This is a genomic window from Chryseobacterium arachidis, assembly GCF_900129245.1.
Lineage (GTDB): Bacteria > Bacteroidota > Bacteroidia > Flavobacteriales > Weeksellaceae > Chryseobacterium > Chryseobacterium arachidis.
Window position 1 is genome coordinate 230,685 of record NZ_FQUT01000004.1, and the last position, 115,343, is coordinate 346,027.

Sequence of the window (115,343 nt, forward strand, 5' to 3'; positions counted from 1 at the left end):
TTAATTTCATTAAAATTCTGTACTTGCTCTATCAGTTTGTATACAGTACTGCTTACCCGAATGGTAAAGTCTTCCACTTTTATTAAAGGAAGCAGCAACGATACCAGCATCGCAGACAAAAGATAAAATCTGTTGTAGTGATGAAACGTCTTGTCTTTTAAAGACAATTGATAATACAAAAACGTTACACCGGAACAGAAAATAACTTTTCCCAGATAGAGAAGTACAGATTCCATGGTTATTAGTCTTTGTTTTTCAATTCATTCAGAAGCATTTCCAGATCTTCCACCGTCATCTCATTTTTTTCTACCAAAAAAGAAACAACGCTTTTATAAGATCCTTTGAAATAATTTTTCACCAGGCTTTTCATGGTCTTTCCCGAATACTGTTCTTTAGAAATTAACGGAAAATACTCGTGCTGCCTTCCGTGGACTGCATAGTCTACGAATTCTTTATCCTTCAATACTTTTAAAATGGTCGAAACGGTGTTGGTATGCGGTTTCGGTTCAGGAAAAAGATCCAGGACATCCTTCAGAAATCCCTTTTCCAGTTTCCATAAATACTGCATCACCTGCTCTTCCGCTTTTGTTAAAGTCTGAATTTTCATACCTTTTAATTTATTATTAATCGTGATATAAAATCTTCACTCATTCTATATCACTAAGAAACTAGTTATACAAATGTAGAAATAAAATGAATCCAAACAACTATTTTTTTAGTGATAAAATTAAAAACACAACAAGTAGCTGATAATCAATATAATAAAATTTATTAAAATTTGTTAAAGTTTTATCTGTAATAAATTTTTATTTATTTGCTAATGAAAAAATGAAGAAATTTTTCGAAAATCCTTACTTTTAAAATAATAAATATACCCAATTCTCGTCAGAAGCTAAATATCAATTGAAATGAACAGAGATTTAAAAAAAGAAAAACAAATTGCCGCTTTAGAAGCTGTAAAATATGTACGAGATCATACAATAATTGGTTTAGGCACCGGCTCTACTGTATATTATGCCATAGAAGAAATTGGACAATTAATTAAGCAGGGCCTCCAAATTCAGGCTGTTCCTACCTCCGTCAGTACACAGAAATTGGCAGAATCTTTGGGAATTCCGCTTATTGATATCAACATGGTCGATAAAATTGATCTCACGATCGACGGTGCAGATGAATTTACAGAAGATTTAAAATTAATAAAAGGCGGCGGCGGTGCTTTACTTCGGGAAAAAATTGTTGCTTCGATGACTATTGAAGAAATCATTATCGCCGATTCATCGAAAAAAGTAGAAACGCTGGGTAATTTTAAGCTTCCTATTGAAGTGATTCCGTTTGCCTCCAATTATGTTAAAAACCAAATCAGCCAATTAGGAGGATTGGGAAATATAAGGTTTATCAAGGATGATATATTTATAACCGACGAAGGAAACTATATTATGGATGCAGATTTTGGTCTCATCAAAGATCCTGTTACTTTATCTGATCAACTAAATACTATTGAAGGGATTGTAGGACATGGCTTATTCATCAATCTGACCACAAAAATTATTATGGGCAGTAACGACAGCATCATTTCATTTGAAAAAACTCCTGAAAAACAGTAATTATTTTATCTGAAATTAACTACAGATTAAATCTTCGGCTGAAAAAAAATTGCCCCAATAGATAATTTGAAACCATCATATTTTCAATAATGAGCAATTTACATTGTAGATTTGTTAAAATTTATTAAATAAAGTTAATATGAATTTGTTTAAAACGAGAAATTATATTTATTTTAGTGCTTTAAAAATTTCTCATGAAAAGATATAATTTATTAATTGTACTATTACTACTTATTTTTAACATTACTACAGCTCAAAAAAAGAAAGGTTCACCGGCCGCTGATTTCAGTGCAGTAGGCGAAGCTAAAACTAAAATTGAAAATACGGTTCCGCTAACGATCAAGCATTTAAAAGAAATCAGCGAAAAAGAAAATGATCCGAACATTCTGTCTAACGGAAAAACCGCTTTAGGTAAAGAATACGGAAAAGTGGAGCTTGAATGGCGTCTTTACAGAGGGAACATGAACAGCTGTATCCTGAACAACTCGTCAAAAAAAGCTAAAAAATGTATGGAGTACCACACTTCAATGTTCAGAGGTACTTTAATCAACTATAACAATTATATTACGAACCTTACAAGAAAAAACGGATATCTTGGTGTAGAAGGTGATACAAAATTTGAATTTAATCCGGCAGAAATCACCACAAAGCTCAGCGAATCTTTCTTCAACGGAAGCGATGCGGCAAACAGAATGAAAGGAAGCCAGAAAAAAGAATTCTTAGGACAGACAATGGCTGATGATAATGCACTGACACCTTACAATCAGTTACAAGCACAATAATTTATTTTAATTAAATGATATGAAATCCTGCTTTTAAGCGGGATTTTTTGTTTGTTGATATTCTTATAAACAGATTTCAAGGTTATATCTTCGAATCATAATTAATTTTAAAAAAATTTAATGATCCGTCTAAAAAACAAAAATCCGGTTGTCATTAAGATATAAACAATCAAATTAAATATCTTATGGAACCAAGACTTAATTATACTAAAAAATAAATTAAGAATTTGTGGCATAATAACTGATCTTTCTTCTGAAAAGAAGGGAAATGAGTACATTAAAAAAGGGAGATCTGGTAAAGTGGAGATTCAGCAATGGAGAAACCCACGGAATTATAACACAGATTCATACCAAGGATTTTATTTTCATGAACAGGCAACGTCGCGCTTCGGACGAGAACCCGCAGTATGAAGTTATGAGTGAAAAGACTGGAAAGAAGGCCGTCCATAAAGCATCTGCGTTAAAAAAATTATAAAAAAAATGCCACAAACAATTGTGGCAGAATCTTTAAAGTTGATTGACTTATTTAATTTTATCATAAATAAATTTGGTAACAATAGCTCCAAACAGATAATAAGCAACAGTCATTACTTTCTTTTCGGTCGTTCCGGCAACAGGAGAATCATCCAAGCCCATTTTTTGAGGCAGCATTACCGCTCCCAATCCCATGGTAATTCCCGATGCAATATTAAATCCTGTTGTCGCAGTGGTAGCATAATACAGTCCATTGCTGATGACATCCCCTGCCAGAGTTGCCGCATACAGCTGATCCGGATTGGTAATTTTTGCATCTACTTTATCCAACGCTTTATTTAGCGCCTCCTCGCCCACTTTATTAATTTGTGGAACATTGTCAAAATTTTTTCTGATGGTTTCGTGCAGCAGGTTGAGTGCTATGGCACCGCCTAATCCTGCGAGAATTTTTTTGTACATATTATAATGATTTAATGGTGTTGTTAAAATCCTTACATAAATTAAGCCATTAAAAAAAGATGCTCTTGGATCATAAACACGAGATTAAGTAATAATTATTTACTTGGGTGAATCACCAAATATAAATTTATTTAATAAAATGTAAATTTTCAAGTAAAAAAATAACTATTTAAACCAAAATATATAAATTTATTAATCTATTAAATAATATTTTAGAAATAAAAAATTCCCTTGTTGATGAATAAAAAAATATTGTAATATTGTCTTCAGATTGCAATCTAAAAAATTTATGATTAACAATTTAAAAATTATCATTTATAAAAAAATATTCGTAATCGCAGCTTTAGATGTTGCTGGATTAATCAGCGCTAAAACAGCTGAAGTTGAAAACTTAAAAGTATCTAACAAGAAGATTGAGAAAGTTAAAAGAAATCAGCCTTTCCTTTCTGTGAAGTACAAGTTACTTTCTATGATCCAGAAGGAAATCCTACAGGATCTCAATGGTTTTTAACTGATACAGAAGGCTTATCTTCGTGTCAAGCTTATCATGAAATGGGATATACAATCTCTATAAATACATTAAAACATGGTTTTAAAAAAAATATATTTTGTAATTAATTTTACAATTTTTTTTATACATGGGCTTGCACAACAGCAAGTCCATGTAAAGTATTATCATGTAAGGTCTGCGATTGCAACATTAGCGGAAGATCTTTACATTAAAGATAATAATGTTATTTCAATACAAGATTCGGTAATTAACTTTAATACCGCCGGAACCGGTTCAATTTCTGCGATTAAGCCAGGAAATAAAATTGTTACAAAAGATTATTACATTTCAAAACTTAATGGCGGGGATATCAAAGATTTCTTTTTTACAGGAAGTTTCAGAGATACAGATTATTTCATTCATGATAAGGTTACGAAACCTGTATGGAGTATTGACGAAACCAAGACTAAAAAAATATTAGGGTATAATTGTTTAAAAGCAACCGCAAATTTTAGAGGTTCAAGCGTAACTGCTTATTTTACCAAAGAATTACCATACTCTGCGGGACCTTTTAAGTTCTTTGGATTACCTGGTTTAATATTAGATGTGAGAGAGAATGATAAAAATTATAATATGTGGAAAGCTGAAAAAGTAGAGCTTACTGTAGATCCGAAAATCAATTTCACTCCTCAATTCACTAATTATCCTAAAACTGAAATGAGACAGTTTATTGAAACGAAGGAAGCAAAACAAAATAAAGAAATGGCGGATCTTTTAAGTAAGCTTCCACCTGGCACCCAAATGGATACTCCCGAACCCAAAAACAGACTTGGATTAGAGAAAATTTTTGAATGGGAACGATAAATAAAAAGGCCGCCTCACTCTTGAGACAGCCTTTTTAATTTGCTGTAATACATTAAAAAATTTGCACAAAAAAGAGTATTACAAAATTGCAATACTCCCAGTTTAGTAGCGGGAACCGGACTCGAACCGATGACCTTCGGGTTATGAGCCCGACGAGCTACCTACTGCTCCATCCCGCGGTGTATTTTTAGAGTGCCTACCGAAAGCACTTACTTAGTAGCGGGAACCGGACTCGAACCGATGACCTTCGGGTTATGAGCCCGACGAGCTACCTACTGCTCCATCCCGCGGTATATTTTTAGAACCTTTACCGAAACGTTATCTTAGTAGCGGGGACACGACTCGAACGTGCGACCTTCGGGTTATGAGCCCGACGAGCTACCTACTGCTCCACCCCGCGGTATATTTTTAGAGTACTTACCGAAAGTACTTACTTAGTAGCGGGAACCGGACTCGAACCGATGACCTTCGGGTTATGAGCCCGACGAGCTACCTACTGCTCCATCCCGCGTTATTGGATTGCAAATATACGATTATTTTTTAAAACTCCTAATTTTTCTTTTAAATAAAGGACTTTTATGAAAACTATTTTAATATTCGTATCTTTGTCTTATGGCAAAAATATTAAAAATTTATCCTGAAAACCCACAGGAAAACCTTATTAATGAGGTAATTAAAACTTTAAATAATGGCGGATTAATTATTTATCCTTCTGATACAGTTTATGCATTAGGTTGTAATATTTTTGACATAAAAGCCATGGAAAAACTGGCTCAGCTGAAAAAAATTAAATTGGAGAAGGCTCAGTTTTCCATTATTTGTAATGATTTAAGCCATCTTTCAGACTTTACACGACCTATCGACACCTCCACATTCAGATTCCTGAAAAGTCATCTTCCAGGGCCTTTTACTTTTATCCTTGAAGCCAATAAAAGCTTACCCTTAGCCTATAAAGGAAACAAAACCATTGGTATCCGTGTTCCGGATCATCCGATTCCTCAATTGATTGTTGAAAAATTAGGTCACCCTATCGCTTCGACTTCCATTAAAGATGATGATGAAGTATTGGAATATTCTACCGATCCCGAATTAATTGCTGAAAAATATGATCATCTGGTGGATATTGTGATCGACTCCGGATATGGCGATAATATGGCTTCAACCATCGTAGACCTTACTTCCGGAGAACCTGAAATTATCAGACAGGGAAAAGGAATTATTTAAATCAAACATCAATAGTGAAAAGTGAATTGTCGGCGATATAAAGAATTCACTATTGATCATACACAACTCACACTCAAATATTTTTTAAATTTTTATTTTTTTCATGAAAATAGTAACATCACCTGCGAAATTAATGAACGTAGAAAACTCAACAGACCTGTTGAAAACCACTACTCCAAAATTCATTGAGCAGGCAGAATTCATACAAACCTATCTAAAAGAAAAATCACCCAAATATCTTTCCGAACTGATGGAAATTTCGCCGAAACTGGCGGACGAAAACTGGGAAAGAAATCAGAGATGGAAAGGAAAACCTACGGCGAAAGAGTCGGCTCCGGCAATGTTTGCCTTTACAGGAGAGGTTTACAGAGGACTTGATGCTAAAACATTAGATCAAAATGCAGTAGATTATCTTCAGAAAAACTACAGAATACTTTCCGGTTTATATGGTTTATTGAGACCGTCTGATAAAGTCATGCTTTACAGGCTGGAAATGGGAAGACCTTTTGAATTTGATGAATACAAAAACTTATACGGATTTTGGAAAGAAAGAATTACAGAACATCTTAATTCTGAGCTGAAAAAGAATGAAATTTTATTAAATCTAGGAAGTAACGAATATTTTAAAGTAATCGACCGCAAAAAACTGAACCATCCCGTGGTTGATTTTGATTTTTATGAATTGAAAGACGGAAAGCTTAAAACCATCGTTGTTTACACCAAACACGCAAGAGGACTGGTTGTAAGATTCTGCGCGGAAAACAATGCTCAGACCTTGGATGACGTAAAAGCTTTCAACTATGAAGGCTACAGAATTGATGAAGAAAAATCTACCGATACAAAACTGGTTTTCACAAGATAAATGACAATCTCAGAACTAAAAAAATACTTTTCAGCAAATCTTTCGGAAATATATACAGAGTCCGAAAGCACATTTATCTTTCATATTTTTGCGGAAAATATTTTAGGATTTAATAATATCCAACAGAAACAATTTGCAGAGCACGAAATCAGTGCTGAAAATGAAAAAAAATTCTATCAGATTATTTCAGAATTACTGACAGGAAAACCTTATCTGCAGATTTTAGGCGAAACAGAATTTTACGGAATGAAAATTTTTGTAGATGAAAATGTTCTGATTCCCCGTCCTGAGACAGAGGAATTACTGGAGATTGCAATCAACAAAATTAAAAGCTTAAAGTTGGGTATCCAAGGTTTAAAGATTCTTGACATTGGCACCGGAAGCGGAATCATCCCTTTGGTCTTAAAAAAACATTTTCCACAAGCAGAAGTCACTTCCATTGATTTTTCTGAAAAAGCATTGGAAACCGCTAAAAGAAACGCAGCATTTCATCAGCTTGACATTAATTTTATCCATGCAGATTATCTGAATTTTAATCTGAACGAACAATTTGATATTATTATTTCAAATCCACCATATATCGGCATAGACGAAGAATCGGAAATTGCTGATTCTGTAAAGGATTTTGAGCCTAAAATGGCCTTATTCTCCCCGACTGCCGATGCTTTAATTTTCTATAAAAAAATAGCAAAAGACTGTAAAACGCATCTTATTCCCAACGGATTATTATTTCTGGAAATTAATCAGAAGTTGGGCACTGAAACAGTAGAATTGTATCAGGAATTTTCACATTCGGAACTAATAAAAGACCTCAGTGAAAATGACCGGTTTATTTTCGGGATAAAATAAATTGATTTTCATTAGAAAAATATTAAAACCGACTTTCTGTAGAGTCGGTTTTTTATTTTCAATATTGCTTACATTTTTTCAAATATTTAGATTTTCGTCAAACAATCTTCACTTTTTGGAGAAGTATTTTCATGTAAACTCAACAGGTTATACGATTAACATAAAATTCATAATAAAACATAACAAATTAACAGACAGTGTTTTACGATTTATTTTCAAAATAATATATCAATACAAATATTTAAATAATTTAATTATATATATTTGAGTGTAATCGATTACGCATTATTGAATAAACTTAAAACCAACTAAAAAATTAATAATCTATGAAAAAATCCTTGATTTATTTAGGGATGCTCTTCAGTCCGTTCATACTGAAAGCACAGGTTACCATCACAGAGGCAGCAGGTTGGCTGGAATCTGCCTACATCAAGTGGAATCCGGTAAGCGGAGCCGATAGTTATAAAGTGTACTATACGGGAGGAGGACTTACCGATAAAGTAATCGACACACAACTTATCCGAAGCTATGGTGGCTATTTCAGAGCTGATCTCTTAGGACTCAGTGCCGGAAATTATACCATTAAAGTTGTTCCTGTGACCGGAAATGTAGAAGGTCCTGCGGCAGTTTCGGGCTCTGTCACCGTTCTTCCGCATGACAGAAACGGATTTGCCCATAACAACGGCAGAGTTCCCGGAGCTTACAATCTCAACGGAACTTTAAAATCCAACGCAGTCGTTATCTATGTGACTCAGGATACTAAAAATACCGTTTCTCTGAATGTTACAGGCGCCAATATCAACCCATGTGTCGGGCTGCAGACTATTTTAGACGGCTTTAAAAAAGGAAATGATACACGACCGCTAGTGGTCAGGCTGATCGGAAATGTAACCGACCCGAGCTATCTTCTCAACGGTGATGCCGTGATTGAGAATAAAAATATTGACGCAGCTTCTATTACAGTTGAAGGAGTGGGTAATGATGCCGTGGTCAATGGCTGGGGTATCCGCATAAAAAATGCGACCAATATTGAGGTAAGAAATCTTGGGTTTATGCTGACAGATGCTTCAGAGGGTGATAATCTAAGTCTACAGCAAAACAACAGCTACATTTGGGCTCACAATAACGATCTGTTTTACGGAGCTCCTGGCTCGGATGCCGATCAGGAAAAAGGTGACGGTGCTTTGGATGCCAAAAAATCTACTTATATTACCTTTTCATACAATCACTTTTGGGATAACGGAAAAAGCTGTCTCTTAGGATTAAGCGAAGGAACAACTGCAGGTCTCTACATCACCTATCATCATAATTGGTTTGATCATTCTGATTCGAGACATCCTAGAGTGCGTTATTATTCTGCGCATGTTTACAACAATTATTATGACGGAAACTCTAAATATGGCGTAGGATCTACACTTGGTTCTTCCGTTTTTGTGGAAGGAAACTATTTCAGAAATGCCAAATATCCTATTCTTACCTCTAAGCAAGGGACGGATGTTGCCAATAATGCTCCCGGTACTTTTTCGGGTGAAAATGGCGGTGTGGTAAAAGCATTCAATAATTATATGATCGGGCAAACGGCATTTATTCCGTATAACGCTACAACGGCTGCCAATCATTTTGATGCCTATGTTGCCGGTGCAAGAAATGAGGTTTTAGGAAGCACTATAAAAGCCTTTCAGGGAAATGGCATCTACAACAATTTTGATACTGATGCTTCAATGTACGTCAATTCACTGGTTCCTGATTCTCCTACAGCCGCAAAAGATAAGGTTATCCAATATTCAGGGAGAATGTCTGGTGGAGATATCGACTGGACTTTCAACAGTCCGAATGATGATACTTCATCTTCTGTGAATACGGGGCTTATGGCTGTTTTACAAAATTACACCTCTCCCTTGGTGTATGTTCAGGGAATTACTTCTGCTCCGGCAAGTTCCCAGACGCTTACGATTCCCGCCAACAACGATCAGACCGTAACGGCAGGAACTGCCATTACACCAATGACCTTCACCTGGGGCGGAACTGCAACAGATGCTTCCGTAACAGGTTTACCGGCATCAGGAATCAGCTTTGCTAAAAATACATCTGCAAAAACAATTACGATTTCGGGAACGCCAACTGCCGATGTTGATTTCACGGTGACCACTTCAGGAACAGGAGGAAATGCAGTTTCAGGAACTGGAAGTATTTCTGTAACAACCGGCACAGGAACCAATCCGCAAGGCAATGAAATTCATAATTTTACCGCATCAAACCTAACAAGTTCATTCTATACATTCTCCTCGGCCAATATCAATTCAACAGATGGCTCGGCTACCTATGACGGACTTGCTTTCACTAAACGTTTAAAAATAGAATCAGCCACAGGAATTACCTATACCACAAGTATTCCTTCTTCATTAACACTGGTTCTCGATCCAACTTTCGGGGGTACGATTAAAGTTGATAATGTTTCTTATACAGCATCTTCAGGGGTTGTTACCGTTCCTAACGTAACTGCTGGATCTCATACCATTACAAAAGGAAGTGTTGCGAATCTGTATTATATTAAAACGCAATATGCTTCTGCTACAGTTCTGGCAACCAAAGAAAATACACTTTCTGAAAAAGTAAAGATACATCCAAATCCTGTAGAAACGTCTTTCACGATTAGCATTCAGGAGCCAATACAGCAGGTAACCATTATAAACAATAGCGGAGAGGTTGTTAAAACCGTCAAAGGAAATAGTAAAAATTTAGATGTAAGCAACTTAAACAGTGGAACTTATTTTGTTCAGATTAAAACGGATAAAGAAATTATCACTCAGAAAATCATCAAAAAATAAATCAAGTCTACAAACATTTTAGTTTTGCCGTCTCAATGCTTTTGAGGCGGTTTTTATTGCTGTATATAACCACGAATGCACCAATTTTGAAGAATATTAATGTTTATTTATACTTGCTATTAAGTGAACTTTTATAAGAGTCCGTTTAAATTTCATTAAAATATTTTATTATAATGATTTTAATAAATATTAAGACAATCTGATAATTATAAGTTCGCAGGTGGCTCTTACAGAGCTTTAATGGATCTACGTTATTTATCTATTAACAGATAATCCCGATGGGATTTTTTTAGCTTAAAATACTGTAGATTTCGTATTCAAAAATAAAATAATTTAATTTTATATTTTTATTCCCCTACTTTCGCTATTTTCCACTAAAACTTAATTCATTAAAATAAAAAAGCAATGAATAGGATACTCATTGCTTTCTATATTTTAGTTAAATCTTTTTTATCCGATTCTTTTTCTTACAAAGATTTCGTACGCTAAATAAATTAATGGAAGCGCCATAATTCCTATGTACAATGAGTTTGTGACAGCAACTTGTGGCTGATTGGCAATTGCGTAAACCAAACCGAAAAAAGCCCCTCCTAAATGCGCTGCATGTCCTATATTGTCATATTGTCTGGGATTCAACATCATATAAACAGAATATCCGAAATAAGCTAATCCAAAAATATAACCGGGAATTGGGATCGGAATAAAGAACATGTAAATTCCGATATCAGGAACCATAGCTATAGAAGCAAATAGGACTCCTGAAACTCCTCCACTTGCTCCTATCGCAGAATACCAAGGTTGCCTTTGATAAATAAACAGCGAAAAAACGTTGCCTAAAAGTATAGATCCGATATAAATAATCAGAAAGCCCAGATTTCCAAATCCCTGAATAACTACAGGACCAAAGAAATACAAGGTAAGCATGTTAAATACAAGGTGCATAATATCTGCGTGTAAAAAACCTGAAGAGAGTAATCGGACATACTCTTTTCTGTTCATAATCGCACCGACACTGAACTTATATTTTTCAAAGTTACTGCTTCCGTTGGGAGCTATGAAGCTTATAACCGCCGTAATGGCTATAATTAATATTATAATATTCATTATTATTTAATTTTTTGAATAGGAAGTTCTCTAGAATTCCCATCTTCCGAAAGAATCATATCACTTTTTATGAAAAACTTCCCGTCTTTGCTGTACAAAAAGTAATCCAAATCAATTCCTGTATTTTCTCCGTCTACAATAACCATTGGCAAGAACTTAATGGCAGTATTCCTGTCGTCTGCTCTGCCAAAACTTCCATAAACATGATGCATTCCTATTTTCGCTGTATCATTTGGGGTTTCATACCATACATAGAAATGCCCGTCTTCATTAGAATCAAGGGTCAATTTAGCTTTAAGTTTCGTTCCGTCGTTTTCTCCTGCATAATCGATATAATCTAAAAGGTACTCCCCTTTCCATTTTTTAAAATCGTTTTCATTCACCTGTTGATAATCGAGATCGGATTTTGCATCTTCAGAATTATCTGAATGAAGAGATATTTCCTCTTGTTTTGTTTTTACAGAATCAGTTGACACAGAAATTGTGTCTTTAATCTTCTTATCAATAGCTTTATCTTTCTTTTTACAGGAAATACCAAGCATTAAAACAACAATTACAGGAAAAAATATTTTTTTCAATGGATTTAGGTTTGTGATTAAGATTCGCCAGCTGTCTCTTCATCACCTGAAAATAAATCTCCAATAGTTCCTCCATCATCGTCACCTTCTATACGTTCGGGCTCTTCATATACTTCAGGTTCTTCTTCTTCAGGTTCCGGAACTGTAACATTGATCGATTTTACCTTAAATTTGGTAAATTGGTTACCAATTGCTTTAATCCCTTTTACAGCAATAAATTCATCAATATTTATGGTTTCCGGATCACGTTCTTTTCCTTTATCTTTAGCAAAAATAATTTCTGCCGTGGCACCATTGTCTACAATTACATTTTCAATAAATGACTTAGGGTGTTCCGAAGGCATAAATGTCTGTACATTCGGTGTATTTTCGAATAAGAACCTCTTAATGAAATAGATATCTTTTTCGCCATCGTAATAAATACACGTTACAGGCTGATTGGGCCTCCATTTTTCAAGAACTAAATATTCATCGTCGAAGCGGTTTCCTAAATCAAAAGAAACCAATTTCGCCTCTCCGTTCGTATTGATTGTTAATATTTTATCATCTCCTTTAAAGCTTCCCAATAAAGTTCCTCTTGCATCCGCATTCAATCTTCTCACCGTATCATCAAACCAGATTCTTCTTGGTGCCAAGGTTGAAACCCCTTCTTCCTTTAGATCTACTTTCTTTACAGAATACTTCGTTACCAGATTTCCTTTGGAATCACGGCCTTTAATAGCCAATTCGGAAAAATCAATATCCATTTTATTCTTCCTGATCCTTGGGTTGGGTTTTAAAAGCACGCTTACCGTTTCTGCTTCCCCATTTGGATTAGCTGAAAAATAAAGTGTTTCAGATCCTTTTTTATCTGATGCTAAAGGATAATCTGTATTTCTTGTCACGCCAGTTACAGAAAAGCGCTTCATATAATAAGGTCCTTCTCTCCCTTCACGGTAAATCATATTGTAAACCGTTCTCTTATCATTTTTCTTCCAGACCGCTACATGAAGGATATCTTTACCAATAAACGTTTTTGCCTCCACTTTCACCACCTTCATGCTTCCGTCTTTTCTGAACGTAATAATATCGTCGATATCGGAACAATCGAATAAATACTGGTCTTTTTTCAGAGAAGTTCCTATGAAACCTTCTTCAAAATTGGCATAGAATTTCTCATTCGCAACGGCAACTTTTGTCGCATCGATGGTATCAAAAATTCTAAGTTCGGTTTTTCTCTGTCTGTCTTTTCCGTATTTTTTCTGAATATTTAAATAATAATCAATCGCATACTGGATCAGGTTTTCGAGATGATGCTTCACCTGCTCGATTTTACCTTCCAACGCAGCAATATTTTCTTTAAATTTATCTAAATCGAATCTTGAAATTCTCTTGATTCTGATTTCCGTCAATTTCAAAATATCCTCTTCCGTTACCGCTCTCAAAAGATGTTTCGTGTGAGGTTTTAAGCCTTCATCAATGGTTTTAAGAACCTCTTCCCAACTTTTAACCTCCTCAATATCGTGATAAATTCTGTTTTCAATAAATATTCTCTCCAAAGAAGAGAAATGCCAGCTTTCCTGAAGCTCGTGAAGTTCAATTTCAAGCTCTTTTTTAAGTAGGGAAACCGTATGATCTGTATTTCTTCTTAAAATTTCAGAAACATTCAGAAACATCGGCTTATCTCCTACAATAACGCAGGCATTGGGTGAAATGGTAACCTGACAATCGGTAAACGCATATAAAGCATCAATCGTTTTATCCGGCGACATATCATGATGAAGATGGATCAGGATTTCAACTTTATCTGATGTATTATCTTCAATTTTCTTGATCTTAATCTTACCTTTTTCATTGGCTTTCAGCACAGAATCAATAAGATCGCTTGTTGTTTTGGAGTAAGGCAGCTCGGTAATCATCAACGTGTGCTTATCCACCTGATTGATTCTGGCTCTGGCTCTTACCTTACCACCTCTGTGGCCGTCGTTATATTCGGAAACATCCAAAAATCCAGCCGTGAGGAAGTCAGGATATAATTCGAATTTTTTACCTTTAAGATAAGCTACAGAAGCATTAATTAATTCATTAAAATTATGCGGAAGAATCTTGGTGGAAAGCCCTACCCCGATTCCTTCAACCCCCTGTGCCAAAAGTAATGGAAACTTAACGGGAAGATCAATCGGTTCGTTATTTCTCCCGTCGTAAGATTTTGCCCAATCTGTTGTTTTCGGGTTGAATACAACTTCTAAGGCAAAAGGCGTGAGTCTTGCTTCAATATACCTTGCAGCCGCTGCAGAATCGCCTGTATAAATATTTCCCCAGTTTCCTTGGGTGTCTATTAACAGTTCTTTCTGCCCGATCCCCACCATAGCATCCGTAATGGAAGCATCCCCGTGAGGGTGATACTTCATGGTGTTCCCTACAATATTGGCGACTTTGTTGTAACGTCCGTCTTCCAGCTCGCGCATGGAGTGCATGATTCTTCGCTGAACAGGCTTAAAACCATCAAAAACCGACGGAATTGCCCTATCTAAAATTACATAAGAAGCATAATCCAGAAACCAGTCTTTATAAAGCCCGGAAACTTTTTTTAAGCTTTCACCTTCATGCGAGTATTCTTCTGTCATCATTTATTTTTAGCTCTTTTCTCGTTATTAGTTTTAACCACTTTATTTAAGGAGAATTTTAAATCGTTGATTTCTTTTCTTGTTAAATATGAGATTTCATATTTAAGGATGGTTGAACCACTGTTTTTACTGGAGATTGTGATATACAGTCTCTTTATAAAAAAAACACTTATCACTTCAAATTTCAAGAGTTTGTATTTGGGAAATTCGTCGCTTAAGGGTTTATTTAAAAAAGGAATAATATTTCTGTTTCTGAAATGTACGGCCTCGCCATCGCTGTCGTACTCAAAAATCTGTCTTCCGCTGAGGTAAAAAAGTATCAGCATCAACACGGGAACAATGATGAACAGATAACTCTCGTTTCCTAAAATATTAAATCTGTATTCTTCCAATATATAAGCTCCGATACCTCCTGCCAAAAACATAAGCAATAAAGTATTTATGAAGCTGTAAACCGAAGCTTTGTTACGGTTACTTAATCTCATTTGTTATTATTTTGTGCTTTTAATTATATTATCAATTAATTTTCATCAATGGCTTCACTCAATATTTCTTTTTTATCAATATCAGGATCTTCAACAATCAGATTTTCAAGAATAAACACTTGTCTGTCGGGTGTGTTTTTTCCCATATAAAATTCCAGTAACTGGTCGATGGTCTGATCTTTTCCTAATACAACAGGCTCCAAACGGATATCTTTTCCGATAAAATGCTTGAATTCGTCCGGAGAAATTTCTCCCAATCCTTTGAATCGGGTAATTTCAGGATTTTTTCCAAGTTCATTTAAAGCTTTTATTCTTTCCGTTTCAGTATAACAGTATCTCGTTTCCTTTTTGTTTCTCACCCTGAACAAAGGTGTCTGAAGAATATAAAGATGTCCGTTTTTTATAATATCCGGGAAAAACTGTAAAAAGAAAGTGATCATCAGCAGACGAATGTGCATTCCGTCGACATCGGCATCTGTAGCAATAATAACCTGATTATATCTTAAGTCTTCCAAACTTTCTTCGATATTCAAAGCAGCCTGAAGAAGATTGAATTCTTCATTTTCGTACACTACTTTTTTTGTTAAACCATAACAGTTCAACGGCTTACCTTTTAAGGAAAATACTGCCTGGGTTTCAACATCCCTCGATTTTGTAATCGATCCGGATGCAGAATCTCCCTCGGTGATGAAGATTTGGGTTTCTCCTTTTCTTTCGTTTTTCTGATCGTTGTAGTGCTGCCTGCAGTCACGCAGTTTTTTATTGTGAAGCGAAACTTTTTTCGCTCTTTCTCTTGCTAATTTCTGGATTCCGGAAAGTTCCTTCCGTTCTCTTTCGGAAATTAAAATTTTTCTCTGGATCGCTTCTGCAACCTCAGGATTTTTATGTAAGAAATTATCTAATTTGCTTTTTAAAAAATCAATGATGAAAGTTCTTACCGTCGGTCCGTTGGGTCCAATATCATTAGAACCCAGCTTTGTTTTGGTCTGAGATTCGAAAACCGGTTCTTCCACATTAATGGAAACTGCGGCAACAATAGATTTTCTGACATCCGATGCATCAAAATTTTTATTGAAAAACTCACGGATTGTTTTAACATAAGCTTCACGGAAAGCATTAAGGTGAGTTCCTCCCTGTGTCGTATTTTGTCCGTTTACGAATGAAAAATAAGTTTCTGTCTGCGATTTATCAGTATGCGTTATCGCAACTTCAATATCATTGTCTTTCAAATGAACAATCGGATACAGCGTTTCATTTTCCAGTTCTTCATCCAAAAGATCTTTAAGACCGTTTTCAGAGAAAAAAGTTTCTCCGTTGAACAATATTTTCAGTCCAGGATTCAGATACGCATAATTACGCAGCATCCTTTCGATATACTCTTTTCTGAACTTGAAATGCAGGAAAATATCCGCATCCGGAATAAAAGAGATTTCCGTACCGTTTCTGTCTGAAGTTTCTTTTTCTTCAAAATCCTCTTTAATCAAACCACGGGAAAATTCTGCTACTTTCATCCTTCCGTCACGGAAAGACCTTACCCTGAAATAATCTGAAAGTGCATTTACAGCTTTTGTCCCGACCCCGTTCAAACCTACGGATTTCTTAAAGGCTTTACTGTCATATTTACCTCCCGTATTCATTTTGGAAACGGCATCCACCACTTTACCCAGCGGAATTCCACGGCCATAGTCACGGATCATTACTTTACCGTCGTCCAGCTTTATTTCAATTCTTTTACCCGCTTTCATTCTGAACTCATCAATCGAGTTATCCAGAATTTCTTTAAGTAAAATGTAAATACCATCATCGGCGGAGGAACCGTCTCCCAGCTTCCCGATATACATTCCGGGGCGCAAACGGATGTGTTCCTGCCAATCGAGGGTTCTGATATTATCTTCGGAATAGATTGGGTTTATTTCTTGTGACATATATAATTTCAGCAAACATACAAAAGTACGAATTTGATCAAAATTATCCGAATCTTTTAACCCATTTTTTACTATTTATTTATTCTAAAGAATGCTTTTATACCCAAAATTTGTTGAGCTAATTTTTATTTAACCACAAAATAGACAAAAGACTTTATTACATTTATTGGAAGTGTTTCAAAACCCGCGAAGAGAAAAAATTTTTGTTCTTTTTCAAGTTATGCTTTTTAGCTTTAAATTTAAAATTATTAAAGTGTAAACTATTTTACATCCTTTGACCTCGTCGAATCTTCGATTTGCTATAAGTGTTAAGCAAATCTTCCATAAATGAAATTTAGAAACGGTTCGTAATACAATTCAAATTCATTAAATTTTCATTCTTTTTTGAAGTATATCATTCCATAAAATCTAATTTCTCAATTTTAATACAGAAACCTTGGATTTTTTTGGACTTTTTCAGAGAAAATGCCTTAAATTCGATATCCGTAAAAAATGTTTTAATGATACAACTTCCTTTATCGAAGCTTTCCAATGTCGGAACCACCATTTTCAGTCAGATGACACAATTGGCCAATGAAAACGAAGCCATTAACTTATCTCAGGGGTTTCCCGATTTTATGCCGGATTCTGAATTATTAGACTGGGTTGACAGTTTTATTAAAAAAGGATTCAACCAATATGCTCCGATGGGAGGAATGATTGGTTTAAAGGAAGAAATTGCCCGGAAAATTGAAAATTCTCATCAGGCAATTTATCATCCAGATTCTGAAATCACCGTAACAGCAGGTGGAACTCAGGCCATTTTCACAGCCATTGCCACTTTTGTAAAAAAAGATGATGAAGTGATTATTTTTGAACCGGCCTACGACTGCTACGAACCCACAGTAGAACTTTTCGGAGGAATTGTAAAGCGTTTCGAAATGAAAACTCCCGATTATGAAATTGATTGGAATGCCGTAAAAAACCTAGTTTCGGAAAAGACAAAAATGATTATCCTGAACAATCCGAATAATCCTTCAGGAAAGATTTTAAAGGAAAATGATCTTCAGGAATTAATAAAAATCGTAGAAGGAACTTCGATCCTTATTTTAAGTGATGAAGTTTATGAAAATATCGTCTTTGACGGAAAACAACATTTAAGTATCTGCAAATACCCTGAGTTAAAGGAAAGAAGCCTCTTAATAGCGTCTTTCGGAAAGCTTTTCCATATTACAGGCTGGAAAATCGGATATTGTGCGGCTCCGAAAATATTAACGGATGAATTCAGAAAAATACATCAGTTTAATGTTTTTTCTGTCAATACACCCATCCAGCTTGCTTTGGCTGAATATATGAAAAATGATGACCATTATACTCAGCTCAATCAGTTTTTTCAGGGAAAAAGAGATTTTCTGCGGCAAGGCTTAGCCAATACTTCTTTTGATTTATTAGATTGTGAAGGAACTTATTTTCAAGCTTTGAAATATGATAAGATTTCTGATAAAAATGATTTTGATTTTGCCAGCGAATTAACTATTAATCATAAGGTAGCAAGTGTTCCGTTTTCTTCTTTTTATAAAGATAAGCTCAATGAAAATGTGATCCGACTGTGTTTTGCGAAAAAACAGGAAACTTTGGAAAAAGCTTTGGAAAATTTATCTAAAATATAAATAAAAATTTCTAGCAGATTAAGCCTATTTCCAAATATATATTTATAGAATTTGCTTAATCTGCGAGAAATTTAAATCATTGAATTAGAAAAACATTCCACCAGAAACTTCAATTCTCTGAGCGGTAATCCATCTTGCCTCTTCGGTACAAAGAAACGCTACAACTCCACCGATATCGTCCGGCAGACCAGCTCTTCCCAACGCTGTATTGCTGGAAACCATCGCATTGATATGTTCGTCGTCTCGCGTTCTTCCGCCTCCAAAATCAGTTTCAATAGCTCCGGGAGCTACCGCATTTACTTTAATTTTTCTTGCCCCCAATTCTTTCGCCATATACTTACTCAACTGATCGATTGCAGCTTTCATAGAACCATACACCGAAGAACCAGGCAATGCAAATCTCGCCAAACCTGAAGACAGATTGATTATACCTCCATGATCATTCATGAATGGCAAAAACTTCTGTGTGAGGAAAAATACGCCTTTGAAATGGATATCCACGATATCATCCAGCTGTTCTTCCGTTACCTCGGAAATCGGAGCGTACAAAGCCGTTCCAGCGTTATTGATAAGGAAATCTATATTTCTGCTTCCGGTATTTTCTTCCAGATGATCTCCAACCTGTCTTACAAAAGCATCAAAGCTTTTAATATCTTTTGTATCCAGCTGATAAGCAATTGCTTTTCTTCCTAAAGACTGGATTTCTTCTACCACTTTATCCGCCTCTTCTTTGTTACTTTTATACGTAATAATTACATCTAAACCTTTCTGAGCGATTTTTATAGCCGAGTTTTTTCCTAATCCACGGCTACCACCAGTTACTAATGCGATTTTTGTTCTTGTGTCCATTTTTATGTATTGTTTTTTATGAGACAAAGTTCAGGCATTTTCAGGATGAAGTGTTTGCTTCAATCAAACTGAAATTTGCAAAATTCAAATCATGAACGAAATTCGAGAGGCGCGAGAGCCGTTTTCTTTTTAAAGAAGTTTGAGAAGTGGGCGATTTCCTCAAAACCTAAGGCATAAGAAATTTCGGAAACGTTCCATTTTGTCTGTTTTAATAAGATTTTAGCTTCCTGAATGATTCTCTCAGCAATAATTTCGGTGGTCGTTTTACCTGTGCTTTCTTTCAGTTTTTTGTTCAGATAGTTTACATGAACAGCTAATCTGTCCGCATAATCTTTTGCTGTTTTCAGCTGCAGTCTCTGGTCTGAAGTTTCAATCGGAAACTGTCTTTCCAACAGTTCAATAAATAAAGAAACCACTCGCAGCGAAGCATCATTTGAGGTGGAAAGCTTGGTTGCAGGCTGTAATTTTTGTCCGTAATGAATCAGCTCCAGCACATAATTTCGTATCAAATCATATTTAAAAATATAATCAGAATCAATCTCTTTTTTAATTTTAGAATAAAGCTGTTCGATTTCATCTGCCAATTCATCGTCAATTTCAAATAAAGGAACGCTTCCCGGTTGGAAAATAGGCAGATCTTCTAAGGTATTGTGAGACTTATCTTTAATAAAAAAATCTTCAGTAAATACACAGAAACTCCCCGACTGATTCGGATCTTCAGGAACCCAATGATAAGGAACTTTTGGTGTCGCAAACAGCAAAGCATTCTTTTTTATCTGAACAATCTTATCTGCATATTCTGCCCTGTTTCTTCCTCTTATCAAACTAATTTTATAATATTTTCTCCTGTTATAAGGCATTTCAGAGGTCGTCCTCGCCCGCTCTATTGTCTGCGCAATATCAAAAACATTAAAGTGCCCGATATCTTTGTGAAGACCTTTAGGAAAAATCGTTTCAATATCCGTTCCTAATTTCGCCGTCATTTCTTTATAAAAATCATCAAGAGAGGTATATGAAGTGTGGGCTGTCTTTTCCATGATTGAGAATTTGTAAAAATCAAATGTACAAAATAAGTTGCTTGCTTATAACATATTAGACTTTTAAATCAAAATAAAATTTATTCAAATCAAGGTGATATATTTAAATAAATTTTATACTTTAGTAAAACTAAATTAATAAATAACTCATTATGAAAAATCAAACTTTAAACAATGGGAAAAAACTGAACAAAAAACAATTACGTTCAATTACAGGTGGATTAATTGATTGTTTGGGTGGTAGTTGTCCGACAATTGATGGTTGTCCTCCGCTTAATGAATATGGATGCATAACAATTGCAAAAGCATGTGCACAAGCTAAATGCAGACCTATGTAATGATAAAATGCGCTCTCAAATATACTTTTGAGAGCGCATTTATTTATAACTAACTTTAATACTTTTCTTATACGTTGAATCTAAAGTGCATGATGTCACCATCTTTCACAATATATTCTTTACCTTCTACAGAAAGTTTTCCGGCTTCTTTGATCTTCACTTCCGAACCATACGTCATGTAATCATCAAATTTGATTACTTCCGCACGGATGAAACCTTTTTCAAAGTCTGTATGGATTACTCCCGCAGCCTGAGGGGCTGTCCACCCCTGTCCGATTGTCCAAGCTCTCACTTCTTTAACACCCGCCGTAAAATACGTCTGAAGTTTCAATAAATCGTAAGCTTTTCTGATCAAACGGTTTACTCCAGGCTCAGTAAGACCTAATTCTTCGAGGAAAATTTCTCTTTCTTCATAAGTTTCTAATTCATTGATATCAGCTTCGATCTGAGCTGCCAAAACTACAACTTCTGCTCCTTCATTTTTAGCCATTTCTTCAATCTTCCCGATCCATTCGTTTCCGTTTTTGATGGAATTTTCATCAACATTACAAACATAAAGAACAGGCTTATTTGTTAACAACTGAACTTCTCCGATCACTGATTTTGTAAAATCATCTGTTGCAAACTCTCTGGCATTTCTACCATCCTCAAGATGTTTCTGAAGATTCTGAAGTGTCTCATACGTCAAAATATCTTCTTTTTTTCCTGATTTAATGAACTTCTTTGCTTTTTCAACTGCTTTACCAACAGTTTCCAGATCTTTTAACTGAAGTTCGATATCGATAATTTCTTTATCTCTCAAAGGATCTACAGAACCTTCTACGTGAACGATATTTCCGTTATCAAAACATCTTAAAACGTGGATAATAGCCTCACACTCACGGATGTTGGCCAAAAACTGGTTTCCTAAACCTTCTCCTTTGCTCGCTCCTTTCACAAGACCTGCGATATCAACGATTTCCACAACCGCCGGCAAAACTCTTTCAGGTTTTACTAATTTTTCCAGTTCAAACAATCTGTGATCCGGTACAGATACTGTTCCCAAGTTCGGTTCGATTGTACAGAAAGGATAGTTGGCCGACTGTGCTTTTGCGTTGCTCAGGCAGTTAAAAAGAGTTGATTTACCTACATTCGGTAAGCCTACGATTCCACATTTCATATTGTAAAATTCTAAGTTTAATATTTATTGTTCCGATTTAAAGTCAATTCATTTTAAAATTATTGAACCCAAAACCCTGAACTTTCAGCGTGCAAAGATAGTGATTTTTAAAGGAGTTTCATAATAAAAAAATCTGCCGGCTAACGACAGATTTCATAAATTTTATTTTCATCAAAGATTTTTTACGGATTGTTTCCCGTTGCGTCCTGCGCCAGCGGAACATCATTCGGTGCTTCCTGTAAAGCTTTATCTAAAGTAAACAGCGATTCATCGGTAGCCCGGTCACCTCCTGCAATTTTTAATTTATCGATAAGATTTTGCGCCAATGTTTCCTCCTCTATCTGTTCCTGAACAAACCATTGCATGAAATTCCATGTTGCCCAATCTTTTTCATCCAAAGCCTGATCTACCAATCTGTAGATGGATGTCGTATTATCGACTTCATGTTTGAAAACACCATCAAAACATTCTGTCAGTGAGGTGGGATCTGCCGGAGGCGCAGGAATAGCGTCTACTTTAGGTTTCCCTCCTCTGTTTAAAACGTACTCCATGAATTTGATAGAATGATTTCTTTCTTCCTGAGCGTGACGGTAAAGAAAATTGGCAATTCCCTGATATCCTTTGTCATCGGCCCAGATTCCGTAAGAAAGGAAAACGTGCGATGCATGAATTTCTTTGTTCATCTGATCACTCAGTGCTTTTTCCATTGTGTCGGAAAGTCTTTTAGTATTCATAACTCATATTTTTTGTGATATACCCTTATGATACAAAAATGGTTCCGAGACGTTTTCAATTTTAACAGAATAAAATAGCGTCTCTTGTAATTTACTGAAATACTTTACTTTAAATCAATAATTTATAGTTATTCTAAACTTCTCTACTCTTTTACTTCCTACTTTAAGAACAAAAAATCTCATCTTCTTCTTCATGCTTTTTTCTTTTTTAGGAGCTTTTTCCCGCTTTCCGTTACAATCTTTTTTTGCAAAAAAGGATTTCCACTGCAATCGGGGCTAGGAGTTTTGGGATTAATACTTTTTGAGTTCCCCTACAATTATAGAACTATAACACTGATTTCTTCTTCGTTAATTCTTTTTCATAACTAAAAAAATCCCACAGAATCAGTCTGCAGGATTTATATTTAAGTTTAAAAATTTGAAAACTATTTCACTTTTTTTGCTAAATAATCACTCTCATTTCCTAATCGGTCGATCGCTTTGATGGCAATACCATTTAATGTTTTACCATCCTTATATTTCGGGATATCTTTAGAAAGCTGGTCTAATGTAAGAATTTCCGTTTCCCAAACCCCGTTGTATTGAGTAAACAGTACCCATTGGAAGACATCTCCGATATTTTTTACACTCCAGTTTGTTTTGGCAAAACTTCCGTTATCCGTAATGAATAAAGTCGGAGCCTGTAATGGGACAGCCTTTAACCAAGGTGTTTTCGGGATCAGTGCTTTTTCTTTATAAGGTCCGTTCTTCAATGTCGGGAGCATGTTTGCATTTTTGGTTAGCCCGGCAATACTCCAATGAATTTCTCCTGCATCTTTTCCTAAAACCTGTCTTGAAATCTCAATCTGATTTTTAATTTCCGTAGGACGATCCGAAGACTTTATCTCAACCGTATTCAGTCCCGGCCAAAGATGGCGATTCATGGTATTTTCAGATTTCCACCAGTTTAATAATCCTTCAAAAGGCTGGCCTTTAGATTCTATCGGCCAATACAATTGCGGGGAGAAATAATCCACCCAACCTTTATTCAGCCATAATTTAGCATCAGCATATAATTCGTCATATTGAGATGAACCGACAACCCCTTCCGGATACCCAGGCCTCCAAATCCCAAACGGACTGATCCCAAATCTGACATAATTTTTTTCAGCATGAATCTCTTTGTAAATTCTTTCGACAAATTTATTGACGTTATCTCTTCTCCAGTCAGCTCTTGTTAAAGTTCCTCCACTGCTCTGATATGCACTCCAGGTCTTTTGATCCGGAAAATCAGCACCTCTGTTATATGTTGCATACGGATAAAAATAATCATCAAAATGCACTGCATCAATATCATACCTTTTAACAATATCTTTCACGACATTGGAGACATGGCCCTGAGTTCTGGGATCGGCAGGATCAAACCAATACATTCCGTTTTTTAATCTCAGTACAATATCCGGAACTTTATTAACCATTGACAAGCTGTTCGGCGTACCTCCATTGGAATGGTGAGCTCGATAAGGATTCAACCAGACATGAAGTTCCAGTCCTCTTTTGTGTGATTCTTCAATCCAGAATTGCAAAGGATCATAATTGGGATAAGGCGCAGTTCCGGTTTGTCCCGTCAAAAAGTATGACCAGGGTTCCAAACTGCTTGTATACAAAGCATCGGCAGAAGGTCTCACCTGAAAAATAACTGCATTGAAATTGTTATCCTTCAGCATATCCAGCATATTGATGGCTTCTGCTTTTTGCTGATCTACTGTTAAATTATTTCTTGAAGGCCAGTTGATATTGGCAACACTGGCTATCCATGCTCCACGGAATTCTCTTTTGATTTCAGGAAGGACTGTTCTGAAAGTATCGTCCACAGGAGGTGGAGTCCCCGGATTTGTAGTGGCAACAGGCGGTTTGGGAGCTGATGTATTATTGTTTGGCTTCGATGTATTTTTCGTAGGAGAAGTAGCTTTTACCACATTATTCTGAGTAGAACAAGCTGTAAACAGCCCTAAAATCCCTGATAAAACAACAAGCTTACATTTATTTATATTCATAGTCTGCAAAACTACATTAAATTATTTTTTTGATTTTAAAAATTATGATAATATTTCAAATGAAGGTTAAAGAATTTTAGATGTTTATTAATGAATTCTTGAACTCTTAATGATTATGATTGCTTTGTTTTTCTCGCTGATTTTGCAGATTGCGCAGATGTTTGTGCTTATATTATTGGTAAATTTTAAATTTGGGCTAAAGCCTTACTTGTTACCGAATGTTGAAAGCGGACTAAAATTCGTTCTTATTGAATATTAATTTGTATCTGGAAAATTAAAACAAAAAAGCCCCGAAAAAAATCGAGGCTTTACTATATTTATAAGTTTTAGATTATGCTTTTGCAGATCTTTCCACTCTTTTTCTTTCTTCTTCAGAAAGTAATTTCTTTCTCATACGGATGAAGTTTGGAGTTACCTCGATGGCTTCATCACCCTGGATATATTCCATACATTCTTCAAGAGAGAATAAGATTTTCGGTGCAACACCTGTATCTTTATCTTTACCGGAAGCTCTCATGTTGTTCAACTGTTTTGCTTCAACGATGTTTACCACCAAATCTCCCGGTTTGTTTTGCTCACCGATGATCATTCCTGCGTAGATTTCCTCACCCGGATCAACGAAGAATTTACCTCTATCCTGTAATTTAGCAATAGAATATTCAGTTGCTGGACCTTGAGTTTTAGAGATCAATACCCCATTGTTTCTTCCAGGAATAGCACCTTTGAAAGGCTTATATTCTGTGAAACGGTGTGCCATGATAGCTTCCCCAGCAGTCGCTGTCAACATCTGAGAACGCAACCCGATCAAACCTCTTGAAGGAATTTCGAATTCCATGTGCTGCATCTCCCCTTTTGTTTCCATGATGTGAAGATCTCCTTTTCTTTGAGTGGCCAAGTCGATTACTCTTGAAGCAAATTCTTCAGGAACATCAACTACCAAAGATTCATAAGGCTCCAATTTCTCACCATTTTCATCTTCTCTCAGGATAACCTGTGGCTGACCGATTGTCATTTCATACCCTTCTCTTCTCATTGTTTCAATCAAAACCGACAAGTGAAGAATACCTCTACCGAATACCAAGAACGTGTTTGCATCATCAGTCTGCTGAACTCTTAATGCTAAGTTTTTCTCTAATTCTTTTGTCAATCTTTCCTTCAAGTGATTAGAAGTCACATATTTACCGTCTTTACCGAAGAAAGGTGAATTGTTGATAGAGAACGTCATGTTCAACGTAGGCTCGTCAATTGCCGTTCTTTCCAATGGCTCAGGATTTTCAAGATCTACGAAAGAATCTCCGATCTGGAAAGCGTCGAAACCTACCACAGCACAGATATCACCTGCCTGTACTTCAGTTACTTTTTTCTTTCCTAAACCTTCGAAAACGTATAGTTCTTTTACTTTCCCTTTTACCACTTTACCGTCTGCCTGAGCAAGACCGATCCACTGAGATTCTTTAATTTCTCCTCTTGTTACTTTCCCGATGGCAATTCTTCCTAAGAAAGAAGAGAAATCAAGAGAAGTAATCTGCATCTGAAGATTACCTTCAGTTACTTTCGGAGCCGGAACATATTGTAAAATACCATCCAATAATGGCATAATGTTGTCAGTTTGTTCTAATGAAGTGTTGAACCATCCTTGTTTTGAAGATCCGTAGAACGTAGGGAAATCCAACTGCTCTTCAGTCGCTTCCAGGTTGAAGAACAAATCAAATACCTGATCATGAACTTCGTCCGGACGACAGTTTGGCTTATCTACTTTGTTGATAACCACTAAAGGTCTAAGACCTAATTCCAAAGCTTTCTGAAGTACGAATCTTGTCTGTGGCATCGGTCCTTCGAACGCATCCACCAACAAAATAACCCCATCAGCCATTTTCAATACTCTTTCTACTTCTCCACCAAAATCGGCGTGACCAGGAGTATCGATTACGTTAATTTTCGTGTCTTTATAAGTAACAGAAATATTCTTGGATAAGATGGTGATCCCTCTTTCTCTTTCAAGATCGTTGTTATCCATAATTAATTCCCCACTCTCCTGATTTTCTCTGAAAATATTGGTAGCGTGGATGATCTTGTCAACCAAAGTCGTCTTTCCGTGGTCAACGTGTGCGATAATCGCAATATTTCTAATGTTTTGCATAAAAGATTTTTACGGGTGCAAAAATAGTGATTTTTAATGAAATATGTATCAACAAGTTTTATTAATTAACAAATTCATAATGAGAAAGTTATTTCCCACAATCTTCAGACAGCAGATAACTGTTGATAAATCAGCTATATTTTCATGGTCAGAATTCATGAAAAAAGGTTTAGCTCTTTCGAACTAAACCTCGCTATATTTTGTGTATTTTACAGTAATCTATATTCAGATTATATCATGAAGTCTGATCCTCATGTTTACCTTCTTTAATTTCCTCCACCATTTTGGTATTGAAAGCCGGCAGATCCTTTGGGGTACGGCTCGTAACCAAACCGCTATCGACAACCACTTCGCTGTCTTCCCAATTAGCGCCTGCATTTTTCAAATCTTTACTGATAGAATTTACCGAAGTTAAATTTCTTCCTTCCACTACCTCAGCATTGATTAAAATTTGCGGTCCGTGACAGATAGCAGCCACTGGTTTATGCTGTTGGAAAAAGTCTTTTACAAAACTTAAGGCTTTATCATTGGTTCTCAACTGATCCGGATTAATTACTCCTCCCGGAAGAACCAAGGCATCGTATTCGGAAGCACTGACTTCCTCCAACGTCTTATCAACAGGATATTCTTTTCCCCAGTCTTTTTCTGCCCAAGCTTTAATTGTTCCCGATTCCGGGCTGATGATGTGAGCAGTCCAACCCTGCTGTTCCAAATGTTCTTTAGGAGATGCTAATTCGCTTTCCTCAAATCCGTGTGTTGCCAGAATGGCGATTTTCTTTGACATATTATTTTTTTTGGTGTTATCCTGTTTATCAAGAAAATATGATGCCGTGATCGGATCATGTGGTATCTAAAGAATGTTAAAGTATCAGCACATCTTCATATTTAGAATCTTATATTTAATAAATAAAACCAAAACAATTTGAAATAATATAATCATGCCGAACTTCCATAAAAAGCTATTCTTTGAAATTTTATGCCTGAAAATAAACATTCCAGCCACCGCTCCGATGGTTCCTCCAAAAAATGTGCTGCACAATAACGTATTTTCCGAAACCCTTCTTCTGTGTTTTTTTGCTAAAAACTTATCATACCCGAATAAGCCAAATGATAGTAAATTTAAAACTGCAATTACAAAAAGTATTTCTGTCATTTTTCAAAATTAATCCATTCCAGATAAATAACAAAAAAGACAGCTTCATCAGCCGTCTTCTTATTTTCAATTAAAAATGGAAATCATTATTTTTTGATAAATTTCTTTACAATAGTTCTTCCATTATGAAGGATCTCAATATGATATGTTCCTTTTGAAAACCATGCAACATCAATACTGTTATCATTGGTTTTTCCCTGCTGAATGAGTCTTCCTGCAGAATCCCAAATCGTATAATGATCGATAAGAATCTTAGACCGTATGTATAAATAATTCCCTGTAGGAATGGGATAAATGGCAAATTCTTCGTCGGGTGTTTCTACCGTTACATCATCTTCAGCGGGAGTTTTGCCTGTAAGCCCCATCAGCTTAAAGAAAAAGCCAAAACTACTGCTTAATGTGGTAAAAGTACAGTTGGCTCCCGTGGAATTGGGGCCGAACTTAGCAATATTGTCAATGTCTGTCCAAGTTTCCCCTTTGTTGGTACTATATCTTGTTTTTTGTCCGGTTGCAATTAAAAAATTGCTGTTCGGAACTTTTACAATGCTGTAATCCGAAGTTCCCGTTTCTGTAGGTCCGAGAGGAGCCCATGTTGCGCCACCGTCTGTTGTTCTGTGAAGCATGCCGGTTTTAAGTCCCAGAATATACCCCAGATCAGAATTCTCATCATCCACAGCAATAGCCCCCAGACTGTCTGCGGAACTTCCGTAAGCTGCGCCTGCCGGATAGGGTGTATTGACGAATGACCAAGTCACCCCTTTATCTTTTGTTATAAAAATCCTACCGCTTGTAGTCCCGACCCAAAAAGAGTTTTTGCTTCCTGAAAAATGTGTCCAGGTAAGAATAGCTGTTTCATATCCTATTGTAGAAGGAATACCCGCCGGGTTGACCTGCTGCCAGGAGTCGCCGCCATTTGTTGTTCTGTACACCTTGAATTTTTTCGAAGTATCTTCACGACAAACCACTACCCCGTTACTCTCATCAAAAAAATGAATGGAATGAGGATACGTATCAAATTCCCCGGTCTTTTGCCATGTAACACCTCCGTCTTTTGTTTTAAAAACTTTTGCATACACATTATCAACCGACCATAAAAGTAAGGCTGAGTCTTTAGATAACGCATTAAAACCTCGGAAGGTCATGTTATTTTCGTTAGGACTCACCAGATTAAAAGGAAAATATCCTTTCGTAGACCATGTATCTCCTCCATTTGTGCTTACGGAAAAACTTCTTCCTGTAGAAACATTAAACGGTACCGCTCCGTCGGAAAATGACATCCAGATTAAATCATTTTTTCCTAGTGCATATAAAGGGGAATACGTGAAGCCCGGTGGTCTCGTAGGTTCTACCGATTTCCAGTAGAGATTGAGCGTTTGTGCATTGATAATTATTCCCAGAATAGTGAATACAAAAATATAGAGTTTTTCCATAATCATAGTGTATTAGTTTGTATTATCGGATATCTGATAAAATTACCAATTATCATTAATATATGAAAGCAAAAACATCATTTTATTATTAATTCTATATCAAACATTCCACACATAAACATTCCATATTATAAAAACAAAGAGAATCATTAATTAATAGGTTTATTTTTTTAAAGTCACGCAGATGTCGGTTGGAGATTTCAAAACAGATATCTACATTTGTAATTGATAAAAAACAATTCAATGACAGTACAGGATCTGGTGGGCAACTATTCCGTTCAGGGCAGCAATCAGGAAGAAGGTGATTATATCTCCTATCACGGTTTTTTAACTTTATCGCTAGACGAAAACAACCGTATCATCGCACAGTGGCTGATCGGCGACCATGTCCAAAATGGTACAGGTTTTTACAAAGACAGTATTTTAGTTATTAATTTTAATTATGAAGGCGAAGACGAGGAGATTTACAAAGGAGTGGCGGTTTATCGCTGCCTCAGCAAAGATATATTGGACGGTTTTTGGTCCGAGAAACATGGAGATCCTCTGTATCTTGGGAGTGAGTATTGTGTGAGAATTCAGGTTTCTGAGTTTTTGAATTGATATCTGCACACAGATATACAATATCATCAATAAGAATTCTGTTTTTCTTTTTATTAAAATCAAGATGCACATACTGAGGCGGCGAAAAGAAATTTACTTCCTGCAAAAACCTTTTGAAACTCTTCACAAATTGTTCTTCAGTAAAAGGCTTGGTAATGTGATCTACACAGATTTCAACATCCCGTTTCAAATCTTCAATATCTTCCACATATTCTTTCGTATTAACGCTTGCAAAAATACAGGGATTTTAATTTCCTGAGCAACCTCCATTCCGGTCATACTGTCATTGCCCAAATCAAGATCTGCCACCAGAATTTCCGGATGCACTTTCTGAATTTCCTCGAAGAAATGATCAGAGTTTTTGCTTTTCAGAACAATCTCAATATTCGGAACCTGACTGAGGTATAGTTCCAGTTTTTCCAGCTGATGGCTTTTGTCTTCGAGGAGGGCGATGCGGTGGGTGTGGTGCATTATTTAATTGTTATAAGATTACTTACTATAATAATTTCTTAGAGTACAAAAGATTCTCAATCTTTTCCCAATTATTTCTAAAATCAATATCATCCTTAATCCTTTTGTAATCTAGATAAGTTCGCTTTTCACCTCCACTTGGAGTATCATTAAAGTTTTCAAGCATTTCCTGTGAAGTTAAAACAAAAAACTCTGGTTTTGCTTCTATGATATCTGCATGAAGATTAACTAAGACGTACAGAATATTTGGCTTAACTTTAGTTTTATCAAAATTCCAACAAATGGATTTTGTACGCTGAATACCTTTTACTTGAATAGCTAAAGTAGTATCATCTTTTTCAACAAGCAAATCGATACTTTTTGTATTTCCAAATGTGAGGGAAACGTTATATCCCATTCTTGATAATTCACCTGCTACATAATATTCGCACGCAATTCCTGTTTGTTGCTTTTCTAATACAGCCATTTAATTATAATTTAAAATTGATGAAATGTAAGTTTCAGCATTCTCTTTCTGAAACAAGACATTCACGTTATTAAAATCAGCAACGGACAATTGGTCTTTCCAATTCACTTCTAGGTATGATGTATTGGAAATAATATAAGAATCTAGCTCAATTCCGTTTGCAATTACTTGTGGCTGTATTTTTTCTTTGATGACTTTATGAAACTGAATCTTCGGGTCGTTAATGCCTTTAGAATTTCGAATGCCTTTGGGGTCGATGAATTTGATGTATTGTTTGCCATCTTTTAGAATCCAAAGTATAAAATCTGGATAAAAGTTATTGCCATCGGTAAAGAAGCCCAGACCTTTTTTACTTTGATTTCTTAGAACGTGTATTTCAGAATCCTTTAGCCGTGCTCTGTTCTTCTGAATATAATCATCCAAATCATCCAAAAACTGTTTTTCGGAAGCATCTAAAGCAATAGGACTTACCTGAATAAGGTTTTGGTAATTTTTACCTAAATAAATCAATGGCTTATACAAATGCAAAACATTGTCAAATGCCAATGCTTCACTCGCTATTTGAATATTGGAAAATGCGGGCTCTAAAACTTCTGCTTGCAACTGTTCAAGCTTGTTTTGGAAATGAACAATGTCTTCATTAGTATTCAAACGCACATCATATTCCAGAACAAAATTCTCATCTGAACCACTTAACTGAACCGTTTCAATATTCTCCGAATGGAATTCGTTTTTGTAGAAAAGATAAAACTGCTCTATATATTTTTTCAACAAAGTTATGGATAGCTCCTGCCAAATAGCTACATTATCGTACTTTGTAAATTCTAAATGATGTGCAGGAATATACAGATTGTACCAGGATACATATTGCAATATGATTTTTAAATCTTCTAATTGAATGCTTAAATTGTGATAACTCTTATCTGCTTTAAAGTTCTGTATTTCCAAATAAACAGCATTCCAATTCAATAAAGAAATATGATTGCTGTATAAAACACCTTTGTTTTTGGTCAATGCTACACCGGATGATTTTTTCTCCAGAATATCAATCTTAGGATACCAATCGAGTTCTATCAACTTTCCATCAAATAATTTCTCATTGTAAACCAATGGAACTAAAATATTCCGCTTAAAGTTTTCACTTTCTTTTACAGCAATTAGTTTGAGTTTGTTTTGCTTTACAATTTCTTTTTGCTCGGTCTGAATTTTAACCGAAATCCAGGACGAATCATTTACTGGCAAGCCTTCTTCTTCCAGAAACTGTTTGAACTGTTCCATATAATCGGCTTTAACGCCAAAAATCTGTAAGGTTTCCAGGTGCTTTAGTAGAGGCTTGATTTGTCTAATGGTTTCGGGTTTTTGATAATCGTCTAAACCTGTAGAACGTTTCAGCGAAAATTGATAGCCTTTTAATCTAACGCCTCGACCAAACAGCTGGATAATTTGCGAACCTTCACTTTTACCTACATTCATTAATCCCATCGAAGAAACCCGCCACGAAGACCAGCCTTCTGAGAATTTCTTGGATCCAATCAGTAAATTAATGGGCGAAGTATCTTCATTGATTTTTTTGAAAAGAGAATCTGAAAAGTCTTTCTCCGTTCCTAAAACTTTTTGAGATAAAGCTATACTATGTAATTTATTTTCGTCCCCCACATTTACAACACCGAAATAATCATTATCTCCGACACGCAATCCCAATTCGCCGTCTGCACCTTTTAGATTATCCAGATATAAATTGGCTCCAATCGTTGTATTATTGAAAACCAATTCGTTGATTTTGTTGAAAATGGTAGGCGCATCCAGATTTTGTTCCAGTAAATAGCTGAAAGATGTTTCAAAAATTGAATAGCCGTTTTTATCGACCAATCCTGCTTTATTATTGACCACCTCATCAATCTGCTGAATCGAAACGGTTGGATTCTTCAGGAAATCGGTCAGGAAGTAGATGATTTCTAAAACATCTGAAACTTCTTTGCCTCCTTCTTTCCGCACGGCATTTACTTTTCCACCTACAAAGACCCATAATGGCTTGTGTAAGAGAAAATCCCTTAACGCTGTTTTCTGCTCTTTGAACAACAATTGTTGCTGAAAAAACGAAACCAGATTGGCTGTCAAATACAATTTTCTATATCGGTCGTCGTCATCTTTTAAGTTCAGAATCCGGTAATCTTTACCATAACCGTCTTCGTAGAAATATTTATAAGAATAATCAAACAGAATACTCTTGGCGTATCCTTGTGTAAATTCCGTTTTTTTAACACCTGAAGAAGCGTTAATGGCTTGTCCAAAAGTGGCTGAATATTCAAAGGCAAAACCGGTTTGACTGAGTTTATCTCTGTATTTTTTCCAGCTGTCGCCACTCATTCCGCCGTGACCTTCATCAATCAAAACCAAATTGTCCGTTTCAAAACTATCTACGGCTACCGTTTTTTCACCACTATTTTCCGCAAGTTTGGTAATCTCCAAGACTTCCACTTCTTTTCCCGAAAACATTCCTGAACTGCTTTTGCTGAAACTGTTGGCTTGGATGTTTGATTTTGCAAATTCTTCCAAATGCTGTTTGCTCAATCCCTCGTTAGGCGTGATGAGCAAAACTTTATTCTGATGATGCTGGTTGTAATGATTGGCATAATGCAAATATTGCTTGATGTTGATGTGCATCAGCAGGGTTTTCCCCGAACCGGTAGCATTCCAAAAGGCTAATTTGTTTAAGCTTTCCAGCGTAAATTTTGAAGCCGTGAAAACATCCTTGTCTTTTTTCTTTCCTGTGCCGGTCAGCGTCAGTTTTGAATTAAATTCAGCGACGTACTCATTCAGGTCTGCCAGCAATTTTACTTTGTTCTGAAAATACTTGTCGAGATACACTTCCGTAAACAGAAGCGACAAATACTGAAAATACTTCCAGGTGATCAGCTCTTCCCGGTTTTCAGAAATCTGTTTGGTGTAACGTACAATATTTTCATCGTAGGTCTGCAACATTGTAGGCGTCAACTGCTCAGATCCGTATAAATGACTGATGAGTGTCTGAAGATATAAAGTATTACCTTCTTCGGTATAACCTTCGTTTACAGAAAGTTTTAAATCGGTAAAAATCTCAACCCCTTTTTTACCGATGATTTTTTTACCAATGCTGTCTATCCCAAAAAGCGACAGCATATATTTATTGAGTACGAGTTTATCGTGGAAATTCATTTTTGTCAGTTTTAGTTTTGGATAAATTCATTTAATTTATCGACCATTTTTTTATGATGGTCTTCAATACTTACTTCATCCCAAGTATCGGCATCATACTCATTCATCATTATGTATTGTTTTAGACTGTCATAAGCTAATTCACTTTTACTGTTTAATTTAGAATAATAATTCTTTTTAGCAGAAGGTAAATGATGATTCAGTTTTGAGTTTTTCTGATGACTTATCAAACACAAATTGCCAAATGAATGCAAAGCTTCCTTATCATCCAAAGGCTTTCCCCCAATAGGGTTTTGTGGAAAATAATGTTCAACCGAACTTCTAAAAGTAAATTCAAAATTAACCCCTGCATCACCAACATCCAATTTATTCCATATAACATAATCTAAAAAGTTGAAGATAAGATTATTCTCGATGCTTTTATAATTAAGCCTTGGGTTCTTGTATTCAATTTTTGGATAATCTTCACTCAAATTGTCAAAAGAGTAAATTAGGTCGTTATACTCCAACTTACTATCTTTATCTGTATTCAAAAACCTAAAACATATTAATTGTTTGGCTATTTTTTCCAGATAATTCTTATACTTTTCAAAATCAACTTCTTTAGTATTCATTAGATGATACAACGAAGCATTTAACCAATGTTTGTAAATCATTGTTGATGTTGATACGTGAAACATTGCTAACAGCATAATGATATACTCATTGCTCCAATCTCTTCCTTTTTTATGCAAAGCCTCATCTTTACCAAAAGTATTCACATAATAACCTTTTTTACCATCATTAGATTTTAGCTTCAGCAAACTCCAGCCTTCTTTATCGGCGACAAACTGTCTTTTGATTGCATAGGCATCCATCAACCATTTTCCGCGAAGCAGATTAAACATAAAATCCAGCACAAAATTCTTAGCTTCTTCCTTGGTTTTACTTTTAATTTCTTTTTTAAAGAAATCAATCAACTTCTTGTCATCTAAAGAAACGTCCATACTTTCAGTCTGAATTTTCAATATATGCAATAAGAAATTTTGAAAATTTATAGGAGAAGTAAATCGTTCAGAATTTTCTAACCGATTTTCAGAATTTTGAAATACGTTTTGACTGGATAAAATCTCATCAATATTCATTTTGAAATCATTACCACTTTTAGCAGTTTGTTTAAAATCCTGATAAGTATTTAATAATTGGTTAGTGTTTTCAATTGCAAGATTTGACCAATCTTTTCCAAACAAAATTTTCCTTAATTCAGGTTCAAAACCAAATTGAACATAGCGTTCCATATTCTGAACGGCATCCCAAATGGTATGAAACAATTCCTGAATTTGTTCGTTATCTTCATCTGTATCATCATAGAGTGCATCGAGCAGCATAGATTTTACAACCTCGTGTTTTTCAAGTTGCTCACCTCTGTTATTCATTATTTCGAAATAGTGGTTCAAATCGGTATCGTGAGGAACTTCTACGCGAAGAATTGTTACAAAATCCGTGAGAAATAAAGCGAATTCACTTATATTTATAGTTTTATTATTTTCCCTAGTAATCAATTCTATTTCTATACTGTCGTATGCCTCCTTGATTGTAGAATGATATTCTTTGTGACCATCGAAATAACCAGACTTGGCAAAACTCATTGCATTTTGAGACAAAGGTCTGCTTTCAAAATTCAGTATCTGCTTGGTATACCAGTTAACTTCGCCAAACTTATTTTTTAGAACTGACAACAATATCGATAAAGTCGTAAGCCTCTGTTGACCATCAATGGCATCATAAACAGTTTCTTCATTGATATTCTGTGGATAAACCACAAGTGTACCGATATAGTAATTTCTCTGCTCAGGAATGTAATCGATGATATCCTGAATAAGTTGCACAATCTCACTTTTTCCCCACGCATAATTACGTTGATATATCGGAATTCTGTAATTACCCGAGCTGAATAATTCTTTGATATTATATGTTTCTATCTGATGTGCCATTAACTGATGTAATAAAGTGATTTTAAAATTCCCTCAATTTCCTCGATAGTTCTTCCCTTACTAAAATTATAGTCAACAGGTCTTGCCAAAGCTTCCTGCGGAGAATAATTGTTTTTAAAATCTGCAAAAAGATTATTGTCCAAAACATAATTATCAACACTAACAAACTGAATGGCATAGTATTCTAAACGCAATCGGTAAGACCAGGCAAATATCTTTTCTACAGCCTCGTTGATGTGGTTAAAACCAAATTTATCGACATAAAAAACCAATGCACATTCAAAAAGTGTTCTTACATAAGTATCACCTGTGCGTTCCCAACCATCGTAGTTTTTGATAGTGCTGAAAATATTTTTTGAGTTCTCAGTGAGCTTTTGATTGCTCTTAATATTTTCAACACACATATCAAAAACTTCTTTGTAATAACTGATCATTTCAAAAAAACGCCTTCCATTGATAATTGGAGCGTCCAGCTGGAATGGATAAGACTTCTTTCCCAAATCTATCTGTCTGTGATAACTTTTGTTGTATTCATCGGTAAAGTGATGCAATATTCTCAGAGAATCGGCATATTTGAAATCACCAATTTTTTCAATCGTTACTCCTTTAAAAAGATAAATCTTACTCTTATCAAATACCTGTGCAGAATCTCCCCGGGACCAGGAGCGAATTCTAAACAAATATTCTGAAAACAATTTTGCCAAGTCGCTCGACTGATGTTTTTCCCAAACCGTCACATTATCCAGTTTTAGTTTCTCATCTTTCTCGGTGTATTCTCGTAAATGATAAGCTTTCAGCAAATCGTGAGGTTCAAGGTCTTTGCCTCTTGCATTTTGCGAATCAAAAAACTGAAATGCTTCACTGATGTGTCCTATCTCGAAGTAAATCAATTCACAATGATTAAGAAAAAATCTTACAAAATCTTCATCACATTTAGCAACAGTTCGTTTTGCAATAGCATAATTGTTTTTAATATTGTAAGCTGTTGTTTCATTGCTAAACTCAAAATCAATAAGATTTTTATTGATTGCTTCAACTTCTTTCTTTAAATGTGGATCTTCAATTTTAATAGTTTCCAGAATGGCTTTGAATAATAATATACAGCTAATGGTTCGTTGTTGTCCATCAACAATATTTAGCTCTTTTTCATTTTCATCTTTATGTACCACCAAAGTTCCAAGCCGGTAAGCAGACTTCCCTTTAAAGAAATTTACATCTTCAATCAATTGCGAGATATGTTTCTCCTGCCATTTATACGGACGTTGATAAACCGGTATTGTTAAATCCTGCAATTGCAAAAGTTCGCTAATCTTCAATGTTTGAATACGAAGATTCTCAGCGGTTTCTACAGTAGTGTGCGACATATTACAATTCAGAAATATTAAACATCTTCTTGAAAAAAGTTTCTTCTATCAATTTCACTTTGAAGGTATCGCCACCGGTGCGGATGTTGTCAAAATGATGGTCGCCGTTGATGTAAATCTGGTCAAACTCTGAAGAACGCACGCCGTCATACAATTTGCGGAATACCTTTGCCACTTCATCGTGCGTAGTAGTTTCCAGATTGCGCCAGATAATAAGTGTTTTGACGCCTTCGCGGGTTTTGCCTTCTATGAGTTTGATGTCTTTGATGCGTTGCACTCGGCTCACATACATCCCGATGAGGTAATTAAAGGTTTCTACCAAATCTATTTTGGTTGGCACCAATTCATTGTTTTCAGTAACTTTTAGTTGGTAATTGAACGGATTGCGGAACATTTCGATGTTGAACAAATGGTCTTGCGTTTCAACATCGAGCATATAATTTAGCAAATAGTCTTCCTGCGCTGTTTCGCTAAACTGAAACAAACCATCCTGACTGCTTTTGCCCAATTGCAGATTGTTCAACGCATCTTCGTAGCTTTCTAAAATTTGGTATTTGAAAATTTGCGAAATACCTACTTTGTCTTGTGGTTTGCCGTTTTTCCAGTTATCAGAATAGATCACTTTTTGAATACGCGGTTTGGTAACGGTATTGAAATACGTACCCATTTCTACCAAAATATATTTGCGCTTTCCGCCATCTTCACGGTTGAGTTTGATGGTGGCGTGACCTGTTGTTCCGGAACCGGCGAAGTAGTCCAGGATTATATCAGATTTATTATTTTCTGAAAGAGTGATTGTATCAATAACGGCAAATAATGATTTGGGATAGCTAAAAGGATTGTAAGAACTGAAATAATTTTTTAATAATCCTGTTCCGTGTTCAGTAGAAGAATACTTAGATTCTATCCAATTAGTTTGAGCTAAAACTCCTTCAGGTTCATAATATCTATAATACACTATAAAATCCTTGGTACTTTTTGATACTTTAAGTTTATCCACATTTGCTTTTGCAGTTTCTAAACCCCATCTCCAGCGTCTTAAAATTCCATTTTCATCGATTGGGTAAAGTTCTATTTCACCATCAACAAATGTTTCTAGAATATTCCATTCCTTGATGGATTCGTCCCATTCCATTTCGGGTAAACGAAGTGATTGATTTACTTCATTAAAATAAAATGGATAATATGCTTTTGGACTATCTTTTCTTTCCGAATCTGTTCCTCGTTTCCTAAGTAATTCCCACATAAATTTGCCATTCTCATCATTTTCTTTATATCTTTTACTTTGTTCTAAACTTCTTGAAAGTTTGTTTAGTTTAGAATTACTTGATTTAGAAAAAAAGTGTCCGTATTCGTGTGATATTGCTAAACCTGTTTGTGTAGGTCTTCCAGAAGGATTATTTCTAATTGCGACAGTTCCGATGTAGTTGTCTATCGAAAACAAACTTTTACACAAAATTACTAGTTCATTGGTTTGAAAATCATCAATAGTGACACAAAGAATTCCAGCATCACTCAATAATGATTTCGATGTTGATATTCTGTCATTCATAAGTGATAACCAACTCGAATTCCGATAAGTATTTTTGTACATTATAGGACTTGCATCTGTATTGTAAGGCGGGTCAATATAAGTAGTTTGTACACTTTGATTATACTTTTCTTCAATCACATTCAAGGCCTGAAAGTTTTCAGAATTAATCAATAAACCATCGGTTTCTTCATCCAGATTATCAAACTCTGCCAGTAATTTATCTTTAAATTCTTCGGAGAAAAATTTGGTATCAAGCACTAAGAATTTTTCTTGTGATAGCACTTCCACACCGTTCAGCGTGACATCGTACAATGTTTTCCATTCTGCCAATTGTACTTCATTGGCAAAAATCTCTTCGTAATATTTCTCAGGAATACGGTCGAGCGTAATGCAGTAATTGGTACTGATCACGAATTTCTTTTTGAGCCAAAGCTTCTTTTGAAAATCTTCTATCTGCGCCAAAAATGCAATAATCTTACTGGCAACAGTTTTCAGTGCTTTTATTTTAGACAACTGCGCCGTAAAATAAATCGGGTTTTCAGTATTGATATCATCAATAAATAAGACTTCATTTTTGATGTAAAAATCCAGTTCCCGTCTCAAAAATCCACCCAAATCTTTGTGGATGAAATAATCAAAACTGTTGCGGGAAATAAAGTCGTTCAGATGCTTTTCCAGCACGGTTCTGTTTTTGTTTTTCTCGGTAGGTGCTTTGTCAAAAGCCAAAGTAAACGCACTGGGAATATTTTCCTGTATGACTTCAAATGCCTGTTTGCTCAGCTCGTCCTGCTTTACGGTTTTCTTATGGGTTTCGTAGGTAAAGTTGATGTACAGTTCGTCCTCAATTACTTCCACCGGCAATTCTTCAAAAATAGCAAAACGGCGTTCTACATCGCCCTGTGTTTTATTGTTATTTTGTTCTGTGCTGGCTTCCTTCAATTGAAAATGTACTTTCTTACCATCGCTTAGTTTAAAGGCATAATTTTTTAAGTACTCAGATGTTTTGATGTAATATTGGTCGGCATTTGCCCAGTGCAGTTTTACTTCTTCACCCTCATACGGAATGGCATAAACATCCTTTTTGTACCGGCGAAGCGAAATAAAATCGCCGTCTTTGTAATATCTTTTAAAGAAATTGGCTAAATGCGAAAACACTTCCTGCTCCAATGCATTGGTGTCTATTGCATTGGTAATCTGCTGTTGCAACGCCACGTATTTTGGAGAATCTTCGCGCACCACACCCGCATCATCTAGTCCTTTGCCCATTTTATCGAGCTCTGCCTGCAAAGTGATAGAATCTTTAGACTGTATCTGCGCCAGCGTATCTCTGATTTCTTTCGGCAGTTTTTTATCGATGAATTCGTTTACCTGATCCCGTTTTTGGTTCATAATGCGGTAGATTCCAAAATCCAGATCCGCCTTATCCATCTCGAATATTTCTTTTAAAACTTTTTGAAGGTTTTCGTAGTTGCTCATAAAGTAATTATATCAATTCAAAAGAAATGCTAAACACTTCTTCCTCTGTTATAGTTCTGTTTAATTTTTGTTTTGCTTCCGCAATCATTTGATCACGTTCTTCATTAATTTCGTCTTCACGGTCAAACATTTCGCGTTTCAGTCTGCTCACTTTCTTTTTTGCTTTTGCCAAAGCTTCCTGAAACTGGAGTGCCTCACTGGTGGAAAGTCCTTCCTGCATTGCATTTCGGTCAATTTCTTTTTCTTCTTTTTTCGCCTCACGAAGCTCGCTTTCCAAAACCACAATGCGGTCATCTGCCCAATTGTGAAATTTTTTGAATTCCCGTTGCATTAAAAATGCATCGGTATCTTCCAGATGTTTCAGACGCTTTTCTTTTACTTTAAGATGAAGGTCTTCGATGGATGAAGCTTCGCGACCTTTCATTTCTACCACCGTAGAATGTAATCCCAAAATGAATCGGCAAATATCGTCATTTAAGCGCTCATCAGCATCAGTTTTTCCCGAAAAAAGAAGTACACTGTGGCTTTCAATCTCTGATGAAACTTCCAGATTTGTGATTTTGATGATACCTTTTTTTGATTTTAGTTTTTGAATATCGCTATAAGTAGCTTTGGATGAGCTTAAATCAAATTCTAAATGGGCGAAAGGCGTTTTTTCTTTTTTACCCTGCTGAATGATTTTCTGCGCAATATCACCATTCACCAAAAAACGTTTGGCATCTTCTCTTGCTTTATTAAGCGTGTATTTATCACCGTTTTCTAAAACGAAAGTAAAATCGTCATAAATAAACTGAGCTCGGTTTCGCATATAAAAGCGGGTCAATTCCCAAAGCCACTTTTCAAATTTCTCAATGAAAACGTTTGTTTCAGACAATGTGATTTTTAATTTTTCAATGACGCTGGCTTCAAAATGGTCGAATAGTTTTGATTGTGTTGCCTTTACTTTACTGTCGATTTAGTCTTCGAACTCTTTCTGAAGTTGATTGAAATAATTTTCTATTTCTTCTTTCGTACGGCATTGTTTATAAACTTCAATAATTCTTTTCTCGAAATCAATTCCGTTCTCAATCGTTCCCAACACCTCGTCGGAAGAACCGAAAACGCCATCAAACAATTTGAACTTTCTGTCTAATAGCTCAAAAACCCTTGCTTCAACAGCATTAGATCCGTTTAGGAAATTCACAATCACCACATCATGCTCTTGTCCGTAACGATGGCAACGACCAATACGCTGTTCTACACGTTGAGGATTCCAAGGCAAATCATAATTGACAATCATACTGCAAAACTGTAAGTTGATACCTTCGGCTCCGGCTTCTGTCGCAATCATTACATCATATTGGTTACTTTTAAATGCGTCTATTAAAGCCTGTCGAATATCAACGGATTTGGAACCTGTAATTTTTCCTGCGTTATTTTCATTTGCTAACCAATCGCGATAAATCTGCTTGGAAGTCTCGTCATTGTTGTTTCCATTAAACAATAAAATTCTACCGTTGTATTTTTCTTTGGACAAACGGTTAAATAAATAATGCTGCGTACGGGTGGATTCAGTAAAAATCAGTGCTTTTTGAGATGCGCCCAATTCCTTGAGCTTTTCAAAACCGCGCTCTAGGGCAATAATTAATTTTTCACCCTTTTCGTTATGCTGAATGCTATTCGATAAGTTAAGAAATTCCTCTAGTTGATTTATCTCTGCCTCAATAGCGATTTTATCATCAAGCGTTATTTCTATAAAATCATTTTCTTCTTCCTCTTCCAATTCGTCTAAATCATCATCTAGATGCTCATATTCTTCCAGAAACATTTCATACAAATCATCTTCAACAATTTTTGAGTTCTCCAGAAGATGTTTTAATCTTTTAATTAAAGCTTCCAATGTCCGGCTGATGGCAAAAGACGAGGAACCCAACAATTTGAAAATAACCGACTGCATCAAATGCTTTTGTGCCGGCGGAAAAGCATAAGCTTTTTCCTGTCTTAGATAATCCAAGACCTTTTCATACAACTCTTGTTCTTCTGTTGTTGGCGTAAATTGCTGAGTGATGGGAATCCGTTCTCTGTAGTTGATGAATTCTTTGACATCTTTGCGCAACGTACGATGGACAATGTTGTTGAGACGTTCCTTCAATCCTTCAATATCCCTTTGTCCAGATTCAAGGATGTAATTTTTTCTAAAAGATTTAATGTCGCCAAAAATCTCAGGGTCAATAAAAGATACCAACCCAAACAATTCGTCCAGTCTATTCTGCAATGGCGTAGCCGTTAGCAATACTTTTTTATAGTCACGTATGGCATTTTGAATGGTTTGTGCAGTGACGTTGCCGTATTTGTAGGCGTTTCGAAGGTAATGTGCTTCATCCAAAACCACCAAATCCCAGGAAGTTAACTGAATTTCTTCGGCTCTTTTTAGGGCAAACTGGTAACTGCAGATTTTAATTGTAGCATCGGCATCGAAAGGATTTTGTACACCCGCCTTAGTTTTTTTATTGTAACTGAAATTATCTAGAACATCTGATTTTAAATAGAACTTATCTTCCAGTTCATTGACCCATTGTTTTCTTAATGAAGATGGACAGATGATTAGAATCTTTCTTTTTCCTTCTGCCCATTTTTGGCTCAACAAAATTCCGGCTTCAATCGTTTTTCCCAAACCAACTTCGTCTGCCAATATTGCGCCTTTAGAATATGGAGATTTGAATGCGAATAATGCAGCTTCAATTTGATGTGGATTAAGTTCCACTTTAGCATCCATTAAAGTTGTGCCAAATTTTTCAGCAGAATCTGAGGTAGCTTTTTTAGATAATTCGTAGGCATAGTATTTTGCTTGGTAAGGATTTATTATCACAGTTAGTGGTTTTAATTTCAAATATAACCAAAAAATCGTTTTCACATTTATTGGAATCCACAGTTTACAGACTTTTTCCATTTAAAAAATCAAAAAAATCCCCACCCTTTCGGATGGAGACTCAAATTAAATCAAAGTCAGATTTCCCAAATACGCACTATTGCAGGCAAGCGTTTCTTTGGCGTTGTTAAGAAAGATCCAGAGCTGAATTTCTTTTCCTGCATGATAGGCTGGCAATGTAATATCTGCGGTCAGCATACTTCTCTCAGTGATGGATTCGAAAATCTCAAACGTTCCCAATTCCTCGCAATAACATACCGCATTGGCTTTGTCTGTGGCATCAGCATTGCCTTGTTGGGAATTGTTTTCCCAATTTAACCTGATGATGTTTCCCGCCTGAGGAGTGGCGGCTGCGTTTTGGAAACCTGCCAAATCTCCTTTGGTGATCAGTACCTTATTGTACATCAGTTCCGGAATATCACCTGTCATCTGTATGGCTTCGTTAATGGTATAAGAAACTGCCATATTGACTCTGGATTTTGAACCGCTCCCCGTCCCGAAATATTTCCTCTGAATATTTTTGACAGGCTTTAGAAAATCGATGACCAGTTTAAACTTCGTCTGCTGCAGAAGCTGTTTTTCACTGGGTGGTCTGCTGTTGGGTTTGGGCGTGCTTCGGATAATATCCTGTCCGCGCCAGTTGGCCCCTACGATGGTTCCTACTTTTCCTGAAAATCCTCCAAGGATTCCTTTTGTTATTCTTGCCATTTTTCTGTATTTTTTAATTAACTGAAACGAAGGTATAACGGGAATTTGCATTTTCAATCACCTGTGAAAATGATGACTGGTTTTGACCTGTTTTGATGAGATTTGATTGCATTGATGAAGGGTTTCTTCGGGACTTCTTCGAGACACCTTCGGTACTCCTTCGGAAAAAAGATGTTTTTTCCGAAGGAGTACCGAAGAACGGTCGAAACACATTCGAAGAAATATATCTATTTTACATTTCTTATACCCATTGTACATTTTGGTTCTTTTTCGTTTTTGGGGTAGTTTTTTAAAAAGCGCATTGAAAGGCTTGTGATTTAGAGACAAATTATGTTCTTCGATTCACTCAGTTCTCGATACATTTTTTCTTCACTTTGTTACGAAAAAACACTCGAACCGACGGAGTAACTTTCTTCATATAAACCGAACGTCACTTCGAATGCGAAGCGAAGCGGAGTATATCGAGAAGTTTTTGTTAAAAAGACAGATTTTGTGTTTCAGTTCGCCGGGGCTCGATACATTTTTTCTTCACTTTGTTACAAAAAAACACTCGAACCGATGGAGTAACTTTTCTTCATATAAACCGGGCGTCACTTCGAGTGCGGAGCGAAGCGGAGTGTATCGAGAAGTTTTTGTTGAAAAGACAGATTTTGTGTTTCAGTTCACCGGTTATCGATACATTTTTTCTCCACTTTGTTACTAAAAAACACTCGAACAGACGGAGTAACTTTCTTCATATAAACCGAGCGTCACTTCGAGTGCGGAGCGAAACGGAGTGTATCGAGAAGTTTTTGTTAAAAAGACAGATTTTGTGTTTCAGTTCACTGGTTCTCGATACATTTTTTCTTCACTTTGTTACGAAAAAAACTCGAACCGACGGAGTAACTTTCTTTATATAGACGAGCGTCACTTCGAGTGCGGAGCGAAGCGGAGTGTATCGAGAAGTTTTTGTTAAAAAGACAGATTTTATGTTTCAGTTCACCGGTTCTCGATACATTTTTTCTCCACTTTGTTACGAAAAAACACTCGAACCGACGAATTAAATGATCTTCAATAAAATTGATCACCTGCGTCTTGAAAATCTTTGATTTTCTTGCGCCCTAAAAACAACAAATTATGAAATACATCTTTGCGCCGTTGCTATTTTCCAAAAAACAATATTATTCTTTGGATCAAAAAAAATACCCTCATTTTTTAAGGGTATTGTTGAAAAATGCTTTGGGATAAAATATTTTCTTTCCGATTTTTATATATGGGATGTGCTGTGATTTCCTGATGCGGAATAACGTACTGTCGCTGATGTTCAGCAGTCTTTTGACATCTGCACTGTCGTAGTATTGGGTATCGACAGTCTGGTTATATTTAAGGATGTCCAGAATTTCTGTAAAAACAGCTACAAAAGTTTCCATAAGCTGATCATAATCAACCGGATGCTGAGTTATCTTTTTCATATTGTGTTTTTTATGAGGTTAATAAAATAATTTTCTGTTACTTTTTTATTTCAAACGTAAGAGAAGTATACAATATTGTTATATTTTATTGATGAATTATTTCAGGCAACAAATATTGATTTTCTCCTAATTCACTGATAATCCCTTCTTGTAGAATATTATCCATTACATTCTGCCATATTATAGAATATCAGTCATTGGAAATGGTGAAACTCAAAATATTATTTACCTGCCATTATTTTAAAATTATTCTCTTTTATATGAATTGTCCGGTATATTTTGGGGGATGAATTTATTTTTTCTAATTTCGCTGCAAGATTTTAACGAAAACAAAGCGTAAGCTATCATATTGGTATTAGAAAACTGCGAATCTTCTTGACAACCAAATTTTGATAGACTTACGCCCGTGTATCCATATGGCACGGGCTAAGTCTCTCTGGTTGTCGGGTTCTTCGCAGTACCTCTAATACGATTGACTCTAGCTTCGTGCTTTTATATTTTATGATTTTAAACCTGACTATAAAAAATTACTTCCTGATATAATACGACATGCTTTGTCGTTTATAAAAATTAGTTTTGCCGGAAAGATGAAAAATAATCTTTAGAAACCCATATAAAACAAAACCATGATACAACCTATAATTTTCAGCTATTTTCTTCAGACAATAATAACAATCCTTTAATAATACGGTTTCCCTTATGGTATTAAGGATTCCCCTTCTCACTTTTGAAATCAATAATCATATAAAACTCAACTCTAAGTATGAAAAGATTCTACATCAGTGTCTATACACTTTGTACTGTTCTGAGCGTATATGCTCAGGAAACACAGGTCCTCTGGCAGAAAGACATCAAATCCTCGACACAGGATTTCCTTTCACAGGTAACCACAACAATCGATCAGCAGTATCTGATCACCGGAAGTTCCATTCAGGCTAACAGCCAACAACCGGGGGCAAACGACCAAAAGCAAAACAATGGTTACGACTATCATTTGATTAAACTTAATCAGCGGGGGGAAGAAGTCTGGGAAAAATATTTTGGAGGAAAGAACCACGATTTTTTATCGGCAACTGTCAATACCCAGGAAGGAGGTTTTCTGTTAGCAGGTACTTCTTACTCTTCAAAAGGCTTGGATAAAAAAGAAGATTCCAAAGGCGGTTCAGATATCTGGCTGATTCGAATCAATGAATTCGGGGATGAGCTGTGGCAGAAAACCATGGGCGGAACTTCCGATGAAGAAGCCAGAGCAGTGATCCAGACCACGGATTTCGGATTTTTCGTAGCAGGAAATGTCGCAACCCTTCGACAGGCTCAGGATTCCAAAGGCTACGGTTCAAAAGATGTTTTGGTTGTAAGACTGGATAAAAACGGAAGAGAATTATCCCAATTGATAGTAGGCGGTAAAGGTTTGGATGAAGTGGAGAAAATGATTCCGACTATGGATGGCGGAGCCCTATTAGGGATCTATTCTAGAAGCAATACAGGAGGATCAAAGAAAACTGAGAACTACGGCGAAGGCGATTACTGGATCATCAAACTGAACAAGGACGGAAAGGTTGAATGGGAGAAGAACTTCGGAGGAAAAGGTGATGATCATATCAGAACACTGGCTTTTACATCAACAGGATATTTAATCGGTGGAGAATCAAGGTCTGAAAGATCAGGAAACAAGTCTATCGGTATCGAGGAAGGAACCGATCTGTGGCTGATCTCACTCAACGAAAGAGGCGAAGAGATCTGGCAGAAATCCTACAATTTCAAAAACAGGGATGTTCTGATGGGAATGAGCGTGATTGGTGGGAAGCAGGAAGATGGAAACGGGAAGTCTAAAGGGATCCTTTTAGGCGGCTACACTCAGGCAGAAGGCAGAATTGAGAGTGATGACGAAACGTTCTGGATGCTGTATCTGGATCAGAACGGCAATGAGCAGTGGAGAAAGCATGTGAAGGGAGAATCGAGAAAAAGAGAGGAAAGGCTTTCGGATATTAAACTAAACAGAGACAGTTCGATCATTCTAGCAGGAACCAGTGCAGAAGAACTGGGGAAAGAGAACTGGAAGATTGTGAAGCTGGGCGACAGCCAGCTTGATCAGCTAATCGAAAAGCAGGATATTAAGATCTATCCGAACCCTGTTTCAGATTATACGTATGTGGAGATTGGTTTTGATTTCAAGGAAGCTGATATTGTAATGTATGATATGGGCGGAAGACAGGTACAGAGCCTTAAAACCAGGAATAAGGTGACGAAGATGAATACACAGGCTCTGATTCAAGGAGTTTATATTATTTCTGTGAAAACGGATACGAATAAAACGGCTAATGCCAAAGTAATTAAAAAATAAAATTATGAAACAAAAAAATAAAGTATACATACAATGGCCGCTCTTTTTACTGTTATTGTGGAGCAACGTATTGTTTTCTCAATATTTTGAATATCAGAGAGAAAGTTTTTTAAGGAACTATGAAACTGATTATTCAAAAGGAAAGGTTAATATTAATGTACCTTTTTTTAGTCTTCCAACTAATAATGGACTGAAGATCAACATAGGAATGTCATATAATACAGATGCTGCTTCAGGCAACGATCCGGGAGCAGAACTTGGGATGGGATGGACTGATTTATGATAATCCGCTGAGCAATGCACCTGCAAGCTATGGCAGTGAAAAGATATTTTCTGAGCAGATCATTGAAAACTCACCGCTGGAAAGGGTGAAGCAAAGCATAGGCACCGGAACGGCATGGAGCAGCAAGCCTGTCAACTATGACTACAGCACCAATACCGGAACCTCCGAAGTTAAAAAATACACCGTAACAACAGGCTGGGTAGAAAACCGCACCGAATCTCCTTTGGCAGATTCCGGGTACTACCCTGCCAATACCCTTACAAAAAATACCATCACCGATGAAGACGGCAATGCGGTTACCGAATACAAAAACGGTAAGGGACAAACCATTCTTGTCAAAAAGAATGATGGAACGAATGATATTAAAACCTATTATGTTTATAATAAATACGACCAGCTGGCCTATGTTATCCCGCCTTTAGCCTCTGCGTTACCGGTTATTTCCGCAGCAGACAGGGATGCTTTGTGCTATCAGTACCGCTACGACGGCTGGGGCAGGCTGGTGGAAAAAAAGCTGCCTGGGAAAGGCTGGGAATATATGGTCTACGATAAAGCCGATAGGCTGATCTTATCTCAGGATGCAACACTGGCAACCATTAGTAATAATTTCCATCAAAAAGGGTGGATGTTTACCAAATACGATCAATTCGGAAGAATAGTTTATACAGGATTCACTGCCAGTAATTCCACCAGAACAGCAATGCAGGCTGCCATCGATAATTTGCCGGCCAATGCAGCCTACACCGAAGAAAGAAGCACAACACCGTTTGTAGAGAACGGAATGCAGGTTTACTATACCAAAAACGCATTCCCGACAGCAGGCATGACGGTTTTGAGCATTAATTACTACGATACATATCCACCCCTTCCTGCCGGAACAGATACTCCCGTTCAGATATTGGGACAAGATGTCTTAATGCAGGAAGGGAATGTAAATACCAAAACGCTGCCAACAGCTTCCTACATCAGGAATTTGGAGAATGACAGCTGGACAAAAGACTATATATGGTATGATAAAAAGGGAAGATCTGTGGGAGCTTACTCTTTTAACTATCTGGGAGGATATACCAAAACGGAAACAGAAATTGATTTTGCAGGAGTTACAAAGCGTTCTGTAACCAGACACAAAAGATTGGCAACGGATACTGAAAGCTTCCTGACAGAAACATTTGACTATGACGACCAGAACAGATTGCTGGTACACAAGCATCAGGTAGACGGTAATCCTGTAGAGATATTAGCTCAAAACACTTATAACGAGCTTTCTCAGCTGACGAACAAAAAAGTGGGCGGAACATCAGCAGCCAGCCCTTTAGAAAGTATCGACTATGCTTATAACATCAAGGGATGGATGACCAAGATTAATGATCCTAAAAATTTAGGCAGTAAATTGTTCGGTTATGAGATCAAATACAATCAGGTAGAAGGTTTGGAAACACCGAACCTTGATTTTCCTTCTATGCAGGTGAAGTCAAGATACAATGGGAACATTGCTGAAGTTGACTGGAAAACCAATACCACTGCAGGAGACAACCTGAGAAGATACGGCTATGTGTATGACAGGCTGAACAGGCTTTCGGCAGGCTTTTACCAGAAAGACACCAACCCTTCTGCAAAAGAATATTTTGAGAAGATGGACTATGACCTGAACGGAAATATTACTAACCTGAAAAGATCTGCAGACGGACAGCAGGGAGCCCCCGCATTTAAGATCGATGATCTTGCGTATGCCTATTCCGGAAACAGGCTGACTTCGGTTACAGATTCTTCCACAGACTACAGGGGGTATCCGGAGATATCGGGAAATACCATTACCTATGATGAGGAAAGCGGCAATATGAAAAGCCATAAGGACAAAGGTATTCTGGAGATCGAATACAATTTCCTGAATCTACCGAACTTCATCATATTTGATAAAACCTATACTGTACGCAACCTGGTAACCGGAGGTGTAGATATCCGCAATATCGCAACAGACTACGTTTATAGTGCAGCGGGTACCAAACTGAGAAAAACCTATACCTACGGGGAAGGAGATGTTTTCTTTCCAACGGAAATAGTAGAGGTTACAGATTATCTGGATGGTTTCCAATACGAAACGAAGCAGGGAAATACGGCAATGAAATTTGTTCCTACATCCGAAGGCTACTACGATTTTGAAAAAAATAGGTATATTTACAGCTATAACGACCATTTGGGAAATATACGCCTGAGCTACTTTAAAAATGCATCGGGCAGCGCAGAAGTTCTTGAAGAAAACAACTACTACCCTTTTGGGTTGAAGCATGAAGGTTACAATCCTTTGGCTGGAAACCCTTCTTACAACTATGAGTTCGGAGGAAAGGAACTTCAGAAAGAAACAGGCTGGAACGACTTTGGAGCAAGGATGTACATGAGCGACATCGGACGCTGGAGTGTCGTAGATCCAATGGCGGAAGCTGAAGTATCATGGACACCCTACAGATACGGCTTCAACAACCCTATCCTATTTACCGATCCCACGGGAATGATAGAACAGACGGATATCGACAGGATGCTGCATACCGGCGGTTCTTACAATTATTCTAACGGTAATCTTAATTATTTAGGTGGTGGTAACTTAGGAGGAAATTATTTTATTGATGATCGGTATAAAGAAGGTTACTATACACCGGCTGTAGACTACTTAGAATTCGATATTCCACAACTTACGATTAATGCAAAAGGGAGCAAAAGTACATGGAATATAGGAAGTAATTATCTTTCTAATTCCTACGCAATGTATAATGCTTTTAGCAGCGCAGCAAAAGATTGGCAGCACCACGTAAATGCCAATGCAATGGCAGAAAGCTTGGCTGGTGTGAGAAATGACCATGGAGTAATGATGACAGGAGGAGCAGGCGACCCTGCAGGTATATTTGATCTTGGTGGGCAAATAATGAGTACATGGAAGCCGGAAAATAGGTATCTTGCAATGGGGGTTGGAATTTTAGCTCTTTTTGCAACAAAAGGAAAAAACTTTCCATTATTGATAAATACATTACCTGTTAGTACTGAAGGAAAATTACTTGGTTCAATAGTAAATGGAAAAATAATAATGAATGGAACAACAAAAGCCGCTGGAACATTTGATTTTGTAATAACAGAATCGGGTGAAGTTTTATTAGGTAGAAAGCATACTTTTCTATCCAAAGGAATAGATGTGTTCGCAGCAGGTGAATTAAAAATAAGAAATGGTAGTATTGTTAATATCAACAATTTATCTGGTCATTATCTTCCAAGTCCCAATATAGCAAATTCGTATTTAGAAGTATTTCAGGCTTTCAATATAAATGTCTCTAAAGCGCATTTGAAAGTCTATAATTCTCAAGGAAGATTAGTTAATCATATTTTACCAAAATGAAAGTAATAATTATAAAAAGTAATAATTCAGAAATAACAGTTGATTCTAATTTATCGTATTATTTGTTTTCATATTTTTTTATAGCTGTCGCGGGCAATGATTGTATATCAAAGGGACGTATAATCACAGAAAATAAAATTATGGATTTATACAATATTTTAGAAAAATATGCATTAGAAATATTAAAAATATGGTATAAAGAGCCTAATGAAAAAGAACTCCAAAAATATTCAACGCGCTATGAAAGAATTAAATTGAAATCAAAGATTTATAAAGTTAATTACAGAATGTCAGAAATAGGACGTTTAATATTTGTAATATGTAATATTTTAAAAATGCTTGATGAAGCATATATTAATCAAGAAGGTATAAATATTAGAATTGAGTATATTGAAAATATTTTGTAAAATTTATTTCTGAGAATTGTTATCTTTTGGGAGAATTCTCGCTGGCGCAAACTTTTAGCTCGCGTCGATAGATAAAAATAAATCCCGTAGCAAAATGCTACGGGATTATGTTTAATATAGTTTCATTTCCAATTCAGAAACGAAGTTAGTAGTATTAAACTTCTTTTCAATAAAAAAATAGGGAAAACCACATATTTTAATCGGTTTAAAATATATATTTTTGAAGGCCTGAAAACCATATGTGAAATACACGCCTGAGCTACATTAAAAATGCATCAGGCAGCGCAGAAGTTCTTGAAGAAAACAACTACTACCCTTTTGGGCTGAAACATGAAGGCTATAATGCTTTGACAGGAGATCCAAACTACCATTATGAGTTCGGAGGAAAAGAACTCCAGAAAGAAACAGGCTGGAACGACTTCGGAGCAAGGATGTACATGAGCGACATCGGAAGATGGGGCGTCGTAGACCCGATGGCTGAAGCTGAACCTTCATGGACACCATACCGTTACGGCTTTAACAACCCTATCCTATTTACCGATCCCACGGGAATGATAGAACAGACGGATATCGACAAAATGTTGAATACCGGAGGTTCTTACAATTATTCTAACGGTAATCTTAATTATTTAGGCGGAGGTAACTTAGGAGGAAATTATTTTATTGATGACCGGTATAAAGAAGGATACTATACACCGGCTGTAGACTACTTAGAATTCGATATTCCACAACTTACGATTAATGTTCCGAAAAGCTATAAGGGCAATAGCGCATTAATGAGGCTATCTATGGGGATGGAAATACCCAAGTATCTTGCAACCTACGTAGGCAGGCAGGTACCAGATTATGATCCATTAACTTGGGTGAAAAATGATGGACCTATAAAATATATTGGAGGAGCCGGGGATGTAACCGGAGTTTTTGAAGTAGGAGGAATGATTCTTTCAGCTTCTGATAACAAAGGAATGAACTTAGCAGCAATCCCACTCTTGGTTATGACAAGAAATGGGGATGATGTATTAAAATTGCTAGCTGCAGAAAAAGGAATTCTTATAGGTACTGGTACAACTAAAAAAGGAACATTAAAAGCAGACTTTTTATTTGAAAATTCTAATGATGCTAAAAATTTTAGTTCTTCTATGTTAGGTGCAAACAAAACAAGAATGTATAATGAAAGAGGTAAGTGGATTGGTTGGAAAAATAGTAGCGAAGATGCTGTTTATTGGGGACATGGTGATTGGGGAAAAGGAAAAGGTAGCTCTACATTTCCACATATTAATTATGAGGTAAATGGACAAAAAGGACATTTCTTTTTAAAAGATAAAATAAAAAATAAAGGTTTTGAAGATGAGTTAAAAAAATATTTTAATTTAGGAAATTAATGGAAAATTTTTAAAAAAAATAAAAGAATATTCTCTAAAACAGGAGATTCTATATTAAAAAATTACACTTATAAAAATAATAAGATAAAGCTTGAGATTGAGCTATATGAAGAAGATATTTTAAATTTAGAGTTTGAAACTGAAATTTTGTATTGTAGAAATACTGAACAAAAAAACCTTTTAATATTGGTTATTTAGATTGCATAGAATTGTCTGATGTGCTAAAAATAGAAAATAATCATTATACAATTTCAGGTGATTTTGTAGATATTATGCAGGCGCAAAGAAACAAATTTACTTTGGCTCTTGGATTAAATATAAAAAAATATACACATCTTATAATTTTTTCAAATTACTCTATTAATTTAGCTTTTATAGTTGATGAAAAAAGTAATTTTAGTTATAATGAATTAGGGTAAACTTAATTATTAGTGGTATGCCTGGAATAACGTTAAATTATATAAAAATACTTTTTATATGTCTCAACAAGCCAATGAAGAAAACAAAAAACTTTCTAATTATATAACAAATATTGTTGGTATTAATAAAATGATTAATAGTCATTATGACAAAGACAAAAAGAATTTTATTGATATTTTTACTTGTGATGATCCTCTTTATCCAAGAATAAAAATTTGTGATACAATAGGTTTACCTCGCTGCGCAAAGTCTATGACTTTGTGTTTATAAAGTAGTTTCGTTTCCTAACAGGAAACGAAACTATAAAATAGTTTGAATTTTTCTTTTAGCAATAAAGGCATCGATGACGGAAAAGAATTGCTTTCATTTATCCGTATCTTTGAGATACAACACAACCAGATGTTTTATACCAAGATATTCGAGATGGTTGTGAATTGCTTTCATTTATCCGTATCTTTGAGATACAACACAACTCAACAGCTTCAAATAATCCTTCTCCTCTAGTTGTGAATTGCTTTCATTTATCCGTATCTTTGAGATACAACACAACTCTTTGTTGCAGTTCTGCTATGGAGCCTACGTTGTGAATTGCTTTCATTTATCCGTATCTTTGAGATACAACACAACGTCGATCGCATAAACAGAACCAGTCTTCTCGTTGTGAATTGCTTTCATTTATCCGTATCTTTGAGATACAACACAACATATATTAAATCTTTTTGTAGTATAATATAGTTGTGAATTGCTTTCATTTATCCGTATCTTTGAGATACAACACAACTATCCTCAGAGCAGCTATATGAGGCTCTCCGTTGTGAATTGCTTTCATTTATCCGTATCTTTGAGATACAACACAACCTCAAAATTTAACCCACTGAATTATAGTGGGTTTATTGATTATTTAGGATTAAAAAATCAGAATAATTCCAGTTGTTGGAAAGTTGGCGGAGGTTCTTCTCTATTTCTGGCGAAGAAGATTTCGATATCCCCAAATTGCTTGTCGGTAATACACATAATGGCAACCTTTCCTGCTTTTGGGAGCATAAATTTTACTCTTTTGATATGAACTTCCGCATTTTCCCGACTCGGACAATGGCGTACATACATCGAAAACTGAAATAAGGTAAAACCATCATCAATCAAAGCCTTACGAAATCGGTTTGCTTCTTTCATATTAGCTTTGGTCTCAGTCGGCAAGTCATATAATACTAAAACCCACATAATTCGGTATGCATTAAACCTTTCGGCATTCATATCAGTTCAGGATAAGAAATCAGTCTTTTTTCGCCAGTATAACATTTATAAAGCGATGAAGCCGTCGTTTTCACAGCCACCAACAAAGGTCTTGTTTTACTGTCAATCATCACATCTTTGGTCGCAATCTGCAGAATATGTGCTTTAAATTCTTTCGTCAATTCTTCCGTTTCAGGATTTACTTTCAGCCATTGCATCACCAAAAGGTCAACAAACGGACGATAAGGTTCCATTAAATCATCTGCAAGGCAATACGGATTGTATTTATTCTTATGAAAAATTCCCAAAACAGGCAATAATCCAGTTTCTACAATCGCTCTTGCCACAATACTTCTCAGAACAGCATATCCAAAATTGAAAAACTGATTGGGTGAATCTCCAAAACGTTGTCGAAGAAAATCAAGACTGATTAAATATTTCCAATAATGTTGGGCTGCAATCCCCTCCATGTTGGTCACGTCACCAGACTTTACATTTTTTTGATATTCAATCATGGGCTCATAATAATTTCCCAACCTCATCAAAACATTTTTCTGATTTTCAATCTTACATTCCACAGTTTGTTTCCAAAGTTGTTTTTTGAGTGGTTCGCTGGCTTCCAACTGATCTTTTACCCGATCTGAATGTTCCGTATGCCCATACAGCGGCAACATAATTCCGTGTGGAAGATGATGAGAATCACAACTTACCACCACCACATTATTTCCCATCATTTTCTGGATCAGATTGTGTGAAATTGTGATTTGGTAATGATCCAGCATCAGCAATCCCAAATCTTCCACAGGAACACTACCCTTTTCCGTTTTGGTTTCCGGACAGAGGATTTTCATCTGCTCGTCTTTGAGTTTGAGATAAGCGGGATTGCCGATGTAGATGGAGCGGGTTATCATAATTATGCTTTTGAGATATTTCCTAATCTATCCACTTTCAATTTTAAGCAACTCGATTTAATTTGTTCTCTATTGGAAGTATTTTGGCTTTTTGTTTTATTTTCAGAACCTAATCCAACTTCATTAAATAATGGTTTTATTTTTTTAACAATTCCTTTTTTTGTTTCATTGATTTCTTCCCAAAATAATAAGTTATCTTTTATTTTTTTATGTTCTTCTGCTTTAATATCTATAATTGGATTAGAGATATTAGCAGGCACAAAATTCATAGTCGTTCCACTTCCATCCGTAAATTTGTATATTCTATTCATTTGTTCTTTGTTCAAATTATTGAAATCAATTAGAATAGAATTCTCTCTCTCTTCTTCCGTTGGAACATACACAAAATCACTTGGATTTAATACAAACAATAATTTGAAATCTGAATCTTCAGGATGTATTGCTGGGCAAGGCTCAAATCCTTGTTTTAAACTTTCAACGGATTCTCGCAACGTTGGAATATAGAATTTTCTCTCTATACCATTTTGATAGAAACCACAGAAAGAATTACTTCCAGCTGCCGTCACAACAAACTTTGTACTCTTTTGCCCCTCTTCCGATACAGAGAACTTGGTTCCCATTGCATCACTTGTCCTTACTTTATAAATGGGATGATGAAACTTGCCATTATTTAACTCAATGATGTTTTTATTTAATTCTTTAATACCATCTGATGAAAACGCATTTTCAGTATCAAACTTTGGCTTATCATTAATTACCTCTTTGTAATTATCAAGATGGTTTTCTAAAATTTTCTGTATTCCTGTATCTGTAATTGACTGAATGACTTTAATAATTTTGTCCGATGGTATCTGTGAAAAGGACTCTAAATTGTTTCCAAATCTTGTTGCTACAAATTTTTCATAAACAGAAACTTTAGCATATTTATTATTTAATAACTCTATAATCTCTTTTACAGATTTACCGTCATTATTTTTTAAAACATCAATTTCTTTTACTAATTCATCATCAACTAAATCATACTTTTCAATTAGTGCTTTCTCCAAACTAAGTGTAGTAATCTTATTTTGTAATTTGACTTTACCATAAAATTTGTCTTCGTGAAGTCTTTTTCTTACATTGTAATTTACAGGTTGTTTTAAGTTTTCCTGTTTAATGATATTAAGCTTTTCATCTTCAGATTTCAAATATTTGTTCCAACGCTGTCGAATAACGCGATTCTTTTGTTTAAAACTAGCTATCGTATTTTCTAATGCATTTTGAGCAATATCTTTGAATACTTTGCTTTTAAAATCTTTAAACTGATATTCAAATTCATCAATCCCATCTTTTGATTTTATCTGCGCAGGTGGTAGGAAATACCATTCTTTCTCGTCATTAAATCCTCTTCTTGAATTAGTCAACTGAAATTTAATTGCTTTTCTTGTATTTAATTTCTCCTCGCTACTTTCTTGTGATGAAATATTATTTAGATAATTGACGTGATTTTCCGTAGTCAAAGCAATTATCAAAGCATCTAAAGCATGATGGCGATGGTCTATTCTTTTGGAATCAAAATTTTTGCTCGTTTCCTCAGGAACAGTATTGATGAAAACTTGATGTCCATTTATTTCTCTATAATCTCCGAATAAATTTGTATTTGTTAATGCATTCAATCGTTTAAATCTTGGAGAAATAATTTCGTTCCAAGCATCATTCAGTTGCCAATGTCTTTTTAAGGTTGTAGTAATAGTTCCATTTGTAGCCAAAACATTCTTAGAACGGAATGTATCTTCGTCTTTTTCTCGTACAATATTACTCAGCAATTTCATCGCCATTTTGGAGATATATTGACTGTTATTTAATTGGCTATTTGTAAATTCTTCCGGTATTTCTTTACTCAATAGTATTTCTCTTTTTCTTCCGGAAAAATTATTATTTACTAAATCTTCGTAATCTTTTATAGCAATTATTTCAACTTCTGAATCGTGCGCAGAGCAAAAAACTTTTTTAGATTTTGCGTTAGAAATAAAACTATACCCTGTAAAAGCTTTCTTTTCTTTATTAATTTCCGTTTCACATATTACTTTATTATAAAGGGCATTTAAAGTGATACGTTCTTGTGGAAAAATATGTTCAATCTCATATTTTTTTCGGTCAAACAAATCAGATAATTTAATAAACCTTCCTGAATATGGTGACTGATATCGTTGGTCTAACCAAAGTTTATATCGTTCAAAATCACTTCTACTAATTTTTGAAAATTCTTTTGATGTTATATCTTTGATTTCTTTTTTAGTTATTTTTCCATTGGAAAGCTGATATTCGGTATTGTCTTTATCGTATTCAATAGACGAAAGGAGACTTTCTTCTAGTATCCTAAGCTTCTCTTGTTGGAATGGCGATTTTTCTTGAAGTGAAGAATTACTTTGTTTTAACTCACGTAGAAGTTCCACTATCCGTTCATTAGCTTTTCTATTTTCTTTGTTTTGTTTATCGTCTCTTTCTTTTTGTTTGTTATTTTTTTTCATCTCTCGACCTAATTCAATGTGAATTCTATCGAATAACTTATTATAAATAATTTTTCCTTCCTCATCTTTTCCTATTTCCTCACCGTAATATTTCCAAATATCCTTAACAACGTGCAACGTTTCTACCAAAATCTTCTCAACTGTTGGATTATTCAATGAATGTTGCTTGAATTCATTCTTTAAGTAATTATCAATATCATAAGGCGATTGCCAAAACTGCACTTCTCCAACTTCCGAGTATCTACCATAAACCAGATAACACGCACTAGAAACCCAAAGTCCTTGAAAGTCTTTTACTTCTCCATTGATTTCTTCTTTATCTAAAACTTTTTGTTTAATTTCTTGATTTGATTTTGAAAGAATGTTTTCAATATCATCTGAATTCCAATATTTTCCAAGCCTCAAAAAAGGTAACATTTTCTTTATAGCCTTTTCAGAATAGGTTCCATAATCGTTAGTATATCCTCCGAAAGAACTAAAGTTCTTAACCAACTCTGATTGAAACTCTTTAGGTAAACCTGTTTTATCCAATAATCGAGAGATGACATTATTTAACCCTTTATTAAATTCATCTTTTTTCTTTACCGAATAAAAGAAATGCCAAAGATTGTATTCATTTTCGGAAGTCAAAAATGTTCTGTAATCGAATCCTTTAATTCGTTTTGTTCGGAGAATGAAATTGTATCTCGTTGGGTTACAAGGTTCTTTTTCAGAAGTAAAATTCCACTTGTAATTTTCTGTAGAAATATCTAAATCCTTATATTTTTTGTTTAAAAACCCAAGAATATCTTTCTCCGTTACATTTTCCTTATCATTCAAAAAGGCATATAAATCTTCTTTTAATTCATTAGTCAATAATTGAGAAGTAACATCTACATTTAACTTAATTTCTTCATTTACAATTTCCTCTTTCTTAATTATTTTCAGCCTTTTAATAAATTGCCACAGTCTAAATTCCTGATAAAGCGGATTAGCCTTATGAATAGCTTTTAATGGATTTTTATATTTTTTACCGGTTTTTTCATCTGTCCGCTCAAAGTTTTCCTTTTCATAAATACAATTAGCAATCAATGATTTTTTAGATTTCAAATCTCTTTGATACAAAAGAATATCTTCTTTAATTAGATGATTAAAATCTAAATCTTTAATTGTCTTTTGATGATTAAGATTGTTAGGATATAGTAGTTGAATTGCTTGTTCATACAAATCTCTATTCCCTAATTCAGGATGAAATCTCTCTTGATTTTTATAAATTAAGTCCAACTCCTCACGATAGTAGTCTCTTTCGATTACAGTGATTAAGTCAGCCTTAATTTTTTGTCTTGGATTTTGCAGAAGATTATAATAGACGTAGGAAGCAATACCTTTTGTATTATTTTTTGTATTGAAAGATGTTAAGGATGTCTCAGTTTTTAATTTCATTAAAGTCCAATCTTCTTCTTTCGGAATATTGATATTTCTTCCTTTATCTGCTCCTTTTGGTATCCTAATACCATTTTCATCATATTTAGTCTTAATGATAAAATCTCGCTTACTATCTTTCCACTTTGGAGTAAATTTACTCTGTTGTTCTTTTACCCAACCTGTTTCCAGCTCTACTTCGAAAATAAAATTTTCTTTTATTTTTCGCCCTGTATTCCTAACGTCTGTTATTATAAATTCACGAACTTCATTAATAATATATTCGGTTTTTTTAAAATCAATCGTACCTTCATCATCATACTTTGAAATAATTTCAACCTCTTTCAAATCTCCAACCTTCGTAATTGCAATTTTTGTCTCTTCTTTATATTTGAATAATTCTACTTCTTCATTATTATTATCAACTAAAATTATTTGATACGCATCTTCCTCAAGCTTATTAACTTCTCTCACCTTGCCAACAAAAGAGTCAATTAATTCACCTTCTTTTTGAACTTTCTCATCTTGTCCTATTACTTTTTCATAACCTCTTTTTTGATTAAAACTTAAAGTAATCCAAGCTAGCTGTTCTTTAGTAAGCTCAAAGTCTTTATCTGTAACTGCTTTGTGCCTTAAATAATATAGTGTCCAATCATAAGGAATTTTAGTTTCGTTACCATTTTTTCTATGATAGAACATTTCTGGATACTTATTTCTAAAATCATTTTCCATCTGATTATAAGCATCTTTGAAAAGAAATTGAAACCTTCCGTTATCATCTTTATAATAAGCTAATTTTCCTTCAGTGCCTTTTTTAAATTTCCCATTACGTTTGCCTTTTTCATTTTCGAATTCAATTGAAAGTTTATAATGTTCTGGCAAAGAGTCCAATAAATTCAAAATACAATGAAGTCTATCTCTTCTTAATAAATATCTTTCATTAAGTTTTCTCGGGGAACGTAATGACGTTCTTTTAGAAGCTCCACTTTCGGTTTTAGCTCCACTTTCAAACTTTGCAACTTCAGCAGCATCCATCGTTAAAATTCGAGAACCAAGCCCCAATATTTTTACAATTTTATTATCATGGTCTATTTCTACGAGCGCCCATCCAATTGAGTTCGTTCCCAAGTCCAATCCAAGTATATTTTTAGTCATAGCTATTTAGTTTTGATAAAGCATAAAAATAAAGAGAAAAAAAATAAATATTTTACGGAAAACCATAAAACAGTTAAAAAAATAATTTTTAGATTTGTAGCCGAAAGCAATTCACAATAAGGATTATTCCGTTGTGAAAACATTTAAGGCGGGGCAACTCGCCTTCTTTTATTTAAAATCTTTTCAATTTAATTTTACCATAATAAAAAAAGCCACCTTAAAAAAGGCGGCTTCCACGATTTTATATCTAACAATATTATTTTTTAGCTTTTACATCAACAGCGATTTCGATGTCTTTGCTGATCATCCATTCTGCAGGATCGGCTTCAGAAGTTCCGAATTTGATTCCCCAGTCTGCTCTGTTTACCGTAAATTTAGCCTGGATAGCTGCTGAATTTTCTGTAACATCTACTTTTGCAGGGAACGTTACGTTCATTGTTTTTCCGGATAAAGTAAGGTTTCCGCTTACTGTTTTGTTAGCTCCTGCTACTGCATCTTTCGGTGCTTCTTTAAGATCCGCTACGCTTGTAATTTTGAAGTCAGCCGTAGGGTTTTTCGCTGTATCAAAGAAGTCAGGATTTTTTAAGTGTGCTTCAAGATCAGCAGGCTTTTTGTCAGCTTCTGTTACAGATGCAGGATCTACTTTGATAGAGTTCATATCGATTACAAAGTTTCCGGCTGCTACATTTCCTCCTTCGATGCTTAGGTCACCAGATTTTACGTTAAGGGTTCCCCAACGAGGAGCCATTCCTCCTTTGTGGAAAGCTTTCCAGTTTACTACAGAAGCTACTGTATCTACTGCCAATACTTCACCTTTGCTCTCTGCTACCGTCTGCTCCTGGCTTGTCGCTGCGTTTTCAGCTGATTTTTCTTTGTTACAAGATGTTGCAAACAATCCTATTGCTACTAATGCAATTACACTTAGTTTTTTCATATTATTTTATTGTTTAAAAAGTTTATCGATCTAAATATAAGCAAAATGAAACATCCTACAATGCTTTCTTTCATCAGCTTTTTTAAAGATCCAAATATAGGGACTTGCATAGGTTATTTTATTACCATACATCAATAAATTCAATTCCTATTATTTTGTCAAGACTATGTTAAACCACAGAAGTTCTAAAAAAGATTTGATATAATTTAACTTGAGCTTGTTATAACTGCTTCCGTCACTTCGAGTTTTTTTCGAAATGAAATGAAGAAAAATGTATCGAGAACTTTCGGGAAAGCATTTCTGAATATGATTTTATTTACTCAGTTTATATTCAAATGTCATTAATTTAAGTTTTAATTAATCTAACCATAAGAATTCTTGATTTTTTTACACCATTAAGATAATGAAGCGGTTAAGCACAATCTTAACGTAGATTTATTAAGATTCACCGAGGTGAATGATTTAGCGTATGCTTATACCAATTATCTTATCATTGTTGTAAGCTTAATGTCTTTTTAGTGTTTAAATTTTTAATAATATTTTAATATACTTCAAAGAAATTGATGATGCATTCACCTTACAAATGATGTACTTTTATACTGTATAATCCGGACACAAATATGTTGGTGATATGGCGGGAAAAATCATTTCTTTTTTATTCCTCATCTTGATATTGGGGAATTTTCAGGCACAAGGCAAAGCTGAGAAAGCTATTGAAGCATTCTCAGAGCAATACCCTCAGGAGAAAATACATCTGGTTTTCAATAAAAACAGCTTTATCGCAGGCGAGAATCTTTGGTTTAAGTCTTTTGTTTTTAACGGATACGAGCTTTCGAAAATTTCCACTTCTTTATTTGTAGAACTGTATGACAGCCATAAAACCCAGATCAGCAAAAAAATTCTTCCCTTAATCAACGGACAGGGCAGCGGAAACTTTTTGCTGCCTGATAATGTAAAAGAAGGCGTTTATTACATCAGAGCCTATACCACATGGATGGCGAATTTTAATGAAGATTTTCAGGCTTTACGACCTATTGTCATTTATAATCCTTCATCACCCGAAAAGCTCGTTATTGATGACACTTCAAAATGGACAGCCTCCGTTTTTCCTGAAAGCGGAACTTTTATAGACGGAATTAATACAAAATTTGCAGTACGCCTCCACTCAAAAGGCATTGAACCATCTGACTGGAACGGATATGTTATTGACACAGAAAAGCCTGATGTCAAATTAGCTTCTTTTAAAGGCTTTGACCAAAATGTAGGATCGTTTTCACTCACTCCTGTTATCGGAAAAAAATATCAGCTGATCGTCACTGACACGAAAGGAAACACACAAACCGTTGATCTTCCGGACGTTTCCGATTCAGGAGTAAACCTGCAGGTGTCAAGCGGAAATGATGCTGTTAAGTTTTTTTTGAAATCAAAAAATATTGCTCCCGGAACATTATTTAAAGTGATTGGCACCATCAACAATCAGTTGGTTTTCAAGGTAAATTCTGATAGAATACTGACACAAAGCTACTCTATTCCCACAGCACAGCTCATCAACGGGATTTTGCAGCTTACCGTGTTTGATGCTCAGGAAAATATTGTAGCCCAAAGACTTTGCTTTGTTCAGCCTGAATTATTAAAAATTAAAAAACCGGAACTTAAATCTTTGACACTTAACGAATCAGCAAGAGCTTTAAATTCTTTCAGCATCGCTCAGAATCCTGACAATTCTGCGTACACCGTTCTTATCATGGATGGAAAATCCGAAAGTTCGGAAGATGACAACAGTTTACTGAGTACCTTATGGCTTACCGGCGATATTACTTCGAAAATAGTTACCCCATCTCAATATTTTAAACCCAATCATAATTCTGAAGCTTTAGATGCCCTTCTTATCTCAGAAAAATGGAAAAGGTTCGATTGGAAAACCATTATGGCAGGCACCTTCCCTATTATCAGCTACAAATCTCAGCCTTATATTTCTTATAAAGGGAAAGTCTCAATACAGGGAAAACCGGCTCCCAATACTGATATGAATCTCTTGTTCAGCATGCCGGATCAGGGTATAAAAATTCATCAGGTAAAAACAGATGCCAACGGATTTTTCTCTTTGCGAGGACTGATTTTCGAAGATGCCATTAAATTTTCTTATCAACTGAACGATCCTAAAATCCCTAAAGAGCAGGTACAGGTAATTTTTCAGCCCGATTATTCTTTTGTTCCTCTGAAGAAAAGCCTTCCTGAAAACCCTTACAGCCTGGTTCTGCGTAATCTTGAAGACGAGCCGGACAGTGAAATCCAACGATATGCAATCACTAAAAATACACAAAGTACAATCAACGAAAAAGCCACACTGATTAAAGAAGTACTGCTAAAAGGGATAAAAAGAAATAAAACCCAGGAACTGAATGACAAACTTAGCGGACCTTTATTCAGAGGAGCTAATGAAACTGTTTTTGACTTGGTAAATGACAATAATTCTGCACAGGGATCCATCAATATCCTACAATGGCTGCAGGGAAGAGTGGCCGGATTAACGCTGGCATCCGATATGGGAAATTACATTCCGAAATTAAGGGGCAGCACCATGAATATTTATCTTGATGAAATGAAAATTGATCCATCAATGGTAAGTTCAGTTTCAGCAGCAGATATCGCTATGGTAAAAGTAATTAAAGATTATTTTGCAGGTGGTTCCGGTGGCGGAAGCGGAGCTATTGCGATTTACACCAAGAGAGGCGGAATTACAGGTTCGGTAAGCGATTCCACAGTTCCGACAAAATTAAAGCAGATTACCTTAAACGGTTTCGACAAAGAAATATCTTTTGTAAGTCCGATGTATAACGATGAAAATTTTAAAAATATTTCTCAGGATGTAAGAAGCACGCTTTACTGGAACCCATATTTAAAAACAGAACCGAAAGAATCGCCTGAAATACAATTCTTTAATAATGATGACGCAAAGAACTATAAAGTTATCCTTATGGGATTCGATGAAAAAGACTACGCTCCTGTTTATTATAATGAAACAGTTAAATAAAAATATCTAATTTAAAGCTTTAAAACAGTACAATTCGTGCTGTTTTTTGTTTTGAAATCCCTCAATGCTTTATAAAAAAGTCAGTATTTTAGCCACTCAAAAATTTAAAATGAACACAACAGCTTATATACAGCAAACCCTCAATATATCAGAAAAAAGCATCAACGCAACTTTAGAATTATTAGCGGAAGACTGCACCATTCCTTTCATTTCCCGTTACCGAAAAGATAAAACCGGCAATCTGGATGAAACACAGATCGAACAGATTTCTAAGCTTAATAAACAGTTTGAAGAAATTATAAAAAGAAAAGAATCCATTCTAAAATCCATTGAAGAGCAAAATTCTTTAACTCCCGAATTAAAACAGAGAATTGAAGACAGTTTTGATATTCAGGAGATTGAGGATTTGTATTTACCTTTCAAAAAAAGAAAGAAAACCAAAGCGGATACCGCAAAGGAAAAAGGACTGGAACCTTTAGCTAAAATAATCATGAGTCAGAAAACTCAGGATATCCAGTTTTTGGCTTCCAAATATCTGAATGATCAGGTTTCTTCTGAAGAGGAAGCTTTGCAGGGCGCAAGAGATATCATGGCAGAATGGATTAATGAAAATATGTATGTCCGAAAAAATCTGCGTCGATTATTCCAAAGAAAAGCGATTGTCACTTCAAAAGTAGTTAAAGCTAAAAAAGATGAGGAAGATGCCCAGAAATTCTCTCAGTATTTTGAATGGGAAGAAAATCTGAACAGAACGCCTTCTCACCGATTGTTGGCCATGTTAAGAGCCGAAGCGGAAGGTTTCGTTAAAACAAACATTGGAATCGATAAAGATGAAGCCATTGATTTTATTGAAAATGCCATTATAAAATCAAATAACGAAACGGCAGAGCAAATTTCTTTAGCCATAAAAGACAGCTACAAAAGATTACTGGAACCCGCAATCTCCAACGAAACGTTACAGGAAGCCAAAGAAAAAGCCGATAAAAAAGCCATCGAAATTTTCTCTGAAAACCTGACTCAGTTATTGCTTGCTCCGCCTTTAGGCGAAAAGAGAATTCTGGCCATTGATCCGGGCTACAGAAGTGGCTGTAAAGTGGTTTGCCTTGATGAAAAAGGAGACTTACTACACAACGAAACAATCTATCCTCACGCTCCGCAAAACGAAAGCGGAATGGCCATGAAGAAAATCCGTTCGATGGTGAACGCTTATAATATCGAAGCCATCTCGATCGGAAACGGAACTGCAAGCCGTGAAACCGAATTTTTCATTAAAAAAATTGCGTTCGACAAGCCTTTACAGGTCTTTGTGGTTTCGGAAGCCGGAGCTTCAGTTTATTCTGCAAGTAAAATTGCACGTGATGAATTTCCAAGTTATGATGTAACAGTTCGTGGTTCGGTTTCCATCGGGAGAAGATTGGCAGATCCGTTGGCAGAACTGGTGAAGATCGATCCTAAATCTATTGGAGTCGGGCAATATCAGCATGATGTAGATCAGACTCAGCTTAAAAACGAACTGGATTCTACTGTCATGAAATGTGTGAATTCAGTAGGAATCAATTTAAATACGGCGAGTAAATCTTTACTAAGTTATGTTTCGGGAATCGGCGAAAAAATGGCAGAAAATATCGTGAATTACCGAACTGAAAACGGTGCTTTTGAAGACAGAAAGCAATTGAAAAAAGTTCCGAGACTGGGTGAAAAAGCTTTCCAACAGGCAGCGGCGTTTGTGAGAATTCATAACGCTAAAAATCCGCTGGACAATTCTGCCGTTCATCCTGAAGCGTACGGAATTGTTGAAAAAATGGCGAAAGATCTCGGAATTAAAACTAATGAATTGATTGCTAATAAAGAAAAAATCACATTGGTTCAGCCTGAAAAATATATTACGGAAGACATCGGAATTTTAACAATCAAAGATATTTTAAAAGAACTGGAAAAGCCCGGATTAGATCCAAGAAAAGCTGCCAAAGTTTTTGAATTTGATCCCAATGTAAAAAAGATAACGGATTTAAAAATCGGAATGATTTTACCCGGAATAGTTAATAATATTACGGCTTTCGGATGTTTTGTAGACTTAGGAATCAAAGAAAGCGGCTTGGTTCATATTTCTCAGTTGAAAGACGGTTTTGTTTCTGATGTGAACGAAGTGGTGAAACTGCATCAGCATGTTCAGGTAAGAGTGACGGAAATTGATGAGGTAAGAAAGAGAATTCAGCTGAGCATGATTTTGTAATAAAATTGCTCAAGAGTTATTGTGTTAGAAATTAATTGATTGTCAAACTAATGCCATAAAATATAATGTCATATAATTATTATTTATCAGCTACAGCGTATATAAAAAACAGATGGGTTATGGTTGGAGTGGGCACGCCAGAAATGGAGCAGGCATCGGATTTATCAGATATGGGTTTAAGTGAAATAACGAACACATTAGCCGAATTGAATGCTGTTATTGAAGGACAGCTAGATTATCTTGATTGGGGTACAGATTTGTTTTATGTATCTTCCGAAGCTACCGTATCTAATTACGGACGCTATGACAAAGCAGAGCGTCCCCAAGTACCCACTATAGGTTTAAGAAATTTTTTAATAGAACTAAAAAAATTTAAAGAGCAATGCCTGACAAAAGACTATTATAAAGTGATAATTGGTCAGGCATTTACTGCAATCAAAGCTAATCCTTTACAATATAAAAGATGGACAACTTCAGATTTATACTATCTAATTACCTTAAATAATATAACAATTACTTTAGTATTGGAGCCTGATGATTTCGATTTGTCAGTTGGTCAATACATAACTCAATTAGCAAGATCTTTTTAATGAAGAAAGATTGATTAGTAAATTATATGAGAGTATTTAAAGTTCAGAAAATTCTGTTAAATTTCAGCATGTATTTACCTTAATATGCTAGATATTTTCTAATCGTTTATTCGTGAATTTATAAAAAGTTTCGGGTTCGGGCCATTGGCCCGAACCCGAAACTTTTTATAAATCAGAAATTATTTATAGTCCTTAGAATCTCTTCTCGCCTTTTGCACTTGAGGCCATTTTGTAACATTTCCTTTATCATCCAAAGGCATCGTTCTTTTTTCCCTGTTTGTAAATTCAGGATCTTCTGAAGCCATGTAAGCCAAAGTTGCCGTTAAAATCACGTTACTTTTTACCTCATCAAAAATAATTTTGTCATACGTATCTTTCGTTGTGTGCCAAGTATATCCGAAATATCCCCAATTTAAAGACCCCAAACCAAACGAAGGAACTCCAGCTGCAACAAATGAAGCATGATCGGAACCGCCCCCGCCGGGCATTCCCGGGAAATCTGTTTTAATCTGATCCTTGATATTTTTAGGAACCGCATTCAGCCATTTTCCGATATAATCGTAAGCATTCACAAAGCCCTGTCCGCTGATATTCACTACCCTACCCGTTCCGTTATCCTGATTGAAAACCGCCTGAACTCCCTTAATAATTTCAGGATTATCTGCCACAAAACCTCTCGAGCCGTTCAGTCCCTGTTCTTCACTTCCCCAAAGTCCGACAACGATTGTTCTTTTATTATTCGGATAATATTTTTTCAGAACTCTCACGGTTTCAAGCATCGTTAAAACTCCTGTTCCGTTGTCTGTTGCTCCCTGAGCCCCATCCCAAGAATCGAGGTGAGCAGAAAGAATAATATATTCGTTAGGCTTTTCTTTTCCTTTAATCATCCCAATGGTATTAAAAGTTTTCGCTTCAGGAAGAACTTTTGACTGTGCTTCTAACTTAATCCTCGGTTTCTGTCCGTTTTCAGCCATTCTGTATAGCATTCCGTAATCTTCAACATCAATGTCGATCATGGGAATCTTTGTGGTCTTAGCTCCAAAAATCCTGTTGGCTCCCATAATACCTGTCCAGTTGGAAATAGAAATTCCGGCAGCACCTGCCTTTTCCAATGCTTCGGGCAGTGTGTTATTGTCATAACCGATGCTTTTTACATAATCTGCAAAATCTTTTGTAGTCTTTGCTTTTTCTGCTTTCAGTTTTTCATACAGTTCAGGCGTTGCAAACTCTTTGATCTGCTCGTCCGACCGTCCGATTTTCTGATATTGAGCGATCAACACGATCTTTCCTTTTACAGAAGGTAACCATTGATCGAATTCTGCTTTTGATGATACTTTCGGAAGAATGATGACCTCCGCTTCTATGGCTTTCTTCGTTGCCGGGCTCCAGGCTAATTGCGTTGCTGTTAAAGTTTTTACACGGGGATATACCATATCGACATGTGTAATCCCTCTCTGCCACCCTTTCCAGGTTCCGAACTGCTGCAAATTGGCTTCGATGTCCCAAGAACGGAGTTTATTAGCCGTCCACTCGTTGGCTGCTAACATTTCAGGAGTTCCTACTAAGCGAGGTCCGATACCATCGAGAAGTTCATAAGCCATATTTTCAAGCTGAGAATTGGTATTAACTTCATTAACGAAATTCTGAACCATCGGATCCAGCTTTTCCTGTGCATTTGCGAAAGAAAATTGTGCCGCCACAACAATTGCGGGGACAACAAAATATCTGTTTATCTTCATAATTTTATTATTGTGTTAAAGATAAAAAGAATCGGTAGAATTTTAAGCTAAATTCATCTTTGGGATGGATTTCAGATCTGATTTTTTAAATTTTATTAATAAATTTTTATAGCTCTTTCTTAATTTTTCTAAATTAAAATAAATTTTTTTATTCTTTTTCTTAACATTAAGTAATTAAGTTGTGTTCGGTTAATAAAATCAATAAATTGATTTTATTAAGTTTTTTAAGCTAAATACTCTTAATTTCTTAATGTTAAAGTAATTTATAAATTTAAACAGACTCTAAGCTTTTAAGAAAAGAACAATGTAAATTATTAACTGAAATGAGTGAAGAAACGGTATGTTTATGTGAATTTTAATGAATTTAGTTTTAAATTAAATCCATAAAAAAAACCGACTTTAATAAGCCGGTTTAGGAACAATTATTTTTTTGATTCTTCAACAGAAACTTTTCTGAAGTCTTTGAACAATTTGCTAAGTTCCAAAGCTGCTTTACGAGCTCTAGTTCCAGCTGCTTTGTTTCCTTTTTCTACTTGTTGGTTTGCTTCAGTTGTAAAAGCTTCAAATTCCGCGTTGATTTTTTCAATTAGTTCTTTCATTATTTTTAAAATTTAGGCTGCAAATATAGGTTTTATGGTGATTCCAGCCAACTTTGATACAGAAAGTTTGTGATAATTAATAAAAATTAACGGGATCAAATCCTATTCTGCCCAAAATCAGCATTCTTTAAGGGTAAAACTGAAGGTACTTCCCACTCCGTATTCGCTGCTGACAGCGATTTTTCCACCTTGGGACTCTATCAGTTCCTTGCTGATGCTCAGCCCCAAGCCGGTTCCTTCTTTTTTAGTTCCCGGAATTCTGAAGTAACGGTCGAAAATTCTTGAGATATACTGAGGTTCAATGCCATTTCCTGAATCTTTTACAGAGAAAATAATTTCGTTCCCTTGTTTTTTCACTTCAATCTCAATCTCTGAATTTTCATACGAATACCGGACTGCATTGGAAAGGAGATTATTGAGCACCCAAGCCGTTTTTTCACCATCCGCCAGCACAAACCTGCTTTCAGGATCTATGTTTACATGCAGGGCAATCTGTTTCTGCTCGGCAGAAGATCTGTTGGATTCCAATGCATACTCCACAATATCTGCAATTTCAGCCGGCTGTATGTCAAGTTTTATCGATCCACTTTCCAATTGGGTCATATTCAGCAATTCCCCGGTGATTTTCAGCAGTCTGTTCGTATCATCTTTTATGCCATTAACAAGATTTTTCTGATCTTCATTGAGATTCCCGACTTTATCATTTTCAAGGAGCTGAAGTCCCATTTTAATAGAAGAAATCGGAGTTTTAAACTCGTGTGAAACCGTGCCTATGAAGTTGGTTTTTGCCAGATCCAGTTCTTTAAAAGGAGTAATATTATGCAGCATAATTACCTGTCCGATGAACTGACTGTCCTGTTCGCCTGTCGGAATGATATTAATATCAATAATATCTTTTTCAAAATAACTCTCCTTTCCCCCAGCGTAGATTTTCATAGTTCCCGATTCCTTTTTAATGCCGGGCTGCATGCTGTCTTTAATAATATTTCGCACCAGGTCGTTGGTTATGGCAATATCCTGAATTAATTGTCCTACAAAATTCTCTTTTTTAAGTCCGGTGATATTTAAAGCTTCATTATTCACGAAGAGGACTTTCTTGTTTTCATCGATTCCTATCACAGGATCCTGCATATTGTCGATAAGGGTTTCAATGCGCTTTTTTCCTTTTAAGATCTTTTCCAGCTTGCTTTCCGAATATTCATGAAGTTTTTCCGCCATAGTATTGAATGACCTTGCCAATTCCCCAAACTCGCTGTTGCTTTCAAAATGAACCCGCTGTTTATAATCCTGATTGGCAATCTGTCTAATACTTTGCGTTAGAATACGGATCGGGTCGGCAATATTCGACGGGAGGTTTACCATTAAAATAAAAGCCATCAAAAAGCAGAGCGTTCCAACGATGGAAATTACGGCAATAGCGTTTTTAGCCGTTTTATCCGCCACAATGCTTTTGTGCTGTATGGCCGACATGTTGAGCTGCATCAATTCCGTAAGATCTTTTCTGATAGAAGACTGAATGGATGTATTCTGTGGATTTTTCTTCAGCACTGAAAAATGAGTAGCAATTTTTTCCGTAGCTTCTTTTTCCCCGACTTCGGTAACATTTTTTTTCTGCTTGTCCAGATGTTTCTCAAATACGCTGAAAGCCAACGGATCTGTGTTAATTTCTTCCAGTGCCAACAGCATATTTCGCGAATACTCCAATGTATTGTAATTAGCCACCAGAATGTTTCCGGTATCTTTTTTCAGCTGATTGATATACCATGCACTCAGTACCGAAAGCACAATAATCATCATGAACAGAAGACCTACACCGATATTAAGTTTTGTTTTTATTTTCATTTGCATCAATTGAATAATGGAAAATACATTTTCGGTTTCATCTAACTTAAAATCACCAAATCTATATTTTCCTGTGACAATTTGTTAAGCAGGGAATTGAAAGTATCTGTCGCCAGAATAATTTTCCAGAGATTTAAATGCGGTTTCCCGATACATACCGTAGTAATTTTTCTTTCCTCACACTGCTCCATGATGGCATGCGCAATATTGGTATTCTCTACTTTTATGATCTCTGCTCCCAATTCTGTTGCTAATTTAAAATTATTAATGAGATGACGCTGCTTATCCAAGGCTATTTTATCGGAACTTTCTTTCGGCGTCTGTACATACAGAAGATACCACTGACTGTTGTAATAATTGGCAAGCCTTGCCGTTTTCCGGATTACTTTTTTAGCTGTTTTTTCATTAGAGCTGATGCATGCCAGAAACCTTTCTTTTTTAATGGCTTTATGAACTGTAACTTCAGATTCCACCTTTCTGGTAACCTGAGAGGCAACTTCTTTAAGGGCAAGTTCCCGGAGCTGTAAAATACTTTCGGATCTGAAAAAATTGTTCAGCGCTGCACTGATCTTGGTTTTTTCATAGATTTTCCCTTCCTTTAAACGGTTGATCAGCTCTTCGGCGGTCAAATCAATATTTACCACCTCGTCGGCCTGAAAGAGAACGCTGTCCGGCACTCTTTCTTTGACCTCAATATCGGTTATTTTCTTGACTTCTTCATTTAAGCTCTCAATATGCTGAATATTAACGGCACTGATGACATTAATCCCCGAATCCAGAATTTCTGTAACATCCTGCCAGCGTTTTTCATTTTTACTTCCTTCAATATTGGTATGAGCGAGCTCGTCGATAATCACTACCTCCGGACGTAAGTTTAAAACCGCCTGTACATCCAGCTCCTCGAGTTCTTTTCCTTTGTAAAAAAGCTTTCTCCTCGGAATAATAGGCAGACCATCCAGCAAAGCATGAGTTTCTTTACGGTTATGGGTTTCAATATAACCGATTTTTACGTCGATTCCGTTTTCCAGAAGTGCATGTGCTTCCTGAAGCATACGATACGTTTTCCCGACACCGGCACTCATCCCGATGTAAATTTTGAACTTTCCCCGCCTTGATTTTTTGATCAGGTTAAGAAAATCTTCTGCCGGAGTACGGATTTCTTTCATGAGTACAAATTTAATGACAATATTTGCCCGTTAATTGATATCAACAGGCAAATAAATAATGAGAGTATTAAAATAAATTATAGTCTGAAAATAACAGCCACTGTAATTCTGCTGTCCGTTTTTCTAAGATCAGGTCTCCAGTTTTCTACCGGTGTATCTGCCCATCCGTCCGGGCTTGTAGTTCCTTCTCTTCCTGCAAAATAAGGGATGTTGCTTTTTCTGTATCCATATTCCAGTCTGAAAGTGCAGAACTGATTAGGCATATAATCCAGCGTTGCTGTTCCCTGAAACATTTTAAGGTCTTTTCCTTCCGCCAATGCATCATTAAAATCATTATTGGCCACTGGTGAAGGACTAAACGCCAAATAAGCTCCCGGGTTGCTGATGACATCACCACGCAAGCTTAATGCGATTTTATTTTGGTTAAACCATAACCTGTTGGCCAATGATGTTCCCACCATATAATTATCTTTAGCCTTTACACCATTTCCTGACTGGAAACCGTAGTGTGTATTCAAACTGAATGCTGCCTGAGAAAGACCTTTGCTGTTTTTTCTGTTGTAATATCTTGCCACAACACTGTTGTCATGATGGAATCTTCTCACTCCCGGATTATTGCGGGTATCTTTTCCGTTCAGATAAAAGTTGGCGACCAGCTGCAGGTTTTCGTTGGGTCTGTAGTAGTTTGAATTTCCTATGGATAATCCTGTGTTCCATGAATTATAAGTCTGCCAGCCGTTCATCACCCAAAGCTCAGTTTTAAACTTTTTGGAAGGAAAAGCCTGAATTCTTGCCCCCTGAAAATAGAAAGGCGTAAAATCACACACCAGGCTTCGCTGATAGTTCCAGTTTTCATTAAGCACATAACTTTCCAATCCGATATAGCTCATGAAAATACCGGCTTCCACATTCAGCCCGTGCATGACATTAAAATGATATCCTCCTGCTGCTTCACGAATATATTTCAGATTGCTTACCGCCGTATTTTTTCCGTGGTTTACCGTTCCGTCGAGATCCTGGACGATCGATCCCATCTGGCCAAACTGTAGCCAAAGTCGTCCGATTACATTTTTATAATTGGTTTCCAGACCGATGCTCGCCATATTGATTGTAAATTCATTGGAACGGCCAATAGCTGAAGAAATAGTATGGGTATTGTCTTTTGGACGGTTGAAATCGTAATTAAAATAAGAATCTACATACGCAACTCCTGTAATGATGGTTTCTCCGTCTTTATCTTTCAGGGTAAGAGGGAAGTCTGTCTGTCTGTTTTGCCCGTTGATCCACGAAAGATCGTACCCTTCAAAAGGAATCTTAGACTGCTGAATTAAAGAATCTTTTTTATGAGCCTCAACAGACACAGAATCTGCTGATTTTTCCTGTGCAACTAATGAATTTGTTGTCATTAAACATAATGCAGTAATGGCAAGGCTGAATGTTTTTTTCATTTCTTAAATTTCTTTTTTATTATTGTAAACCGTCTAAAGCGAGGTTAAGCTGTAAAACATTTATTTTTTCTGTCCCGAACAACCCGAGGAAGGGTTTTTCGGTGTGGGATGTTATTAAATTCTCAATTTTACTTTCATCAATTTGTCTGATTTTAGAAATCCTTTTTGCCTGAATTTTAGCCGCCTGAACGGAGATATTGGGATCCAGCCCGGAACCGCTGGCTGTTATGAGATCGGCGGGAATTTCCGATTTATGAATTCCGGGATTGTGTTTCAAAAAATTACCGATTCTGTCCTGAACCGTTTTTAAATACTCCGGATTAGAAGGGCCTTTATTGCTTCCTCCCGCTCCTGCAGCATTATAATTTACCGCTGATGGTCTTGACCAGAAATATTCATCTTTATCGAATTTCTGACCGATATTGGTATAATAGTAAATGGTTTTAAACTCATTTTCATTTTTTACTGATGATTCTTTCCTTGTTATGATTTCTCCTTTTCCATTATTTGGAGCAGCCTGTGCAATCCCAAAGATCAGAAGAGTGTAAATTCCTGAAAAAAATACCGCACAGATAAGAGTGAGTCTGATGGCGGGTAATATATTTTGTCGCATATTGTTTTGTTAAAAATTAGTCGTAAGAAGCAAGAAGCTAATCGGAAATAGCACTTTCCTTTCGCTCCTTACTTGTTACTTTTATATAAAAATGGATACAATTAAGTCGATGATTTTAATTCCGATAAATGGGATCAGTACCCCTCCTAAGCCGTAAATCAGAAGGTTTCTTCTCAGCAGTGCGCTGGCCCCGATCGGTTTATAAGCCACCCCTTTTAAAGCCAGAGGAATCAGCATCGGAATCACAATCGCATTGAAAATTACAGCCGATAGAATGGCACTTTCCGGGGAATGAAGATTCATAATATTCAAGCCCTGCAATGCCGGAATTGAGGCAATAAAGAGTGCAGGAACAATCGCAAAGTACTTGGCCACATCATTGGCGATACTGAATGTTGTTAAAGTTCCGCGGGTCATCAGTAACTGCTTTCCTATTTCTACCACTTCAATCAGCTTGGTGGGGTCATTATCCAGATCCACCATATTTCCGGCTTCTTTGGCTGCCTGGGTTCCGCTGTTCATGGCTACTCCAACATCTGCCTGTGCCAGAGCGGGCGCATCATTGGTTCCATCTCCCATCATCGCTACCAGCCTTCCTTCCGCCTGTTCTTTTTTGATGTAATTCATTTTATCTTCGGGCTTGGCTTCTGCGATAAAGTCGTCCACCCCAGCCTTTTCTGCGATGAATTTTGCCGTTAAAGGATTATCTCCGGTTACCATAACGGTTTTAATTCCCATCTTTCGGAGTCGTTCAAAACGTTCTTTGATACCAGGCTTGATAATATCCTGCAATTCAATTACTCCCAATGCTTTTTCATTTTCTGAAACAACCAGCGGGGTTCCTCCGTTTTGAGAGATCTCCTTCACTTTTTCAGCAACTTCTGTCGGGAAAATATTGCCAGCGCCGATCACTATATTTTTAATGGCATCGGTTGCGCCTTTTCTTATCCTGATATGATCATAATCAATTCCTGAACTTCTCGTTTCAGCTGTGAAACTGATGTATTCCGGTGAAATTTTAGAGGTGAGAAGTGAAAGCTCTTTTTTGATTTCTCCTGTGATATCAAGCTTTTCGCTTAATTCAACTATTGATTTTCCTTCCGGAGTTTCATCTGCCATTGAGCTTAAAACAGCTGCTTTTATCAACACATTTTCTTCAACTCCCTGAGCAGGATGAAAATGGGTGGCTTTTCGGTTTCCGATGGTGATCGTTCCTGTTTTATCTAATAATAAGACATCAATATCACCCGCTGTTTCTACCGCTTTACCGCTTTTTGTAATCACATTTGCTCTTAATGCCCTGTCCATTCCCGCAATACCGATTGCTGAAAGAAGACCGCCAATGGTGGTGGGTATCAGGCATACAAATAATGAGATGAAGGCCGCAATGGTAATGGGCGTATTGGCATAATCTGCGAAAGGTTTTAAGGTAACCGTTACAATGATAAATACCAGAGTAAATCCTGCCAAAAGTATCGTTAGTGCGATTTCATTCGGTGTTTTTTGTCTGGATGCCCCTTCAACCAAAGCGATCATTTTATCCAGAAAACTTTCTCCGGGTTCTGTGGTTACTTTTACCTTGATTTTATCTGAAAGCACTTTAGTACCTCCCGTTACACTGCTTTTGTCTCCTCCCGCTTCACGGATTACCGGTGCGCTTTCTCCTGTAATCGCACTTTCGTCGATTGTTGCCAATCCTTCGATAATTTCGCCATCTGAAGGGATAATATCTCCGGTTTCGCAAACAAAAATATCTCCTTTTCTGAGTTGGTTGGATACTACAATTTTAATATCCCCTTCTGAAGTCATCATTTTAGCCGGCGTTTCTTCTCTCGTTTTTCTGAGTGAATCTGCTTGGGCTTTTCCTCGCGCTTCTGCAATAGCTTCTGCAAAATTGGCAAAAAGAAGGGTGATAAACAGGATAAAGGTTACGATGATATTATAAATAAGACCTCCCTGGTTTTCTTCTCCTGATAAGATCCAGACACAAACTCCTGCCATGACTACTGTCCCGATGTATACCATAAACATGACCGGATTTCGGAACATTTTAGAGGGATTAAGTTTTATAAAAGATTGTTTTAATGCTTCATTGACTAAGTCTGCCTGAAACAAATTATTATTTCCTTTCATTTTTTTATAATTAATACATAGAAAAATATTCAGCGATAGGTCCGAGTGCGAGTGCCGGGAAAAATGACAAAGCAGCAACAATAGCGATCACAGCAAATACCATTAATCCAAATGTGGAAGTATCTGTTTTTAATGTTCCTGCACTTTCAGGAATATATTTTTTAGCCGCGAGACTTCCCGCAATAGCTACCGGACCGATAATCGGAAGGTATCTTGCCATAAGCATTACAATTCCGCAGGCGATATTCCAGAAAGGAGTATTATCTCCCAATCCCTCGAAACCGCTTCCGTTGTTGGCCGCAGACGACGTAAATTCGTACAACATTTCACTAAAACCGTGGAATCCCGGATTATTAAGCCAGCTTCCATACGTTTCAGGATTCTGGGAATAGAGATATCCGGCGATGGCTGTTCCCGATAAGATCAGTAAAGGATGAAGTAAAGCAATGATCATCGCAATTTTCATTTCTCTGGCCTCGATTTTCTTTCCTAAAAACTCAGGCGTTCTGCCTACCATTAATCCGCTGATAAAAACGGCAAGGATGATAAAGATGTAAAAATTCAGGAAGCCGACACCAACACCTCCATAGAAACAGTTGACCATCATCCCTAAAAGCTGATTCATTCCGCTTAATGGCATAAAACTGTCGTGCATAGAATTAATGCTTCCTGTAGAAATAACCGTAGTAGCAATACTCCAATATGCGGAAGCTACAGAACCGAAGCGGACTTCTTTTCCTTCCATATTGCCCATCGTTTGTGAAATTCCCATTCCGGAAACAGCAGGATTTCCGTTGACTTCAGAAATTACTGTAGGAAGCGTAAGAAGGAAAAAACCTATCGTCATAACTCCAAAAACCATCCATGCCAGTTTTTTTCTTCGGACAACATATCCCATGGCAAACACCATTGCCAAAGGAATAAGCATCTGAGTAACGATTTCAACTATATTGGTAAAATAGTTCGGGTTTTCTAAAGGATGTGCTGAATTAGGACCAAAAAACCCTCCCCCGTTTGTTCCTAAATGCTTGATGGCTGTAAATGCTGCTACCGGGCCACGGCTGACTTCTACCTGATCTCCCTGCAGGTTGACAATATGATCTTTTCCTTCAAAAGTCATTGGGGTTCCGTTGAAAGCCAACAGAGAAGCTACGATTACCGCGATTGGAAAAAGAATTCTTGTACAACTTCTTACAAAGAGAAAGTAGAAATTTCCCAGCTGATCTGTCGTACGCTCCTTCATCGCCATAAAAACCACTCCTGCCACAGCCATTCCGCAGGCAGCAGAGATAAACTGCCATAACATTAAAGTGAGCTGTCCGAAATAAGAAAGGGCAGATTCTCCCGAATAATGCTGAAGATTGGTGTTCGTAACGAAACTTACCGCCGTATTGAAGGCCAGATCTCCGCTCATCGAAGGATTGTTATCAGGGTTCAGGGGCAGCCAGCTCATATTCGTGAGGACAAACATGGATAAGAGAAACCAGACAATATTAATCGTAAGTAAAGCTGATAGGTGCTGTTTCCAGTTCATCTGTCTACTCGAATCGATGCCGGAAACTGTATAAAATATTTTGTCTAAAGGATTAAAAATCCTGTCGAGCCAGGTGTTTTCATGATTGAATATCTTACCGATGTAGCGGCCAAGCGGAATCGCCAATACCAATACGAGGGTATACATGAGTATAATTCCAAAAATTTCTGTATTCATTTTTTTAATGTTGAAGTAAAAGAAGATGTTTAATCATTTTCAAGATGCTTGGTAACTTCTTGTACTGTTTAATTTTTTGCTTAAAATTTCTCCGGTTTTACGAGCACATAGCAGATATATCCAAATACTGTTATGGCAATCAGGAATAATGCTGTCATATTTTCTCAAAAGATCTGATGATTAAAAAGAAGAGTACAAAAAGTGCTGCACCCGTTAGTGTTAAGATAAGTGTCATTTTTATTATAGAATTTTAATTGCAAGACTTAGCACGACCATAGAACCGTATAGCGCCAATAAAAGATGCCAGGGTTTGAAGTGTTTGACGAATTTTAATTTCCAGTTTCTCATTATGAAGTTGTATTGTATGCCAGAATATTCTCAACAATAAGACCGCATCTGAAAAAAAATCACAAACTATTATTTATCAATAATTTAAAATAAAAACGGGTTCTATGCCAAAAGAAAAACCCTTTCATTTTGAAAGGGTCTGTATAGTGTTTTGATAAGGTTTAATATAGATTAAATACGGAAGGTATCATGAGCCTAAGCCATACTCAGCTAGTTTCCTGTAGAGAGTCGTCAGCGCAATATTAAGCAGCCGCGCAGTTTCCGTTTTGTTTCCGTTGGTATAGTTCAGTACCTTCTGAATATGCACTTTTTCAGCTCCGGCAAGCTCAAACGCGGACAATATTTTCCCTTTTACAATCTGCTGATCTTCAAACTGAAAATCATGGGGAAGAGAATCTGCCTGAAGCACGTCTCCGTCTGTTAAAATAATACTTCTTTCAATAATATTCCTCAGTTCACGGATATTTCCTTTCCAGGGATGTCTCTTTAGTGATTCTAAATATTCCGGAGAAATCTGTGATATCTTTTTATCTGCCTTTACGGAAAACTTTTTCAGAAAGCTGTAGGCAAGATCCTCAATATCGCTGATCCTTTCCCGAAGCGGCGGAAGATGGATGGTAAAAATATTAATCCTGTAATAAAGATCTTCTCTGAAATTGCCGTTTTCGATTTCTTTCACCAGATCACGGTTGGTGGCAGCAATAATCCTTACATCAATTTTAGTAGGTCTGTTATCCCCTACTTTCAGGAACTCCCCGGATTCCAGCACACGCAGAAGTTTTGCCTGAAGATCCAACGGCATCTCCCCAATCTCATCCAGGAAAACGGTTCCGTTGTTGGCTTCCTCAAAAATCCCTTTGGAATCTTTAACAGCTCCTGTGAAGGCTCCTGCTTTATGACCGAACAATTCATTTTCCAGCAATTCTTTACTGAAAGCAGAGCAGTTGATCGCAATAAAATTATGCTTTGATCTTTTTCCCGCATTATGGATAGCATTGGCAAAAACTTCCTTTCCAGTACCTGTTTCCCCTGTTAATAAAACTGTAGCATCCGTAGCTGCCACTTTTTTTCCGGCGTCGATGGATAACTTAAGCTTTTTTGAATGTCCGATAATGGAATCAAAAGAATGTCTGTCTCCCAATTGTTTTTCAAGCTGGGAAATACGTCTATTGAGTGAAGCTTTTTCGATGGCTTTATACACCAGAGGAATGATTTTATTGTTATCATCCCCTTTCGTAATATAATCGAAGGCACCGTTTTTTATCGCCTGCACCCCATCCGGAATATTTCCAAAGGCAGTTAACAGAATGACTTCAATGGTACTGTACTTTTCCTTAATTTTTTTGACATATTCGACTCCGCTGCCATCCGGAAGCTTAACATCACAAACCACGACATCAACCTCAGAATATTCCAGTCTTTTGGAAGCATTGGCAAGATCTGAAGCCTGAAAAACCTCAAATCCTTCAAGACTTAGAATTTTGGATAATAATGTTCTTATTTTTTCTTCGTCGTCGATTACAAGAATCTTACTCACTGTTCTTATTTTATTTACAAATTTAAAACTATCCGGGAACATTATTCTATTTTACCGGAATATTATACATTACGCCCGTTATGCAGCATACTTTATGAGGTCTGCTGCAAAACGAGTGTTCAGATTTAATGTCAGATAAAAATATGTATCACAGGATGTACCCTTTTTCATGTACCAAAACTGATCCGGTTTTGAATTTAAAATATAAATAATTGATAATCAGGAACATATTAATCAATTAATCTTATGCATTAAAAATTCACCTTATCAGAATGATAGGGTATTTTTTAAAATAATAATCCAAGTTTTGAATTGTAAAAAGAATTAGGCTTCAGATTGTTCCACTTTTTTGAATCTCTGGAAAAGACAGATATTCCATAAAATCATTTCATAGCCATAAACAGTATCTTCTATAGGAATGGTCAGAATTCTTATGCCTATAAAATCGTTGATGTTATAATTAACGATAGGTGATTCCAGCCCGGTTCCGGTTAAAACTCCATTGACCATAAGGAATCCCGGCATTAAGATTAAATAAATCAAGGAAGCTTTGCCGATCCATCTTTCTTTCAAAACAAAATATAAAATAAAAAGACTGCAGGCTGTTGTAATGAAGGTAATACAAGTATAAATCCTGTCATGATAATAAATCCCGATCAACAAAGCAGATATAATGCTTGTGATGACAAAAATCTTTTCGGGAAGAGGTTTCCAATTTAATGTAAAGAATTTATCCAGACAGAAATAGGTAAAAATACAGGCAAAAGGAATGCAGAAGAAAAACAGTATTTCCTCAATCGGCAGCCCAAAAATCCGGATGCCCAACAAATAATTATCATTAAACCACCATACTCCTCTTTCGGTAAACCAGGCATCCCAGGCAATAAAAACCAAGGCTACGCAAAAAGATGCCTTGATAAAAGCACCAAAATGTCTGTAGAATTTGATTTTCTCATGAAAAGAAAAAATAAAACAAACAATAACCGTTAAAAAATTGATCAGAAGGTAGGTATAAGACTGCATCGATTATTTATTCTTATTAAAAAACATCTTAAAATATTTCACAGGAACCCAGAGAAATCCGAAACACTCTCCATGCTCCTTCCCTGTATGCTTATGATGCTGTTTATGTGCCCTTCTGATTGCCAATAGATAAGGATTCTGTGTATTTCTTAATATCTTAATGCGTTGATGAATAAAAATATCATGAACAAAAAAATAAGCCATTCCGTACAGTGCAATTCCCACCGCAATATAAAACCAATGGTTAAAATTCTGAATAGTTCCGTAATACATAAGTATAATGGTAGGAACGGCAAAGATTACAAAGAAATAGTCGTTTTTTTCCATGTGTCCTTCATTGCTGTGATCGTGATGATCTTTGTGCAAAGACCAGAGAAAGCCATGCATAATATATTTATGAATAAGCCAGGTAAGCCCTTCCATGACGAAAAAAGTTACTGCTATGATGAGAAAATTCATACTTTAATTTAAAATGTAATTATCAATCTATAAAAGAGTCGTTTTGTATTGAACATAGCTGCTCATCATCAGAGAAATCTTCGCTCCGTTGGATATCCTGATCCTTTCGCACATGATATTGCTGGCGGTACGTTTTTTAATTTTTCTGAAAAGAGACAAATAATAGCGGTACGCCAGATAAACCCCAAACCTCGATGATCCCGGCAGCTTTCTGATCCCTTCCAAAGCTTCTTTAAACTCCTGCTCGATATCTTTTTCAATCGAAAGTTTTGCTACATTATCAAAACACGAAATATCAAGATCCGGAAAATAGCATCTTCCTAAGATATTAAAATCGTCTTTCATATCGCGGAGAAAATTAACTTTCTGGAAAGCAGACCCCAGCTTCATGGCGAAAGGTTTTAATCTTTCAAACTGTTCTTTATTTCCTTCCACGAATATCTGAAGGCACATTAATCCTACCACTTCTGCCGAACCCAAGATATATTCTTTATAAAGATCCGAATTATAATCTATTTTCTCAAGATCCATTGCCATGCTTTTCAGAAACTGATCAATCAGCTTATGATCGATAGCGTACCGATGTACCGTCTCCTGAAACGAATGAATAATGGGATTTAAAGAAATCTTCTCTTCCAGCGCCTGCCAGGTTTCATCCCGAAATTTTTTTAATAGCCGTGCTTTATCGTATCCATGGAAGCTGTCGACAATCTCGTCTGCCAGACGAACGTATCCGTAGATGGCATAGATCGGATTTCTGATCATCGGCGACAATGCAAGAATACCCAGAGAGAAACTTGTACTGTACTTTTTTGTGGTTTCCTTGCTTATCGTAAAAGAAAGTTCATCAAATAAATTTTTCATACTGTCAATTTTTTGTGGCTTCGTGTGCAGCTATTTTTCCGGAAATAATAGATGGCGGAACTCCCGGCCCGGGAACCGTAAGCTGCCCTGTATAATAAAGGTTTCTTAGTTTTTTATTTTTAAGCGATGGTTTCAGGACCGCTGTTTGCGACAGTGTATTGGCGAGTCCGTAGGCGTTTCCTTTGTATGCATTGTAATCTTCCTGAAAATCCTTCACGCAGTAACTCCTTTTATAATCAATTTTTGATAAAAGATCTTGAGTACCTGTGTGTTTCTCGAGTCTGGAAATCATTTCCAGAAAATATTGTTCCTTTATTTCTTCCGAATCTTCAATTCCCGGCGCTATAGGCATCAGGAGAAAAACATTTTCACAGTTTTCGGGAGCTACGGAAGGATCTGTTTTCGAAGGACAACAAGCGTAGAATAATGGTTTCGTAGGCCATTTTTTATCTTTATAAATTTCTTTGGTATGCAGATCGAGATCATTTTCAAAGAATAAGGTATGATGTTTCAGATTAGGAATTTTTTCTTTAAACCCTAAATAGTAAATAAGGCAGGAAGGCGCAAAAATACGGGTTTCCCAATACTTTTCGTTATAATTTCTAAACTCCTGTGGAAGAAGCTTTGTTTCGGTATGATGATAATCCGACGACGCAATAATCACATCAAAATCAATTTCTTCATTATTAACCGTTAATGATGACGCCTGATTATTTTTAACATTGATTTTCTGCACATTGGAATCAAAATAAAATTGGGTACCGTAATCTGTCGCAACTTCTTTCATGGCTTCAATAATCCTTGAAAAACCGCCCATCGGATACCAGGTTCCCAGCCTGTAACCGCCATAATTCATCAGACTGTATAAAGCCGGAATGTCTTTTGGAGCCGCACCCAGAAAGATGACAGGGAATTCCATTAAAACAATCAGTTTAGGATGTTTAAAATATTTTCTCACAAATTTTTGAAAATTCGTCAGCAGATCCAATTTCAAAGCACTTTTAGCGATTTTCGGAGAAATAAACTCAAACCAGGAATGACACGGCTTATTAACGAAATCCTGCATTCCCACCTCATATTTGTATTGAGCATCCTTCATAAATTCGTCGAGATTTTTTCCTGCACCGGGTTCCGTTTCTTCAAACAAGCTTCTCATTTCTTCATAATTATGCGGAATATTCATCACCCCATCGGAAAAAACCATTTCAAATTGCGGATCGAGCGGAACAAGCGTATAAAAATCTGAAGCTTTTTTTCCGAAATCATTAAAAAAAGAATCAATAATATCAGGCATCCAGTACCAGCTTGGACCCATATCGAAAGTATATCCGTTTTCGGTTTTAAAATGCCTTGCCCGTCCTCCCGCTTCTACATTTTTTTCGTAAAGATGTACTTCGTGCCCCTCTTTTGAAGCGTATGCCGCTGCCGATAATCCTGAAAAACCTGATCCTATCACCGCAATTTTCTTTTTCATAGCTTAATTGTTAAATGAATATTCTTCGTTAACGGTTTTGATGAGATCCCTGCTTCCGATATTTCTGGAAAAAATCGGATAATGAAAACGGTCTAGCTTGTTAAGAATACGGATAAGATCCATTTTTTCGCTGTAGTTAAGATTTCCCGCCACGATTTGTGTAGCATTCCTGATCTTTTTCATCTGTTGTTCCAGCGCATGGATACCATCAGTTGAAATCGTAATTACTTTTGTACGTTTATCGTCTTCAGATTCAAGCTGTGTAATCCATCCGTTTTTCAGCAATCTTGTGATGATAAGCATTCCAACAGGTTTTTCATGGATATTTTTTTTGATAAGCTCCATTTTTGTCATACTTCCGAAAGCCCTGAGGTTGATTAGGTAAATAAAATCTTCCTGAGTAGCGAAATCTGAATCTGCAATAGCCGACTTTGAATATGTTTTTGCGTATCGGTTAAGATGTACCAACAGAGTGTTTATAGCACTTTCCGGACTTCTCCCGTTTTCTTTTCCTTCCCAGTAAGGCTCTTGCTGTGGCTGATTTCTGTTCTTTTCCTTATCACAAATCCACATTCTGAAGCCGCTAATATCTTCAGGATATTTTGTATTGCCATTATCAGTTTCGAATTCTTCCAGCAAACTGAGAACATCACGGGTCATTTGATAGTTCATATAAATTTTGGTTTATTTATAACCTAATTTAAAATAAATTAAATTACAAATAAACCAAAAGCATCTTTTATGCCAAAAAGACGAAATAGTTAAGTTCTAAAGCTTTTTATTTAATTTTTTTATGATTTCAGTTAAAATTAAAATATAATAAACTGATAAACAAAAAATTGAATATTTTTCACTATAAAATGATTTTTATTCACTAAAATAATACAGTATATGATTTCGTGGCTAAAAGACCCCTGTTGGCAAATAATTTGTTCATTACAATTAAAATTTATTATTATGAACACGAAAGCAAAAATAGCATTAGGCATTCTGGCAGGCGGATCTTTACTCTTTTTTGGATTGAGAAGAAACAGAAGAAACAGCAGAAAATCAAAAACCTTTACGGCTCCGGACGGCAATACGTACAGCGAGAATCAAATCTACAAAACATTCGATAACAAACTCTACAAAAACGGAAAACAGATTCACTTTCCTATTCCAGACACAGAGCAAATCTCGTTATCAGAAGCACCATATTATACTGCTAATGAAAATATTTCCAAAGAATATAAAAATTCATATAGCGGTGTAATTTACCATCAAAAAGGAACGAGACATCGTTAAAAATTAGATCCACACCCTTAAAATTATTTGATTTTAAACAAATTACGGAGACAGGTGATAAGAAATAAATAATTCATATATTTGGGAATAACAAATCACTCTTTATGAAACCGAATATATTTGTACCTTTTTTCTTATTTCCTGTCTTTGCTTTTTCGCAAGCCAGCCAAGACCTTTATCTTGATGAAGACGGAATTAAAATAGAAAAGTATAATCCCGGTAAATCCTACGATGATAACTACAGCCTCAACAATTCGATCTATACAATTGGCAGAAAGCTGACTTATTCTTACTATTATGAAAATAAAAAAGGAGATAAGTTTCTGATTAAAAAAGGAAAAGAAATTCCACAGCCGCAAGGTTATAATATTTATGACTGGGATTTTGTAGAATTATCTAAAAAAGATCCTCAAACGGTTCAGTTCATCACATTAACAACTACTTCAGGCGACCCTTTTCACGGTGCTGTTCCCGACTACAACCAAACCGCTATTGAATATCAATATGTAACAAACAATGGTGAGCTATGGAACTCTGAAACCACCGGCGCCATAGAAAATCCGATGAATGTTTGGATACATCCGCCAAGAAATTTATTTTTTGAAATTTTAGAACTCAATCCTTTCCCTTATATAAAATCTCCGTATACCGTTGGGACAAAATGGGACTGGAAACTTCAGATCGGAGAAAACTGGGGCGACAGCAGATGGCTGAAATGGACCGGAGAAATTGAAAACCATTATCAATACGAAATCATTGGTCAAAAAATGATTCCGACCAAATTGGGAGACTTAGATTGCTATCTTGTACAAGGAAAAGCAAAAAGCAGAATTGGTGAAACACAACTTTTGTCTTATTTTAGCCCCGAATTCGGTTTCGTTAAATTAGAATATAAAAATATTGACGGCACGAAAACGGTACTGGAACTTGAAAAAGCTGAATAATACAATTTTTCAGCTAAATAGCAGGTTTTCAGCTCAAAAATTTAAAAGATTACAACCTGTTGTAAAAGAAATATTTAATTAAACATATAAAAAATTCCCCGATAAGTGGTATATCCAATGGGTCATTTAATTTTGAATTCAAACCACTTACCACTAAATTTGTAATAAATTTAAAATATATGAATTATAAACTTGAGCTCCGCACTCAGGAATCTAAATCGAATATTGTTTTTAATAACATCTTATTTGATGCATTTAAGGTAAATATTATTGAAAAATATGCCGGAAAAATGACTGCTAAACCCATACTGTCTGAAGTAGTATTTAAAGTAAGAACATTGGACGATACCTTAGTGATGAGAAAAGACGGGCACATCAGAATAAAAGTGAAAGGTGATGATTTTCAAATCTACCAAAACCTGAGTAAGATCCTTAATTCCTACGATTACAAACATAAGCTGATTAACCGGGCAAATGCCGAACAGGATTACGTGCATTATATGCTAAGTCTGGTTATTGCCAATTATCAGCTGAACTAAGCAGCTTATTATTTTTATGTATACTAAAACCGTCTTATAAATTGTGAGGCGGTTTCGTTGTTTACATTTGTCCAAAGATAGTTGAGATTATGCTCCTTATCTTTATTATCTATGGAAAATTGAGAATATAATATCTGAAAACAAAAGTCCGTTCTAATAGGATTAAAACGGACCAAAAACACAAATGATGAAAAAAAAATTATCTCTTAATTGAGATGCTATAAATATACACTTTTTTCCTGGATCAATCATTTTTCTTTTTATAAACTGCTCGGATAAAATATAATCTTTTCTTTCAATGTACATTGATTGTAAGCAAGTACCACTCTCCACTTTTCCTTGTAATGACTTTATTGATCAGCAAAGTATGCATAAAGGAAATTATTGATAATAATTCACTTTTTGAAACATGATAATTATCATAATGTTTCATTTTAAAGCATTGGGAATTTTCATAAGAAACCTCTATTTTTGCACACTATATTTATTAATTCTAAATAAAAGATTAGAATTTTTCTATCTGTACTTACATGAGAAAAGTTACCGCCAGTGTTTTACTGATTTGTGGGTTTTATTCTTTAAAATCTCAGACTGTTTCAACTGAAAAGACCGATTTATTAGACACTCAATCTATTGAAGAGGTTATCGTTACTTCATCCTACGGAACAAAAAAATTAAAGGAAGAAGTAGTAGGATCTATTGTAACCATTACTTCTAAAGACATTATTACCAGTCAACCGTACGAAAGTATCGATAAAATGATTGCCGGATTAACGCCGGGAGTTCAGATTGTAAACAATACCGAAGTCGGAAAAACAGTGAACATTAATGTAAGAGGTTTGGGAAGCATAATTCCCTTCAGTGGACTGCCCGGTACTTCTACTCAGCCTTTAATTGTTGTGGATGGTATCGTCATGAGAGAAGATATGCCTTTTAACGATACTTATTTTGATGGAAGCGCTACCGCAGAAATGAATATTAACCCGCTGGCGAGATTTAATTCCGACAATATTGAAAGTATTAATATTCTTAAAGATGCGGCAGCTGTTGCTTTATACGGTGCCGAATCTGCCAATGGAGTTATTCTTATCACCACCAAAAAAGGCCGCAAAGGAAAACCTACCTATTCTTTCAGTACGCAGTATGGGGTATCGCAAAGCATCAATAAAATAAAATACCTTAGCGGGCAGCAATATGCCCAGCTCCTCAATGCCTACGAAAAAAACAACGGCAAAAAGGATCCTTACCAATGGAATGGAAACGATGTCAACTGGTTTGAATTGATGAACGGTAACGGTGATTTTTTCCGAACTAATTTTACAGCCAGCGGTGGCGGGAAATATTTCACCTATCGTGTGGGAATAGATTATTCTAAAAATAATGAATCGAAGATCATGAATTCCCTAGAGAAAAAAGGGATTGATGCGTCTTTAGGATTTAATTATAAAAAACTGAAGATCAATCTTTATGCTGCTTACAACAATTTTTTCAAAAAGCAGCCTAATACTTTCTTTAATATTATTTTGTCTCCGGATGAGCCTATTTACGATGCCAACGGCGATTACAATTTTGTAACCGGGATTCCCAATCCTTTGGCTGCAGCCAACCAGAATATCAATAATGTAGATAATAATTCTCTGCTTTCCAGTCTTAATGTAAGCTATGATCTGGCTAAAGGGTTAAAAATAAACAGTTTATTTGGAATCGATCTTTCCAAAAAAGACAATATAGACTGGAGATCAGGACTTAACCAAAGCGGAATTGCCGGCAATAACAAAGGAAGGAGCCGCCGTTATATTTCGGATGGTCTAAATTGGAACTGGAGTGGTAATATTTCCTACGAAAAAAATTTTGGAAGCAAACATCATCTCGACGGGATCGCAGGTCTGGAACTCAGAAAAAATAAAGATTTTAAAGAAGCCCACGTCGGACAAAATTTTACCGATTATTGGATTTATCAGGATCCTTCTTTAGGAAAAACATATACTTATAAAACGCTTAGCCAGGAAAACAGCGGGAGAAGTGTTTTCGGACAGTTAAATTACGACTACAGCAAAAAATATTTTTTAACAGCAAGCATCAGAAGAGATGAAAGTTCCACTTTCGGGCCGGATAGCAATGCTTCTCTTAACGGTGCAATCGGTACATCCTGGGTGATATCCAACGAAAATTTCCTGAAAGGTAACAAAGTTTTAAATTTTTTAAGGCTTCGGGCTTCATGGGGAAAAACAGGCAATTCGAGAATCGGCAGCTATCGTTCCGCCGGACTGTATAGCGTAAACCAGAACGGTTTTATTTATGATTACGATTATGCTTATCCTGAATCTTCCTCCCCTCCCAACCGATTATTATCATGGGAAAAGAATGAAAAATGGAACTTGGGCCTAGATTTTAATCTCTTCAGAAAAATCGATTTCACCGTAGAAATCTTTAGAAATAATTTATCTGATATGATTGTTTCCCGAGATGTTCCGATAGAAACAGGATATGGTTCGGCAGAAATAAACGGTGCATCGATGTACAACAAAGGATTGGAAGTATCGATGCGCGGAAACTGGATCTCCAAAAAGAATTTCAGGTGGAATACGACCTTTAATATATCCAGTGTGCAAAATAAAGTAACGGATCTCACTGGTTTGGAAGAAAAATTTTCAATAGCATCCGTGGCACGCGCACAAAAAATCGGCGCCTCCACATCCGCAATATGGGGTTATCAGTGGCTGGGTATTAATCCTGCAAACGGGCAGGATATTTTTCTGATTAACGGAGAAGCAAAAGATGCCAACCAATTTACCCTCGACCCCAGTAATACTGCGATTATTGGAAACACCCAACCCGATTTAACAGGTGGACTGAGCAATTCCATCAGCTATAAAAAATTCACTTTTTCTTTTCTTATCAATTTCGAAATTGGAGGAGATTTTTTGGCTGAAGATGAAATTATCGATCAGCATAGAATTCTTTCTAACAGGAATATGAGTGTGAATGCTCTTGATTATTGGACAGGCCCGGGAGACACTAATGCCGTAAACCATATTCCCAAAAGTAACAACAAGCTTGTTCCTAACAGCACAAAGTTTATTTACGATAATACTCACGTAAAACTTCAGAATATCAACGTGAATTATCAGCTTCCCATTCATAAGATCAAAAACAGTTTTATCAAGAATGCAAGCGTATTTATCGATTGTACCAATGTTTTATACTGGTATAAAGAAAAATCTCCTTCAGGCAGAAACGGAGCCAGAGAATTCAGATATCTCTATCCAGAAATGAGAACTTTGAGTTTCGGTTTTAAAGCTAATTTTTAATTATCAGCAACATGAAAAAAATAATTTTTACAGCAATATCATTCTTAAGTATATACTCGTGCAGCGATTTTCTGTACAGCGAACCGGTAGAAAAAGTATCAATCACCGAACAATTAGGAACCAAAGAAGGAATGCTGGTTGCATTAAATGGCGCTTATTATCAGCTGAGATCAACCTATTTTACAGAATCAGCGTTTGTTTACGGAGATTTACTGGCAGGCAACCTTACATTTTCGCCTTCAGCATCAACCAATACTATTTCAATAGATGCATCGGTAACAAACATTTATCAATTTGATGATCAAAAAGAGAGCAGTGATATGGCAGCTTTTTACTCCAGCTGTTATCAACTGATTAACAACATAAACCTTATTTTGCAATACGCAGATCAGCTTCCGGATGCTTCATCAGCCGAAATCAGTGAAATAAAAGCCGAGGCATTAGCCTTAAGAGCTTTTACAAACTTCTATCTTTACAAACATTACGGTCAAAATTATACGTATACATCAGATGCTTCACATTTAGGAATCGTTTACAATACAGCGCCATTAAAAGTAGGCATTGATTATCCCACCAGAAAGACCGTTGCTGAAAATTTTGTTTCCCTGGAAAATGATATCCAGCAGGCCATTTCTTTATTTCAGCCTAATCACGCAATTCCTGTCGGGCAAAAGAAAAATTTCATGAATATAGATGCGGCGAAACTGTTGGCTGCCGAAATCGCTTTATGGAAAAATGATTGGCAAAAAGCGATTGATTACAGTAATGATATTATTCAAAATTCATCTTATACTTTAACATCGTCTAATGAGATTGGCACCAATTGGGCTGCTTCAGAATCTATTTTTGAAATTGCCAATACCAATGAAAATGAATTTCCTGTAACTGTTCTTTATAGTTTTACTGATAAAGGCAGACCTAATTATGTCGCAAGTGAAGACATATATAACTTGTTTTCAGCCAATGACCAGCGTAAAAATTTATTTGAAACACAAAACCTGGTTACTAAAATATCAGGCGTTAGCTACACGCTACCCTATCATTTTACCAAGAAGTATAAAATTAAAAGTGAGAGTCTGATATACCGTTTAGGTTTAGCCTACTTCATCCGTGCCGAAGCTTCCTTAAAATCCGGTAATTCTGCACAGGCACTAAATGATGTGAATATTATCAGAAACAGAGCCGGCCTTACCAATCTTAGTTCCGTTAATCTCGATATTTTATTAGAAGAAAAAAGAAAAGAATTTGTTTTTGAAAATCAATACTTTTTTGATCTGATGAGAAATCATAAGAATATTGTAAGAAATAACGGCTGTATTTCAACCAACTGCAGCCCGACTTATCCTAACAATAAGTTTGTGGCACCAATTCCGCAAGCTTCGGTTAATATCAACTCAGCAATGCAACAAAACCCTGGATATTAATAATATTATCATAATCAATTCAATTTTAAATAGTTTCCTGCCCGTTTACAAATAAGGCATAATTATATTTAATTAGTATCAATCGGTAAAAATAAAAGATTCAAAGAGAAGCATTATAATCATTATTTTTGCCTGAAAATTATCTGGAAAATGAAGTATGTCCTAAGCTGGATTTTAATAGCCTCAATAAGTATATTATTTCTAAGCAACTGCCTGCAGCCGAACGTATACAAAGAAATATCACAAGATCAGTCATTTATTGATAAAATCAGAGCGCTGTATTCTTCAGGAGACACTTCCAGATGGCCGGAACCTCAGCTGCACAAAATGGCATTGGCCAATTTTTCTGAAATCGGGCATCTGCCAAAAGTAAAATATCCGCAAGACAATCCCTATTCTGCTGAAAAAGCGGCCTTGGGAAAAACTCTTTTTTATGATCCTAGACTCTCCGTTTCCAATCAGATTGCGTGTGCTTCTTGCCATGATCCTGAATTGGGATGGACGGATAACAAGACCTTCTCATTCGGGCACGACCGCCAGCTGGGTTCACGAAATGCAATGACCATTATGAACATAGCGTTTACCCAATCTCTGTTTTGGGACGGAAGAGCTGAAAGCATAGAACAGCAATCACAAATGCCAATCCAGGATCATAAGGAAATGAACGAACATATAGATCTTGCTACAGATAAAATAGCTAAGCTAAAAGGCTATGAAATATTATTTGAAAAAGCATTCGGAGATAAAACTGTTACCAAAGATAAAATTGCCAAAGCAATTGCCACTTTTGAAAGAACATTAATCAGTCCTCAAAGTAAATTTGATAAATTCATTGATGGACAAGCGAATCTTTTTACAGATGATGAGGTGATGGGAATGCACCTGTTCCGTACCAAAGCCCAATGCATGAATTGTCACAATTCGGGCTATTTTTCAAACAATCAGTTTGAAAATGACGGTACTGCCCTTTTAGGAACCAAACAACAGGATTTAGGAAGATACATCGTTACAAAAAATCCCGGTGATGTAGGAAAATTCAGAGTTCCAACGCTTAGAGAAATTACCAGAACCGGCCCGTGGATGCATAACGGTGCCTTTACGCCCTTAAAAGATGTATTAACGTTCTATAATGGCGGAAATCCCGAACCTCCGAAGAAAAGATCTACTGTTCATGAAGGAATTACGTTGGTTTCCAAAAAATCAGAAATGCTGAAACCTCTTAATCTTACTCCTAAGGAATTGCAGCAGCTGGAAGCATTTTTGGGAACATTGAGTACAAGAACCCAAAGATTTTCACCTCCTGTCCTTCCTCAGTAAAAGTAAGAATTAGAAATTCATTTTCACTCCTAAAATAAAGGTTCTGCCTGCTGCGGGATTGTAATAGCGGTTCCCAAAAGCATTGATATCGAAACCCAAAACATAATCCGTATTGTAAAGATTCTGGATCTGAAGATAGAAATTCAGCTCTGTTTCTTCCAGATTAACGGGAAATGCAAATCTGATATTTCCGACCAAACTAGACTCTGACCATACAGAATTTGCATCATTCAGTGGGATTTTTGAAGTATAAAAGTGGGAATAATCCACGGACAGCTTTTTAAAGAAAGTGAAATTCAAAAGACTGTTAATGGTTGTTTTAGGAACTCCCGTGACATTATTTCCGGAAAAGTTATTATCATTCTGCTGATAATTTTTAAACTTAAAATCATAAAAACTTCCTGAAAACCTGAATTTAAAATTGCTGAAAAAATCATTTTTAAAATTAAAATTTTTAGATTCCAACAATATTTCCAAACCTTTCTGAACAGTCTGTCCGGAATTGACAAAATACTCCTGTCCGGCTTCATTCTGTCGTCTCACAATCGCATCCTTCATTCTGAAATCAAAATAACTTCCTTCAATAAAAATAGAATTTGCGAACTGCTTCCTGATTCCAATCTCTTTATTCCAGCCAAATTCAGGTTTAAGATCAGTATTAAATTCCTGATTCGAAGAACGGATTTCTTCATTCGTCGGAGCAGAATTTCCTTTGCCAATTTTTGCCCGTAGAGAAAGTCCTTTTCCTAAAAGATAAGTCAATCCAAAATTTGGCAGCCATTGGTTTTTAAACTGAACTTTTCCGATTTCTGTTCCCGGAAACTGTCTCTCCCAATCGTAAGAATTCGAATTTAAACTTATTGAAATATCCGTAAACAGTTTTTCATTGATATTTAATTTTTGCGAAAGAAAATAGAAACCCGAAGTATTTTTAATATGGTCAAAGTTTTGAGGATTACCTTCAATCCCTCTGTTGTTATCGTAATTTTTTACTGTAATATCATTAATTCCGCCTTCAAAACCCAAGCGATATCCCAAAGAAAGTCCATTCCATGCTTTTTCATAATTAAAATGGGTTCTTATTGCAAAATTTTTCTCAAAACGGTTCTCAAAATTAGTAATGAATGGGTTTTCAAAATCTACATACGACCCCTGAATCATAATAAAATGTGAAAAATTCTGATCGAAATCATACACATTAGAAAGTCCACTCAAAACCATTTTATTGCGAATTCCTGCATCCTGTTGTTTTGCTCCCGGAAGTGTTGTCGTTCCCAGTCTAGCCTGTTTCCTGTTGAACTGCATCTGCTCCAAAGTCAATCCGCCCGGAGTTTGATAATCCAGATCAGAATACATCAGCATCGCTTTCAGCAATCCTTTCTCCGAATACTGAAAATTATCTTTCAGAAAAACCTGTTTCCGCTGAACCTTAGATTGTTCCCGATAAGAATCTGTCTGATAATAATTTTGAAAAACTTCAAGAAAATGCTTCCCAATCTGCTTCGAAAAATCAAAACTCTGGTTAAAAGTTCCGTAGCTTCCTATAGACAAGTTAGCTGACAAATGATCTGAATCTTTTGTTTTCAAAAGAACGGTTCCGCCTGTCACAGCACCATAGTCGCCACTTTCAGAACCTTTATAAATTTCAATTTTGCCAATAAGTTCAGGAGAAATAACGTTGAAATAGGTATTTCCGGACGCATCAGATAAAATAAAATCATCAAGATAAATTTTTACATTCCGAACACCAAAAGGCGATCTCAACGTACTTCCACGAAGGGAAATCCTGTAACTTCCCGGCGAGCGTTCTTCCATTCTTGCACCTGCTGTCTGGTTGATAGATTCCAGCAATCTTTCAGGAGTATTCTGATTCAATACATTTTCCGACACCACAGAAACGGATTTTGTGGAGGAAATAAACGTTGTCGGTTTTTTGTAAGCATCAATCATCACTTCTGAAATTAATGCCGCAGAATCCTTTGTTTGTGCGGAAACGAATGCTATAGAAAGAAATGGTAATACAATGTAGATTTTTTTCATTAGATCATACCCAGCAAAAAGCATACTTTTTCTTTATCGGATGAAGTTAAATTTTGTTTTTATTTTAAAATAAACAGCAAACGACCGATATCACCGATTCAAAGACATTTTTTTTGCCCATTGGATGTATTGTTCCGAATTTTGAATTGAAACGTGAGGATAGCTTTACATCAGTTAAAACAAAAAAACTTAAGATAAATCGTATGGAAATTATTCAAACACCGGAAAATGCATTATCTCACTCATCTGCAACAGCCATTATATAATCCACCAATCGAAAAGTATAAGATATTATTTTTTTTAATTCTGGCTCTTTATCTATAACAGTTTTTTAAACAAGCATACTCAACACATCAGGATTATCATTCAAATAAGATTCGAAATAACCAAGATCTTTCATTCTTTGTTTCAAACCAATAAAGTCTGAAACATTGTAAAGTTCGATGCCGACGATTGCCAGCGCAGTTTCTCTTGAATTTTTCTTGGTATATTCAAAATGGGTAATGTCGTCATTTGAACCAAGGACATTCAGCACAAAATCTTTCAGAGAACCGGGACGCTGCGGAAATTTTACCATAAAATAATGTTTCAAACCATTGTAAAGCAAAGCGCGTTCTTTGATTTCCTCCATTCTGGTAATATCATTGTTGCTTCCGCTGACGATGCAGACCACATTTTTACCTTTAATCTGATTGCGATATTCTTCTAAAGCTGAAATAGACAACGCTCCGGCCGGTTCCAAAACAATTGCATCTTTGTTATAGAGTTGAAGAATCGTATCACAAATCTTCCCTTCATCCACAGGAATGCAATCTGCAAGCGAGTTTCTACAAATTTCAAACGTCAAATCTCCTACTCTTTTTACCGCTGCTCCATCTACAAAACCATCAACTTCCTGCAATTCTGTATTGAGATTATTATCGATGGAGGTTTTCATAGAAGGTGCTCCTTTTGGTTCAACTCCAATCAATAGCGTTTCTTTCGACAATTCTTTAAAAACAGTAGAAATTCCCGAAGCCAAACCACCACCGCCAATCGGAATGAAAACAAAATCTATATTTTCTTTTTGTTGTTCTAAAATTTCCAGTGCCAAAGTCGCCTGTCCTTCAATAATCTGAACATCATCAAAAGGATGAATAAAAGCTGCTCCCGAAGTTTGCGCAAATTCCAAGGCTGCATTTTTTGAAGCATCGAAAGTATCGCCGACCAATTTGATTTCGGCAAAGTTTCCGCCGAACATTTCGACTTGTTCCAGCTTTTGTTTCGGAGTTGTCACGGGCATAAAAATCGTTCCTTTAATCTGAAGCTGTTTACAGGAAAAAGCCACTCCCTGGGCGTGATTTCCGGCGCTTGCACAGACTATTCCGTCCGAAGTTTTGCCTTCATTGTAAAGACTGTTGATTTTATTGTAAGCCCCGCGCAATTTATACGACCTCACAGGTTGCAGGTCTTCTCTTTTGAGAAAAATATTGGCTCCAAATTTATCTGACAAGCGGGCATTGTATTGCAATGGTGTGTAATTCACAACATTTTCTATACTTTTTCGGGCTTCCTTTACCGCTTCCAATGTCGGAAATATCATCGTTTCATTCATCTTCATTTATAATTACAGATTCTTTGATTTTGTTTTTAAACTTAATTGTTTTAATAATTTTTATAATTCTCGCAGATTTTGCTGATTGGGCAGATTTAAAATTGTGAATCAGCTAAATTTGCTAAATCTGCGAGAGTAAATTATCCTTCAATACTTTATTAATTCTACTCGACTATTAATTTTCACTTTTCCGTTTTCCAGAACGAGTTTGTGACTGAGTTTTTTTGGTAATTGAGATTCAAAATGCCCAACGTAAATCAACGATTGTCCCTGGCCTGCCAAATCATCAATGACCTGATTAAAATATTGTGTCTGTTCGTTGTCCATTCCCTGACAAGGCTCATCCAGAATCAAAAGCTTTGGTTTTTTAATCAATGTTCTTGCAAGTAAAGCCAAACGTTGTTTCCCAAGCGGTAAAGTATTTAACTTCTTATTTTTATCATCTTTCAAATCGAAGAAATAGAGAATCTGTTCCAACTGTTGTTGCTGGTCAAAATTGAGTTTCTTATACAAGCTCATAGAATCAAAAAAACCGGAAGCAATGGTTTGTCCGACATTCGCATTCATATCGAAATACCAATGCAACTCAGGCGAAATCATTCCGATTTTTTCTTTGATGTCCCAGATACTTTCACCGCTTCCCCGCTTTTGCCCGAAAAGATAAATCTCATTGGCATAAGCCTGCGGATGGTCACCATTCAACAAACTGAGCAATGTTGATTTTCCCGAGCCATTGTGACCCTGCAACAGCCATTGCTCACCGGAATTGACTTCCCAATCGATATTTCTCAGTACTTGTTTTTCGCCGTAAGAAATATTGATATTTTCCAGTTTGATGAGACTTTCCTGTTCGTTTTCCTGATTGTCTTGAAGGAAAAAAGGAAGCGATTTTGGCATTCTTTCTTCTCCTTTGGAAAAGTCTTTTGGAGAATTCTTATGAACTAATTTTCCGTTTTCTATTTCTACAAAATACTGAACACTTTCAGGATATTCGTCATCGTTATTTATCAAAATCAATGTGAGATTTTCCTGAATTAAATTATCAAAAGCCTGATTCAAAAACTGTCTCGATTTGGTATCCAATCCTGTGTAAGGCTGGTCGACAATCATAACCTGAGGTTTTAGCCAAAGTCCTTTCAGTAATTGTAATTTCTTGTGTTCGCCGCTTGACAATTCTATCAATTGCTGATTTTTGAAATTCTCAAATCCAAACGGTTCTAAATAGGATTCCAAAATTTCAAAATCCAGATTGTCCTCTTTTCCAAAATGATTCAGCTCTGCAAAAACGGTTAGGGTATCATTTTTAGCAAATTGATTATATCGCTGTTGATAATAAAAATTGCGGTCGCCTTCCAGATTAGTGAACTGAAACCAATTGGAAACGTACAGAACTTTCTTTGGCAATTCTGAATTTTCATTAAAATTGACCTCAACTTTTCCTTCAAAATTCTTGATTTCTCCAGAAATGATTTTGGCTAAAGTTGTTTTTCCGCTTCCGCTTAATCCGCCTAACATCCAGCATTCTCCGGAAGATATTTCCCAGTCGAAATGGTTCAGTATGGGTTTGTCATACTGGAAATTCAGGTTTGAAATGTGGATGATTGGGGTTGACATTATTTTATTTTTAAACGCAAAGGGCGCAAAGGTTTTTTATTAACTAACTGCTTTAAGCTCACAAAGCCGCTTCGCTTATAAAAGGTTTTGCATATAATTTGTCATTCCGTAGGAATCTAAACGATTTACTTTAAATTCATTGCTGAGATTCCTACGGAATGACAAATATGATGTTAATGCTGGATTTTTATTTTTATGACAAATCCCATAGCCCCGATTGCAGCGGCATCCTTTTGTGATGAGGAACGAAGAGCAAAAGATATAGCGGAAAGCGGGATTAAGCTCCTAAAAAAACTTTGTCAAAGATTTTAAACTTTGACAAAGTGAACTATATTGTTTTGATAGACTTCATCGCCGTCATTGCCTGACGCAGTTTTCTGCCGACAATTTCTACCGGATGATTTCTCAAAACATCGTTCACATAAACCAATTGAGCGTTGTCAACCGAAGTTTTTTTGCCTTCGTTGAAGTCTTTTCCAACCAAATCTGTATCCACCGACTTCATAAAATCTGCCAGCAAAGGTTTGCAAGCCTGGTCGAACAGGTAACAGCCGTATTCTGCAGTGTCGGAAATCACACGATTCATCTCGAACAGTTTTTTTCGTGCGATGGTATTGGCAATCAAAGGGGTTTCGTGAAGCGATTCGTAATAAGCGGATTCCGGCTTGATTCCGGCTTCAACCATCGTTTCAAACGCTAATTCAACACCCGCTCTGATGAAGGCCGACATCAAAAGATAATTGTCAAAATATTCCTGCTCCTCGATTTTCACATCGCCTGCCGGTGTTTTTTCAAAAGCTGTTTCTCCTGTTTCTGCACGCCATTTCAAAAGGTTGGCATCGCCGTTTGCCCAGTCTTCCATCATTGTTTTGGAGAATTCGCCGGAGATGATATCGTCCTGGTGCTTTTGGAAAAGCGGACGCATAATATCTTTCAGTTCTTCTGACAATTCAAAGGCTTTTAGTTTCGCAGGGTTAGAAAGTCTGTCCAGCATTCCGCTTACACCACCGTGTTTCAAGGCTTCTGTAATGACCTCAACACCGTATTGAACCAATTTGGAAGCGTAACCTGCATCAATTCCTTTTTCGACCATTTTGTCAAACGAAAGAATAGAACCTGTCTGTAAAAGTCCGCACAAAATCGTCTGTTCTCCCATCAAATCGGACTTCACTTCTGCCACGAAAGAGGATTTCAAAACACCGGCTTTGTGACCGCCTGTTCCTACACAATATGCTTTTGCTTCTGCCCAGCCTTTTCCCTGAGGGTCATTTTCAGGATGAACGGCAATCAGCGTCGGAACACCGAAACCTCGCAGATATTCGGCACGAACTTCGGAACCCGGACATTTTGGAGCGACCATAATTACCGTCAAATCTTTACGAATCTGCATCCCTTCTTCCACGATATTGAACCCGTGTGAATAGGACAAAGTCGCACCCTGTTTCATCAAAGGCTGAACCGCATTGATTACCGAAGTGTGTTGCTTGTCAGGCGTTAAATTGATGACCAAATCCGCAGTGGGAATCAGTTCTTCGTAAGTTCCGACTTTGAAATTATTTTCGGTTGCGTTTTTCCACGAATCTCTCTTTTGGTCGATAGCTTCCTGACGCAATGCGTAAGAAACGTCCAGTCCGCTGTCTCTGAGATTCAGACCTTGATTCAGTCCCTGAGCGCCGCAGCCAACCACTACGATTTTCTTTCCTTTCAATGCAGAAACGCCATCAGAAAACTCTGAACTGTCCATAAATTCCGCCTGTCCTAACTGATGCAACTGGTCTCTGAGTGATAAGGTATTGAAATAATTTGCCATATTTTTAAGTAAAAAGTAAAAAGTATGAAGTAAAAAGATTACCGTAACTACTTTTTAGGATTAATATTTTTTTGATTTTTAAATTCTGTTTTGAATATTTATTTACATTGTGAAAACATCGTCTCTTTTATCGAGATATTCGTTTTCAATAAGTTCGGGAGATGGTTCTCTTTTTTCAAACTCGAGGACTTTTTCGTGGATTCCTGCGCTGTTTTTGATGATAGCGATTCTTGCTCCACGCACGAATTCGATGAGTCCGTATTTGTTGAGCTCTTCAGTTAACCGGTCGATTTCTTCCCGATGTCCTGCCGTTTCAAAAACGATGTAATCCTGACGAATCACAACTGTAGATGCGCCATACTGACGAAGCAATCGTTCTACATAGACCTTTTCTGTCACCACATTTGCGGGGACTTTGTAAAGTGCCTGTTCCTGCCAGACAATCTCATCATCTGTATTGAAATAAGCTTTCAGAATGTCGATTTGTTTTTCCAGCTGACGGCAGAGTTTTCTTACGACTTCTTCGGTTTCATTAATGAGAATTGTGAATCTGTGAATGCCTTCCACCTCGGAAGGAGATGTATTCAAACTCTCGATATTGATTTTTCTTCGTGAAAAAATTCCTGAAATTCTGCCAATTAATCCAACAGAATTCTCGGTGTATAATGTGATGGTAAATTCTTGTTTTTCCATTGTTTTGTTTTTCAAAGTTCCGTTATTGGAATGATATTGAACCCTTCGGGTTTCGTGGGATGTTGATCTTATATTCCATAGGTTGCACCTACGGCTATTCATATTAAACCCTTCGGGTTTTTATAGGATTTTTATCGTATCCTTTATTAATTCGTCCTCTCAGGACTTTGTTGAAAATTTATTTTAAACGAATTTCTGAAACCGAGGTTCCTTGGGCTACCATTGGAAAAACATTATTTTCTTTTCCAACCATTACTTCCAAAAGATAGGCGCCATCGTGATTGAGCATTGTTTCCAAAGCTGTTTTGAGGTCTTTTCTTTCTGATATTTTTTGTCCGTCGATGTAATAACCTTTTGCAACGGCTACGAAATCCGGGCTCGTGATATTTACAAAAGAGTAGCGCCTGTCGTGGAACAGCTGTTGCCATTGTCTTACCATTCCGAGGAATTCATTGTTTAGAATCAGGATTTTGACCTTCGCTCCGAACTGCATAATGGTACCTAATTCCTGCAATGTCATCTGGAATCCTCCATCTCCAATGATTGCAACCACTGTTTTTTCCGGTGCGCCATACCAAGCTCCGATTGCGGCCGGCAAACCAAATCCCATTGTTCCCAATCCGCCTGAGGTTACGCTGGATTTAGAATTATTGAATTGAGCATATCGACACGCCACCATCTGATGTTGACCAACATCAGTCGTTATAATAGCATCGCCATTTGTCAGCTCATTCAGAACTTTAATCACTTCTCCCATTGTCATTACATCGGTTGTGGGATTCAGTTCTTCTGTAATTACTTCTTTGATTTCTTCCTTTTCCAACTCACGGAATTTTTCCAACCATTCTGAATGGTCATTGTTTTTTAGAAGCGCTGTCAGCATCGGAAGTGTCTTTTTACAATTCCCCCAAACCGGAACGGTGGTCTTCACATTTTTATCAATTTCGGCCGGGTCAATATCAAGATGAATGATTTTTGCCTGTTTTGCATACTTATCCAAACGACCTGTAACCCTGTCATCGAAACGCATTCCGACCGCAATCAGAACATCACATTCGTTGGTCATTACATTGGGCGCATAATTTCCGTGCATTCCTAACATTCCGACGTGTAGCTTGTGATTGGTTGGAAGTGCACTCAATCCCATTACAGTTGCTGCCGCAGGAAGATTGATTTTTTCAATAAATGTTTTGAATTCTTCTTCGGCTTTTCCCAAAATCACCCCTTGCCCAAACAGAACAAATGGCTTTTTTGCCTGATTAATCAATTCTGCGGCCTGTTCGATATACTCATTTCTGATTTCCGGCTCCGGGCGGTAACTTCTGATATGATTGCATTTTTTATACCCCGAATATTCGAATAATTGCAACTGGGCATTTTTGGTAATATCAATCAAAACCGGACCTGGTCGACCAGTACTTGCGATATGAAAAGCTTTGGCAATTGCTTCCGGGATTTCGGTTGCATCGGTTACCTGATAATTCCATTTTGTAACCGGCGTTGTGATATTGATGACATCAGTTTCCTGGAAAGCATCCGTTCCCAAAAGTGAGGCAAAGACCTGACCTGTAATACAGACAATCGGATTGCTGTCTATCATTGCATCCGCTAAACCTGTCACCAGATTGGTTGCTCCCGGACCACTGGTTGCAAATACAACCCCCGTTTTTCCGGAAGTTCTTGCAAATCCCTGTGCAGCGTGAATGGCACCTTGCTCGTGACGAACCAAAATATGTTTCAGTTTTTCGGAATAGTCGTACAAAGCATCATAAATCGGCATAATTGCGCCACCGGGATAACCAAAAATCGTATCAACGTTTTCTTGTAATAGCGCTTCCAAAACAGCTTTGGAACCGGATATTTCTACCGATTTTGGCTGTTCTAATTCTATATTTTCTATTTGTGAAATGGTATTGTTCATTTTTAATATTTTTCCGTTTAAGATTGAACCCTTCGGGGTCTGATTTGTTGGGGTTTATATCCGTTCCATAGGTTTCACCTACGGCTACTGATATTGAATCCTTCGGATTCGTTTTGAGTTTTTTTCCTGTTTTCAAATTTCACCTCCAGATTTTTTTAAAACATTATTTTGAAACGCAATATGATTGCAGCCCGGCTTGAACGGAGCTCTTTTTGCGATGACCAAATAGTTCAACTTATTGCTTCATTTTGTTCGCAAAAAAGCGGGAGTGGAAGACGGAAATAGCTGCCCCAAATAATATCTTATTCATCATTATCTTATAAATCGGTGACACAGCCTTGTGAGGCATCTGCTACAGATTTGGCGTATTTGTATAATACCCCGCTCTTCACTTTGTATTCAGGTTGTTGGAACTCAGCCTTTCTTTTGGCAATTTCTCCATCCGACAACAATGCGTTGATGGTATTTTTTTCAGCATCCAGTTCAATCACATCTCCATCTTTAATTAAGCCAATCAATCCTCCGGCAAAAGCTTCCGGCGTGATATGACCAACAACGAAACCGTGCGTTCCTCCCGAAAATCTTCCGTCGGTAATCAATGCGACATTTTTACCTAAGCCTGAACCCATCAAAGCGGAAGTCGGTTTCAGCATTTCCGGCATTCCGGGTGCGCCTTTTGGGCCTTCATTTTTGATTACAACTACATTTCCTTCCTGAATTTTTTTATCTTCAATACCTTTGATGAATTCTTTTTCTCCGTCAAAAACAATCGCCGTTCCTTTGAAATAAGCGCCTTCTTTTCCTGTGATTTTTGCAACAGAACCTTTCTCGGCAAGATTTCCGTACATAATTCTGATGTGTCCGGTTTCTTTGATTGGATTTTTGATATCGTGAATGATGTTTTGCTGTCTGTCGATAATTGAAGTGACGTGTTCCAGATTTTCAGCAATGGTTTTTCCCGTAACCGTCAAACAATCACCGTGAAGCAAGCCTAAATCCAACAGATATTTCATCACTGCAGGAACTCCGCCTACTTTGTGAAGGTCTTCCATCAGATATTTTCCACTCGGTTTAAGATCGGCTAAAAATGGTGTTTCGTCGCTGATTCTCTGGAAATCATCCAAAGTCAAATCGTAGCCGATGGATTTTGCAATGGCTATGAAATGAAGAACAGCATTGGTACTTCCACCCAGAATCATAATTAACCTCAACGCATTTTCGAAAGCTTTTGGCGTCATAATGTCCGATGGTTTAATGTCTTTTTCTAAAAGAATTTTAATGTAGTGCCCGGCAAACTGACATTCTTCTTTTTTTTCACGACTGAGAGCCGGGTAAGACGAAGAATAGGGTAAACTCATTCCCAAAGCTTCGATTGCGGAAGCCATTGTATTGGCTGTGTACATTCCGCCACAAGCTCCTGCACTTGGACAGGAATTCTGAATCACACCCTGGAAATCTTCCTCAGAAATTTTGCCAGCAATTTTGTTTCCTAATGCTTCGAAAGCTGAAACAATGTTCAAGTCTTCGCCTTTGTAATGTCCCGGCGCAATACTTCCGCCATAAACCATTATGGAAGGACGGTCGAGACGAGCCATCGCCATCAGAGAACCCGGCATATTTTTGTCGCATCCCGGAACAGTAATCAATCCATCGTAATATTGTCCTGCGCAAACCGCTTCGATGGAATCTGCAATGATGTCGCGACTTACAAGGGAATAACGCATTCCGTCGGTTCCGTTGGTCATTCCGTCGCTGATTCCGATGGTGTGGAACATTAATCCAACAAGATTTTGTTCTTTAACACCTTTTTTTACAATCTCCGCAAGACCATTCAAGTGCATATTGCAAGTGTTTCCGTCGTAGCCCATACTTGCAATTCCAATCTGTGCTTTGTCGAAATCCTCTTTTTGAAAACCAATCCCATAAAACATCGCCTGAGTTGCAGGCTGGGTTGGGTCTTTGGTGAGTGTTTTGGAATATTTGTTTAAATTTTCTGACATATTTTATTTTTTTGACAGGTTATTTCTGTCGTATTTTTTTGATAAGATTTCATCCTATCATTTAGTAAGTCGTCCTTTCGGGACTTCGTATTTATTTTTCTAAGATTAAATTTTCGGATCTCAGATATGAATAATCTTCTTCTAACACCAAATGGCGATAAGCCGTTTGAATTTTCGATGATAAACTGTCTTCCCAGTTCAGTTTGAAAGGAATGTTATCCAAAGAATCTAATGCTACAATTTCGGCTGCTGTTCCACAGAAAAAGCCCGCATCTGTACCCTGCATTTCTTCCGGTTTGAAGAATTTCTCTTCGTAAGAGATTCCCAGATTATCACAGATTTCAAAAACTGTTGCTCTTGTGATTCCCGGAAGAATACTTCCTTTTGCCGGTGTGAAAAGTTTTCCGTCTTTCTCGAAGAAAATATTGGCTCCTGAACTTTCAGCTACATTTCCGTCAGCATCAAGGACCAACGCTTCATCAAAACCTTTATCCTTAGCTTCCTGACAAGCTAAAATCGAGTTCACATAATGACCACTCACTTTTGCTTCAACTTTGAAAGCTTTTGGGTTAGGACGTTCAAAAGAAGAAGTCATAATTCTCATTTTGTTGGCGAGATAACCGTTATCCCAATTCCAAACCTCGATGACGAGATAACTTTTTTGACCCTTTGATAATGCCATATTTGGAGAGCAAATGACAATCGGACGGATATATGCATTACTCAAATTATTAATTTCCAATAATTTGTAAGTTGCTTCTACCATTTCTTCAGTAGAATAATCAAAAGGCATCATCATCGTTTCGGCAGATTTTCTCAATCTGTCGTAATGTTCCTCTGCTTTGAAAATTTTGGTTCCGTTGACTGTTTTATAAGATTTAATTCCTTCGAAAACGGCATATCCGTAGTGTAAAGATTGGCCGTACAAGTCGGTCTTGGCTTCTTTTGCTTTCACATATTCCCCATCAAAGAAGAGAACACTGTCGTCATTGTAATACATTTTGTGCTGATTTTTTATGTTTGTTATTTGTCTGTTTTAAATAAAAAAACCACTCTCGTGATGAGAGTGGTCTGTAGTATTTCAATTTCAAAAATTATCACAAGCCATCCCCCACCACCGGAATCCGATAATGCTAATAATGACAATAATAATTACTGAATAACTCATCTTTTTGTTTTGAACGGTACAAATGTATAAACTTTATTGAATTTTCAATACAAAAATCAAATTATAAATATCAAAAACTCATAAAAGATTTATTTTAATACGATATTCATCAAAATTAAAACAAGTTATAAAATTCTAATTTTCAATCTATTAAACTCCAAAAAATTACGATGCCTAAAATTTGCTTTAGATCATAAAAAGAAGATTAAAAATCTTGTAAAATAATTTTCAAGGATATCTTTTTCAAAGTTTAAATGGCTTCTAACAATCAAAAAAGAAGCCTACCTTTCGATAGACTTCCTTGAGAAAAATTGAGTTATGAATTTATTTTTTAACAGGTTCCGGCGAAGCTACAGGATTTTGATCCCAACCGCCCCCAAGTGCTCTGTACACTGCAACACTTGCTTTCATTTGATTGACCTTCTTTTCCACAAGCTCAAATCTCGATTCTAAAGCATCGCGCTGAGTCAGCAAAACTTCCATATAATCTGCACGGGCATATTTAAACAAGTCATTGGAAATATCGATGGACTTTGTCAGAGCATCCACTTCCTTCGTTTTAATGTCCAGACTGTTTTCTAAGTTTTTAATTTTAGAAAGCTGGTTGGTTACTTCAATATAAGCACTTAAGACCGTCTGCTCATAATGATAAACCGCCTGAACCTGTTTTGCATTGGCATTATAATATGCAGCTTTAATGGCGCTTCTATTAATCAACGGAGCCGTCAGCTCACCTGCTAAAGAAAATAAAAAGGATTCGGGCTTAATCAAATAGGTCGGATTAAAAGCCTGTAATCCAACACCGGCACCAATATCAAGTGATGGATAAAATCTTGCTTTTGCTGATTTGATATCTAATTTTGAGGCAGCCAGCTCATATTCAGCCTGCTTAATATCCGGACGGTTTTCCAACAATTCTGAAGGAATTCCTGAGTAAACAGTCTGCGGAACAACCGAATCAAAATTCTGGCTTCTTTCCACAGGCTGAGGAAATCTTCCGACCAAATAATTGATCCTGTTTTCCGTTTCCACGATTTTCTGCTGAATATCATACTGCATTCCTTGCGTTTTCAGAACCTGTGCCTGAAATCTTTTCACTGCCAGTTCATTGGATCTTGCATTCTTTTTTAATTCCTTAATAATATCCAGCGCATTTTCCTGAATTTTAATGTTTTGATTTAAAATAACCAATTCATTATCCAGCGCTAATAATTCGTAATAAGAATCAGCAATTTCTGAAATCAGATTGGTGATCATGAAGTTTTTACCTTCCACACTCGCCAAATATCTCTGAACCTGAGCTTTTTTCGCATTGTGAAGTTTGCCCCAAATATCCGTTTCCCATTTCGCCTGAACACCTACTCCGAAATCAAAAAGCGGATCCGGCATTTCTTTTCCAGGCTCCATTTCTGTATTGGCTTCCATCGCTCCAATATTTGTGTAACGACTTACTTTATCAACTCCAGCTCCTGCTTTAAAGCCAACAGATGGTAAGTACTCACCTTTTTTAGCTTTAATTTCATTTTTAGAAATTTCGATTTCCTGAAGAACGATATTTAATTCCTGATTATTCTGCAACGCCTGATTAATCAGATGCTGAAGATTCGGATCACTGAAATATTCATTCCATTTCTGTTTTCCTGTATTAATCGTATCATTTTCGGCTGATGCATATTTCTCAGGAACCGTCCTGTTTTCAGCACCCTGTTGTATGTCTACTGATTTGCAGGCAGCGAGACTTAACAAAAAGAAAGCGGTGCCTGCATATTGATATATTTTACTCTTATTCATAATGGATCATGTCTTCGCTTAAAGGTGATTCGTCTTCATCTTTGATCATTTTTCTGCCGTCCGATAGTTTGGCAAAAATGTAGTAGAGCCCAGGAATTACAATAACCCCAAACAAGGTTCCGATCAACATTCCTCCCAATGCGGAAGCTCCGATGGTATGGTTTCCGATAGCCCCTGCTCCACCCGCAAAAACAAGCGGTACCAAACCTGCAATAAATGCAAATGAAGTCATTAAAATAGGTCTGAAACGGGCTCTTGAACCTTCAATTGCCGCTTCCAGAATAGAATCTCCTGCCTGTCTCCTTTTCACAGCAACTTCTACGATTAACACGGCATTTTTTCCTAATAACCCAATGATCATAATTAAACCAACCTGTGCATAGATATCATTTTCAAGCCCCATTGCTTTTAACAATAAGAAAGATCCGAAAACTCCGACCGGTAATGAAAACAATACCGCAAACGGAATAATGAAACTTTCGTACTGCGCCGCCAATACAAGATAAACAAATACCAAAACAACAAGGAATACATAGATTGCTTCATTCCCACGTTGTGCTTCATCATAAGACAATCCTTCCCAAGCTACTTTGTAACCGTGAGGTAAGGTTTTTGCTGCCACTTCATTTATTACCTGAATCGCATCAGCCGTTGTATAACCTTCAGCCGGAAGTCCACGAATTGCCGCCGAATTGTACATATTATAACGTGTAATTTCGTTTGGTCCCTGCGTTTTTTTCATCGTCATAAACGCTGAATAAGGAACCATTTCACCATGATCATTTTTCACATATAATCCTAAAATATCTGTCGGGAGTCTTCTGAATTCCGGAGAAGACTGAACATATACTTTAAAGAACTGTCCGAAACGGATAAATCCCTGCTCGTAAGTACTACCAATTAAAATATTCAGATTTTCCATGGCTGTTCCTATGGAAACTCCCTTCTGCATCGCTGCATTATTATCAAAAACCAATTCGTACTGAGGATAATTGGCTGCGAAGAAAGTGAATACTCCGGTTAATTCTTTGCGCTTTTTAAGCTGAGCAATGAAATCTTTATTGATTTTATCAAAATCCTGATAATTGGTCGTTCTGTTCATATCCAATAATCTCATCGAGAAACCTCCCGAAGATCCGAAACCGGGAACTGCAGGCGGTTCAAAGAACTCTATCGTAGCTCCAAGATCTTTAGATTTTTCTTCAAGCTCTTCCATGATTTCTTTTACATTATGCTCACGGTCATTCCAGCTTTTAAGGTTAATCAGACACGTTCCGGCATTAGAACCACGACCTTCCGTCATAATTTCGTAACCCGCCAAAGAGGAAACCGATTCTACTCCATCCACACCCTGACAGATTTTCTGTAATGCTCTTGAAACTTTATTCGTTTGCTCTAATGTCGATCCCGGAGGCGTTTGCACAATCGCATAAATTGTCCCTTGATCTTCATTCGGAATGAAACCTCCCGGAAGCGCTTTATTCACGATAAAAATTCCGACACAGAAAGCGACTAAAATTCCCCATGTGACCACTTTTCTTGTAACAATTTTTCTTAAAAATGAAACATATCTTCCTGTCACCTTATCAAATCCTCTGTTGAAAGAATCTAAGGCTTTCGTGAAAATATTAGACTTTTTAGTTTTTCCATGGTGATTTTTCAATAACATTGCTGCCAAAACGGGAGTTAATGTTAAAGCCACAACCGCAGAAATTACAATAGAACTCGCCATTGTAATCGAAAACTGACGATAGAATGTCCCGACAGGACCTGTCATGAATGAGATCGGGATAAACACAGCAACCATTACCGCCGTAATTGCGATAATCGCACCTGCAATTTCTCCCATAACTTCTTTTACGGCTTTGTAAGGTGTAATGTCGCTTTCTTCCATCTTTGCGTGAACGGCTTCGATAACAACAATCGCGTTATCCACCACAATTCCAATGGCTAAAACCAAGGCGAAAAGGGTTACCAAGTTGATCGACATTCCAAACATTTGGATCACAAAGAAAGTTCCGATCAATGAAACAGGAACGGCAATAATTGGGATTAATGTTGAACGCCAATCGCCAAGGAAAATAAATACCACAATCGCTACCAAAATGAAGGCATCTCTTAAGGTGTGCATTACCTGCTCAATCGATGCATCCAAAAATTGTGAAACGTCGTAACTGATCTTATAATCCACTCCGGGAGGGAAATTTCCTTTCATTTCCTCCAGTTTTGCTTTCACATCTTTAATAACATCATTGGCATTACTTCCATAGTTTTGTTTTAATACAATCGAAGCGGAAGGATGGCCGTCAAGATTTGAATAAATATCAAAAAACTCACTTCCTAATTCGACTTTTGCAACATCTTTCAGCTTAATGTTTTCTCCTTCTGAATTGGAACGGACAATTATATTTTCATATTCTTCAGGTTTATTATATTGACCTTTATAGGTAAGAACATATTCTAAAGACTGCGCTGCAATCCCTGAACTCTGCCCGATTCTTCCGGGACGCCCGATGATACTTTGCTCGCCAATGGCTTTCATCACTTCATCCACGGAAATCGAATAGGCACGCATTCTGTCAGGATTAAGCCAGATACGCATCGCATATCTTCTACTTCCCAAGATCTGAGATTTTGCAATCCCGTGAATACGGTTGATTTCAGGAATAATATTTACCGTCGCATAGTTATAAAGAAACTTTTCATCCATGCTTTTATTGGTGCTGTAAAGGTTGACGTACATCAACATACTCGGCTGGATAGGGTTTACCACAACTCCTTCTTTCTGAACCAGTTCCGGAAGCAATGGCATCACCTGATCCACTCTGGTTTTAACCAAAACTACCGCTTCATTGGGATCGGTTCCGGGGTCGAAAATAACGTTTACTGTGGCTTCTCCGGCACTCGTTGCATCGGTTGTGATATAACGCATACCCTGAACTCCGTTGATGGCATTTTCAATCGTAATCAATGAAGATTTTACCAAAACATCGGCACTCGCTCCGGGATAAGCAATCGTAACAGCAACAGTAGTCGGAGCAATTTTAGGAAACTGTTCGGTAGGCAGCTGCTTGATCGCCAAGCCTCCGATAAATAAGATCACAACCGATAATACGATGGCAAATACCGGTCGGTGTATTACTTTTTTAAACATAATTTTGCTTTTTAATTACTCGGCATACAGATCCAGATTCGACATTACTTTTTCAGGTTTTTGGAATTTGGATCTGATTTTTTGGTTTTCCTGAACCATTCTAAGACCGTCCAGCAGGATTCTTTCATCCTTTCCGAGACCTGAAGCTACAACATACAGATGCGGTAATTCGGCAGCAATTTTTATTTCTCTTGCCTTTACTTTGTTGTCTTTTGTGATAACATAGACATATTTCTTTTCTAATTCTTCAAAAGTTGCTTTCTGAGGAATCAGCATAGCATTCGCAAAAGGTGATGTAATGACAACATTTCCTGTTTCACCATATCTTAACAGTCCTTTTGGATTCGGGAACGTTGCTCTGTAGGCAATATTTCCGGTTTCGTTGTCGAAATCAGACTCAATGGTTTCTACTACACCATCCTGAGTAAATTCTTTTCCGTTGGCCATTCTCAAACGAACGTGAAGCGGATCGTTATCCTTTCTTTCATCCATTTGATTTAGATATTCAGCTTCCGGAACATTGAAATATACCCACATTTTACTGTTGTCGGATAGTTCAGTAATTAATTCGCCATCATCCACCAAACTTCCTTTCCTTACATGCAGTCTTCCAACAATTCCTGCAAACGGAGCACGGATTTCTGTGAAACCTAAATGGGTATTGGTTGAAGAGAGTTCAGCCTTTGCCTTTTCATACCTTGCTTTTGCCATTGCCATTTCCTGAGGCGCAACAATATCTTTAGCTGCAAGATTTTTAGTATTTTGATATTCGATTTCGGCGTATTTGGCTTCTGCTTTGGCACGATTTACATCAGATTCGTATAAATTAGGCATGATTTTAAACAAAAGCTGACCTTTCTGAACAATCTGCCCTTCATCCACATACATCCCCTGAATATATCCTTTTTCCTGAGCACGAAGTTCAATATGATTGATAGAGCGGATTTGTGCAACATAATCCTTATCGATAATTGTATCTTTTATAAGCGGACTTGTCACGTTAAATGATGCCTCTTCTGTTTTTTCCTTTTTTTCTGATTGGCAGCTTACGCACAGAATAAGGCACAGATTGATATACATGAGACTTTTCTTGACCATGATGATAATTTTATAATATTTTTAAATTGAAAAATAGAATGTTAAGCTTTCAAATCAGATATTGAAAACTTTAAGGCTTTTCGGTAAAAAGTATTGTAAAATCACAGTCGGATGACCCTGTACTGAATGTACAGATCATCATAAGATAGAATTAAATGCTCGGAATGAGCGAATGAAACAGCATTTTGTTTATCGTGAAATATTGTAACGAAACCGGAAACTAACTTCCAGAATTCGTCCCTCAACATCATTGCAAACTCGGGAGAGGCAGAAGTTTCTACATTGTCATCATTTTCAGAGTCGCTTTCAGAAAGCGCTCTGATTTTACTGAAATGAGGACGGCTGTGGTTGTAACAATCAATTTCAGCCTGTCTTTCCAAAGATCTTAAAGTCTTACCGTCTTTTTGGTGGTCTCTGATAAAAATATTTGCTGTAAAATCTATATCGGAAGAATCATCAGTCGACATATACTGTTGCATTTGCCCATAATACAAACCTAAAACAGTAAGTAATGCAAATAGTAAACTGTATAAATATTGGAAAAAACCTCGATGCATTGCGCGACAAAGGTAAGTAAACTTTAAAATCAGTACAAATAATGGTGACTAAAAAATTGTTAAATCAGAAAAAATAGAAGTTTAACAGATATTTGCTGTTTTACATTTATCTTATTTTCTTCCTTTTTTTGATGGGTAATTCTATTTACAGGAAAATCTAATTTTATTATCTTAGAAAAGAGAAAAGGTTCATAATGATTAGTCGTAGAAAGTGTTGCAAACAGTGAAAATGATTTTAGAACCGATATGGATTTAGAATATAATCTGAAATTTAATCCAAAAAATTCTTAATGATGTTACAAATAAAAATCATATATAGATTAGATTTTTGATCTTCAAGAAAACTGCCTATATTGCAGTAAAAATGTAAAAGCTCAGACGAATATCAACTGATAAATATGAAAAGACAGTTGATATCTTTGAATAGACTTAAAAATACCATGAATCCCAGACTAGTAACCAACTATAAAAAAACAGGCTCTTCTGCCCCTTTACAAAACTCGTCCGCAGGAATATTGACAAGTTATCCTACAGAAGTTTTAACCGAAAAAGACCAAAAATATACTGAACAGAAGATTCTGATTCCTGAATTTTCAGTTCCCGGAATTCTTGCAAAACCCGAATTGGAAGGATTAACCTTTCATTTTATGGCATTTCCAACGATTTTTGAATATGCCGATTTCCGTTTGATAGATGGAAACAAATATGGATTCCTTGGCTTTAATGGCAAACCCGTTTCCGAATTCACACCAGAATTTATAACTGAATGTATTGAAGCCATGCAGACACATTTCGAGGAAATAGACCAACCATCAACATACAGCGAAGACCACGGAAGTGACGCGAGTGACGATGGAGAAGATATAAGACTGCTGACAGGTAATGTCAAATGGCATTTAAACACCTATTTGCGTAAGACTACAGAAGAGGAAAACAAAATATTAGATCAACTGGAAGCAGAAGGTAAATTAGAATACGAAAATTTCGATGAAGATTTCAACTATACAACGAATTACGATTTGCCCGTTTTCAAAGATGAGAACGGAAACACATTAGAGTTTATCTGTCGTTTAAACGCACCACATTTTCCGGGTTCACATTATCTTTTTTATTCAAAAGAAACAAAGCTTGTGCGCCAGTTCTCACAATTTTCCAAAAGGAAAAAGAGAGAAATTTGTCTTACGGAAACCGATGAACCCAATGCCTACAAGAATGTTGCAGAAGTACTTTCTGATCCGGCAAAAGTTCTGGCCGACAGGTCTTATTTTGACAAAAAAATCATTCTGCCGAAATATAGTTTTCCGGGTGCAATCATCAGCAAGAAATATGAAGATTTAGTGTTTCATCTGGTGGTTACCCCTATTTTCAACGAATCGATTGATTTCAGGCTTACCGATGATAATAAATATGAACTCTTACGTTTCGACGATAAGACGCCGGATGATTTTACTCCGGATTTTATCAAAAGATGCAAAATAGAGATGGAAGAAGATTTTGAAATGATGGATGAAGAACCACGCTATTTTTTCAACGTTGATGAAGCCTCTGATAAAAGCTTGGAAAGTTGCGATCTGGAATTAATCGTCGGTACCGAACCCGATTGGGCTCAGGCAACATTGATGCGTGAGAAAACCGAAGAAGAAATTCAGTCGGATTATGATGCTGCGAATATGATGACGCATAAAGCACCGTTTCATGATGATGAGTATGTTACTGATTATGATTTGCCCGAATTTAAAGACGAAAATGGTGAAACGATGGAATTTGTAACGAGTTTGTACTCCGGAGACTTTTTCGGAAGTTATTTCCTTTATTATTCGCCTAAGACACGGACTGTTCGACAGTTTTTTCAATGTACATAATTTTGAAAATTAACTTTTATGGCAAGTGAACAATTTATTTTCAGCATTTATAAACCTACGGATAATGAACGATATTTTGTGTTGAGAACCGTTCTCCCGGATTTTAATAATGCATCCCAAAGTGACGAAGATAACAGTTGGGAAATCGAATCGAAACAACGTTCAGAGCTTTTAGAATATATCGGAAAACGAGAAAATTACGGGAGTTTTGAACGTATCGGAGAACTGCAGGGTTTTCCGAT

General features: G+C 36.4%; 87 protein-coding genes, 4 tRNA genes and 1 CRISPR repeat array (2 of these 92 cut by a window edge). Of the genes, 30 read left to right on the forward strand and 61 right to left on the reverse strand.

Translation table 11 applies throughout. The features are described 5' to 3' along the window. Both BUA89_RS09645 and BUA89_RS09650 read right to left on the reverse strand, forming a co-directional pair. Window positions 1–236: the beginning of a M56 family metallopeptidase gene (locus tag BUA89_RS09645; protein WP_083531645.1), read on the reverse strand. Its footprint begins 1,030 nt before the window's first position; 236 of the gene's 1,266 nt are visible here — the first part of the coding sequence; the start codon lies at window positions 234–236; the stop codon falls past the left edge of the window. A 5-nt stretch (window positions 237–241) separates the two neighbouring features. Beyond that, entirely contained in the window at window positions 242–607 is a 366-nt protein-coding gene (locus BUA89_RS09650; protein WP_072956416.1) for a BlaI/MecI/CopY family transcriptional regulator, read from the reverse strand. A 301-nt stretch (window positions 608–908) separates the two neighbouring features. Between BUA89_RS09650 and rpiA the strand changes: the two genes are divergently transcribed. From rpiA to BUA89_RS09665, 3 genes are all read left to right on the forward strand, one after another. Further along, window positions 909–1,604 (forward strand): ribose-5-phosphate isomerase RpiA, encoded by a 696-nt coding sequence (gene rpiA, locus BUA89_RS09655; protein WP_072956420.1) that lies wholly within the window; start codon window positions 909–911, stop codon window positions 1,602–1,604. A 194-nt stretch (window positions 1,605–1,798) separates the two neighbouring features. Beyond that, a complete protein-coding gene (locus BUA89_RS09660) occupies window positions 1,799–2,386 on the forward strand; it encodes a hypothetical protein (RefSeq protein WP_072956423.1) in 588 nt (195 codons plus the stop codon). Window positions 2,387–2,654: 268 nt separating this feature from the next. After that, complete coding sequence (locus BUA89_RS09665) at window positions 2,655–2,861, forward strand: hypervirulence associated TUDOR domain-containing protein (RefSeq protein ID WP_072956426.1); 207 nt, start codon at window positions 2,655–2,657, stop codon at window positions 2,859–2,861. Between the two features lie 47 nt (window positions 2,862–2,908). Here the strand turns inward: BUA89_RS09665 and BUA89_RS09670 are convergent, their stop codons facing one another. Beyond that, entirely contained in the window at window positions 2,909–3,319 is a 411-nt protein-coding gene (locus tag BUA89_RS09670; RefSeq protein ID WP_072956430.1) for a hypothetical protein, read from the reverse strand. Window positions 3,320–3,608: 289 nt separating this feature from the next. Between BUA89_RS09670 and BUA89_RS09675 the strand changes: the two genes are divergently transcribed. Continuing rightward, window positions 3,609–3,830 carry a hypothetical protein gene (locus BUA89_RS09675; RefSeq protein WP_072956433.1) on the forward strand — a complete coding sequence of 74 codons (222 nt, stop codon included), beginning with the start codon at window positions 3,609–3,611 and terminating at the stop codon, window positions 3,828–3,830. Window positions 3,831–3,905: 75 nt separating this feature from the next. Next, a complete protein-coding gene (locus BUA89_RS09680; protein WP_072956435.1) occupies window positions 3,906–4,673 on the forward strand; it encodes a GLPGLI family protein in 768 nt (255 codons plus the stop codon). Between the two features lie 106 nt (window positions 4,674–4,779). Here the strand turns inward: BUA89_RS09680 and BUA89_RS09685 are convergent. The 4 genes from BUA89_RS09685 to BUA89_RS09700 form a co-directional block, all read right to left on the reverse strand. Continuing rightward, window positions 4,780–4,852: transfer RNA gene (locus BUA89_RS09685), tRNA-Met, on the reverse strand. 38 nt (window positions 4,853–4,890) lie between these two features. After that, window positions 4,891–4,963 (reverse strand) — tRNA-Met (locus BUA89_RS09690). A gap of 37 nt (window positions 4,964–5,000) precedes the next feature. Next, window positions 5,001–5,073 (reverse strand) — tRNA-Met (locus BUA89_RS09695). A 38-nt stretch (window positions 5,074–5,111) separates the two neighbouring features. Further along, window positions 5,112–5,184, reverse strand: a tRNA-Met gene (locus BUA89_RS09700). Between the two features lie 101 nt (window positions 5,185–5,285). On the opposite strand from BUA89_RS09700, the gene BUA89_RS09705 reads away from it, so the two are divergent. The 4 genes from BUA89_RS09705 to BUA89_RS09720 all read left to right on the forward strand — a co-directional run bounded on the left by BUA89_RS09705 (window position 5,286) and on the right by BUA89_RS09720 (window position 10,436). After that, window positions 5,286–5,897 (forward strand): L-threonylcarbamoyladenylate synthase, encoded by a 612-nt coding sequence (locus BUA89_RS09705; RefSeq protein ID WP_072956437.1) that lies wholly within the window; start codon window positions 5,286–5,288, stop codon window positions 5,895–5,897. 103 nt (window positions 5,898–6,000) lie between these two features. Then, window positions 6,001–6,759: a peroxide stress protein YaaA gene (gene yaaA / locus BUA89_RS09710; RefSeq protein WP_072956439.1), complete on the forward strand. Its 759-nt coding sequence runs from the start codon at window positions 6,001–6,003 to the stop codon at window positions 6,757–6,759. Then, window positions 6,760–7,608 (forward strand): peptide chain release factor N(5)-glutamine methyltransferase, encoded by an 849-nt coding sequence (gene prmC, locus BUA89_RS09715; RefSeq protein WP_072956441.1) that lies wholly within the window; start codon window positions 6,760–6,762, stop codon window positions 7,606–7,608. Window positions 7,609–7,934: 326 nt separating this feature from the next. Continuing rightward, on the forward strand, window positions 7,935–10,436 hold the full coding sequence (locus BUA89_RS09720; RefSeq protein ID WP_072956443.1) for a pectate lyase family protein: 2,502 nt from the start codon (window positions 7,935–7,937) through the stop codon (window positions 10,434–10,436). A 450-nt stretch (window positions 10,437–10,886) separates the two neighbouring features. Here the strand turns inward: BUA89_RS09720 and BUA89_RS09725 are convergent, their stop codons facing one another. From BUA89_RS09725 to BUA89_RS09745, 5 genes are read right to left on the reverse strand one after another with little or no spacing between them, the layout of a single operon-like run. Beyond that, complete coding sequence (locus BUA89_RS09725) at window positions 10,887–11,540, reverse strand: rhomboid family intramembrane serine protease (RefSeq protein ID WP_072956445.1); 654 nt, start codon at window positions 11,538–11,540, stop codon at window positions 10,887–10,889. Between the two features lie 2 nt (window positions 11,541–11,542). Beyond that, on the reverse strand, window positions 11,543–12,118 hold the full coding sequence (locus BUA89_RS09730) for a hypothetical protein (protein ID WP_143152308.1): 576 nt from the start codon (window positions 12,116–12,118) through the stop codon (window positions 11,543–11,545). Window positions 12,119–12,135: 17 nt separating this feature from the next. Next, window positions 12,136–14,727 carry a DNA gyrase/topoisomerase IV subunit A gene (locus BUA89_RS09735; protein ID WP_378158111.1) on the reverse strand — a complete coding sequence of 864 codons (2,592 nt, stop codon included), beginning with the start codon at window positions 14,725–14,727 and terminating at the stop codon, window positions 12,136–12,138. Next, window positions 14,724–15,209, reverse strand: a complete 486-nt coding sequence (locus BUA89_RS09740; protein WP_072956455.1) for a hypothetical protein — start codon at window positions 15,207–15,209, stop codon at window positions 14,724–14,726. Before BUA89_RS09740 ends, BUA89_RS09735 begins: the two co-directional genes overlap by 4 nt. Window positions 15,210–15,244: 35 nt before the next feature. Continuing rightward, complete coding sequence (locus tag BUA89_RS09745) at window positions 15,245–17,134, reverse strand: DNA topoisomerase IV subunit B (RefSeq protein WP_072956458.1); 1,890 nt, start codon at window positions 17,132–17,134, stop codon at window positions 15,245–15,247. 500 nt (window positions 17,135–17,634) lie between these two features. Between BUA89_RS09745 and BUA89_RS09750 the strand changes: the two genes are divergently transcribed. Continuing rightward, window positions 17,635–18,783, forward strand: coding sequence for a methionine aminotransferase (locus BUA89_RS09750; RefSeq protein WP_072957115.1), 1,149 nt, complete (start codon window positions 17,635–17,637; stop codon window positions 18,781–18,783). Between the two features lie 84 nt (window positions 18,784–18,867). On the opposite strand, the gene BUA89_RS09755 is transcribed toward BUA89_RS09750, so the two are convergent. After that, window positions 18,868–19,632, reverse strand: a complete 765-nt coding sequence (locus BUA89_RS09755; RefSeq protein ID WP_072956462.1) for an SDR family NAD(P)-dependent oxidoreductase — start codon at window positions 19,630–19,632, stop codon at window positions 18,868–18,870. Between the two features lie 89 nt (window positions 19,633–19,721). Continuing rightward, window positions 19,722–20,669, reverse strand: coding sequence for a helix-turn-helix domain-containing protein (locus BUA89_RS09760; RefSeq protein ID WP_072956465.1), 948 nt, complete (start codon window positions 20,667–20,669; stop codon window positions 19,722–19,724). 152 nt (window positions 20,670–20,821) lie between these two features. On the opposite strand from BUA89_RS09760, the gene BUA89_RS09765 reads away from it, so the two are divergent. Then, the gene (locus BUA89_RS09765) at window positions 20,822–21,007 is read left to right on the forward strand and encodes a hypothetical protein (protein ID WP_072956468.1); all 186 of its coding nucleotides are present in this window, start codon (window positions 20,822–20,824) and stop codon (window positions 21,005–21,007) included. Window positions 21,008–21,074: 67 nt separating this feature from the next. Here BUA89_RS09765 and ychF read toward each other — a convergent pair whose 3' ends face one another. From ychF to BUA89_RS09800, 7 genes are all read right to left on the reverse strand, one after another. Beyond that, window positions 21,075–22,166 carry a redox-regulated ATPase YchF gene (ychF, locus tag BUA89_RS09770; RefSeq protein ID WP_072956472.1) on the reverse strand — a complete coding sequence of 364 codons (1,092 nt, stop codon included), beginning with the start codon at window positions 22,164–22,166 and terminating at the stop codon, window positions 21,075–21,077. Between the two features lie 182 nt (window positions 22,167–22,348). Beyond that, entirely contained in the window at window positions 22,349–22,900 is a 552-nt protein-coding gene (locus tag BUA89_RS09775; RefSeq protein WP_072956475.1) for a ferritin, read from the reverse strand. A 425-nt stretch (window positions 22,901–23,325) separates the two neighbouring features. Continuing rightward, entirely contained in the window at window positions 23,326–24,936 is a 1,611-nt protein-coding gene (locus BUA89_RS09780) for a glycoside hydrolase family 10-like protein (protein WP_072956478.1), read from the reverse strand. Between the two features lie 331 nt (window positions 24,937–25,267). After that, window positions 25,268–27,076 (reverse strand): translational GTPase TypA, encoded by a 1,809-nt coding sequence (gene typA / locus BUA89_RS09785; protein WP_072956481.1) that lies wholly within the window; start codon window positions 27,074–27,076, stop codon window positions 25,268–25,270. A gap of 235 nt (window positions 27,077–27,311) precedes the next feature. Further along, window positions 27,312–27,860, reverse strand: a complete 549-nt coding sequence (locus BUA89_RS09790) for a type 1 glutamine amidotransferase domain-containing protein (protein WP_072956483.1) — start codon at window positions 27,858–27,860, stop codon at window positions 27,312–27,314. A gap of 84 nt (window positions 27,861–27,944) precedes the next feature. Continuing rightward, a complete protein-coding gene (locus BUA89_RS09795) occupies window positions 27,945–28,229 on the reverse strand; it encodes a DUF1294 domain-containing protein (protein ID WP_072956488.1) in 285 nt (94 codons plus the stop codon). Window positions 28,230–28,315: 86 nt separating this feature from the next. After that, window positions 28,316–29,659: a T9SS type A sorting domain-containing protein gene (locus BUA89_RS09800; RefSeq protein WP_178362447.1), complete on the reverse strand. Its 1,344-nt coding sequence runs from the start codon at window positions 29,657–29,659 to the stop codon at window positions 28,316–28,318. Between the two features lie 243 nt (window positions 29,660–29,902). On the opposite strand from BUA89_RS09800, the gene BUA89_RS09805 reads away from it, so the two are divergent. Continuing rightward, window positions 29,903–30,259 carry a hypothetical protein gene (locus BUA89_RS09805; RefSeq protein ID WP_072956495.1) on the forward strand — a complete coding sequence of 119 codons (357 nt, stop codon included), beginning with the start codon at window positions 29,903–29,905 and terminating at the stop codon, window positions 30,257–30,259. A 186-nt stretch (window positions 30,260–30,445) separates the two neighbouring features. On the opposite strand, the gene BUA89_RS09810 is transcribed toward BUA89_RS09805, so the two are convergent. From BUA89_RS09810 to BUA89_RS09850, 10 genes are all read right to left on the reverse strand, one after another. Further along, a complete protein-coding gene (locus tag BUA89_RS09810; RefSeq protein ID WP_072956498.1) occupies window positions 30,446–30,730 on the reverse strand; it encodes a response regulator in 285 nt (94 codons plus the stop codon). A 25-nt stretch (window positions 30,731–30,755) separates the two neighbouring features. After that, entirely contained in the window at window positions 30,756–31,196 is a 441-nt protein-coding gene (locus BUA89_RS09815) for a PDDEXK-like family protein (RefSeq protein WP_072956501.1), read from the reverse strand. After that, window positions 31,197–34,391, reverse strand: a complete 3,195-nt coding sequence (locus tag BUA89_RS09820; protein WP_072956504.1) for a DEAD/DEAH box helicase family protein — start codon at window positions 34,389–34,391, stop codon at window positions 31,197–31,199. 11 nt (window positions 34,392–34,402) lie between these two features. Continuing rightward, the gene (locus BUA89_RS09825) at window positions 34,403–36,364 is read right to left on the reverse strand and encodes a GmrSD restriction endonuclease domain-containing protein (RefSeq protein ID WP_072956507.1); all 1,962 of its coding nucleotides are present in this window, start codon (window positions 36,362–36,364) and stop codon (window positions 34,403–34,405) included. Beyond that, window positions 36,364–37,728 carry a DUF262 domain-containing protein gene (locus BUA89_RS09830; protein ID WP_072956510.1) on the reverse strand — a complete coding sequence of 455 codons (1,365 nt, stop codon included), beginning with the start codon at window positions 37,726–37,728 and terminating at the stop codon, window positions 36,364–36,366. Before BUA89_RS09830 ends, BUA89_RS09825 begins: the two co-directional genes overlap by 1 nt. A gap of 1 nt (window position 37,729) precedes the next feature. Beyond that, window positions 37,730–40,738, reverse strand: coding sequence for a site-specific DNA-methyltransferase (locus BUA89_RS09835; protein ID WP_072956513.1), 3,009 nt, complete (start codon window positions 40,736–40,738; stop codon window positions 37,730–37,732). A gap of 7 nt (window positions 40,739–40,745) precedes the next feature. Next, window positions 40,746–41,612 (reverse strand): hypothetical protein, encoded by an 867-nt coding sequence (locus BUA89_RS22720; RefSeq protein ID WP_083531646.1) that lies wholly within the window; start codon window positions 41,610–41,612, stop codon window positions 40,746–40,748. 81 nt (window positions 41,613–41,693) lie between these two features. Beyond that, window positions 41,694–43,586, reverse strand: a complete 1,893-nt coding sequence (locus BUA89_RS22725) for an SNF2-related protein (RefSeq protein WP_178362448.1) — start codon at window positions 43,584–43,586, stop codon at window positions 41,694–41,696. A 126-nt stretch (window positions 43,587–43,712) separates the two neighbouring features. Continuing rightward, window positions 43,713–44,354: a DUF6266 family protein gene (locus BUA89_RS09845; RefSeq protein ID WP_072957118.1), complete on the reverse strand. Its 642-nt coding sequence runs from the start codon at window positions 44,352–44,354 to the stop codon at window positions 43,713–43,715. Window positions 44,355–45,541: 1,187 nt separating this feature from the next. Beyond that, the gene (locus tag BUA89_RS09850) at window positions 45,542–45,805 is read right to left on the reverse strand and encodes a helix-turn-helix domain-containing protein (protein WP_072956517.1); all 264 of its coding nucleotides are present in this window, start codon (window positions 45,803–45,805) and stop codon (window positions 45,542–45,544) included. A 763-nt stretch (window positions 45,806–46,568) separates the two neighbouring features. On the opposite strand from BUA89_RS09850, the gene BUA89_RS09855 reads away from it, so the two are divergent. From BUA89_RS09855 to BUA89_RS09885, 7 genes are all read left to right on the forward strand, one after another. Further along, window positions 46,569–48,149: a T9SS type A sorting domain-containing protein gene (locus BUA89_RS09855; protein WP_072956520.1), complete on the forward strand. Its 1,581-nt coding sequence runs from the start codon at window positions 46,569–46,571 to the stop codon at window positions 48,147–48,149. Window positions 48,150–48,153: 4 nt separating this feature from the next. Next, window positions 48,154–48,432 carry a hypothetical protein gene (locus BUA89_RS22925; protein WP_143152309.1) on the forward strand — a complete coding sequence of 93 codons (279 nt, stop codon included), beginning with the start codon at window positions 48,154–48,156 and terminating at the stop codon, window positions 48,430–48,432. After that, on the forward strand, window positions 48,374–51,814 hold the full coding sequence (locus tag BUA89_RS09865) for an RHS repeat-associated core domain-containing protein (protein ID WP_083531648.1): 3,441 nt from the start codon (window positions 48,374–48,376) through the stop codon (window positions 51,812–51,814). Before BUA89_RS22925 ends, BUA89_RS09865 begins: the two co-directional genes overlap by 59 nt. Continuing rightward, the gene (locus BUA89_RS09870) at window positions 51,811–52,221 is read left to right on the forward strand and encodes a hypothetical protein (protein ID WP_072956527.1); all 411 of its coding nucleotides are present in this window, start codon (window positions 51,811–51,813) and stop codon (window positions 52,219–52,221) included. Before BUA89_RS09865 ends, BUA89_RS09870 begins: the two co-directional genes overlap by 4 nt. Before the next feature lie 263 nt (window positions 52,222–52,484). Next, a complete protein-coding gene (locus BUA89_RS23445) occupies window positions 52,485–53,603 on the forward strand; it encodes an RHS repeat domain-containing protein (protein WP_317043390.1) in 1,119 nt (372 codons plus the stop codon). A 218-nt stretch (window positions 53,604–53,821) separates the two neighbouring features. Further along, window positions 53,822–54,022, forward strand: coding sequence for a hypothetical protein (locus BUA89_RS09880; protein WP_143152310.1), 201 nt, complete (start codon window positions 53,822–53,824; stop codon window positions 54,020–54,022). Between the two features lie 58 nt (window positions 54,023–54,080). Beyond that, window positions 54,081–54,293 (forward strand): hypothetical protein, encoded by a 213-nt coding sequence (locus BUA89_RS09885; protein ID WP_072956534.1) that lies wholly within the window; start codon window positions 54,081–54,083, stop codon window positions 54,291–54,293. A gap of 79 nt (window positions 54,294–54,372) precedes the next feature. Beyond that, window positions 54,373–54,881: a CRISPR direct-repeat array (repeat unit 47 nt; unit sequence GTTGTGAATTGCTTTCATTTATCCGTATCTTTGAGATACAACACAAC). Between the two features lie 57 nt (window positions 54,882–54,938). Here BUA89_RS09885 and cas2 read toward each other — a convergent pair. The 4 genes from cas2 to BUA89_RS09905 all read right to left on the reverse strand — a co-directional run bounded on the left by cas2 (window position 54,939) and on the right by BUA89_RS09905 (window position 62,167). Beyond that, complete coding sequence (gene cas2 / locus BUA89_RS09890; protein ID WP_072956536.1) at window positions 54,939–55,277, reverse strand: CRISPR-associated endonuclease Cas2; 339 nt, start codon at window positions 55,275–55,277, stop codon at window positions 54,939–54,941. Then, a complete protein-coding gene (gene cas1 / locus BUA89_RS09895; RefSeq protein ID WP_072956539.1) occupies window positions 55,274–56,167 on the reverse strand; it encodes a type II CRISPR-associated endonuclease Cas1 in 894 nt (297 codons plus the stop codon). Before cas1 ends, cas2 begins: the two co-directional genes overlap by 4 nt. 2 nt (window positions 56,168–56,169) lie before the next feature. Continuing rightward, complete coding sequence (gene cas9 / locus BUA89_RS09900; RefSeq protein ID WP_072956543.1) at window positions 56,170–61,233, reverse strand: type II CRISPR RNA-guided endonuclease Cas9; 5,064 nt, start codon at window positions 61,231–61,233, stop codon at window positions 56,170–56,172. A gap of 256 nt (window positions 61,234–61,489) precedes the next feature. After that, window positions 61,490–62,167 carry a YceI family protein gene (locus tag BUA89_RS09905; protein WP_072956546.1) on the reverse strand — a complete coding sequence of 226 codons (678 nt, stop codon included), beginning with the start codon at window positions 62,165–62,167 and terminating at the stop codon, window positions 61,490–61,492. Window positions 62,168–62,798: 631 nt separating this feature from the next. On the opposite strand from BUA89_RS09905, the gene BUA89_RS09910 reads away from it, so the two are divergent. The 3 genes from BUA89_RS09910 to BUA89_RS09920 all read left to right on the forward strand — a co-directional run bounded on the left by BUA89_RS09910 (window position 62,799) and on the right by BUA89_RS09920 (window position 68,024). Next, entirely contained in the window at window positions 62,799–65,201 is a 2,403-nt protein-coding gene (locus BUA89_RS09910) for a hypothetical protein (RefSeq protein WP_072956551.1), read from the forward strand. Window positions 65,202–65,310: 109 nt separating this feature from the next. Next, on the forward strand, window positions 65,311–67,434 hold the full coding sequence (locus tag BUA89_RS09915; RefSeq protein ID WP_072957122.1) for a Tex family protein: 2,124 nt from the start codon (window positions 65,311–65,313) through the stop codon (window positions 67,432–67,434). Window positions 67,435–67,499: 65 nt separating this feature from the next. Beyond that, complete coding sequence (locus BUA89_RS09920) at window positions 67,500–68,024, forward strand: hypothetical protein (protein ID WP_072956555.1); 525 nt, start codon at window positions 67,500–67,502, stop codon at window positions 68,022–68,024. A 179-nt stretch (window positions 68,025–68,203) separates the two neighbouring features. On the opposite strand, the gene BUA89_RS09925 is transcribed toward BUA89_RS09920, so the two are convergent. The 14 genes from BUA89_RS09925 to BUA89_RS09990 form a co-directional block, all read right to left on the reverse strand. Next, window positions 68,204–69,763: a M20/M25/M40 family metallo-hydrolase gene (locus tag BUA89_RS09925; RefSeq protein WP_072956558.1), complete on the reverse strand. Its 1,560-nt coding sequence runs from the start codon at window positions 69,761–69,763 to the stop codon at window positions 68,204–68,206. Between the two features lie 422 nt (window positions 69,764–70,185). Beyond that, on the reverse strand, window positions 70,186–70,362 hold the full coding sequence (locus tag BUA89_RS09930; RefSeq protein WP_034678341.1) for a histone H1: 177 nt from the start codon (window positions 70,360–70,362) through the stop codon (window positions 70,186–70,188). A gap of 117 nt (window positions 70,363–70,479) precedes the next feature. Next, on the reverse strand, window positions 70,480–72,204 hold the full coding sequence (locus BUA89_RS09935; protein WP_072956562.1) for a HAMP domain-containing sensor histidine kinase: 1,725 nt from the start codon (window positions 72,202–72,204) through the stop codon (window positions 70,480–70,482). A 41-nt stretch (window positions 72,205–72,245) separates the two neighbouring features. Then, on the reverse strand, window positions 72,246–73,370 hold the full coding sequence (locus BUA89_RS09940; protein ID WP_072956565.1) for a histidine kinase: 1,125 nt from the start codon (window positions 73,368–73,370) through the stop codon (window positions 72,246–72,248). Window positions 73,371–73,447: 77 nt separating this feature from the next. Then, on the reverse strand, window positions 73,448–74,818 hold the full coding sequence (locus BUA89_RS09945) for an outer membrane beta-barrel protein (RefSeq protein ID WP_083531649.1): 1,371 nt from the start codon (window positions 74,816–74,818) through the stop codon (window positions 73,448–73,450). 19 nt (window positions 74,819–74,837) lie between these two features. Next, window positions 74,838–75,431 carry a K(+)-transporting ATPase subunit C gene (locus tag BUA89_RS09950; RefSeq protein WP_072956568.1) on the reverse strand — a complete coding sequence of 198 codons (594 nt, stop codon included), beginning with the start codon at window positions 75,429–75,431 and terminating at the stop codon, window positions 74,838–74,840. Between the two features lie 81 nt (window positions 75,432–75,512). Continuing rightward, the gene (gene kdpB / locus BUA89_RS09955; protein ID WP_072956571.1) at window positions 75,513–77,564 is read right to left on the reverse strand and encodes a potassium-transporting ATPase subunit KdpB; all 2,052 of its coding nucleotides are present in this window, start codon (window positions 77,562–77,564) and stop codon (window positions 75,513–75,515) included. A gap of 10 nt (window positions 77,565–77,574) precedes the next feature. Then, window positions 77,575–79,275 carry a potassium-transporting ATPase subunit KdpA gene (kdpA, locus tag BUA89_RS09960; RefSeq protein WP_072956575.1) on the reverse strand — a complete coding sequence of 567 codons (1,701 nt, stop codon included), beginning with the start codon at window positions 79,273–79,275 and terminating at the stop codon, window positions 77,575–77,577. Between the two features lie 535 nt (window positions 79,276–79,810). Continuing rightward, a complete protein-coding gene (locus tag BUA89_RS09965; RefSeq protein WP_072956578.1) occupies window positions 79,811–81,160 on the reverse strand; it encodes a sigma-54-dependent transcriptional regulator in 1,350 nt (449 codons plus the stop codon). A gap of 324 nt (window positions 81,161–81,484) precedes the next feature. Continuing rightward, a complete protein-coding gene (locus BUA89_RS09970) occupies window positions 81,485–82,183 on the reverse strand; it encodes a lycopene cyclase domain-containing protein (protein WP_072956582.1) in 699 nt (232 codons plus the stop codon). 3 nt (window positions 82,184–82,186) lie between these two features. Further along, the gene (locus BUA89_RS09975) at window positions 82,187–82,642 is read right to left on the reverse strand and encodes a sterol desaturase family protein (RefSeq protein ID WP_072956585.1); all 456 of its coding nucleotides are present in this window, start codon (window positions 82,640–82,642) and stop codon (window positions 82,187–82,189) included. A 27-nt stretch (window positions 82,643–82,669) separates the two neighbouring features. After that, window positions 82,670–83,506: a phytoene/squalene synthase family protein gene (locus BUA89_RS09980; protein ID WP_072956588.1), complete on the reverse strand. Its 837-nt coding sequence runs from the start codon at window positions 83,504–83,506 to the stop codon at window positions 82,670–82,672. A 4-nt stretch (window positions 83,507–83,510) separates the two neighbouring features. After that, the gene (locus BUA89_RS09985) at window positions 83,511–84,980 is read right to left on the reverse strand and encodes a phytoene desaturase family protein (protein ID WP_072956592.1); all 1,470 of its coding nucleotides are present in this window, start codon (window positions 84,978–84,980) and stop codon (window positions 83,511–83,513) included. Between the two features lie 3 nt (window positions 84,981–84,983). Next, on the reverse strand, window positions 84,984–85,652 hold the full coding sequence (locus BUA89_RS09990) for a MarR family winged helix-turn-helix transcriptional regulator (protein ID WP_072956594.1): 669 nt from the start codon (window positions 85,650–85,652) through the stop codon (window positions 84,984–84,986). A 285-nt stretch (window positions 85,653–85,937) separates the two neighbouring features. On the opposite strand from BUA89_RS09990, the gene BUA89_RS09995 reads away from it, so the two are divergent. From BUA89_RS09995 to BUA89_RS10020, 6 genes are all read left to right on the forward strand, one after another. Continuing rightward, window positions 85,938–86,264, forward strand: a complete 327-nt coding sequence (locus BUA89_RS09995) for a hypothetical protein (RefSeq protein ID WP_072956597.1) — start codon at window positions 85,938–85,940, stop codon at window positions 86,262–86,264. Between the two features lie 104 nt (window positions 86,265–86,368). Next, window positions 86,369–87,208, forward strand: coding sequence for a hypothetical protein (locus BUA89_RS10000; protein ID WP_083531651.1), 840 nt, complete (start codon window positions 86,369–86,371; stop codon window positions 87,206–87,208). A gap of 179 nt (window positions 87,209–87,387) precedes the next feature. Continuing rightward, a complete protein-coding gene (locus BUA89_RS10005; RefSeq protein ID WP_072956600.1) occupies window positions 87,388–87,747 on the forward strand; it encodes a prevent-host-death protein in 360 nt (119 codons plus the stop codon). A gap of 530 nt (window positions 87,748–88,277) precedes the next feature. Beyond that, window positions 88,278–91,058 (forward strand): SusC/RagA family TonB-linked outer membrane protein, encoded by a 2,781-nt coding sequence (locus BUA89_RS10010; RefSeq protein WP_072956604.1) that lies wholly within the window; start codon window positions 88,278–88,280, stop codon window positions 91,056–91,058. 11 nt (window positions 91,059–91,069) lie between these two features. Continuing rightward, window positions 91,070–92,482, forward strand: coding sequence for a RagB/SusD family nutrient uptake outer membrane protein (locus tag BUA89_RS10015; RefSeq protein ID WP_072956607.1), 1,413 nt, complete (start codon window positions 91,070–91,072; stop codon window positions 92,480–92,482). A 150-nt stretch (window positions 92,483–92,632) separates the two neighbouring features. Further along, window positions 92,633–93,799: a cytochrome-c peroxidase gene (locus tag BUA89_RS10020; protein ID WP_072956610.1), complete on the forward strand. Its 1,167-nt coding sequence runs from the start codon at window positions 92,633–92,635 to the stop codon at window positions 93,797–93,799. A 9-nt stretch (window positions 93,800–93,808) separates the two neighbouring features. Here the strand turns inward: BUA89_RS10020 and BUA89_RS10025 are convergent, their stop codons facing one another. The 12 genes from BUA89_RS10025 to BUA89_RS10080 all read right to left on the reverse strand — a co-directional run bounded on the left by BUA89_RS10025 (window position 93,809) and on the right by BUA89_RS10080 (window position 113,149). Further along, window positions 93,809–95,839: a TonB-dependent receptor gene (locus tag BUA89_RS10025; RefSeq protein ID WP_072956613.1), complete on the reverse strand. Its 2,031-nt coding sequence runs from the start codon at window positions 95,837–95,839 to the stop codon at window positions 93,809–93,811. Window positions 95,840–96,170: 331 nt separating this feature from the next. Continuing rightward, a complete protein-coding gene (gene ilvA / locus BUA89_RS10030) occupies window positions 96,171–97,439 on the reverse strand; it encodes a threonine ammonia-lyase IlvA (RefSeq protein WP_072956617.1) in 1,269 nt (422 codons plus the stop codon). A gap of 141 nt (window positions 97,440–97,580) precedes the next feature. Beyond that, the gene (locus BUA89_RS10035) at window positions 97,581–99,047 is read right to left on the reverse strand and encodes an ATP-binding cassette domain-containing protein (protein WP_178362449.1); all 1,467 of its coding nucleotides are present in this window, start codon (window positions 99,045–99,047) and stop codon (window positions 97,581–97,583) included. Window positions 99,048–99,375: 328 nt separating this feature from the next. After that, window positions 99,376–100,857 carry a ketol-acid reductoisomerase gene (gene ilvC, locus BUA89_RS10040; RefSeq protein WP_072956623.1) on the reverse strand — a complete coding sequence of 494 codons (1,482 nt, stop codon included), beginning with the start codon at window positions 100,855–100,857 and terminating at the stop codon, window positions 99,376–99,378. Window positions 100,858–100,959: 102 nt separating this feature from the next. After that, complete coding sequence (gene ilvN / locus BUA89_RS10045; RefSeq protein WP_027384999.1) at window positions 100,960–101,550, reverse strand: acetolactate synthase small subunit; 591 nt, start codon at window positions 101,548–101,550, stop codon at window positions 100,960–100,962. 178 nt (window positions 101,551–101,728) lie between these two features. Continuing rightward, window positions 101,729–103,471 (reverse strand): biosynthetic-type acetolactate synthase large subunit, encoded by a 1,743-nt coding sequence (ilvB, locus tag BUA89_RS10050; protein ID WP_072956626.1) that lies wholly within the window; start codon window positions 103,469–103,471, stop codon window positions 101,729–101,731. Between the two features lie 317 nt (window positions 103,472–103,788). Then, complete coding sequence (ilvD, locus tag BUA89_RS10055) at window positions 103,789–105,471, reverse strand: dihydroxy-acid dehydratase (protein WP_072956629.1); 1,683 nt, start codon at window positions 105,469–105,471, stop codon at window positions 103,789–103,791. Window positions 105,472–105,562: 91 nt separating this feature from the next. Next, on the reverse strand, window positions 105,563–106,471 hold the full coding sequence (ilvE, locus tag BUA89_RS10060; protein WP_072956633.1) for a branched-chain-amino-acid transaminase: 909 nt from the start codon (window positions 106,469–106,471) through the stop codon (window positions 105,563–105,565). Window positions 106,472–106,963: 492 nt separating this feature from the next. Further along, window positions 106,964–108,430, reverse strand: coding sequence for a TolC family protein (locus BUA89_RS10065; protein WP_072956637.1), 1,467 nt, complete (start codon window positions 108,428–108,430; stop codon window positions 106,964–106,966). Beyond that, complete coding sequence (locus BUA89_RS10070; protein ID WP_072956640.1) at window positions 108,423–111,584, reverse strand: efflux RND transporter permease subunit; 3,162 nt, start codon at window positions 111,582–111,584, stop codon at window positions 108,423–108,425. Before BUA89_RS10070 ends, BUA89_RS10065 begins: the two co-directional genes overlap by 8 nt. Before the next feature lie 15 nt (window positions 111,585–111,599). Next, window positions 111,600–112,682: an efflux RND transporter periplasmic adaptor subunit gene (locus BUA89_RS10075; protein ID WP_072956644.1), complete on the reverse strand. Its 1,083-nt coding sequence runs from the start codon at window positions 112,680–112,682 to the stop codon at window positions 111,600–111,602. Window positions 112,683–112,783: 101 nt separating this feature from the next. Beyond that, complete coding sequence (locus BUA89_RS10080) at window positions 112,784–113,149, reverse strand: hypothetical protein (RefSeq protein ID WP_143152311.1); 366 nt, start codon at window positions 113,147–113,149, stop codon at window positions 112,784–112,786. 530 nt (window positions 113,150–113,679) lie between these two features. Between BUA89_RS10080 and BUA89_RS10085 the strand changes: the two genes are divergently transcribed. Together BUA89_RS10085 and BUA89_RS10090 are read left to right on the forward strand one after the other, a co-directional pair. Further along, the gene (locus tag BUA89_RS10085) at window positions 113,680–115,101 is read left to right on the forward strand and encodes a hypothetical protein (protein WP_072956652.1); all 1,422 of its coding nucleotides are present in this window, start codon (window positions 113,680–113,682) and stop codon (window positions 115,099–115,101) included. An 18-nt stretch (window positions 115,102–115,119) separates the two neighbouring features. Then, window positions 115,120–115,343 carry the 5' portion of a hypothetical protein gene (locus BUA89_RS10090; protein WP_072956655.1) on the forward strand. It continues 229 nt past the right edge of the window, so only the first 224 of its 453 coding nucleotides appear in the window; it begins with the start codon at window positions 115,120–115,122; the stop codon falls past the right edge of the window.

What these genes read in the sequence shown, in the direction of transcription:
- BUA89_RS10080 (WP_143152311.1), bottom strand. Translation starts at nt 113,149, where the DNA reads ATGTCGACTGATGATTCTTCCGATATAGATTTTACAGCAAATATTTTT.
- BUA89_RS09920 (WP_072956555.1), top strand. Translation starts at nt 67,500, where the DNA reads ATGTCATATAATTATTATTTATCAGCTACAGCGTATATAAAAAACAGA.
- BUA89_RS09935 (WP_072956562.1), bottom strand. Translation starts at nt 72,204, where the DNA reads ATGAAAATAAAAACAAAACTTAATATCGGTGTAGGTCTTCTGTTCATG.
- cas9 (WP_072956543.1), bottom strand. Translation starts at nt 61,233, where the DNA reads ATGACTAAAAATATACTTGGATTGGACTTGGGAACGAACTCAATTGGA.
- yaaA (WP_072956439.1), top strand. Translation starts at nt 6,001, where the DNA reads ATGAAAATAGTAACATCACCTGCGAAATTAATGAACGTAGAAAACTCA.
- BUA89_RS10065 (WP_072956637.1), bottom strand. Translation starts at nt 108,430, where the DNA reads ATGAATAAGAGTAAAATATATCAATATGCAGGCACCGCTTTCTTTTTG.
- BUA89_RS09985 (WP_072956592.1), bottom strand. Translation starts at nt 84,980, where the DNA reads ATGAAAAAGAAAATTGCGGTGATAGGATCAGGTTTTTCAGGATTATCG.
- cas2 (WP_072956536.1), bottom strand. Translation starts at nt 55,277, where the DNA reads ATGAATGCCGAAAGGTTTAATGCATACCGAATTATGTGGGTTTTAGTA.
- BUA89_RS09910 (WP_072956551.1), top strand. Translation starts at nt 62,799, where the DNA reads ATGGCGGGAAAAATCATTTCTTTTTTATTCCTCATCTTGATATTGGGG.
- prmC (WP_072956441.1), top strand. Translation starts at nt 6,760, where the DNA reads ATGACAATCTCAGAACTAAAAAAATACTTTTCAGCAAATCTTTCGGAA.
- BUA89_RS09800 (WP_178362447.1), bottom strand. Translation starts at nt 29,659, where the DNA reads ATGGAAAAACTCTATATTTTTGTATTCACTATTCTGGGAATAATTATC.
- typA (WP_072956481.1), bottom strand. Translation starts at nt 27,076, where the DNA reads ATGCAAAACATTAGAAATATTGCGATTATCGCACACGTTGACCACGGA.
- ilvE (WP_072956633.1), bottom strand. Translation starts at nt 106,471, where the DNA reads ATGTATTACAATGACGACAGTGTTCTCTTCTTTGATGGGGAATATGTG.
- ilvB (WP_072956626.1), bottom strand. Translation starts at nt 103,471, where the DNA reads ATGAACAATACCATTTCACAAATAGAAAATATAGAATTAGAACAGCCA.
- BUA89_RS10010 (WP_072956604.1), top strand. Translation starts at nt 88,278, where the DNA reads ATGAGAAAAGTTACCGCCAGTGTTTTACTGATTTGTGGGTTTTATTCT.
- ilvD (WP_072956629.1), bottom strand. Translation starts at nt 105,471, where the DNA reads ATGTCAGAAAATTTAAACAAATATTCCAAAACACTCACCAAAGACCCA.
- BUA89_RS09775 (WP_072956475.1), bottom strand. Translation starts at nt 22,900, where the DNA reads ATGAATACTAAAAGACTTTCCGACACAATGGAAAAAGCACTGAGTGAT.
- BUA89_RS09805 (WP_072956495.1), top strand. Translation starts at nt 29,903, where the DNA reads ATGACAGTACAGGATCTGGTGGGCAACTATTCCGTTCAGGGCAGCAAT.
- ilvC (WP_072956623.1), bottom strand. Translation starts at nt 100,857, where the DNA reads ATGGCAAATTATTTCAATACCTTATCACTCAGAGACCAGTTGCATCAG.
- BUA89_RS09830 (WP_072956510.1), bottom strand. Translation starts at nt 37,728, where the DNA reads ATGTCGCACACTACTGTAGAAACCGCTGAGAATCTTCGTATTCAAACA.
- BUA89_RS10075 (WP_072956644.1), bottom strand. Translation starts at nt 112,682, where the DNA reads ATGGTCAAGAAAAGTCTCATGTATATCAATCTGTGCCTTATTCTGTGC.
- BUA89_RS09845 (WP_072957118.1), bottom strand. Translation starts at nt 44,354, where the DNA reads ATGGCAAGAATAACAAAAGGAATCCTTGGAGGATTTTCAGGAAAAGTA.
- BUA89_RS22925 (WP_143152309.1), top strand. Translation starts at nt 48,154, where the DNA reads ATGAAACAAAAAAATAAAGTATACATACAATGGCCGCTCTTTTTACTG.
- BUA89_RS09885 (WP_072956534.1), top strand. Translation starts at nt 54,081, where the DNA reads ATGTCTCAACAAGCCAATGAAGAAAACAAAAAACTTTCTAATTATATA.
- kdpB (WP_072956571.1), bottom strand. Translation starts at nt 77,564, where the DNA reads ATGAAAGGAAATAATAATTTGTTTCAGGCAGACTTAGTCAATGAAGCA.
- BUA89_RS09815 (WP_072956501.1), bottom strand. Translation starts at nt 31,196, where the DNA reads ATGGCTGTATTAGAAAAGCAACAAACAGGAATTGCGTGCGAATATTAT.
- BUA89_RS10020 (WP_072956610.1), top strand. Translation starts at nt 92,633, where the DNA reads ATGAAGTATGTCCTAAGCTGGATTTTAATAGCCTCAATAAGTATATTA.
- BUA89_RS09940 (WP_072956565.1), bottom strand. Translation starts at nt 73,370, where the DNA reads ATGAAAGAAATCCGTACTCCGGCAGAAGATTTTCTTAACCTGATCAAA.
- BUA89_RS10000 (WP_083531651.1), top strand. Translation starts at nt 86,369, where the DNA reads ATGAAACCGAATATATTTGTACCTTTTTTCTTATTTCCTGTCTTTGCT.
- BUA89_RS10005 (WP_072956600.1), top strand. Translation starts at nt 87,388, where the DNA reads ATGAATTATAAACTTGAGCTCCGCACTCAGGAATCTAAATCGAATATT.
- BUA89_RS09755 (WP_072956462.1), bottom strand. Translation starts at nt 19,632, where the DNA reads ATGGACACAAGAACAAAAATCGCATTAGTAACTGGTGGTAGCCGTGGA.
- BUA89_RS10035 (WP_178362449.1), bottom strand. Translation starts at nt 99,047, where the DNA reads ATGTCAACCCCAATCATCCACATTTCAAACCTGAATTTCCAGTATGAC.
- BUA89_RS09865 (WP_083531648.1), top strand. Translation starts at nt 48,374, where the DNA reads ATGCTGCTTCAGGCAACGATCCGGGAGCAGAACTTGGGATGGGATGGA.
- BUA89_RS09820 (WP_072956504.1), bottom strand. Translation starts at nt 34,391, where the DNA reads ATGAATTTCCACGATAAACTCGTACTCAATAAATATATGCTGTCGCTT.
- BUA89_RS09930 (WP_034678341.1), bottom strand. Translation starts at nt 70,362, where the DNA reads ATGAAAGAACTAATTGAAAAAATCAACGCGGAATTTGAAGCTTTTACA.
- BUA89_RS09850 (WP_072956517.1), bottom strand. Translation starts at nt 45,805, where the DNA reads ATGAAAAAGATAACTCAGCATCCGGTTGATTATGATCAGCTTATGGAA.
- BUA89_RS09990 (WP_072956594.1), bottom strand. Translation starts at nt 85,652, where the DNA reads ATGAACTATCAAATGACCCGTGATGTTCTCAGTTTGCTGGAAGAATTC.
- BUA89_RS09660 (WP_072956423.1), top strand. Translation starts at nt 1,799, where the DNA reads ATGAAAAGATATAATTTATTAATTGTACTATTACTACTTATTTTTAAC.
- BUA89_RS09970 (WP_072956582.1), bottom strand. Translation starts at nt 82,183, where the DNA reads ATGCAGTCTTATACCTACCTTCTGATCAATTTTTTAACGGTTATTGTT.
- BUA89_RS09735 (WP_378158111.1), bottom strand. Translation starts at nt 14,727, where the DNA reads ATGATGACAGAAGAATACTCGCATGAAGGTGAAAGCTTAAAAAAAGTT.
- BUA89_RS10070 (WP_072956640.1), bottom strand. Translation starts at nt 111,584, where the DNA reads ATGTTTAAAAAAGTAATACACCGACCGGTATTTGCCATCGTATTATCG.
- BUA89_RS09680 (WP_072956435.1), top strand. Translation starts at nt 3,906, where the DNA reads ATGGTTTTAAAAAAAATATATTTTGTAATTAATTTTACAATTTTTTTT.
- cas1 (WP_072956539.1), bottom strand. Translation starts at nt 56,167, where the DNA reads ATGATAACCCGCTCCATCTACATCGGCAATCCCGCTTATCTCAAACTC.
- ilvN (WP_027384999.1), bottom strand. Translation starts at nt 101,550, where the DNA reads ATGGAAAAACAAGAATTTACCATCACATTATACACCGAGAATTCTGTT.
- BUA89_RS09675 (WP_072956433.1), top strand. Translation starts at nt 3,609, where the DNA reads ATGATTAACAATTTAAAAATTATCATTTATAAAAAAATATTCGTAATC.
- ychF (WP_072956472.1), bottom strand. Translation starts at nt 22,166, where the DNA reads ATGAAATGTGGAATCGTAGGCTTACCGAATGTAGGTAAATCAACTCTT.
- rpiA (WP_072956420.1), top strand. Translation starts at nt 909, where the DNA reads ATGAACAGAGATTTAAAAAAAGAAAAACAAATTGCCGCTTTAGAAGCT.
- BUA89_RS10015 (WP_072956607.1), top strand. Translation starts at nt 91,070, where the DNA reads ATGAAAAAAATAATTTTTACAGCAATATCATTCTTAAGTATATACTCG.
- BUA89_RS09825 (WP_072956507.1), bottom strand. Translation starts at nt 36,364, where the DNA reads ATGGCACATCAGATAGAAACATATAATATCAAAGAATTATTCAGCTCG.
- BUA89_RS10085 (WP_072956652.1), top strand. Translation starts at nt 113,680, where the DNA reads ATGAATCCCAGACTAGTAACCAACTATAAAAAAACAGGCTCTTCTGCC.
- kdpA (WP_072956575.1), bottom strand. Translation starts at nt 79,275, where the DNA reads ATGAATACAGAAATTTTTGGAATTATACTCATGTATACCCTCGTATTG.
- BUA89_RS09765 (WP_072956468.1), top strand. Translation starts at nt 20,822, where the DNA reads ATGAAAAATCAAACTTTAAACAATGGGAAAAAACTGAACAAAAAACAA.
- BUA89_RS09795 (WP_072956488.1), bottom strand. Translation starts at nt 28,229, where the DNA reads ATGACAGAAATACTTTTTGTAATTGCAGTTTTAAATTTACTATCATTT.
- BUA89_RS09945 (WP_083531649.1), bottom strand. Translation starts at nt 74,818, where the DNA reads ATGAAAAAAACATTCAGCCTTGCCATTACTGCATTATGTTTAATGACA.
- BUA89_RS09780 (WP_072956478.1), bottom strand. Translation starts at nt 24,936, where the DNA reads ATGAATATAAATAAATGTAAGCTTGTTGTTTTATCAGGGATTTTAGGG.
- BUA89_RS09995 (WP_072956597.1), top strand. Translation starts at nt 85,938, where the DNA reads ATGAACACGAAAGCAAAAATAGCATTAGGCATTCTGGCAGGCGGATCT.
- BUA89_RS09750 (WP_072957115.1), top strand. Translation starts at nt 17,635, where the DNA reads ATGATACAACTTCCTTTATCGAAGCTTTCCAATGTCGGAACCACCATT.
- BUA89_RS09870 (WP_072956527.1), top strand. Translation starts at nt 51,811, where the DNA reads ATGAAAGTAATAATTATAAAAAGTAATAATTCAGAAATAACAGTTGAT.
- BUA89_RS09665 (WP_072956426.1), top strand. Translation starts at nt 2,655, where the DNA reads ATGAGTACATTAAAAAAGGGAGATCTGGTAAAGTGGAGATTCAGCAAT.
- BUA89_RS09975 (WP_072956585.1), bottom strand. Translation starts at nt 82,642, where the DNA reads ATGAATTTTCTCATCATAGCAGTAACTTTTTTCGTCATGGAAGGGCTT.
- BUA89_RS09915 (WP_072957122.1), top strand. Translation starts at nt 65,311, where the DNA reads ATGAACACAACAGCTTATATACAGCAAACCCTCAATATATCAGAAAAA.
- BUA89_RS09855 (WP_072956520.1), top strand. Translation starts at nt 46,569, where the DNA reads ATGAAAAGATTCTACATCAGTGTCTATACACTTTGTACTGTTCTGAGC.
- BUA89_RS09905 (WP_072956546.1), bottom strand. Translation starts at nt 62,167, where the DNA reads ATGAAAAAACTAAGTGTAATTGCATTAGTAGCAATAGGATTGTTTGCA.
- BUA89_RS09740 (WP_072956455.1), bottom strand. Translation starts at nt 15,209, where the DNA reads ATGAGATTAAGTAACCGTAACAAAGCTTCGGTTTACAGCTTCATAAAT.
- BUA89_RS09790 (WP_072956483.1), bottom strand. Translation starts at nt 27,860, where the DNA reads ATGTCAAAGAAAATCGCCATTCTGGCAACACACGGATTTGAGGAAAGC.
- BUA89_RS09720 (WP_072956443.1), top strand. Translation starts at nt 7,935, where the DNA reads ATGAAAAAATCCTTGATTTATTTAGGGATGCTCTTCAGTCCGTTCATA.
- BUA89_RS09705 (WP_072956437.1), top strand. Translation starts at nt 5,286, where the DNA reads ATGGCAAAAATATTAAAAATTTATCCTGAAAACCCACAGGAAAACCTT.
- BUA89_RS09950 (WP_072956568.1), bottom strand. Translation starts at nt 75,431, where the DNA reads ATGCGACAAAATATATTACCCGCCATCAGACTCACTCTTATCTGTGCG.
- BUA89_RS09760 (WP_072956465.1), bottom strand. Translation starts at nt 20,669, where the DNA reads ATGGAAAAGACAGCCCACACTTCATATACCTCTCTTGATGATTTTTAT.
- BUA89_RS09670 (WP_072956430.1), bottom strand. Translation starts at nt 3,319, where the DNA reads ATGTACAAAAAAATTCTCGCAGGATTAGGCGGTGCCATAGCACTCAAC.
- BUA89_RS09745 (WP_072956458.1), bottom strand. Translation starts at nt 17,134, where the DNA reads ATGTCACAAGAAATAAACCCAATCTATTCCGAAGATAATATCAGAACC.
- BUA89_RS09980 (WP_072956588.1), bottom strand. Translation starts at nt 83,506, where the DNA reads ATGAAAAATTTATTTGATGAACTTTCTTTTACGATAAGCAAGGAAACC.
- BUA89_RS09835 (WP_072956513.1), bottom strand. Translation starts at nt 40,738, where the DNA reads ATGAGCAACTACGAAAACCTTCAAAAAGTTTTAAAAGAAATATTCGAG.
- BUA89_RS09810 (WP_072956498.1), bottom strand. Translation starts at nt 30,730, where the DNA reads ATGCACCACACCCACCGCATCGCCCTCCTCGAAGACAAAAGCCATCAG.
- BUA89_RS09725 (WP_072956445.1), bottom strand. Translation starts at nt 11,540, where the DNA reads ATGAATATTATAATATTAATTATAGCCATTACGGCGGTTATAAGCTTC.
- BUA89_RS09925 (WP_072956558.1), bottom strand. Translation starts at nt 69,763, where the DNA reads ATGAAGATAAACAGATATTTTGTTGTCCCCGCAATTGTTGTGGCGGCA.
- BUA89_RS09650 (WP_072956416.1), bottom strand. Translation starts at nt 607, where the DNA reads ATGAAAATTCAGACTTTAACAAAAGCGGAAGAGCAGGTGATGCAGTAT.
- BUA89_RS10025 (WP_072956613.1), bottom strand. Translation starts at nt 95,839, where the DNA reads ATGAAAAAAATCTACATTGTATTACCATTTCTTTCTATAGCATTCGTT.
- ilvA (WP_072956617.1), bottom strand. Translation starts at nt 97,439, where the DNA reads ATGAAGATGAATGAAACGATGATATTTCCGACATTGGAAGCGGTAAAG.